This window comes from Stenotrophomonas sp. BIO128-Bstrain (assembly GCF_030128875.1).
In the GTDB taxonomy this organism is placed as follows: Bacteria; Pseudomonadota; Gammaproteobacteria; order Xanthomonadales; family Xanthomonadaceae; genus Stenotrophomonas; species Stenotrophomonas bentonitica_A.
Genome location: NZ_CP124620.1, coordinates 3,415,097 through 3,528,184, shown reverse-complemented (window position 1 = coordinate 3,528,184; position 113,088 = coordinate 3,415,097). Strand labels below are relative to the sequence as shown.

Genomic DNA, 113,088 nt, shown 5'->3' with positions numbered 1-113,088 from the left:
GGATACCTGCCATGTCACGGCGACCTTCGAAGACAACCGTATCGAGGCGTGGTACGCCGCCGGCTTCGGCCGCATCAAGTTCGAGCGCTACATGGGCAGCGAACTGCTGATGCGCGATGAGATCGAGTCCATCGAGCAGTAGTGCCGGCCGCTGGCCGGCAATCTGTGCCAGCTTCCAGGCCACAAAAAACCCCGCTTTCGCGGGGTTTTTCGTTCCACACGGGACGCCGGGAATCAGTCGCCCAGGGTCAGCAGCGAGGCATTGCCGCCGGCTGCCGTGGTGTTCACGGTGACGGTCTTCTCGGTGGCGAAGCGCAGCAGGTAGTGCGGGCCGCCGGCTTTCGGGCCGGTGCCGGACAGGCCCTGGCCGCCGAACGGCTGCACGCCGACCACCGCGCCGATCTGGTTGCGGTTGACGTACACGTTGCCCACGTTGATGCGCGAGGAGATGCGGTCCACGGTTTCATCGATGCGCGAATGCACGCCCAGGGTGAGGCCGTAGCCGGTGGCGTTGATCTGGTCGATCACCGCATCGAGCTGGTCGCCCTTCCAGCGGATCACGTGCAGCACCGGCCCGAAGATTTCCCTGTGCAGCTGGTCAAGGTTCTTCAGCTCGTAAGCACGCGGTGCGAAGAAGGTGCCGTGTGCCGCTTCGTCGCTCAGCGAGGCGGCGGCGATCAGGCGCGCTTCCTTCTCCATGCGCACGGCATGGTCCTTGAGGATCTGCAGGGCATCGGCATCGATCACCGGGCCGACGTCCGTGGAGAGCAGGCCCGGGTCACCGACCTTCAGCTCGGCCATCGCGCCGGACAGCATGGTCATCACCTTGTCGGCAATGTCGTCCTGCACGAACAGCACGCGCGCGGCCGAGCAGCGCTGGCCGGCCGAGGTGAAGGCCGACCCGATCGCATCCTTGACCAGCTGCTCCGGCAGCGCCGAGGAGTCGGCGATGAAGGCGTTCTGGCCGCCGGTTTCGGCGATCAGCACACCGATCGCGGCGTCGCGCGCGGCCATCGCACGGTTGATCGCACGGGCGGTATCGGTCGAGCCGGTGAAGGCCACGCCGGCCACGCGCGGGTCGGCGGTCAGGGCAGCGCCAACGGTCGCACCGTCGCCCGGCAGGAACTGCACAACGCCTTCGGGCACGCCGGCGTCGAGCAGCAGCTTCACCGCGTAGTAGCCGATCAGGTTGGTCTGTTCGGCCGGCTTGGCGATCACGCTGTTGCCTGCGGCGAGCGCGGCGCTGACCTGGCCCAGGAAGATCGCCAGCGGGAAGTTCCACGGGCTGATGCAGACGAACACACCGCGGCCATGCAGCTGCAGTTCGTTGGATTCACCGGTCGGGCTCGGCAGCTTTTCGGCATGGCCGAACTGCTCGCGTGCCTGCTTGGCGTAATAGCGCAGGAAGTCGACCGCTTCGCGCACTTCGGCAATACCGTCGGGCAGGCTCTTGCCAGCTTCCTTGACGCACAGTGCCATGAACTCCGGCAGGCGCGCTTCGAGCTGGTCCGCCGCGTGTTCCAGGATCGCGGCGCGGCTGGCGGCCGGGGTGCGGTTCCAGGCCGGCTGCGCGGCCACGGCGTTGGCCAGGGCCTTCTCCACGGTGGCACTGTCGGCCGGCTGCCACTGGCCGACGACCTGGCGGGTGTCGGCCGGGTTGGTCACGTTCAACAGCGCAGCGCTCGGGTTGGCACCGGGCACCAGCGGCGCGGCATGCCACCCGCTCTTACCCGGCGCGGGCACGGCCGCGTTGAGCTGCTCGGCCAGAGCGCGCAGATCGTTGTCGTTGGCGAGATTGACGCCCATGGAGTTCTTCCTGTCATGGTTCTGGCTGCGCAGCAGATCGACCGGCAGCGGGATTTTCGGATGCGGGATGGACGCGAACGAGGAGACCACTTCCACCGGATCGCGGATCAGGTCGTCGATGGCCACGTTCTCGTCGGTGATGCGGTTGACGAAGCTGGAATTGGCGCCGTTTTCGAGCAGGCGGCGCACCAGGTACGGCAGCAGGTCTTCATGCGAACCGACCGGCGCGTACACGCGGCACGGTACGTTCAGACGGTCGGCCGGCACCACTTCGGCATACAGGTCATCGCCCATGCCGTGCAGCTTCTGGTGCTCGTACTGGCCGCCCTTGGCAATCGCCTGCACCGCTGCGATGGTGTGCGCGTTGTGCGTGGCGAACATCGGGTAGATCGCATCGCTGTGCGTGAACAGACGCTTGGCACAGGCCAGGTAGGAGACGTCGGTGTTCTGCTTGCGGGTGAACACCGGGTAGGCCGGCAGGCCCTCGATCTGCGCGCGCTTGATCTCCGCATCCCAGTACGCGCCCTTGACCAGGCGCACCTGCAGGCGACGACCGATGCGGCGGGCCAGATCGGCCAGGTAGTCGATCGTGTACAGCGTGCGCTTCTGGTACGACTGCACGACCACGCCGAAGCCTTCCCAGCCGGCGAGCGAGGCATCGCTGACCACCGTCTCGATGATGTCCAGCGACAGCTCCAGGCGGTCGGTCTCTTCGGCATCGACGGTGCAGCCGATGCCGTAGGACTTGGCCAGCTGAGCCAGTTCCAGTACGCCCGGCACCAGGTCGGCCATCACGCGTGCGCGCTTGGCATGCTCGTAGCGCGGGTACAGCGCGGAGAGCTTGATCGAGATGCCCGGTGCCGAATTGACATCGCCGTCCGGGCGGCCGCCGCGTGCCTTGTGGTCACCGCCGATCGAGTGGATCGCGCGACGGTAATCCTCCAGGTAACGCTTGGCGTCCTTCATGGTCAGCGCGCCTTCGCCGAGCATGTCGAACGAATAGCGGTAGCTGGCGTTGTCGCCCTTGTGCGAGCGCGACAGCGCTTCGTCGATGGTGCGGCCCATGACGAACTGGTGGCCCATGATCTTCATCGCCTGGCGCACTGCCAGGCGGATCACCGGCTCACCCACGCGACCGATCAGGCGCTTGAACGCGCCCGGCACATCGGCGCGGGTGGCATCGTTGATCTGGACCAGGCGGCCGGTCAGCATCAGGCCCCAGGTGGAGGCGTTTACCAGCACCGAGTCGCTGCCGCCCATGTGCTTCTTCCAGTCCGCATCGCCGAGCTTGTCGCGGATCAGCTTGTCGGCCGTCTCCTGGTCCGGAATGCGCAGCAGCGCTTCGGCCACGCACATCAGCAGCACGCCTTCCTCGCTGCCCAGATCGTACTGGCGCATGAAGGCTTCGATCGCGCCCTGGTCCTGGGCACGCACGCGCACCCGCTTGACCAGGTCGGCGGCGGTGGCCTGCACCCTGGCCTGTTCGGCGGCGGGAAGGCGCGCCTGCTCCAGCAGCTCGCGCACATGGGTGGCCTCGTTCTTCAACCAGGCATCGGTGATCGCCTGGCGGAACGCGTTGGGAACGGCCGGCAGCTCAGGAGAGAGCAGCGGCGGGCGGGCGGCGCCGGACGATGCCGGGGCAGGGGGAAGGACAGAGGATGCAGTCATGCCGGTCGGCTCGTGGAGAACTTGACCATTTTAATCGTTTTTTGGGGGAGTCAAGTGCTTTCCGTGGCTGCGCCCATGCGGCGCATAGCCTTTCATACAGGGGGATTCGGCGGATTCGACCCGGCTGGTATTTATTGTGCCGATTTCGTCAAAACGGCCGCCGCAGCCGATGCTGTGTTGCAACATTCCTGAAACTGTGAATGGACCCTTGCTACTCGCTGGAGAGCGGGGCTACCATCGAGACGTTTCCCGCGGCAGGAAAAACGCGGTTGCGACATGATCGAGGTGCTCATCGCTCCGGACGGATCAGGGACGCAACTGCGGCTGCGTCCCCCACGGGCGCTCGATGCCCGGCAGTTCGTCCTGTTGTTTGCAGTGTTGGCGGGGGTGATGTGGCTGGCGGCCGGCCTGGGCTGGTTCACCGGCAACGTATTCGCCCCCGTGTTTGCTCTGCTGTACAGCGTGTTGCTGGCAGTGGCGCTGCGCACGGTGTGGCGCAGTGGAGAACGGCAGGAAGAGATCCGGGTAGTGCCGGCGTGCGTGGAAGTGATTCCCGCACCCGGGCATTCGCCGGTGTTCAGCGCCCACCCGCACTGGGTGAGGCTGATCGCCGACGAACGCAGAGTCCGGCTGGCATCCAGCGGTAGGCAGGTGGACGTGGGGAGCTTCCTCGCACCGGCCGAACGCCAGGTACTGGCTCAGAAACTAGAAGGCTTGCTCGCGGCCACTGACGGCCGCAACCGACGACGCTAAGGGTCTAGGCAATGAAGCAATGCAGAAAGTGGGGCAGGACGTTCGGGAAGTCAGTGTTGAGCGGGGCCGCGCTGCTGGCGCCGGCCATGGCGTGGGCCCAGGCGGCCGACCCCAAACCGTGGCAATTGAACATGGGCAAGGGGGTGACCCAGAGCTCGCGGTTGGCGTGGGAGTCCAACCTGTTTTCGCTGTGGGTCTGTACCGTGATCGGGGTGCTGGTATTCGGCGCGCTGTTCTACGCGATCTTCAAGTTCCGCAAATCCAAGGGCGCGGTCGCCGCCACCTTCAGCCACAACACCAAGGCCGAGGTCATCTGGACCGTGATCCCGGTGATCATCCTGGTGGTGATGGCCTGGCCGGCCACGGCCAATCTGATCAAGTTCTACGACACCCGCGATTCGGAAATGACCGTCAAGGTCACCGGATATCAGTGGATGTGGAAGTACGAATACCTCGGCGAGAACGTCAGCTTCACCAGCCGCCTGGACCGTGAGTCCGACCGTGTCCGCCAGAGTGGCGTGGTGCCGACCCGCGACAGCCATCCGCATTACCTGCTGGATGTCGACAACCGCCTGGTACTGCCGGTCGATACCAAGGTGCGCTTCGTAATCACCTCCGACGACGTCATCCATGCATGGTGGGTGCCGGCGCTGGGCTGGAAGCAGGATGCGATTCCCGGCTTCATCAACGAGGCCTGGACCAACATCGAGCAGCCCGGCGTGTACCGCGGTCAGTGCGCCGAACTGTGTGGCAAGGATCACGGCTTCATGCCGATCGTGGTCGAGGCGGTCTCCAAGGACGATTACCAGAAATGGCTCGCCTCCAAGAAGCCTGCGCCGGCCCCTGCACCGGAGGCTGCCCCGGCACCGGCACCGGCGCCGGCGGTCCCGGCCGAGGCCACTCCGTCACCGGCCAGCGAGCCGGCCGCGGCAGCAACAGACAGCAACGCCTGAAATCGAGCCGCGTCCGCCAGCCGGCGGATGCGGGTACCACCGGATACAGTGAGGTGTAGTTGCGATGGCGCATTCCGCAGTTGACCACGACGGGCATCACGGGCATCAGCAGGGGTTCTTCGAGCGTTGGTTCTTCTCGACCAACCACAAGGACATCGGCACGCTCTACCTGCTTTTCAGCTTCATCATGTTCATCATCGGTGCGGCGATGAGCGTGATCATCCGCGCTGAGCTGGCGCAACCGGGCCTGCAGTTCGTCAAGCCCGAGTTCTTCAACCAGATGACCACCGTGCATGCGCTGGTGATGATCTTCGGTGGCGTGATGCCGGCCTTCGTCGGCCTGGCCAACTGGATGATCCCGCTGCAGATCGGCGCGCCGGACATGGCGCTGCCGCGCATGAACAACTGGTCGTTCTGGCTGCTGCCGGTGGCCTTCAGCCTGCTGCTGCTGACCCTGTTCCTGCCCGGCGGCGCACCGGCCGGTGGCTGGACGTTGTATCCGCCGCTGTCGCTGCAGGGCGGCTACAACGTCGCCTTCAGCGTGTTCGCCATCCACGTGGCCGGCATCAGCTCGATCATGGGCGCGATCAACATCATCGCCACCGTGCTCAACATGCGCGCCCCCGGCATCGATCTGCTGAAGATGCCGATCTTCTGCTGGGCCTGGCTGATCACCGCGTTCCTGCTGATCGCGGTGATGCCGGTGCTCGCCGGCGCGGTGACGATGCTGCTCACCGACAAGTTCTTCGGCACCAGCTTCTTCAACGCCGCCGGTGGCGGTGACCCGGTGATGTACCAGCACATCTTCTGGTTCTTCGGGCACCCGGAGGTCTACATCATGATCCTGCCGGCGTTCGGCGTGGTCAGCGAGATCATCCCCACCTTCAGCCGCAAGCCGCTGTTCGGTTACCAGGCCATGGTCTACGCGATCGCCGCGATCGCCTTCCTGTCCTTCATCGTATGGGCCCACCACATGTTCACCGTGGGCATGCCGCTGGGCGGCGAAATCTACTTCATGTTCGCCACGATGCTCATCTCCATCCCGACCGGGGTGAAGGTGTTCAACTGGGTCAGCACGATGTGGCGTGGCTCGCTCACTTTCGAAGCGCCAATGCTGTGGGCGGTGGCCTTCGTCATCCTGTTCACCATCGGTGGCTTCTCCGGCCTGATGCTGGCGATCGTGGTGGCCGACTTCCAGTACCACGACACCTATTTCGTGGTCGCGCACTTCCACTACGTGCTGGTCACCGGCGCGGTGTTCGGGTTGATCGCCGCGGTGTACTACTGGTGGCCCAAGTGGACCGGGCGCATGTACAGCGAAACCTGGGCCAAGGTGCACTTCTGGTGGTCGATCGTGTTCGTGAACCTGCTGTTCTTCCCGCAGCACTTCCTCGGCCTGGCCGGCATGCCGCGGCGTATTCCGGATTACAGCGTGGCCTTCGCCGACTGGAACCTGATCAGTTCGATCGGTGCGTTCGGCATGTTCGTCACGCCCTTCATGATGGCCGCGATCCTGTGGCACTCCCTGCGCCACGGCGCGAAGGCCGCCGATCGCTGCTGGGAAGGCGCACGTGGCCTGGAGTGGACGATCCCGTCGCCCGCACCGGCGCATACGTTCACCACGCCGCCGACCATCCGTCCGGGTGACCTGGCGCATGACGACATCACCCATTGAGGCCGCTCATGACCAGTACGCTCCGCACCCCCGATGAGCAGGCCCTGCAACGCCGCCGCGCGCACCGCACCGCGTGGGCCGTCGGCATCGTCGCGGTGATGGTCTATGCCGGCTTCATCCTCAGCGGGGTGATCGGGCGATGAGCGATCCGCGCCCGGCTCCGCCCGCACGTCATGCGGGCCTGCCCCGACTGATCGGGGTGGCCCTGGCGGTGTTCGTGCTGACCTTCTCGCTGGTGCCGCTGTACCGCATCGCCTGCGAGAAGGTGTTCGGCGTGCGCCTGGAACGTGGCCCGGGCGCGGCGGCGGGTACGGCGGCCGCCACCGGCAAGCGCACGGTGCGGGTGGAGTTCGATGGCGGTGTGAATTCCAAGCTGCCGTGGGCGTTCCATCCCGAACAGCTGACGATGGACGTGGTGCCCGGCGAGCTCAACGAAGCGCTGTATTACGCGCGCAATGACAGCGATCGCGCGCTGGTCGGCAGCGCGGTGCCGTCGGTGGCCCCGGCCAAGGCGTCGGGCTACTTCAGCAAGACCGAGTGTTTCTGCTTCACCGCGCAGACGCTGCAGGCCGGTGAGAAACGCGACATGCCGGTGCGCTTCATCGTCGATCCCGACCTGCCGGCCAACATCACCACGATCACCCTGTCCTACACCTTCTACAAGAACGACGCTTTGTCCGCGCAGTTGGCCCCGGCCAGCCTGCCGACCGGCGCGCGTGCAGCTCCCTGATCCGGACCGGACCCAAGACCATGGCCCAGCAAAGCCCCGATGCGAACGTGTACTTCGTGCCCACGCACAGCAAATGGCCGTTCATCGGTTCCATCGCGATGATGGTGACCATGGTCGGCGTGGCCAGCTGGCTCAATGATTCCAGCTGGGGCAAGTGGACCTTCTACGCGGGCATCGCGATGCTGGTGCTGACCCTGTTCTGGTGGTTCAGCGACGTGGTGCGCGAATCGCAGGCTGGCAGCTACAACCGCCAGGTCGACGGCTCGTTCCGGATGGGAATGGTGTGGTTCATCTTCTCGGAAGTGATGTTCTTCGGCGCATTTTTCGGCGCGCTGTTCTATACCCGCAACCTGGGCCTGCCGTGGCTGGGCGGCGCGGGCGACGGCGTGATGACCAACGAGCTGCTGTGGGATGGCTACTCGGCGGCGTGGCCCACCAACGGCCCCGGGGCCATCGGCGGGCATTTCCAGACCATTCCGGCCTGGGGCCTGCCGCTGATCAACACGCTGATCCTGCTTACCTCCGGTGTCACCCTGACCATCGCGCACCACGCGCTCAAGGCCGGGCATCGGCGCCAGCTGCTGGTCTGGCTGGGCATCACCGTGCTGCTCGGCCTGGGCTTCCTCACCCTGCAGGCGGAGGAGTACATCCACGCCTACAAGGAACTCAATCTCACGTTGGGCTCGGGCATCTACGGCTCGACGTTCTTCATGCTCACCGGCTTCCACGGCGTGCACGTGCTGCTCGGCACGATCATGTTGGCCGTGATGTGGCTGCGTTCCTCGAAGGGGCATTTCACCCGCGACAACCATTTCGGTTTCGAAGCCGCCGCGTGGTACTGGCACTTCGTCGACGTGGTGTGGCTGATGCTGTTCCTGTTCGTCTACGTGCTGTAGCGTCGGTGCGACGTCCTGCCGCATCGACGCCGGTGCGGCTTCAGCCGCCGATGCCGTGGGGCTTGATCCAACCGCTGTAGATGCCGATGACCACCAGCACGATCAGCGCCACCGACACCGCGATGCGGCGGGTTAGGGCATTGACGGTGCGCTTGGTCTGGCCGCGATCGACCAGCAGGTAATACAGCCCGGCGCCCAGATTCCAGACGATGACGATCAGAAACGCGATTACCAGCAGGGTCTTCAACGAATCATTCATGCGCGGCTCGATGGCGTGGCGGGTGCGCCTATATCACCGCGTTTTGCCGGCGTTGTCATGATGCGCAAGCACACACGCCTGATCGGCTGGATCGCCGCGGTACTCGTCATCCTCGCGTTCTGCCAGCTCGGCCGCTGGCAACTGCAGCGCATGCATGAAAAAGAGGCGCTGCTGGCCCAGCAGGTGCCGGCGCGTGCGCAGTCACTCACCCTGCGCCAAGCGTTGGCGGCACCGCCGGTGCTGCGCTGGGTGGAGGACCGCGGCCGCTTCCTGCCGGGTACGCTGCTGCTCGACAACCAGACCCGCGATGGCCGGGCCGGGATCAAGGTCTACCAACCGTTCCAGAGTGATGACGGCGCACGGGTACTGATCGACCTGGGCTGGCTGCCGATGCCGCCGGATCGTGTGATCCCGCCGATCACCCCGCATAGCGGCCCCACGGCCCTCAGCGGCCTGCTGGCGCCGCCGCCGGCTACCGGCCTGGCGCTGGGCCCGGCGCTGTCGCCCGCGCCACAGCCGGGCGTATGGCTGGCCAGCCGGATGCCACCGGAAGAGATGGCGCGCGCGCTGTCGTTGCCGCCGGGCAGCCTTGGCGCGCGCGTGCTGCGGTTGGATCCGGCGCTGGCAGGCGGATATGCGCGGGATCTGGAGCTGCTGCCCAACACACTGCCGCCCAGTCGCCATCTGGGCTATGCCGTGCAATGGTTCGGGCTGGCGTTGACCGTGCTGGTGGTCGCGCTGGTCCTGGAATTCCGACGCCATCGCCGCCGGCGTGGCACTTCCCGGCGCTGACCGGCTCAACATGAGAAAATGCCGCCCATGAATGCCACTTCCCCGGCACGGCTGCCGTCCCGTTCACGCGGCCGCTGGACCCTGATCGCCCTGTTCGGCGTGTTCTTCGGCGCCATGGCGTTGGCGGGCGTGCTGCGCTTCTCCGGCTGGCAGCCCACCGCGCACCGCAATACCGGGCAACTGCTGCAGCCGCCGGCGGACCTGCGCGCGCTGCCGCCGACCCTGGCCGACGGCCAGCCGTACCCGTGGAATCCCAAACAACGGACCTGGCGGATCCTGGTGGCCCCGTCTGCCAGCTGTACCAGCGAGTGCGTCACTTTGTCGCAGGGATTGGGCAAGGTGTGGCAGCTGTTCGGCCATAACGCGGATAATGTCGAGATCCTGTGGCTGGGCACGCCGCCGGCCGAGGTCCAGGGCATGCCCGCACTGCGCGCGCTGCGCGCCCAACCGGACCTGCGTGCCGCTTTGCCCGCCGTGGATGACGCCGCCGGCACGCCTGTGTATGTGATCGATCCCAACGGTTTCGTGATCATGCGGTACGCGCCGGGATTCGATATGGCCGGTCTGCGCAAAGACCTGGCCACGCTGCTGAAACTGAAGTGAGTTCTGTTCGATGAGCCTCTCCGCACGCCCGGTGCTGCACCGCAATTTCCACCGTCTGGCGTGGTTTGCACTGATCATGACGGCCAGCACGATCATGTTCGGCTCGTTCGTGCGCTTGTCCGATGCGGGCCTGAGCTGCCCGGACTGGCCGACCTGCTATGGCCGTGTCACCTGGCCGCAGCACGCCGAGGAAGTGATCGGCCACGAGGCCGCCAAGATTCGCCCGCTGGAAACGCACAAGGCGTGGCGCGAACAGGTGCACCGCTTCCTGGCCGGCGCACTCGGTATCGAGATCCTCACCCTGGCGCTGCTGGCTACGCGCCGCCGTCGCTGGGGCAGCACTGCGGTCATCACCGCCTGTGTGCTGGTGGCGACCGGCATACCGCTGTACATGATGGGCATGCATGTTCCCGCGAGCATCATCGCCTTGATCGGCGAAGCGATCCTGCTGATCGCCGCGTTGCGCTGGACCAATATCGACCTGGCCCGCGCCGCGTTGCTGACGCTGGCGGTCGTCATCTTCCAGGCGCTGCTCGGCATGTGGACGGTCACCTGGCTGCTCAAGCCGATCGTGGTGATGGGCCATCTGCTTGGCGGCATGCTGATGTTCGGTCTGCTGGTGTGGATGGCGTGGCGCGCCACGCACATGCCGATCACCCTGGCCGAAGCGCCCAAGCTGAAATGGCTGATCCGTGCCGGCGTGGCCGTGCTGGTCGCGCAGATCGCCCTCGGCGGCTGGGTCAGTGCCAACTACGCCGCACTCGCCTGCGGTGGCGGCAGCGCCTCGCTGGACAACTTCCCGCGCTGCGTCAGCCAGTGGTGGCCGCCGCATGACTTCAAGGAAGGCTTCACCCTGTGGCGCGGCATCGGCGTGGATTACGAAGGGGGCGTGCTGGATGGCGCCTCGCGCATCGCGATCCAGATGGCACACCGGATGATGGCGATCGTGGTGGCCGTGTACCTGCTGTGGCTCTCGGTGCGCCTGTTCCGCCTGCCGAGCATGCGCGGCTGGGCGAGCGCACTGGGCCTGCTGGTGGTGCTGCAGATCACCCTGGGCATCCTCAACGTGAAGCTGGCGGTGCCGCTGGAAGTGGCCGTCGCGCACAGCGGTGGCGCGGTGGCGCTGCTGTTCGTGCTGGTGACGCTGCTGGCGCGCCTGCGCGCGCCGGATGCCGAGGGCGGCAAGGCCAGCGCTGCTTCCCCTGCCGTGCAGGCGGGCTGACGGCATGGCCAGCTATCGTCAGTACTGGGATCTGACCAAGCCCAAGGTCGTCGCCCTGATCGTGTTCACCGCGCTGGTGGGCATGTTCCTGGCCATCCCCGGGCTGCCGACCGCGCAGCAGGCGCTGGACGGCGCGCTCGGCTTCCTTGGCATCTGGCTGGCGGCCTCGGCCGCCGCGGCGATCAACCAGCTGCTGGACGCGCGCATCGATGCACAGATGGCGCGCACCTCGTGGCGCCCACTGGTGGTGGGCAAGGTCAAGCCGTGGCAGGTGCTGGTGTTCGCCGGCCTGCTGATCGCGCTGTCGATGACGATCCTGGTGGTCTGGGTCAACGTCATCACCGCGGTGCTGACCTTTGCCTCGCTGATCGGGTACGCGGTGATCTACACCGTGTACCTCAAGCGCGCGACCTCGCAGAACATCGTCATCGGTGGCCTTGCCGGCGCTACCCCGCCGATGCTCGGCTGGGCCGCGATCACCGGCATGCAGGGCCCGTGGGACTGGGCCTACGCATCGCTGCTGGTGCTGATCATCTTCATCTGGACTCCACCGCACTTCTGGGCGCTGGCGATCTTCCGTCGCGAGGATTACGCCAAGGCGGAGATCCCGATGCTGCCGGTGACCCATGGCGTGGCGTACACCCGCAAGTCGATCATGGTCTATTCGATCGCCCTGGCCATCGTCAGCATCCTGCCGGTCGTGTTCGGCATGAGCGGCGTGTTCTACCTGGGCGGTGCGATCGTGCTCAACGCGGTCTTCCTCTGGTACGCCTGGCGCATGCTGAATCCGCCGGATGAGATCTTCTCGATGAAGATGTTCGGCTACTCCATCGTCTACCTGATGGCGCTGTTCGCCTTCCTCATGGTGGACCACTGGATGCTGCCCTGGTTGCAGTAACCGCCTTGAATCGGTGATTCGCCGTCGCCATTGCGTCTCTACCGAACAGGGAGTGACGGTATGAAGCGATGGCGTTGGATGGCAGGGTGGGTGATCGGGATGGCGTTGGGTGCGGCGAATGCGGCACCGGCACCGGTAGCGCGAGTGGAGGACACGGCTGCGCAGATCATCCAGCATGCAGGCGATGCGCGCCTGATCGTACTCGGCGAATACCACGGCACCGCTGAAACGCCGCGGCTCGTGGCCGATCTGGTGGAGCGCTACAGCCGCGACAACGCCGCGGTTCGGCTGGGACTGGAGATGCCGATGAGCGAGAACGTCGCGCTCGCGCGCTACCTGCGCTCCAACGGTGATCCTGATGCGCGTGAAGCACTGCGGACCACCCCGTTCTGGTCCGTCAAGGATAACCAGCATGACGGACGGCGAAGCCGGGACATGCTCGACCTGATCGAATCCATTCGATCGCTGCGCGCGCAGGGACGCAATGTGGGCGTCGCCGGCTATGACGTGGAGAGCGGAGCGTCCAACGGCAACCAGGCGCGCGACGCCGCCATGGCCACGCATCTGCACCAGCAGTTCAACGCGCTGCCGCCCGGCGCCCGGTTGCTGGTGCTGACCGGCAACGTGCATGCGATGCGCAGCCCGCCCGCAGATGCGCCACCGGAGATGCAGCAGCGCACGATGGCCTCCCACCTGCTGGATCTGCCGCTGTACAGCGTGCGCCTGGAGGCGTTGCGCGGTCATTTCTGGGCCTGCGTGCAGCCTTGCCGCGCGCTGCCGCTGATCGAGCGCGCACCACGTGATCCCGAAGTCAGTACTGACCAGGATCGGCAGTACGATCTGGTGGTGTTCCTGCCCGGACTCAGCGTCGGCACGCTGACGGCGCGCTAGGGCTGGCTCTGCGGCCTGCGTGACGAGGCCGCGCAGGCTGCAGTATTGCCGTCTCAGTCCTGCCGGGTGACGGGCGTCGGTTCCACTGGATCACGCGCATACCGCTGCGCGATCATCGCGCAGACGATCAGCTGGATCTGGTGGTAGATCATGATCGGCAGCACGATCGCACCGAGGCTGCCCCCGGCGAACAGCACCTTGGCGATGGGCACGCCGGTGGCCAGGCTCTTCTTGGAGCCGCAGAACAGGATGGTGATTTCATCCTCGCGGTTGAAGCCCAACCGGCGCGCGATGAAGCGGATCAGCGGCATCGCGATGCCGAGCAGCACTGCTGCCACCACGGCCACACTGAGCAGCGACAGCAGCGGCGTCTTGCTCCACAGCCCTTCGCTCACCGCTTCGCCGAAGGCGGAGTAGACCACCAGCAGGATCGTGCCCTGGTCGGTGTAGCGCAGCAGGGCGCGCTGCTTTTCGACCCAGCGGGCGATCCAGGGCCGCAGCAGGTGGCCGGCCACGAACGGCACCAGCAGCTGCAGCATGATGCTGACGATGGCCTGGCCGGGGTTGTGCATGCCGCCTTCGGTGCCGGCCAGCAGGGCCAGCAGCAGCGGGGTCAGGAACACGCCGAGAATGCTCGACAGCGAGGCGCTGCACACGGCCGCCGGGACGTTGCCACGGGCGATCGAGGTGAACGCGATCGAGGACTGCACGGTGGACGGCAGCGCGCACAGGAACAGCACGCCGATGTACAGCTCGGGGGTGAGCAGCCAGCCATCCAGCGGTTTGAACATCAGCCCCAGCAACGGGAACATCACGAAGGTACAGGCCAGGATGGTCAGGTGCAGGCGCCAGTGCAGCAGGCCGGCGACGATCGACTCACGCGGCAGGCGTGCGCCGTGCAGGAAGAACAGTGCGGCGATGGCGACATCGGTGACATCGTCCAGGACCATCGCGGCGGCGCCGTGCATCGGCAGGAAGGACGCCAGCAGCACGGTGCAGAGCAGGGCGAGGGTGAAGTTGTCCGGTCGCAGGCGCGACCACCAGCGGGTCATGGTGGGCAGGCTCCTGTAGAGCAGGGAAGTGGGCGGGAGAAGAAGAGCGGGGTCAACGCGCGGCGTCCTGCTCCAGCAGGACACGGGTCGGCGCTTCCAGCGAGGTCATGCCGGCCTCGCGGCCGAACTGCAGGGCCTGGTCCACCGAGGCACCGTCACGCGCCTCCAGCACGGCCAGCAATGCACCGGCGCGGTTGCCGGAGGCGCAGTGCAGCAGCACCGGGCCCTGGCTCTGCGCCAGGGCGGTACGCAGCGCCTGCGCGTTGGCGTCGGTCAGGCCGGCGGCACCCGCAACGGGAATGCGCACATAACGCAGGCCCAGGCGCTCGGCCGCGGCGGTTTCATCAAAGCCACGCGCCTCGTCGGGCTGGCGCAGGTCGATCACGGTGGTGATCCCGGCCGCGGCCGCCTGCTGCAGCTCGGCAGCGCTGGGTTGCCCGGCGGTGTACAGCTGCGGCCGTGGCTGTGCGAATGGCAGTTCCGCCGCCCAGGTGGGCAGGCACGGTGCGAACAGCGCGGCCATGACGCCAGCGCGGAGCCAGCGGACGATCGGTGCGGTGGAACGTGCGATGTGGGATGCCACGGCGGCTCCGTCGTCAGAAGCGGAGGGTGCTGCGCGCCTTGAGCAGTTCGCGCAGCTCGTACTTGTCAGTATCGTCCAGACCCTGCTGGCTCTGCTTTGCCTGAAGCTCATCCAGACGTTGCATCAGCAGCTGTTTCTCCAGCTGGGCCACGGCGTCATGCAGTTCCTGGGTCCACATCGCCTCGTCGCCGGGCAGGGTCTGTGCGGCCAGTTTGTGCAGCGCGTCCTGTTCCTCGCGCCCGTCGAAGTGCTCCAGCAGCGCGCCGGTGCTGATGTCCGGGCGCTGCTCGACCAGGGTCAGCAGTTCGGTCAGCAGTTCGATGCCGGGCAGGCGCAGGCCGGTGAAGTGGTGGCCTTCCAGGGTCATCGCCAGCGAGGGCTGCTGCAGCAGGATCGCGATGGCCGCGCGCACCAGGCTGCGGCGCTGTGCCGGTGCGACCGCGCGCTGTGGCGGCCGCGAAGGAGCCGCGGATGCGCTGGGCTTGGCACCCAGGCCGGTCAGCGTGGTCAGCTGCTGCTTCATCAGGTCGCCGAAGGCGCCATCGGGAATCTGCGCCAGCATCGGCTTGGCCCGTTCGGCCAGGCGTGCCTTGCCGTCGAGCGTGCCCATGTTGACCTCACGGGTGAGCTCATCGAAGAAGAACTGCGACAGCGGCGTGGCCTGCTGCAGGCGTGCATCGAAGCCCTCGCGGCCTTCCTTGCGCACGATCGTGTCCGGGTCCTCGCCGTCGGGCAGGAACAGGAAGAATGCCTGGCGGCCGTCCTTCATGCGCGGCAGCACCGACTCCAGCGCACGCCAGCCGGCGCGACGGCCGGCGGCATCGCCATCGAAGCAGAAGAACACGTCCGGCGCGTTGCGGAACAGCAGCTCGGCGTGGTCCGGCGTGGTCGCCGTGCCCAGCGTGGCCACTGCCTGGGTAACCCCGAACTGGAACAGCGAGACCACGTCCATGTAGCCCTCGACGACGATCAGCCGCTCGATCTTCTGGTTGGCCTGGCGTACCTGCCACAGGCCGTACAGCTCGCGGCCCTTGTGGAACAGCGCGGTCTCGGGCGAGTTGAGGTACTTCGGGCCGTCGTCCTTCTCCATCACGCGGCCGCCGTAGGCGATCACGCGGCCACGGCGGTCGAAGATCGGGAACATGACGCGGTCGCGGAACTTGTCGTAGACGTGGCCGCGGTCGTTCTTGGAGAACAGGCCGGCGCGGTCGAGCAGCTTCATCCGGCGCTCGTCCTTGCCCAGTGCATCCTTCAACGCGCTGTAGCCGTCCGGTGCGTACCCGATGGCGAAGCGCTCACGGTTTTCTTCATCGACACCGCGCTGGTCCAGGTAGGCGCGCGCCTTGTCGCTGCCCTTCAGCGCGGTCTGGAAGAAGCGCGTGGCCGCATCCAGGGCCGAGTACAGATCGCGGCTGTCGTCCTGCTGCTGGGCGGTGCGCGGCTGGGTATCGCGCGGCACTTCCATGCCCACGCGCTTGGCCAGCTCATCGACCGCGTCGAGAAACTCGAGGCGGTCGTAATTCATCAGGAAGCTGATCGCCGTGCCATGCGCGCCGCAGCCGAAGCAGTGATAGAACTGTTTGGTCGGCGAGACCGTGAACGAGGCCGAGCGCTCGTCATGGAACGGGCACCGCGCGGCGTATTCCTTGCCCTGGCGCTTCAACGGCACGCGGCTGCCCACCACCTCGACAATGTCGGAGCGGGCCAGCAGGTCGTCGATGAATGCGTCGGGGATACGGGCCATGGGCAGCAGGCGGGGGCATGGCCGGTCACGGCCACGCGCGGAAGCGGGGGTGCCGCTAGTCTACTAGCTGCCGGCCGTTTCGCCCGGTTTCGGCGGCGCGACACCGGCCTGGGCGAGGACGGCATGGGCGCGCAGGCGCTCATCGATCACCGAGGTCATCAGTGCACCAACGAAGAACACCACGGTGGCGTAGTAGATCCACACCAGCGAGATCACCAGGGCGCCCATCGAGCCATACGCGCTGCCCGGTGCGACGGTGGCGATGTACAGGCCGATGCCATAACGGCCCAGCGCGAACAACGCCGAGGTGATCGCACCGCCGATGAAGGCCTGTCGCCACGCCACGCGGCGGTCGGGCAGGTAGTGGTAGAGGAAGGCGAAGCCCACCGTGTACAGCGCCAGGCTGGTGAGATAGCCGATCGCCGGCAGGACCGAGGGCAGGTGCGCGAAGACTACCTGCAGCATGGTGGTGGCGGTCATCGACAGGATCAGCAGGAAGCCCAGCGCCAGGACCACGCCGAAGGAGAACACGCGCTTGCGCAGCCACGCCACGATCCCATCCAGGCGCTCGCCGCTGGTGTTGAAGATCAGGTTCAGGGCGTTCTGAAGCTGGGCGAACACCGCCGTGGCACCGATGAACAGCAACAAGGTGCTCCAGACCCCCGCCAGCGTGCCGATGTCCGGCTGGTTGTTGGCGTTGCTGAGGACGGTTTCGGCCACCGAGGCGGCACTGGTGCCGGCCACATCGTTGATCTGGCCCAGCAGCGCCTGCTGCGCCGGGGGATACAGCGAGGCCGTCAGCCACAGCAGCAGGACCAGCAGCGGCGCCATCGAGAGCAGGGCATAGAAGGCCAGCGCGGCGGCCTGGGTCATCACGTCCGCATCGATGAAACGGCGCACCAGTACGGCGGGAAAGCTCTTCTCCAGCCGCGCCATGTGCTTGCGGACCTTGGACAGGGAGGGGCTCGGTTGGTGCATGGACGGCGTCGGGTCGGGAGCGAGGCCCCTGTTCTAGCAAATGGCCGGGGTGCGCCGGGTGAAGCGGTCCGGTCACGGCGTGACCTTGACGGATATCGCGCTATCCTTTTTCCCGGTTTTCCACCTTCACAGCAGAAAGGACGCTTCATGAAAGGAATGGTCTACACGACGATGGCGCTGTTGGCGGCCGCAGGTCCGGCGATGGCCGCCGGGGCCTGCGACAAGGCCTTCAAGACGGTAGGGGACGCGCGCAACGGTGCGCTTTACATGGCCGATGTCACCGTACCGGGCCTGAAGGTGCAGAGCGCGCTGGACCAGTTGCGCAAGATTGGCGGCGATGACGAATTCGAAGTCGCCGGTCAGCTGGTGCAGGGCGATACCGGCGATCAGTACCTGATCCAGCGCAAAGGGCTGCGCACCCCGCTGGTACTGGTGGGCACCGCCGACCGTACCGGTCGGGTCACCCTGGCGACCAAGCTGGCCCGGGGCCAGTCGGTCGAGCCGGCGGCGGCCAAGCAGTCGATGTGCGGGATGCTGGACAAGCTCAAGGCGGGCAGCCAGGGCGACGCGGTTGCCGCAGCGGGACGCACCCAGTACCCGATGCCGGCCATGGAGGCCGTGGCGGCCCCGGATCTGTCCAAGATGATGGGCAAGGAAGTCAAAGACACGATGGCCCTGTACCGCAGTGCGGGTGCCTTCAAGGACCTGATGCTGGGTACCACCACCAACAAGGAAGACAAGGGCGACCGTTCGGCCACGTTCCTGCCGCTGTACGCCAAGTATGTGGGGCGGCGCTACCAGATCGACGGCCAGATCTATACCGTCAATCCCAACACGTACTCGACCAAGCCTGGTGACATCGGCTCGATCAACTATCTGGTCACGCCAACCCGCGGCCTGCTGCGCGTCCGCCAGAGCGACAGCTACAACAACAACAACTACACCATCCGCTGCGAATTCGCGTCCGACCAGGCCGCCAACTTCACCATGCTGCGCGAGCGCGACTGGGCCAAGCTGGAAGGCGAGATCAGTTCGATCGAGGAAAGCTCGATGACGCTGCGCAATTGCCGCCAGGCCTCCTGACAGCGGACCTGCTGAAACTGAAAAGGCCCGCGAAATGCGGGCCTTTTCGTCGGCGGCGTGGCGGCGTGATCAGCCGGCCAGCTGCTGCTTGACCAGCTTGGACACCAGGCCCATGTCGGCCTGGCCGGCCAGGCGCGGCTTGAGCGCGCCCATCAGCTTGCCGATGTCGGCCGGGGTGGTCGCGCCGGTTTCGGCGATGGCGGCCTGGATGGCGGCCACGATCTCGGCTTCGCCCAGCTTGGCCGGCAGGTACTGGTCGATGACCACGATTTCCTCGCGCTCGATCACGGCCAGGTCTTCGCGACCGGCGGCCTCGAACTGGGTGACCGAGTCCTTGCGCTGCTTGACCATCTTTTCCAGCACGGCGAGCACGGCGGCGTCGTCCAGCTCGATGCGCTCATCGACTTCGCGCTGCTTGATCGCGGCGTTCATCAGGCGGATCACGCCCAGGCGGTGCTTCTCGCCGGCCTTCATGGCGGCCTTCATGTCATCGGTGAGCTGCTGCTTCAGGCTCATGGGAACACCTCGTGTCGGTGGAAATGGGAAGCGGGGCGCCGAAGCGCTGGAACGCAAAAAGCCGGTAACGCTCGCGCGTTCCGGCTTCGGCTCCGTCACGACAGGCCAGGGCCCGCCGTATCGAAGTTGCGTCCGATCAGTACAGGCGCTGACGCTTGGTAACGTCGCGCGACGAACGGCGCAGCTGACGCTTCACAGCAGCGGCAGCCTTACGCTTACGCTCCTGGGTCGGCTTTTCATAGAACTCGCGCTTGCGGGTTTCGGCCAGCACGCCGGCCTTTTCGCAGGTGCGCTTGAAGCGACGGAGCGCAAACTCGAAGGGCTCGTTCTCGCGGACTTTAACGCTGGGCATGGAATCTCCGGGACACAGTAGAACCGGGTCACGCCCGGTGAGAGCCGCACATTATAGCGGCGAGAAAAGAAGTTGCAACCCACCCCGGCGAACTTCTTGGCCACGGGTGATGCTGAGACAGGCCAGCGTACGTCTGCCGGGGCCTGAAGAGGTCCATAATACCCGTTATGCGAGTCCTTGGTATCGAATCTTCCTGCGATGAGACCGGCGTGGCGGTGTATGACACCTCCCTGTCCGGGATCGACGCCCTGCGCGCCCACGCGGTCTACAGCCAGATCGCCCTTCACGCCGAGTACGGCGGGGTGGTGCCCGAGCTGGCCAGCCGCGACCACGTGCGCAAGCTGCTGCCGCTGATCCGCCAGACCCTGGCCGAAGCCGGCATGACCGTGGCCGACATCGACGGGGTGGCCTACACGGCCGGCCCCGGCCTGGTCGGCGCGCTGCTGGTCGGGGCGGGCGTGGCCCGTTCGCTGGCCTGGGCGCTGGAGGTGCCGGCGGTCGGGGTCCACCATATGGAAGGGCATCTGCTGGCCCCGCTGATGGAAGACGACCCGCCGCAGGCGCCGTTCGTGGCCCTGTTGGTGTCCGGCGGGCATACCCAGCTGGTGGCGGTGGACCGGATCGGCCAGTACCGCCTGCTCGGCGAAACCCTGGACGACGCCGCCGGCGAGGCCTTCGACAAGACCGCCAAGCTGATGGGCCTGCCGTACCCCGGTGGCCCGCAGTTGGCGGCCCTGGCCGAGCGCGGCACGCCGGGCCGGTTCAAGTTCACCCGGCCGATGACCGACCGCCCCGGGCTGGATTTCAGCTTCTCCGGGTTGAAGACCCAGGTCCTGCTGGCCTGGCGCGACAGCGACCAGAGCGAGCAGACCCGCGCCGATATCGCGCGCGGTTTTGAAGATGCGGTGGTCGACACCCTGGCGATCAAGTGCGAACGCGCGCTGGATGCGGCGGGCACCGATGTGATCGTGGTGGCTGGCGGCGTCGGGGCCAACAAGCGCCTGCGCGCCAAGCTGCAGCAGATGGCCGCCCGCCGCGGTGGCCGCGCCTGCTTCCCGCGCCCGGCGCTGTGCACCGACAACGGCGCGATGATCGCCTTCGCCGGCGCCCTGCGTCTGGAAGCGGGCCAGCACACCCCGCCGCAGGTGCAGGTCACCCCACGTTGGGACATGGCGACGCTGCCGGCGGTGTGAGGTTGACCGAACGTCGGCAACGACTCGGACCGGCCTCCGCTTCAGCAATGATGTCACCGACTCATGCCGGTTCATCCACCGCTCGATATGGGCGCAGCGCATCTGGACGATTCGTCCAATCGTGGCCAGATCCAGCGCAAGGTCACGCGCGAAGATCGGTTCGTGATGCGCAATCCGGTTGCGCAGCTGCCTCACCTGTTCGAGGTTGCCGTGCAGCTGCGCGCGCACAAGGTGCCCGGGTACGTCCGGATCCGCGCCTGGAAGGACGCGCCTCAGGGTCTTGGACCATAGCGTCCTGTCGAATCGTTGGGTAAACAGGTGCTGCCAGAACGCGAATCTCAACGAGGCGATAACGGCCGCCGTTGACGTGTGCTTCGACGCTGCGCGGCGCAACTCTTCGCGCGCGTTGTAGCGCGCTGTGCCGCCGGGAAGACTGGTACGGAACCCTTCCTGCCATGGCCAGAGTGCACCATGCTGCTGGGCTACCGCTTCAGCCACCGCATTGCGGATGACGACCTCGCAGGTATGGAGCGGCAGTAAAAACGCGCCGCTGACCCTCATGTTCCATCGATACAGCTCGAATGGATGGGTGCGAAGTCGGGCGTGTGCGACGGCTCCTTCATACGTTGTCATGCGTGCTGCGGAGAATGAGCGGTGAATCAGGTGCTGATCGCGCACGTCAGAGCTTTGCGGGGTCCATGGGCCTCCACCGTAGAGGGTGGCTGTCGCGCGCGGTATCAGGGAAGTCGGTCAGTCGCGGCAGGTTTGATCTATCGAAAACACTTATTGGATCAATGATCTACCGAGTTCCAAGGGGGCTGAGCACTACGTCATAAATCCGGATTCAGACCGTTGACCCTATTTGGCAACACCGGTACCGTTGCCGCGTGTGCCACCGGGATCAGCTGATGGGTATGCCCATCTCCCCCGGGGACAGTGGTGGTAAGCAAAGGGTCCCGCGCGGGGCCCTTTGTCTTTTCCGGCACCGGCGCGGACGCCCGCCGACCCCGATTCCCGGCACATTCCGGACAGCCCCGTTACCATGGTCGCCATCTTCCACGTGGCATGGCTATGGACAAGGTATTCATCGAGGGGCTCGAGATCGATGCCCTGATCGGGATCTACGACTGGGAACGGCGGATCCGCCAGACCCTGCGTTTCGATCTGGAAATGGGCTTCGACAACCGCCGTCCGGCGGCCAGCGACGACATCGCCGATACCCTCAATTACAAAGCCGTGAGCAAGCGCATCGAGCAGTTCGTGCGTGACTCGGACTATGGCCTGGTCGAAACCCTGGCCGAGCGCATCGCCGAGATCGTGCTGCGTGAATTCAAGGTGCAATGGCTGCGCCTGAAGCTCAGCAAGCCCGGCGCGGTGCGCGGTGCGCGCGCGGTGGGCGTGATCATCGAGCGCAGCGCGCAGGACCTGGCAACGCCCTGATACCCCGATTAGGAGATCGATACCCGATGTTGGATGCGGTAGTGGCAACCCGATGGCTGGACAGTGTCCAGCAGACCCTCGAACCCTGGCCCTGGGCCTACACCCTGCTGGTGCTGGCAGCGCTGGCCCTGGCGGCCTGGCTGGCCAACTTCGTCACCAAGAAGATCCTGCTGCGCGGCCTGCGCAAGCTGGTCAGCCGCCTGCCTGGCCATAGCGCCGGCAATGAAGGCGGCAACAACCTGCGGGTGATTTCGCGGTTGTCCAACGTGGTGCCGAGCATGGTCATCGCCGCCGGCATCCGGATCGTGCCGGACCTGCCGCCGGAGCTGGTGGCGTTCGTGATCGGCGCCTGCCGGGCGTGGGCGGTGCTGACCGTGGCGCTGGCCGTCTCGCATGCGCTCGATGCCGCCAACGATCTGTACGAGCGGCGCCCGGATGCGCGCAACAAGCCGATCAAGGGCTACCTGCAGGTCGTGAAGATCATCGTCTTCGTGATCGCCGGCCTGTCGATCGTGGCGACCCTGCTGGGCGTGAAGCTCGGCCCGCTGGTGACCGGCCTGGGCGCGGCCACCGCGGTGCTGATGCTGATCTTCCAGGACACCATCCTCTCGTTGGTGGCCAGCGTGCAGATCAGCGGCGATGGCCGGGTGCGGCTGGGCGACTGGATCGAAATGCCGAGCCAGAACGCCGATGGTGATGTGATCGATATCGCGCTGCACACCATCACCGTGCAGAACTTCGACAAGACCATCACCACCATCCCGACCAAGAAGCTGGTGACCGAGTCGTTCAAGAACTGGCGTGGCATGCAGGAAGCGGGTGGGCGCCGGATCAAGCGCTCGCTGTACCTGGACCAGCACAGTGTCGGCTTCGTCGATGCGCCGATGCTGGCCGAGCTGGAGCAGTTCGCGGTGCTGGGCGATTACCTGCGCGGCAAGCAGGCCGAGCTGCAGCAGTACAACGCCGACCTCCAGGCCAAGGGCGTCGCCGCCGTCAACGCGCGCCGGGTGACCAACCTGGGCACCTTCCGCGCCTATGTCGAGCGCTACCTGCAGCACCATCCGGGCATCCATACCGAAATGACCCTGCTGGTACGGCAGCTGCAGCCCACCACCCAGGGCCTGCCGCTGGAGATCTACTGCTTCACCCGCAGCACGGCGTGGGGCGAGTACGAGGGCGTGCAGTCGGACGTGTTCGATCACCTGCTGGCGATCCTCCCGGCCTTCGGGCTGCGGGTTTTCCAGGAATCCAGCGACGCCATGTTGATGGCGGGGCAGCAGCGCCTGGCCGCTGCGGAGTAAGCTCCTGTGCCCCCGTCGCTGCCCGTGCGGTGGCGGGGGTCTTCCCTCCGGGGAAGAAAAATGAACGCAAAAGTCATTCACAACGGCCTCGGGAACGCTAGAATCCCGGGCTTGTAAACGTTTTCATAAGGACAGCCGGTGGCCGCCGATCGTATCGAAACCCTCATTGCCCAGATGACCGTCGAAGAAAAAGTCGGCCAGCTGGGTGTGTTCGCCGACATGGTCCGCCCGTTCGCGCCGGATGTGAATCCGGAAGCCAACGTCAGCAATGCCGACCAGGTGCTGCAGCAGGTGCGCGAGGGCAAGGTGGGCTCGCTGTTCAATGGCGTGGGCGTGGAAGCCGGCCGCCGCATCCAGCAGGTCGCGCTGGAAGAAAGCCGCCTGAAGATTCCGGTGATCCTGGCCGCGGACGTGATCCACGGCATGCGCACCGTATTCCCGATCCCGCTGGGCGAGGCCGCCAGCTTCGAACCGGACCTGGCCGAGCGCACCGCCCGCGCCACCGCGGTGGAAGCGACGGCAGCCGGCCTGCATTGGACCTATGCGCCGGCCGTGGATATCGCCCGCGACCAGCGCTGGGGCCGTGGCGCCGAGGGCGCCGGTGAAGACGTGGTGCTTGGCTGTGCGTTCGCCGCCGCCCGCGTGCGCGGTTTCCAGGGCCCGGACCTGCGCGCCGCCGATGCCCTGCTGGCCACCCCGAAGCATTTCGCCGCCTACGGCGCGGTGATGGCCGGCATGGAATACAACATGGTCGACATCTCGCCGCAGACCCTGCGCGACGTGCACCTGCCGCCGTTCAAGGCCGCTTTCGAAGCCGGTGCCCTGACCGTGATGTCCTCCTTCAACGACATCAACGGCGTGCCGGCCAGCGCCAATGCCGAGCTGTTGACCGACATCCTGCGCGGGGAGTGGAAGTTCCCGGGCGTGGTGATCTCCGACTACACCGCCGACATGGAACTGGTCGCGCACGGCTACGCCGCCGATGACCGCGACGCCACCGCCAAGGCCTTCACCGCCGGTCTGGACCTGAGCATGCAGAGCGGCTTCTATGCCGAACACCTGCCGGGCCTGATCGAGAGCGGCGAAGTCCCGATGGCCACGCTGGACGAGTCGGTGCGCCGCATCCTGCGCCTGAAGGAAGCGATCGGCCTGTTCGACGACCCGTACCGTTCGCTGGATCTGGCGCGCGAAGCGGACACCTCGCATATCGCCGCGCATGACGAACTCTCGCGCGATGCCGCGCGCCGTTCGATCGTGCTGCTCAAGAACGCCGAGTCGGTGCTGCCGCTGAAGAAGGCTGGGCAGAAGATCGCGCTGATCGGGCCGTTCGTGCAGGACCGCGACAATATCGAAGGCTGCTGGACGCTGTTCGGCGACAAGTCCCGCTACGTCACCCTGGAAGCCGGCGTCCGCGCGGCGATCAGCGATGAAGCACTGCTGGAAATCGTGCCGGGCTGTGATCTGGAAGCGGCCGTGCAGGACGGTATCGAACAGGCCGTGGCCGCCGCGCTGCGTGCCGACGTGGTGGTGCTGGCCCTGGGCGAACCGCAGCGTTACAGCGGTGAGGCGCAGTCGCGCGTTGAGATCACCTTGCCGCCGGCGCAGCAGGCGCTGGCCGAAGCGGTGGCGATGACCGGCAAGCCGCTGGTCGTGCTGCTGCGCAATGGCCGCGCACTGGCCCTGCAGGGCGCGGTGCGCAATGCCCATGCCGTGGCGATCACCTGGTACCTGGGCACCCAGACCGGGCACGCCGTGGCCGATGTGCTGTTCGGCGATTACAACCCGTCCGGCCGCCTGCCGGTGAGCTTCCCGCAGGTGTCGGGCCAGCAGCCGTATTTCTACAACCACCCGCGCACCGGTCGCCCGGAACTGCCGACCATGTCGGAGTTCAAGGCGCGCTGGCGCGAAATTCCGAACGAGCCGGCATACGCGTTCGGCCACGGCATGGGCTACACCACCTTCGCCTATGGCGTGCCGCAGCTGAGCAACGCGCAGCTGGGCTGGGACGACACCCTGACCATCACCACCACGCTGACCAATACCGGTGCGGTGGCAGGTGAGGAAGTGGTGCAGCTGTATATCCACGATCGCGTGGCCAGCCGCGTGCGGCCGGTGCGCGAGCTGAAGGGCTTCGACAAGATCGCGCTGCAGCCGGGCCAGAGCACCGAGGTGACCTTCACCCTGGATCGCCATGCACTGGGCTTCACCGGCCGCGATGGCGTGTTCCGCGCCGAGCCGGGCCAGTTCGAGCTGTGGGTGTGCGCCTCGTCGGTCAGCGGTGAGCCGGTGATCTTCGAGCTGCTGGCTGCCTGAGCCGGCCTCGCTTCACCGGTAGTGCCGGCCGCTGGCCGGCAACGCTGAACGGTGATGGCATCTCGGGGCGCCGGCCAGCGGCCGGCACTACCGTATCCATCATCGGCGGCTGACGTTTCGGCAGTTACGCTGGCTCCCTCGTGAAACCGATGGAGCCCCCCATGCGCCTGTCCCGTACCCCCCTGCTGCTGGCCCTGACCAGCCCGTTGTGGCTGGCCGCCTGCAGCCCGTCGACGCCGCCGCCGGCTGACACCGCCGCTGCGGATCCCGCCCAAGGCCCGGCCACCGCCATTCCCGAAGGCCGCCCGACGCCGGGTGACACCGTGCCGTCCTCGGGCCTGTCGCCGGATGCGGTCACTGCCGGCAGCCCCGCGCCGGATGCCGCCGCGCCCGCCGCTGGCGGTGCTACGACACCTGCTGCGGACGCCGCCGCCACACCTGCCGCGCCCACCAGCGCTGGCACCGGCGATGTCCGCCAGCGCATCGATCAGGTCCTGGGCGATGCTGCCCAGTACGAAGCCGTCTTCAACGCCTTCCAGAAGGCCGTCAATGGCGGCGATCGCGCCGCGGTGGTCGAGGAGGTCCGCTTCCCGTTGAACATCGCCAACGGCGCCAGGATCACCGGCCCCGGCGAGTTCCAGCGCAACTACGAGCGCATCCTGACCCCGGCCGTGCGCAAGGCCATTGCCGCACAGAAATTCGACGACGTCATGGTCAACCAGCAGGGCGTGATGATCGGCGACGGCCAGGTCTGGCTCAACGGCGCGTGCCTGGATCAGGCGTGCAGCCGCACCGAAGTCAAGGTCGTGACCATCCAGTAAGCACGTGCAGCGCTTGAACGCACGTGAGGTGTGCAGGCTGCCGGCGATGCGCCGGCAGCCTGTCTGGCTCAGGCTTTCGGCGTGAGCTTGAGCAGCTTGCCGTTGCTGCCGTCTTCGAGCAGCCAGATCGCGCCATCCGGACCCTGTTCGATCTCGCGGATGCGCTCGCCCATGTCGAAGCGCTCGGCCTCGCGGGCGTTGTCGCCGTCGAAGGCCACGCGCACCAGCGCCTTGGAGGACAGGCCGCCAATGAAGCCACTGCCGTCCCACTTGGGGAACTGTTTGCCGTTGTAGATGATGAAACCGGCCGGCGAGATCACCGGGGTCCAGGTCACCTTGGGCGCGGCGAATTCCGGGCGGGTGGAATGGTCGGGAATGTCGCGGCCGTCGTAGTGATTGCCGTTGGAGACGATCGGATAGCCGTAGTTGGCCCCGCGCTCGATCAGATTCAGCTCATCGCCGCCGGCCGGGCCCATCTCATGCACCCACAGCTTGCCGCGCGCATCGAAGGCGATGCCCAGCGCATTGCGGTGGCCGAGCGACCACACCTGCGCGGCCACGCCGCCCTGCGAGGCGAACGGGTTGTCGGCGGGCACGCTGCCGTCGTCATTGAGGCGGACCAGCTTGCCGAGGTTGCCGCCCATGTCCTGGGCCGGATCGAACTTCTGGCGCTCGCTGGACGTGATCCACAGCTTGCCGTCCGGACCGAACGCGAGGCGATGGCCGTAATGCCCCTTGCCGCTCACTTTCGGGGTCTGGCGCCAGATCACCTTCAGGTCTTCAAGCGTGCCGCTGCCATCGGCCGCCAGCGCCAGCCGCGCACGGGCAACCGCAGCGCCACGGGTATCACCGTCGCCTTCTTCGGCGTAGCTGAGATAGATCCACTGGTTCTTCGCGAAGTCCGGGTGCGGCAGCACATCGCCGAAGCCGCCCTGGCCGCCGTAGGCGACGTCAGGGACGCCGGTGATGGTGGCGGTTTTGCGGGTCTGCACGTTGAAGTGCTTCAGTGCGCCTTTCTTCTCGGTGACCAGCAGGCTGCCGTCGGGCAGGAAACTCATCGCCCAGGGCTCGTTGAAGCGGGCCAATTCGGTGGCGGCGAACGGCCACTGCGCTTTTTCCACGGCCGGGGCGGCGGCCTTGTCGGCAGCAACACAGGCGGTGGTGAACAGGGCGGGGGTGAGGCTGATGGCGAGGGTAAGCAAGAGCTTGCGGGTCATGGAAGTCTCCGTCGGGGAGGCGATGGCCAACCCCTGTTGTACACCATGCCCATCAACGCCGCGTGGACCAGAGGTCCTGCCCACACGACAACGGCGACCCGAGGGCCGCCGCTGGAGGTGAATCGGGGAGTGCGCGTCAGGTGCCGCGCGGGACGCCCTTGTCCAGGTGCGCCTGGCGCAGCGCGGTGGACTCATCCCAGCCGCGGCGCACCGCATTGCGGGCCTGTTCCCAGCTCAGCTTGCTCTGGCCATGTTCCTGCGCCCAGCGGGCCTGAAGCTCGGCTTCCACTTCTTCATACGCGCGGATCATGTCGTCAGCGCGGGTGCGATGGCCGAGCTGGTAGGCCGGCTCGTAGTCATCGAAGAACTGGTTGTTGTCATAGTACGGTTCGCTTGGAAAGCGCTCACGCCAGTAATCCGATACGGCCTGGCGCGGGACACCGTCTTCCGGCACCCGGCCGGGAATCTGATAGTCAGTGCTCATGTGTTGGCTCCGGTTGGGTGAGGCTTCACCGTACCCAAAGCCGGGTTAACGCCATGGACCGGCGAGGTGAATGACACATCAAGTGCCATTCACCTGCACACCTGCTCAGGCTTGGTGATCGCGGCGTGGGAATTTATAGATGACCGCGCCTACCGCGAAGGCGATGCCTGCCGCCGCGATGTTCTGCCAGCTCGCGCTGGCGAACAAGGCCAGGCACAACAGCAGTGCGAGGATCGGGATCAGCGGTCCGCCGGGCAGCTTCAACGCGCCAGGGCGATCACGGAACCGGCGCGCCAGCACCAGCACCGCCGCGGCCGTGCCGATGTAGGCGAACAGGCGCGTGGTCATCGACAGCAGCGCCAGCTGCACGAACGAACCGGACAGGGCCAGCGCCAGGGCGATCAGGCCCTGCGCGATGATCGCCGCCGCCGGGGTGCGGAAGCGCGGATGCACCTGCGCCAGGATCTTCGGCCCGTAGCCATCGCGCGCCAACGCGAACAGGAAGCGCGGACCCATCATCATCGTGTTGCTGTTGGTGCCGAGGATGGAGATCGTTGCGCCCACGGTGAGGATCAGGGCGAGGGTGAGCCCGCCGAAGCTGGCGGCGGCATCGGCCAGCGGCGTCGGCGAACTGGCCAGCCCGGCCAGCGTGCCCTGTGCGATGAACTGCACCGCGCCGTAAATCACGGTGACGGTGATGATCATGGTGATCAGCGCGAACGGAATATCGCGGCGCGGGTTCTTGTACTCACCGGCAGCGGCCGGGATGTTCTCGAAACCGGCATAGGCATACAGCAGCAGGAGCGCTGCTTCGCCCATGCGCTGCAGATCGTGCGGGTCCGGGCGTACGCCGGAGAAGGCCAGCTCGGTATCCACGTAGAACGCGCCGATCGCCACGAACAGCACCAGCGGCAGCAGCTTGCCGATCACCAGGATCACACCGGTACGCGCGGCCGAGCGCACCCCGGCCACGTTCACCGCGGTGAGGAAGCCCAGCGAGACCACGATGACCGCGATACGGCCGATGTCATGCCCGGCCCAGGGCCAGAACCGCGCGACCGCATCGGCCAGCGCGTTGCTGAGCGCCGCCGCCGAGCTGATGCGGGTGAGCCAGATCATCCAGCCGATCTCGAACCCGGCAAACCGGCCGAATGCCTCGCGCGCATACAGATAGCTGCCGCCCGGCTCGTCGAAATAGCTGGCTGCCTGCGCATAGCAGAGCACCAGCAGGGCGACCACGATGCCGGCCGCGACCACCCCCCACAGGCTGAAGGGACCGAGCAGGGCGACGGTGGCCGCCGGCAGCAGGTAGATGCCACTGCCGATCACATCGTTGATCGAAAGGCCGACGATCTGCCAGCGGCTAACCGCGCGTTCGAGTTGCGGGTCGGGCGCCGCGGTGCTCAATGCACGCTCCCGGCCAGCACGGGCAGCTGCCATTCGGCCTGCAGGCGCTGGTATTCCGCGCGTGGCAACAGCACGAAGCGCGGCCGCGCGCTGGCGTCCAGCCACGCCAGCAGCGTGGTCATGCGCGCCGGGTCCATCGCGGTGCAGCCGGCGGTCGCCTCACCGGGTGTGCGCCACAGGTGGGCGAAGATGCAGCTGCCACGGCCGGGCGTCGCGTTCGGGTTGTGCTCGATGACGAAGCCTTCGCGGTAGCGCACGTCGCCCTTGTTGTGCAGGTCCAGCCGCATCGGCTCGGTCGAGCCTTCCACCGCTTCGGCACCGACCACCTCGGCATCGACGATGCGGTTGTAGTACGGCGAGTCCGGCACATCCATGCAGTAACTGGTGTCGCGCATCGGCTGGTAGGGCAGGCCGCTGGTGACGCCGCGCGCATAGCCGAAGGCCGGGCCGATCGCGAAGATGCCGGCCGGGCTGCGGCCATCGCCTTCCTGCTTCCGTTGCGTCCCGGACTGGGCCGGGTGCAGCCCTTCGCCCCACGCGCTGCCGCTGCGGCCCACGGCGACATCGAAGGCGGCGCCCTGCGGCTGCCAGCCCTTCGCGGTGCGCTCGAAGGCCTGCAGCTTGCCCTGGGTGGCCTCCCAGCCCTCGGTGGTGACCACGACCAGCTGCGTGCTGCCCTCCAGCGCGGCGGCGAACACGGGGGCGGCGATGACCAGCATCACGGCGGCGGTGACGGAACGGAACAGCGGCATCATCGTGGCGGACTCCAGGATCAGCTGTCGATCAAATGTTCGATCCGTTCCAGGTTCACCCCGAGCTGGCGGTGGCGGTCCGGGTTGGCGTGGCACAGCAGGACGAAGACGAAATCCAGCAGCGCCTGCAGAGAAGAACGGTACAGCAGTTGCGCCACGTGCGGCGCCGGGTCATGCGCGCACAGCACCAGGCTGGCATCGGCATGGGCGCGCAACGGGTTGGCGCTGTGGCGGGTGATCGACACCACCTTGCCGCCCATGTCCTGGAACTGGCGCGACAGCTGGAACAGCTGTGGCAGCTTGCCGAACTCGGAGAACACCAGCATCGCGTCCCCGGGCCGTGCGGCCGAGAGGTTGGCCATCATCAGGATCGGGTCGGCGTGGTGCACGGTAAGCATGCCCAGCAGCGACAGGCGCATGGCGAATTCGCGGGCGTACAGGCCGTCGTCGCCCAGACCGTAGACGAACACCTTGGGCGCGCCATCGATCAGCTGCACGATCGCTTCGATGTCGGCCTGGGGATTGGCCAGCCAGGTTTCTTCCTCGGCGGCGGCCTTGCTCACGCGCAGGCGCTCGGCGATCTGGGTGTAGTCGTTGGCGGCCTCTGGGAGCGGCGGGCGGCTGTGCGGGTCGCTGCCGGCGCGCGCGACGGCCTCGCCGATGGAGTACTTGAGGTCCGGATAGCCTTTGAAGCCCAGTTTCTGGCTGAACTTGACCACGCTGGACTGGCTGATGCCCAAGGCGCTGGCCAGCTGCTGGGAGGAGTAATCGCGCAGGAGGTGGGCGTTGTCGAGGATGAAGTCGGCGATGCGGCGTTCGATCGCCGACATGTGGTCACGCTCGGAGCGGATTTTCACCAGGGGCGGCATGGGGAGGGCGTCAGATCCGGTAGAGCCACACCATGGGTGGCTGCGGCAGGTGGGATTGCGCGAACGGCAGCCACGCATGGCGTGGCTCTACCGTAGGCGACCGGCGAGGCGGATACAACGGTCACCACCGCCGCGGCGTGATCATCTCCAGCCCACGCACCTCGGTGATGCCCAACCCGGGCGCATCGCTGATGGTGATCTCCGATTCGTTGAAGTTGACCCCACCGGTCACCGGGTTGAACTGGCCCAGCGACGGCCCATCCAGATCCACCTTGGTGATGATGTCGCTCTTGGCGACGGCCAGGTGCACGGCGGCGGCCACGGAGATGCTCGATTCGATCATGCAGCCGATCATGCATGGCACGCCGTAGATCGCGGCGATATCGGCGATGCGGATCGCATTGGAGAGGCCGCCGGTCTTCATCAGCTTGATGTTGATAATGTCGGCCGCGCGCTGCTGGATCAGGTCGAACACCTGGCCGGGATTGAACACGCTTTCATCGGCCATCACCGGGGTGTTGACCCGGTCGGTGACGTACTTCAGGCCGCTGATGTCGGCGGCCTTCACCGGCTGCTCCAGCAGTTCCAGCACCACGCCGGCCTCTTCCAGCGCCCGCATCGCGTGCACGGCCTGCTTTGCGGTCCAGCCCTGGTTGGCATCCAGGCGCAGCAGGGCGCGACCCTGCACCGCGGCATGGATCGCCTTGACCCGCTCGATATCCAGGCCGATGTCCTTGCCGACCTTGATCTTCAGGGACTCGAAGCCGCGCTCGATCGCCGAGAGCGAGTCGGCCACCATCTTGTCGATGTAGTCCACGCTGATGGTGATGTCGGTGGTGATCACCGGGTCGCCGCCACCCAGCATCCGGTACAGCGGCGCGTTGTGCAGCTGCGCCCACAGATCGTAGACCGCGATCTCCACCGCGGCCTTGGCGCTGGTGTTGCGCTCCATCGAGGTCTGGATCAGGCCGCAGAGCCGGTTGAGGTTGGCCACGTCCTCGCCGATCAGGCGCGGTTTGATGAAGCCGTCGATGGCCTCGATGATCGAGCCGTGCGTATCGCCGGTGATCACCGCAGTGGCCGGCGCTTCACCGTAGCCGGTATGGCCGCTGTCGGTGCGGATCAGCACGACCACGTCTTCGACGGTGTCCACGGTGCGCAGCGCGGTCTTGAACGGGGTCTTCAACGGCACGCGCAGCATGCCGAGTTCGATGTCGGTGATCTTCATTCAGGGGGTCTGTGGCCGAAGGCGCTGGATGTTGGTGATGCGGTCGATGTAGCTCACGGTATCGCTGGCCATCATCGGCTCCAGCGGAGTGACCGACACGCCGTTGAGGTGGGCCTGCACGCGCGTGCCATCCGCGCCGATCCAGCCACCGCCGGCGGTATCGTGGATCAGCCAGGTGCGGCCGTCGATGTGGCCGATCGCCATCATCACGTGGCCGGGGATGTAGACCAGGTCGCCGACCTGCAGCTGCTTGACGGCCGTGTCGCGCGTGGCTTTCCCGTCCTTCGCGCTGAAGGCGATGCGGTCCAGCGCCGGGCTGACCGCCTGTGCGCTGGTATTGCGCGGCATCAACACGCCGACGCTGCGGTAGATCTCAGAGACGAAGCCACTGCAGTCGCGGGTGTCGTAGTCGTGGCCCCAGCCGTAGCGCTCGCCGAGGAACTTGAAGGCCTGGGTGAGCAGTGTCCGTGGGGTCAGCGGCAGATAGTCGTCGGCGGTGTCCTGCGAGCGCGGCAGCAGTGCCGGCACCAGTGACAGGCGGCCATCGGCCTCGCGCACCGGCAACTGCACCACATGCGCGGCGTGGGCCTGCTGGCCGTTGACGGTCTTCTCCAGCGGCCAGCCGGCGATCACCGGCAGGCGCACGCCCATGTCCAGCTGCAGCCGCGACACGCGCGGCTCCTCCGGCGTGTACGCGGTGAACGCGGTGGCCCCGGTGACCACCCGGTACGGGCCATGCTGGCCGTAACCGAGCACGGTGTCGGCGTCGCCGATGCCGACGAAGCGCTTCTCGATCCACGCCGAGTAGCGTTCGCTGGTGATGAACAGCCAGCGCCCGTCAGCGCTTTCATGCAGCACCGCCACCGCGTCGCCGGGGAACAGCGCCGACTCCTGGAAGCGGTCGATGTCGGTGTCGCCCTGGCTGCTGAACACCCGCAGCGCGGTCGGGAACGCGCGCAGCGCGGCGCGATGGGTGACCAGGCCATACTGCAGCGGGCGCTGCGCCGGAACCGCGGCGAGTGCCAGGTTGGCCAGGGTCTCGCTGCGCTGCCGGTCGCTGATGGTCTTGCCATCCTGGCCGTACAAGGTGCGCTCGGGCCACCTGGAGAGCGATTGGATGCTGCCCAGCACCTGCTCGCGGGGCAGCTGCGCCGGCAACGCGCGCAGATCGTGGATCGAGGCGTCCTCGGCACGCATGCGGGCGTTCTGTGCGGCGATACCCGCGCGATCGAGGATCACGCGGTCCGGATCGGGCAGGCGGTCGGCCCAGAAGCCGGGCGCGAGATAGGCCTCGCGCAGGGCGATCACCCCGCCGAAGTCGGCGCCGGGTGCGGCACGCGGCGCCTCGGCCCAGGCAGGTGCCAGCGTGGCCGCAAGGACCGCCGCCAGCACGGCGCGCGACAACCAGCGGGACCGCACGGGGCGGTGGGGGGAAGCCTGGATCATCACGCGGTCACCCTCCTCGGAAGCGTCAGGAATATTTATTCCTTTTTTCGGCGAAAGCAAGAATAAATTATTGACCGGCTATCAGGCCCGTGTTACACAGCGATTACCCCACCCGCACCTGGGAAGTGTCGCCGTGGATCCTGTGATGCGCAAACCGCGATTGCCTCTGCCTGCTGTCTGGTGCCTGTGCGCTGGTCTGCTGGCGTTGCCGTGGGGGCTGGCCGCCGCGCCGGTCGCGCTGCCGACGGTGATCGCCGGCATCGACCGCGGTGCGTTCGCGCAGGCCGAGGTCGACATCGCCACGGCGTTGCAGGATCCGAGCCTGTCGGATGCCGAGCGTCAGGCCTATGCCTTCGAGCGCGAGCGGATGCGCCGCATGCGACTGGACTTCACCCTGGACGCGGCGGCGGCCAAGGCGCAGCTGCGCAAGCAGATTCCCGACCTTCTCGATGACGAATTCGCGCGCTGGGATTCTGCCGGCCTGATCGAACACCTGGATATCGATGGCCAGCGCCGCTACTTCAAGCGCGCGCCGTCCAACCTGTTCCGGATCAGCGCCGAGGCGCGCGCCCGGCGGTCACCCGGGGCCCCGCTGCCGAAGGAGGGCCCCTATGAGCATCTGCACCCGCACCATGAGGAGATCGTCGCGGCCGCCCGCGCTACGGGCGCGACCAGCCTGGTGCCGCGCCGCATCGAGGTGACCCAGTCGCTGGTGGTCAAGCCCGATGCCGTGCCGGCCGGGGAAACCATCCGCGCATGGATTCCCTACCCACGTGCCATCGCCGGCCAGCAGGAAGACATCACCTGGGTCGCGAGTACGCCTGACCGCGCCCAGGTGGCGCCTGACAGTGCGTTGCAACGCACCGCCTACCTGGAACGCAAGGCGGTGGCCGGCACCCCGACCGAGTTCCAGATCCGCTACGCGGTCACCGTGTACGCGCGGCATATCACGATCGATCCTGCCAGGGTCCAGCCCACGCCGGACGACCCCGCGCTGAAGCCGTACCTCGCCGAGCAGGCGCCGCACGTGGTGTTCACCCCGGCGTTGCGCGCGTTCTCGCAGCAGGTGGTCGGGACCGAAACCGATCCCTACCAGATCGTCCAGAAGCTGTTCGACGCCGTGGACCGGATTCCATGGGCCGGCGCCCGCGAGTACGCCACGATCTCCAACATCAGCGACTACGCGCTGCACGCCGGTCACGCCGATTGCGGGCAGCAGACGCTGCTGCTGATCGCGCTGTTGCGCCTGAACGGCATCCCCGCGCGCTGGCAGTCGGGCATGGTCTATTCCGACGATGCGGTCGGCTACAACAACCTGCATGACTGGGGCGCGCTGTACCTGGCGCCCTACGGCTGGGTACCGATGGATGTCACCACCGGGCGCCTGGACAGCCCGCAGCCCGCGCTGCGCGATTTCTATCTGGGTGGGCTGGATGCCTATCGCATCGCCTTCAACGACGACTACGCCCAGCCACTGGTGCCGGCCAAGCAGCACTTCCGGTCGGACACGGTGGATTCCCAGCGCGGCGAGGCCGAGTGGTCCGGCGGCAACCTGTATTTCGATCAATGGAACTACGACGTCCAGTCGCACGTGGTGCCACTGGAGGCCAAGCGGTAAACGGCGGTATCCACGATTCCACATCTGCAGGAGAGAGCAGGGAATGAACGTAAATCGATTGAAGCGGGCAGCGCTGTGCGTTGCGCTCGGGGCGTGTCTGGGCAGCCTGGTACCGATGAGTGCTTCGGCACAGAATGTCAGCGGTGCCGTCGCGGGGCGTGCCACTGCCGGTGACCAGGTCACGGTCGTCAGCAACGCGACCGGCCTGACCCGGACAGTGACGGCCAGCGCCGACGGCAGCTATCGCCTGGGCCAGCTACCGGTGGGCGACTACCAGCTGCAGGTGAGCCGCGATGGCCAGAAGCTCGGCGAGCCGTTCGCGGTCAGTGTTGCGGTCGGTGGTACGACCACCGTCAACCTGGCCAGCAGTGGCGGCGTGGTCAACCTCGATGCGCTGCAGGTGGTCGGCACCCGCGTCGTCAATCGCGTGGACGTGTATTCCACGGAAACCTCGTTCAACGTGAACCGCCAGGAGCTCTCGCGCCTGCCGGTCGCGCAGGATCTGTCGGCGGTGGCGCTGCTGGCGCCGGGCGTGGTGGGCGGCAATTCTTCGTTCGGCGGCCTGTCCTTCGCCGGCTCCTCGGTGGCCGAGAACGCGGTCTTCATCAACGGCCTGAACGTCACCGACATGTATACCCGCCGCGGCTTCTCCAGCGCGCCATTCGGCTTCTTCAACGAATTCCAGGTCAAGACCGGCGGCTATTCGGTCGAATTCGGCCGCTCCACCGGCGGTGTGATCAATGCAGTCACCCGCTCGGGCACCAACGAGTTGCAGGGCGGTGTGGAGGTGACGGCCGAGCCCAGCGCATGGCGGTCCAGCCCGCGTGATCACTTCCACCGCGATGGCACCCCGCACTCCTACGCAAGCCGCGACAACAACTCGTTCCTGAAGACCAACGTCTGGGGGTCCGGTCCGATCATCAAGGACAAGCTGTTCCTGTTCGCGATGTATGAGGACCGCAACGACACCGGCCACAACACCTCCTCCGATGCGCTGAGCTGGTTCAAGAACAAGAGCGACAACGGCTTCTGGGGCGCCAAGCTGGACTGGAACATCAACGACAACCACAGCCTGGCACTGCTGGCCTTCTCCGACGAAGGCGAGATCACCAACGGCGCGTACAACTACGACTGGGATGACGACCAGATCGGCGCGTGGGGCGGTGACTCGGTCACCGAGACCGGTGGCAAGAACTGGTCGGCGACGTACACCGGTCACTTCGGCGAAAACTTCACCGCGCGCGCCATGGTGGGCGAGAACAACCAGCGGGCTTTCACCAACTCCTCGCTCGATGAGGCGTGCAGCCCGGTGTTCACCGATGCCAGCTATGCCTCCCGCCTGGGCAAGCTCAACGGCCTGCGCGCGGGCTGCCATCCTACCGGTGCCGCGGTTGCCGAGCGCGACGACACGCGCGAGGTGGCCCGCCTGGACTTCGAATGGCAGCTGGGCACGCATCTGCTGCGCTTCGGCGTGGACCGTGAGTTGATGACCACCGAGCAGTCCACCCGCTACCCGGGCCCGACCCAGCTCAGCTATACCGCCTACGTGGCCCGCCCGGGTGATGAGGTATGGGACGGCGCCAATGCCTATGTTCCCGCGGGCGTGACCGAGATGCTGCGCGCGCGCAACCGCGTCTCCGGAGGCACCTTCGAGACCGAGGCCAACGCCTTCTACCTGGAAGACATCTGGAACATCACCCCGAACCTGATGTTGAACCTCGGCGTGCGCTGGGACCGCTTCGAGAACCGCACCGCCGATGGCGACGCCTTCATCAAGATGGATGACCTGATCGCACCGCGCTTCGGCTTCTCCTGGGACATGAAGGGCAATGGCAGCACCAAGCTGTTCGGCAACGCCGGCCGTTACTACCTGCCGGTGACCAACAACATCAACGTCAACTTCGCCGGTGGCCTCACCGACGAGTACTCCTACTACGTGCTCAACGGCTGGCAGCAGCAGGCCAACCCGGTCACCGGCGCACCGTACATGGCCCCGGTCATCGGCCAGCAGATCGGCCCGGTCGATACCCGCATGAACACCGGCGCGGCCGACCTGCGCCAGAGCGTGGACAAGGACCTGAAGGCGGTCTACCAGGATGAGTACATCCTCGGCTTCCAGACCATGATCAACCAGGCCTGGTCGTGGGGCGTCAACGCGACCTACCGCAAGATGGACCGCGCGCTGGATGACATGCGCATCAACCACACCCCGTGCGGGCCGACCGGCACCACCCTGTGGCCGATCGCCAACCCGGGCGAGAGCCTGACGATCTGGGGCGACTCCAGCATCGGCTGCGCCACCGAGGGCTGGATCACCATCGATACCTCCAAGGATGGCTACCGCAAGGGCGGCAGCCTGGAGGTGGTCGGCTACTCCAAGCCCAAGCGCACCTACAAGGCCCTGGAGTTCCAGATCGATCGCGCGTGGGACGAGAAGTGGCTGTTCAACGCGTCCTACCTGTGGTCGCGCAGCGATGGCAACTTCGAAGGCCCGGTCAACTCGGACACCAACTACGGCGACACCGGCATGGTCCAGCATTGGGATCATCCGTCCAACAACCAGCGCTACGGGCCGTTGTTCAACGACTTCCGCCATCAGTTCAAGTTCCGCGCCGCCTATGCGCTGAACGAGCAGTGGTCGTTCGGCACCACGCTGCAGGTACTGTCCGGTGGCCCGATCACGGCGTTCGGCGTGATGTGGCCCAACGATACGGTCGCCGGTGGCAGCACCTCCAGCGAAGGCAGCGGCGGCGGCACAGGCTGGCTGTGCGTGGCGAACTGTTCGGGGTCGTATGACCAGCGCCAGTTCGAGTACAGCCCACGTGGTGCCTTCGGTCGCCTGCCGTGGACGTGGACCATGGGCGCCAACGTCACCTGGCGCCTGCCGGTGGAGGGCATCGACCTGAGCGCACGCCTGTCGGTCTACAACCTGTTCAACAACCAGACCGTCATCAACGTGCATCAGCGTTATGAAGCCCAGCCGGGCCAGGTGCGCGAGAACACCTTCAACACCGGCACCCGCTGGCAGGCACCGCGCTACACGCAGCTGATGGTGACCTGGAACTTCTGATCCGGCGCGTACGTGGCAGGTGCCGACAGTGGGTCGGCACCTGCCTTCCACGGGCGGCTTCGGTTGCACGCGCTCCGGTCATGACGAGGGACTCCATGCAGTCACGCACCTCACCGTGTATCCCATCCCGCCTTCTCACGCTTGGCCTGTCCTGCACCCTGGCCATCGCGCCCAGCGCATGGGCAGCCGATCCGGCCGACACGTTCAATCGGCTGCTCGATCAGGCTGTCACCCATGAACACCTGCCCGGCATCGCCATGGCCGTGGTCGAAGACGGGGAAGTTGTCTTCACCGGCACCCGTGGTGAGCGCCAGGCCGGGCAGGGCGAGGCCATCAACCCGGACACCCTGTTCAAGATCGCCTCCAACAGCAAGGCGATGACCGCCGCGCTGCTGGCCCGGCTGGTCGACCGCGGTCTCCTGCGCTGGGACGACCCGGTCATCAAGTACCTGCCGCAGTTCCGCATGCATGACCCGTGGGTGACGCAGCAGATGCAGGTGCGCGACCTGCTGATCCACAACAGCGGCCTGGGCCTGGGGGCGGGCGATCTGATGCTGTGGCCCGAGCCGAACCGCTTTACCCGGCAGGACATCATCGCCGGGCTGGCCCACCTCAAGCCGGTCACCAGCTTCCGCAGCGGCTATGCCTACGACAACCTGATGTATGTGGTGGCGGGTGAAGTCGCTGCTGCCGCCGGCGGCAAGCCCTACGATCAACTGCTGCGCGAGGAGGTCTTCGTGCCGTTGGGGATGGATCGCTGCCAGGTCGGCGCGTGGTCGGTCACGGCGGTCGGCAATGTTGCCCAGCCGCATACACGGAAGGACGGTCGCAGCGTGGTGCGCGGTGCCGATGGCGACCTCAGTCCCGATCTGACTTCGATGGCCGCCGGCGGCATCCGTTGCAGCCTGCACGACATGACCCGCTGGATGCAGGTGCTGCTCGATCCCGCGCGCGTACCCGGGTGGCTGGGCGCGGTGCAGCGCCACGCGCTGTGGACCGCGCACATGCCGATGCCACTGGGCGAGCGGCAGCGCCGCTGGGACGACGCGCACGTCTCCGCCTATGGCTATGGGTGGCGCCTGTCGGACATGGACGGGCAGTGGAAGGTGGCCCATACCGGCACGCTGTCGGGCATGTACTCCTCACTCGCGCTGCTGCCGGACCGCAAGGTGGGTGTGGTGATCCTGATCAACAGCGACGCCGAAGATGCACGCACCGCGCTGATGCAGGCGGCGTTGAAGCACTACACCGCGCCGGATGACGGCGCAGATGTGGACCACTATCTGGCTCTGCTCGAGCAGGAGCGCGCCGGGCGCCGCGAGGCCGGGCAGGTGCGCCCGGATACCCGTGCGCGTCGTCCGGCCCCGCTTCGCACCACGGCGGCCGCGCAGGGCCGCTACCGCGACCCGTGGCTGGGCGAGGCCCTGCTCTGCCCGCAGCAGGGCACGCTGCGCTTCAGCGTGGCCAAGTCGCCGAGGCTGCGTGGCCAGGTCATGCAGCTCGGGGAGCGCTGGCTGGTGCAGTGGGATACGCTCGGGGCCGATGCCGAGCCCTGGTTGCAACTGCAGCCGGGTGCGCCGCCCACCTTGACCTTGGCCGCGATCGATCCGGAGATCGACTTCAGTTATGACTACCAGGACCTGCACTTCTCCCGCGTCGGCGATTGCCCGTAGCACGCTGCTGTTGGCGCTGCTGGCAGGCAGTGCCCACGCGGCGGCGGCGGTCACCGTCTTGCCGGCCCGCGACGTGGCCGAGGCCGGGCTGGTCGATATCCGCACACTGGCACCGGCAATCGAGCAGGACATCCGCTACGCCGGCGTGGACAACTTCACCGGCCGGCGCGTGCCCGGCTATGACGCGCCCAAGTGCTATTTGGTCGCCCCGGCGGCCACCGCGCTGGCCCAGGTGGAGGCCGACCTGCGCGCCGAAGGCTTCGCGCTGCGCCTCTTTGATTGCTACCGCCCGGCCCACGCGGTGAAGGCCTTCGTCGCCTGGGCGCACGACCCGCACGAGCAGTCGCGCAAGGCCCTGCAGTATCCGGACATCGACAAGCCGGCCCTGCTGGGCGGTTACATCGCCGAGACTTCCGGCCACAGCCGCGCCGCCACCGTGGACCTGACCTTGCTCGATTGCCGCACGGGTCCCTGCGCCCCCATGGACATGGGCACCGACTTCGATTTCTTCGGCCCGCGTGCGCATACCGATGCGCCGGAGATCAGTGAGGTGCAGCGCCGCCACCGCCAGCAGCTGCGCCAGGCGATGGCCCGGCGCGGCTTCGCCAACTACCCGATGGAGTGGTGGCACTTCACCCTGCAGCCCGAGCCGGCGCCGACCACCGCCTACGACGTGCCGGTCCGCTGAGGCGCACCGCTACACTGTGCGCTGACCGCCTGATCGGACCACGATGAACCTGCCGCTGCATTTTGGATTGCTGGGAACGCTGGAAGCGGGCCTGATCGCGCTGCTGGTCGGGCTGCTGGTGTATGCGCTGTGGCATCGACTGTGCCGCTGGGCCGGGTGGACCGATGGGCACGCGATCGGCTGGGCCTGCGTGATCGCGGTCGTGGCCTCGGCCGGCATCGATGCGTGGAACCTGTTCTACATGGGCATGATGCGGCTGGAGTCGCCGCTGTACGCCCGGTTGTTCCTGGCCAGCATCCACGATCCGAACGAGCTGGGCTCACGCGTGGTGCTCGAAGTGGCCGGCGCGATCGGCGGTGTCGCACTGGGGTGGCTTTTGTTCAGTTCCCGCTCAGCCGAAAAAAACAGCAACGCCGCGTGAGATTGCGTTCGCATCCGGTTAAATCCGCCGCCGTTGAATGCCTGTGTTACCAACTGCTCACCTGCGGCTAACCACTGCGGTAATGCACGCGTTCGGGGAGGTGGTTAAGGCGGCGTGCGCAGTGCGATCAAGGGGCAATATCGATTCACAAACGGGGTGGCAGTGTGGGGCCGTGCGGAAACAACAGGCCGCGCAACACATAACCAAGGAGACCACCCCAATGACTACTCGCATCCGCAAGCCCCTGATCGCCCTGATCGTCGCCGCAGGCAGTGTGCTGGCCATTCCGGCGATGGCCCAGTCGGCGCAGCACAGTGCCGCGCAGGCCCAGAATCAGGCCGCCCAGGCACAGCAGGCGGCGGCGCAGGCCGGCGACGCAGCAGATACCGCTGCCAACGCCGCAGCGCAGGCCTCCGCGCAGGCCAACGGAGGCGGTGGCCAGACCTGGGCCAGCGTTGATACCGACGGCAACGGCACCATCAGCAAGGCCGAGGCACAGGTGAACGCGGGTCTTGCCCAGGTGTTCGACCAGGCCGACACCAACAAGGACGGCGAGCTCTCGCCGGATGAATACAAGGCGTACGTGGCTGCCCAGCAGGGCAAGGCCGCAGATACGGGCGCCCAGCAGAGCAGGTAAGGACCGGGGACACCGGTAGCGCAGTGAGGGGGAAAGGGCGGCTTCGGCCGCCCTTTCTTTATGCGCCGCCGGGGTGGGGCCGCTGCGCCGCTGTTGGTATCCTTGGCCGATGATGACTTCCCTGCCCACGCCGCAAGGCGCTATCGGCCTGGTTGGTTTTGACGGTGATGACACGCTGTGGAAGAGCGAGGATTACTACCGCAAGGCCGAGCAGGACTACCTCGACATCCTGTCGCGCTATATCGACGTGCACGACACCCAGACCGCGCGCCACCTGCTGGAAGTGCAGCAGCGCAATCTCGGCGTGTTCGGCTATGGGGTGAAGGGCATGACGCTGTCGATGGTCGAAGCGGCCATCGAGATCACCAACCAGACCATCAGCGCCCGCGACCTGCAGCAGATGCTCGACATCGGCCATGACACCCTGCGCCACCCGGTGGAGCTGATCGATGGCGTCCGCGAGTCGGTCACCGAGATCGCCCGCGACTACCCGGTCGTGCTGATCACCAAGGGCGACCTGTTCCACCAGGAGGCCAAGATCAAGCTGGCCAACCTGCGCGACCTGTTCCCGCGCATCGAGATCGTCTCCGAGAAAGACCCGGAAACCTACGCCCGCGTGCTGGAGGAGTTCGATCTGCCGATCGAGCGCTTCGTGATGGTCGGCAATTCGCTGCGCTCGGACATCGAGCCGGTGATCACCCTGGGCGGCTGGGGCATCCACACCCCGTACGCGGTGACCTGGGCGCACGAAACCCAGCATGGCGTCGCCGACGATGAGCCGCGCATGGTCGATGCACCGACCGCCTTCGAGTGGCCGCAGGCGCTGCGCACCATCGAAGCCAAGGCGGCGCAGGCCGGATGATGCGCGCCGGGCTGCTCGCGCTGCTGTTGATGCTGCCCTGGGCGGCGGCGGCCGAGCAGACCCCGGAGAAGTCCGCCGCCTACGTGGTGGACACCGGGGATGCCTGGGTGGATACCCAACTGCAGGACATCAACCACTACGCCGAGCGCTACCCGGATAGCTTCCTGGATGAAGTCTCGCGCTACGCCGTGGTCTCGCGCGGCTACATCGCCGCGCTGATGCACACCCACGGCTGGCAGGCGGGCGACATCTACTTCGCCTGTTTCTGGGCCCACGTGATCGAACGTTCCTGCCGCGAGAGCGTGCAGCAATGGTCGCGCGCGGTGCCGGAGGAGGGCGAGGCCAAGCGCTGGGAAGCCGTGGTCGCCGAGCTTCCGGTCACGCCGACCAACCTGCACTGGCGCGCGCTGCGCCATGCCATCGTCGCCAGCCACGATCACTGGGATCGCCCGGTAACCCTTGATGCCACGCTGCAGCGCCAGCTCGGCAACCGCGAGCAGCGCCAGCGTGCGGCGGCCAATCCGGAACCGGCCGCAGCGACGCGCTGACGCGATGATGCACCGCGCGGCCACGCATGGCATGGCGCTACCCTGTCGCTCACCTTTGCTGCTGTGCAGATCGCCGCGCGCCACCGCCTCGGCGACAATGGCCGACTGCTGTCCCTCCCCGTGATCCGTTGCCGAGTACGTAATGAGCGCCGACCGTTTCGTTTCACCCGACGATATCCGCAGCCTGTTCGCCCAGGCGATGTCCACCATGTACCGCACCGAAGTGCCGCTGTACGGCACGCTGGTCGACCTGGTGGCCGAGATCAACGACGCCGTGCTGACCGCCAACCCGGCGCTGGCCGAACAGCTGGACCGCACCGACGAACGCGCCCGCCTCGACCAGGAGCGCCATGGCGCGATCCGGGTCGGCACTGCCGGGGAACTGGCGACGTTGGGCCGCCTGTTCGCGCTGATGGGCATGTACCCGGTGGGGTATTACGACCTCTCGGTGGCCGGCGTGCCGGTGCATTCCACCGCATTCCGCCCACGCACCGCGCAGGCGCTGGCGCGCAACCCGTTCCGCGTGTTCACCTCGCTGCTGCGGCTGGAGCTGATCGAGAATGTCGCGCTGCGTGAGCAGTCCGCTGCCATCCTCGCCCAGCGCCGGATCTTCACCGATGCCGCGCTGGCCCTGATCGAACAGGCAGAACGCGAGGGTGGCCTGGATGAAGCCGATGCGCGCCGCTTCGTCATCGAAGCGCTGGAGACTTTCCGCTGGCATGGCGATGCGACGGTTTCGCTGGCCACCTACCACGCGCTGCACGACGCGCACCGGCTGATCGCCGATGTGGTCAGCTTCCGCGGCCCGCACATCAACCACCTGACCCCGCGTACGCTGGACATCGACGCTGCGCAGGCCGGCATGCTTGCACGCGGCATCGATGCCAAGGCCGTGATCGAAGGCCCGCCACCGCGCCGCTGCCCGATCCTGCTGCGCCAGACCAGCTTCAAGGCGCTGGAAGAAACCGTGCAGTTCCCCTCTGGCGATGCAGGCGACGCCGGCACGCATACCGCGCGTTTCGGTGAGATCGAACAGCGCGGCCTCGCGCTGACACCCAAGGGCCGCGCGCTGTATGACCAGTTGCTTGCACAGGCGCGAGACAGCGGCGGCGCCGGCAGTACCGGCCAGGACTATCCGACGCGTCTGGCGGCGGCATTCAGCGCCTTCCCGGATGACCACGACACCCTGCGCCGCGAAGGCCTGGGCTACTACCGGTACACCCTGACCGATGCTGGCCGCGCCACCCCGGCCGCAGTCGGCGACCTGCCGGCCGAAGCGCTGATCGCCGCTGGCCTGGCCAGCGCCGATCCGATCGTCTACGAAGATTTCCTGCCGGTCAGCGCCGCAGGCATCTTCCAGTCCAACCTGGGCGGCGACGAACAGCGTGCTTATGTCGCGCATGCCAACCGCGATGCCTTCGAGCAGGCGCTGGGCATGAAGGTGGAGGACGAGTTCGCCATCTACGAGCGGCTGCAGGCCGAGTCGCTGGCGAGCCTTCGCAACGCTGTACGGTAGTGCCGGCCGCTGGCCGGCTCTTCATGTACCAAACGCGCATCCGGGCTTGCGGACGGTAATGCGTGGAGCCGGCCAGCGGCCGGCACTACCAGGAAACAGAACGCCGCGGTCCGTGCATCGCAACCCGGAAACAGAACGCCGCGGTCCCTACATCGCGACCCGGAAACAGAACGCCCCGGTAGGTACCGACCATTGGTCGGTACCGTGCACCATCACGCCTTCATCGTGCCGGTATCGAGCCAGCGCTGGTGCCACGACAGCGCTTCGGGCAGCAGATGCGGGGTGTGCTTGCCGTAACTCTCGCGGCTGGCGCGGTCGAAGTAATCGTTCAATTGATCGCGGAAATCCGGGTGCGCGCAGTTGTCGATCACCACCCGCGCACGCTTGCGCGGCGTCAGCCCGCGCAGATCGGCCAGGCCCTGTTCGGTGACGATCACCGAGACATCGTGCTCGGTGTGATCCACGTGGCTGACCATCGGCACGATCGCCGAGATGCTGCCGTTCTTCGCCGTCGAGGGGCTCAGGAACGCGGACAGGAAGCCGTTGCGCGCGAAGTCGCCCGAGCCGCCGATACCGTTCATGATGCGGCTGCCCATCACGTGGGTCGAGTTGACGTTGCCGTACAGGTCGGCCTCGATCATGCCGTTCATGCCGATGCAGCCCAGGCGGCGCACCAGCTCCGGGTGGTTCGAGATCTCCTGCGTGCGCATGATGATGCGCTCGCGGTAGAAGTCGATGTGCTCCTTGAAGGTCTCGTTCGCCTGCGGGCTCAACGCGAAGCCGGTGCACGAGGCATAGCTCAGCACGCCATCGCGCAGCAAGTCGAGCATGCCGTCCTGGATCACCTCGGTGAACGCGCTCAGATCGCGGAAGCCACTCTTGGCCAGCCCGGCCAGCACCGCGTTCGGGATGTTGCCCACGCCGCTCTGCAGCGGCAGCAGGTTGGCCGGCAGGCGGCCCTTGGCCACTTCGTGCTTGAGGAACTCGATCAGGTACTGCGCGATCTGCTCGCTGGTGGTATCGATCGGGCTGAACGGGCTGTTGCGGTCCGGGCCGTTGGTGCGCACCACCGCCACGATCTTGTCCGGGTCGCAGCGCAGTGCGGTCTCGCCGATGCGGTCGTTGGCGTGCACCAGCGGGATCGGCTTGCGGTGCGGCGGCAGCGCCGTGCCGTAGTAGATGTCATGCATGCCGTCCACGCCGGCCGGCTGCCATTCGTTGACCTCGACGATCACCTTCTTGGCCAGGTCCAGCCAGGTCTTGTTGTTGCCGACCGAGGTGGAGGGCACCAGCGAGCCATCCTCGCGGATCGCCGAGACCTCGATCACTGCGGTATCGATGTCGCCATAGAAGCCGAACCACACGTGCTGGGCGACATGGCTGAGGTGGATGTCGATGTAATCCAGCTTGCCCTCGTTGATGCGGTTGCGCGCATCCGGGTCGCTCTGGAACGGCATGCGCATCGCGATGCCATCGGCCTTGGCCAGCGCGCCATCCAGTTCCGGCGCGGTCGAGGCGCCGGTCATCAGACTGATCTGGAAGGGCAGGCCCTGGGCGTGCACCGCCTCGATGCGCTGCGCCAGCGCGACCGGCACCGCCTTGGGGTAGCCTGAACCGGTAAAGCCGCTCATGGCGACGGTTTCACCCGGCTGGATCAGGGCGGCGGCAGCTTCAGCGGAGACAACGCGGTCACGGAGACGCGCGTTTGCAATGCGATCGACAGACATGACGACAACGTTTCTGGGGGGATCCCCATTATCGGCGATCCATGCAGCGGCAGGGGTTCTACCTTGGTGGGATGGCGTTTTCACATCCGCGCCTCCCTGTTCAGGTTTGCCGCCCACTTCTGTACCCGCAAGTATTGTTTTGCAGTGCAGCGTGCAAGTTCTCCGCCGACCCTAGAAGATCGACCTGCATCCCGACGTGGGGGAGGGAGCAGAGCCCGCTGGCAGTTCGCTGCAAGCGGGCTTTTTTATTCCCGCCGTTCGGTGACAGGCATGCCGCGCCGCTCAACGATGCGTCACGCGCCGGTCGATGACCGCGTTACCGCGATGGCGCCTGGCCGGGGACCGCCACGCCGCGATGCCACATAATCCCCCCATGCCGATTTCTGATCTCGCCGCGCCCGCGCGCGTCCCCGACGCCCTTGTTCCCCTGGTTGATCGCGCGTTGGCGCGCCTGGCCCTGTCGCTGACCGAGGCCGGCCACTGGCCGCCGCCGGCTCCCGTACTGGACACCGTGCGCGCCTTGGCCGTCACCAGCGATTTCGCCATCGACACGCTGTGTCGCCAGCCGGCGCTGTTGTCCCACCTCACCCAGAACGGCTGCCCACCGCTGCCCCTGCCCGAACTGGATCCGCTGCAGCCCAGCGAATGGCAGCAGCGCCTGCGCCGCTACCGCACCGCCGCCTCCACCCGCCTGATCTGGCGCGACCTGACCGGGCAGGATGACGTGCCTGCGACGCTGGCCGGCGCCACCCACCTGGCGGAGGCGTGCCTGCAACTGGCGCTGACCGCGCTGGAGCAGGAATTCACCGGCCGTCATGGCGTGGTCCGCGCTGCCGACGGAAGTGCACAGCAGCTGGTCGTGTTCGGGCTGGGCAAGCTCGGCGGTGGCGAACTCAATTTCAGCTCTGATGTGGATCTGGTCTACGCCTACCCGCAGGGCGGCGAATCCGACGGTGCGCGTCCGCTGGCGGCCGAAGAGTATTTCGCACGCCTCGGCCAGCGCCTGGCGCGGCTGCTGGATGACACCACCGTGGATGGCTTCAGCCACCGCGTCGATCTGCGCCTGCGCCCGTTCGGTAACGCCGGGCGGGTGGCGCTGTCGTTCGCCGGCATGGACCAGTACTTCCAGCGCGAAGGCCGCGACTGGGAGCGCTACGCCTGGCTCAAGGCGCGCGCCGTCGCCGGGGACATCGCGGCGGGCGAAGCGTGGCTGCAGACACTGCGCCCGTTCGTCTACCGCCGCTATCTGGATTTCACCGCACTCGATGGCCTGCGCGACATGAAGGCCGCGATCACCGCCGAAGTGTCGCGTCGCGAGATGCACGACGACATCAAGCGCGGCCCCGGCGGTATTCGCGAAATCGAATTCCTCGCGCAGGCCCTGCAGCTGATCCGCGGTGGCCGCGAGGCACCGCTGCGCGAGCGTCGCTTGCTGCACGCGCTGCCGGCACTGGTCGCCTCCGGCCAGATGGCCGAACAGGACGGCGCCGACCTGCTGCATGCCTACGGCTTCCTGCGTCGCCTGGAGAACCGCCTGCAGATGCTGCGCGACGCGCAGACGCACGCGCTCCCCACCGACGCCACGGACCGCCTGCGCATCGCCGCCGGGCTAGGTTACGAAGATTGGGAGGCGCTGGTTGCCGCGCTCGATGTGCAGCGCGCGCGGGTCAGCACCGAGTTCGCCGCGCTGCTCGCACCACGCCGTGGCCAGGCCGCGCCGGATGCACTGGCCAGCTACTGGCGGGGCCTGCCCGACAACGGCAGCGCCGAGGTGCTGGCCGAGGCCGGCTTCTTCGATGCCGGCAGTGCCGATCAATCCCTGCGCGACTTCGCGCAGAGTTCCGGGGTGAAGTCGCTGTCCGATGCCCCGCGTGCGCGCCTGGACCGCGTGCTGCCGGCACTGCTGCACGCCGCTACACGCTCACCGCAGCCGGATGCCGCGCTCAAGCGCGTGCTCGGCCTGCTGCAGGCGGTCATGCGCCGTACCAGCTATCTGGCCCTGCTCGACGAACAACCCAGCGCGCTCGCACGCCTGGTCGATGTGCTCGCCCGCAGCGCCTTGCTCGCCGAGCGGCTGGCCGCCTATCCTCTGCTGCTCGACGAACTGCTTGATGTGCGCGTTTCCGGGCCGATGCCGGATGCGGCGGGCATGCAGGCCGAGTGCGATATCGCGCTGACCATCGATGATCCCGAGGCCGCGCTGCGCCTGCTCAACGAGACACGGCTGGCGCTGAGCTTCCGCATGGCGATGGCCACGCTGGATGGCCGCCAGCGAGCGGTCGATACCACCCGGGAGCTGGCCGAGCTTGCCCAGGCGGTCGTGGTCACCGTACTCGCGCTGGTGCAGGCCGATATGCAGCGCCAGCACGGCGGTATTCCGGGCGGACGCTTCGCGATCATCGGCTACGGCAGCCTGGGGGGACTGGAGCTGGGCTTCGGCTCGGATCTGGATCTGGTCTTCCTGCACGACCACCCGGCCGGACAGGACAGCAGCGACGGCCCGCGTCCGCTCGATCCCGGCCGTTGGTATGCGCGCCTGGCACAGAAGGTGATGGCGATGCTCGGGGCGGTCACCGCTGCCGGCCGCCTGTACGACATCGACGTGCGCCTGCGCCCGGACGGTGGCAAGGGTGCGCTGGTCTCCTCCTTGGCCAGCTACACCGAATACCAGCGCGAACGCGCCTGGACCTGGGAGCACCAGGCACTGGTGCGCGCCCGCGCGATCGCCGGCGATGCCTCGCTGCTGGCCGACTTCGAGCGGGTGCGCGCCGATACCCTCGCACGCCCGCGCGACAACGCCGTGCTCTACACCGACGTGCTGAAAATGCGCGCGCGCATGCGTGCCGAGCTGGACCGCAGCGACGCGGCGCGGCTCGACCTCAAGCAGGGCGCGGGTGGGATCGTCGATCTGGAGTTCCTGCTGCAGACCGGCGTGCTCGACAGCGCCGGCACGCACCCGCAGGTGGTGGAACCGCGCGATACCCCCAGCCTGATCGACGCCCTGGCGGCGATTGCGTGGCTGCCTGGTGGCACCCGCGAGGGCCTGCACGAGGCGCATGCCGCCCTGCTGGACGTGGGCCTGGCCTGCACGCTGGACCGCCGCCCGCGCCTGGCGCCACCGACGCCCGCCCTGGAAGCCGCGCGCGCGATGATCATCGCGGCGAGCGATGCAGCAGGGCTGCCGTTCCAGCAGCGGATCGACGTGGCGGGTTGATGGCGGTTTGCCCGGGCGTAGGCTTCGCGGTGATCTGGCACCGCTCTGTCACCGCCTTGGCACCGCTCTGGCACCGCTCTGGCACCGCTCTGGCACCGTCTTGTCACCGTTCTGGCACCGCTCTGGCACCGGTAGTGCCGGCCGCTGGCCGGCTCCTATGAACTCTGCAGAGCCGGCCAGCGGCCGGCACTACCGATAGCGATCCCCGACCGATAGCGATCCCCGACCGATAGCGATCCCCGACCGATAGTGATGCCCGACCGATAGCGATGCCCTGCCGCCTGCGCTACACCGGGCGATCGGCGCCCGATGTCACACCGCGCGCGGCGCCATCTTCCACAGCAGCGCGCGGAACGGCGCCAGCAGGAACACGCCGATCGTCAGCTTCACCGCCAGGTCGCCCAGCGCCCAGCTCACCCACGGCAGGCTGGAGCCGGCGAACGCGATGCTCCAGAAAATGGTCGTATCCAGCGTCGCACTGCAGGTCGTCGCCACCATCGGCGCGCGCCACCAGTGCCCGCGGCGTAGCCGGTCGAACACGGTGATGTCCAGCAGCTGTGCGGCGATGAAGGCCAGGCACGAGGCCACCGCGATCCGCGGCGTGGCGATCCAGATCGACAGCAGCACCGCCAGCGCGAAACCGGCCCAGGCCACCCGCCGTGCGGCGGCCGGACCAAAGCGGCGGTTGATCAGATTGCTGACCAGGAACGCGACCGGATAGCTGAAGGCGCCCCAGGTCAGCCAGTCATTGATCGGGTACTGCACCAGCACGTTCGAGCCGAGCACCACCGCGCCCATGGCCAACACCGCCAGCAGCAGCGAGCGCGGGGTCAACGGGGCAAAGGCAATGGCAGGACGCGCGGACATGGCGAGCCGGAAGAGGAGGGGGAAGCCGCGGATTATCCGGGCTTGACCGGCCCAGGGCCAGCCCGGACCGGTTCAGTCAGAAGCGTTCGCTCATGCTGGTGGCGGCCGCATCGCTGGTCGGCAGGAATGCCAGCGCGGTGCCTTGGGCATCGGCCACCATCCAGCCCGCGCCGGCCGGGGTAGGCGTGAAATCGAGCACATCGCCTGCCTTCACACCTGCTGCCGGGTTGTCGGCGCGCGCCGGCCATGCCACCACCGCCGGGGCCTCCGGGGCCTGGGGGTTCTTCAGCTCCACCTCGTAACTGCCATCGGGCTGGTGCGTCACACGCTCCACGGTGAGCGGTGGCAACGGGCCGGCCTTCTGCCGCTTCGCGGCCCGGGCGGCACGGTTGTGTGGCATGGAGGCGTCATGCAGCTGGCTGACCCCCAGCGCGCTGAGCCAGACGGGCGCGGTGATCACTGCCAGGCTCACCACCGAGGTCGTCAGCACGCTGCTGGTGACGGGCGAGGCATTGCTGAGGTTCTGGGCGCCGGCCGGCAAGCTGGTCGCGAGCAGGGCCAGCGCCAGCAGCGGCGCAACAGCAGGGCGGGAAGTGCGGTTCATGCAACGGCTCCAGTGGGCAGGGGACAGCAACGGGTCACCAGCGCGCACTCGGCTGCGCCGCAGCCGCATCGATGGGCAGGAAGGCCAGCGCCGTGCCCTCGGCGGTGGTCACCGTCCAGCCGGCGCCACCTTGCGTAGGGGTGAGGGCCAGGACATCACCGACGGCCACCGCTGCTGCCGGGTTGTCCGCGCGCGCGGGCCAGGCAATCACGGCCAGGTCATTCGGTGCCTGCGGATTCTGCAGGGCCATCTCGATGCCGCCTTCAGGCGTGTGGTCCACCTTCTCCACGGTGAGCGGCGGCAGCGGCCCGGCCTTGCCACGCGCGTCCTTGGCCGCGCGGCTGCGCCGGGCCGAGGCGTCGCTGGCCTTGCTCAGGCCGGCCGAGACCAGCCACACCGGTGCGGTCACCACCACCACGCTCACCACCGAGGTCATGATGGCGCTGCTGGCCACCGGGTGATTGATGCCCACCACCTGCGCGGGTGCCGGCAGGCTGGTCGCGCACACGGCAATGGCCAACAACGGCGTAACGAGGCGGCGCGAAACTCGTGTCATCGAAGATCCTTCTGGTGGCTCAACCTGGGCCCGCAGTATGCCCGCTGGCGTACTGCCCGCCGCTGACTCACGGTTTGGGCGCGGTAATGCCCTTCACCGGCACATGCGGCACGGCCAGTTCCTGCTGCAGGCTGCTGCGCAGCTGCAGGAAATCGAAGATCGATTCCACCGTCACCACCGAATAGTTGCCGGAAATGCGCTCGCTGGCCGGGTGGTCGGTGACGGCCGCATTGGGCACGAAGAAGCGCGCGCCCAGCCGCTTGGCCACGCCGATGTGCAGCGTGCTGGGCGTATACATGTGCCGCTGCAGCCATTGCTGGGCCTGGGTACGGTTGACGATCAAGGTGCGCTCTTCTACCTGCGCCATCGCCGCGCCCAGCACCTCCAGCACCCACTGGTTGGAGTTCTGGTACTCGGTGCGGAACGGATAGGCCACCACGCTGTAGCGCGCCTCGTGCAGCGCCTTGGCCTGGATCGCCGGCTGGGTGAGCATCGCCTTGAGGGCATCACGCAGGGCGGGCGTCGGCACGCCGATGCGCAGGTCGGTATGGCTGGAGGTCTCGCCGATGAACGTCGCCACGCCCTCGCGGAACAGGTGCGACTGTGCGGTCTTGCAGGGGTTGAGCAGGTGTACCGCGCGCCATTGGCCATCGTCCTCGCGCAGCAGGAAGGCAAGATGGCTGTGGCGCAGGCCGTACTTGCTCAGGTCCTGGCCGCCGCGGGCGATCAGCACCACGTCCACGTCATCGAGTGCATCCAGCGCATCGGTGGTGGCCAGGGCCACATCGAACATCGAGGCCAGCGCGGCCGGCGTGGGGTAGCGTTCAGTGCACTGCGGTTCGGCCTGCGCGGTCAGCGCAGCGCCCAGCAATACAGCGCACAGCAGGGCGGGATGCAGGCGCTTGATCAGCGCAGCGCAGGGTACGTCCATGTCACACGGTCTCCGGCGGCACCGGCCGCGGCCGCATCATAGCGTTGTGCAAGGACGTCAGGCCTGAATCCCCAGCCGTGCGCGCACGTCCTCGGCAACCCGCGTGGTCTCACGCAACGGTTCGATGCGGCCTTGCGTCTGCCAGTCCAGCCAGCGCGCCTGCAAGCGGCCACGTTCGCGCAGCGCGTGCTGGAAGTGCGCCAGCCGCCCCTGCGCCTGCTCGGCCAGGGCCACCGCGACCGGCATGCGCGTGGCACACGCTTCAGAGAGCAGGTTCACCGAATCCGGCGAGACCACCACGCGGTTGGCCCAGCCCAGCAGGCCGGCATACGGATTCACGCCGTCGCCGCCGTCGCCCCAGATCACGTTCGGCACATCGGCGAACGCACTGCGCAGTGCACCGACCAGGGCCGGTGGTGTGCGTCGCGAGGTCGTCGCCAGCAGGCTGCCCCCTTCGGCGCGCAGCTGCGAAGCGAGTTGCTGGAACACCTGCACCATGTCCGGCTCGTGCCAGGGCGCGTGCGGGGTCGGCCCGCCGACCAGCAACGCAGTGCGCGGGCCGGGCAATGCACTGAACGCAGCGAACGCGGCACGGCCGCAGGCCAGCCAGTCATCGTTGACCGGATTGAGGCTGCCGAGCAGGGTGAGCACGTTGCTGCCGCGCAGGCGATCGTGCTCGGGCACCACCAGCAGGTCCCAGTGGCGCGGGCTCAGGCGCGGGTCGAGAATCTGCACCACCTTGGTGCCACAGCGGCGCAGTTCGCGCAGTGCCCCGGCGGCCTGGCGGCCACAGCCGACGGCCAGCTCAGGGGCCTCGGCGGCCAGTGCGGCAAAGGCCTCGCCGTAGCCGTTGGCCGCACCCGGCAACCAGCGCGGGGCCAGCCAGCGCCAGGGCGCACGCGGGGTGAGCACCAGCGGACGATGCGCCCCCAGCTTCAATGCCGTGGCCAGGGCCACCGCCTGCCGCACATTGCCGGCACGGCCGTCAGTGATCGTCCAGGGCGGACTCCATCGTTTCACGTATGGCATTAATTCGTTTCAGTCAGGCTGGGTGTTGCAACTGTCGCGACACTCTACACTGCCAGCCTTCGCAGATCGCGCTGTCGCCCTGCCACGGTAGCCGATGCGCGAACGATTCCCTTATTTCCGGAGGCTTCATGTCCCACGTCCTTGACGATGCTGCGCTCGATCAGCTGTTCCGTACCGCCCGCACCCAGAACGCCTTCCTTGATAAGCCGGTGGACGACAGCCAGCTCAAGGCGCTGTACGAGCTGCTCAAGTGGGGCCCGACCGCCGCCAACGGCAGCCCGGCGCGCTTCGTGTTCGTGAAATCCCCCGAAGCCAAGGCCAAGCTCGCCCCGGCGCTGTCGGAGGGCAACCACGACAAGACGCTGGCTGCCCCGGTCACGGTGATCGTCGGCTTCGACGAAGACTTCCACGAGAAGCTGCCCTTCCTGTTCCCGCACACCGATGCCAAGGCATGGTTCGATGGCCCGCGTGAAGGGCGCACCGAAGGCGCCTTCCGCAATGGCAGCCTGCAGGGCGCCTATCTGATCCTGGCCGCCCGCGCGCTGGGTCTGGATGCCGGCCCGATGTCCGGCTTCGACAACGCCAAGGTCGACGAAGCCTTCTTCAAGGGCACCGCGATCAAGTCGAATTTCCTCGTCAACCTGGGGTACGGTGACGCCTCGGGCCTGTTCCCGCGGCTGCCTCGCCTGTCCTTCGACGAAGCGGCCCGCATCGCATAAGCGTTACCGCCGGATCGTGGCCCGTCCGTGCGGATGGGCTGCATGAATTTTTTTCTTTTCCCTTCGATTACGAGAGAGACCTGACATGACCGTGACCCGCAAACTGCTGCTGCCGCTCGCCCTGACCCTGGCCATCGCCGCCTGCTCCAAGCCGGCCGACGAAGCCGCTGCCCCGGCTGCCGATGCGCCGGCCGCCACCGAAACCGCCGCCCCCGCCACGGACGCTGCGGCTGCCGCCCCGGCCGCCGATGCGATCCAGATCGCCTCGGGCACCTACAAGCTAGACCCGACCCACACCGACGTGCTGGTCCAGTGGAGCCACTTCGGCTTCTCGCACCCGACCGCGCACTTCGGCGCCGCCGAAGGCACCCTGGTGTATGACGCCGCGGACGTGACCAAGTCCACCGTGGAAGTGAAGCTGCCGCTGACCGGCCTGAACAGCTTCACCGCCAAGTTTGACGAGCACCTGAAGAGCGCCGATTTCTTCGACGCCGCCAAGTTCCCGGCTGCCACCTTCAAGAGCACCAAGGTTGAAGCCAACGGCACCAACAAGCTGACCGTGACCGGCGACCTGACCATCAAGGACATCACCAAGCCGGTGACCCTGGATGTGACCATCAACGGCGGCGGCGAGCACCCGATGGCCAAGGTGCCGGCGGCGGGCTTCGATGCCACCACCACCATCAAGCGCAGCGATTTCGGCGTCGGCGCGTACGCCCCGAACGTCAGCGATGAAGTGAACATCCGCATCACCACCGAGGCCACTGGCGAAAAGCCGGCTGCCTGAGTTTCTCCTCACTCGTCGTGAGAAGGCAGAAAGCCCGCCAATTGGCGGGCTTTCTTTTTGCGCAGCGGCCGATCGATACCCGGTAGTGCCGGCCGCTGGCTGGCAACCAGGAATTCCGCCGAAGCGCAGCCACGCATGGCGTGGCTCTACCGTTGACGGGACCGGGGTAGATCCACGCCATGCGTGGATACCAGCGCGATCAAGCCGCCGCCACCGGAGTGATGATCACCCCGCCGCCACCTGCGCGATCACCTTGCCCAGCCACAGCGTGGTGAAATCGGTCGGCGTGCGGCGTGCCGGCGCGGTCAGGCTGCTCTCGCGCAGGAACGCATGGGTCGCCTGGGCGAACGCCTGGCGGGCCAGCAGCGCGGCCTGCTTCACCGAGGCCTGCTGCTTGCGCAGCTGCACGATCTGCAGGCTCGGCTTACCGGGCATCGCGTACTTCTGGTAGCGGCGCAGCTCATCGGCGACCAGGTCGATATCGATGTTCGCCTGCACCAGCGCGGCCTGCGCGCGGGCCAGGGGCACCAGGGCGGTGCGCAGCGGGGCGATGTTCCCGCCCACGGAGGGCGCCAGCGCCGCCAGGGCGGCATCCAGCGCGGGATCGGCGCGCTCGGCGCGGTCGATCAGATCGGTCAGTGCCGAAAGAGAAGGGGCTTGCATGAAAGGCACCGGCACAAAACGCGATTGTCGCATTCGCGGCCGGTGCCCGTCGCGGGCTCAGTCGTCGTGGTGCTCGCTGCCGTGCGCCTTCCAGTAGCCGGTCGAGCGGATCCAGTCCTTGGGCACGCCCAGGTGACCCTCGATGTACTTGCGCATCATCCGGGCCCGGCGCGATTCGGCCGCGATCCAGTAGAAGGTGTCGCCGTCCGGTTCCTCGAAATCGGTCAGCACGTCTTCCAGCAGGGTGCTGGTGGCGGCGTCGAAGCCGTTGCGCTCCAGCCACGAGATGCGGATGCGGTCGTCCTCCGGCAGCTCCTGGCGGTCGCCGGATTCGGGGATCTCGATGTAGACATCGGCATTGGCGCCTTCCGGCAGCGTCTCCAGCCAGCGGCCGATCGCCGGCAGCGCGGTTTCATCGCCGATCAGCACGTAGGTGTCGAAGTCATCGGCGGTCATGTGCGAGCCACGCGGGCCGCCCACGGCGATCGCATCGCCCGGCTGCGCATTGGCCGCCCAGGTCGAGGCCAGGCCGTCGCCGTGCATGACGAAGTCCAGCGCCAGCTCGTTGCTCTCCAGGTCCCACCAGCGCGGGGTGTAGTCGCGCGAGGGAGAGGGCGTCTGGCCTTCCGGGTAGCGCGGGCCTTCCGGGGTCATCGTCGGGACCACGAACTGGCCCTCGGCGTTGGGGAAGAACAGCTTGACGTGGTCGTCCGGCGAGGGCGAATCGAAGCCCTCCAGCGCCTCGCCACCGACGATCACCCGGCGCATGCACGGGCTGATCTCTTCGGTGCGCAGCACCTGCAGCGGGCGGAACTTCACGGTATGACGGAGCAGTCGGTTTTCATGCAGAGCCATGGGAATACCTGGATCAGTGCCGCAGCGCGGCGTTGAGAGAGAAGGACCTGGCGGGCGGAGGCTGGCTGGGTCTGAAAAGAAGAAGGGGGGTCAGCGGCCCTGCGCCCGGATCCGCGCGGCGGCCTCGCGCAGCGCCTGGGCCACGGCGGCGGCGTTGTCGTCCTGCCAGCGGCCATGGCACAGGCCAAGCGCGTGCTTGAGCTCGCGCAGCGCATCGCGCACGGACGGCGGCAGGTTGGCCTTGGTGATCGTGCGCGCGCTGTCGCGTACCCGGTGCACCGCTGCATCGACCTCGTCGCGTTGTGCCTCCAGCTCGGCCTGGCCCAGCGCGCTCAGGGCGTAGCGCTTGCGCCCACCGTCCTCGACCGCGCCGACCCAGCCGGCGGCCTCGAACTGCGCCAGCACCGGGTAGATCGAGCCGGCGCTGGGGGTGTAGACCCGCACGAACATGTCGCTGATCAGCTGGATCAGCTCATAGCCGTGGCGCGGCTGATCGGCGAGCAGCGACAGCACCAGCAGGCGCAGATCACCGCGGCTGAGGGGCCGGGCGGTCAGCGGGCGGGCAGGGCGGTCGAGGTCGCGCGGAGAGGTCATTTCGATATATCGAATGCAGTGGCGGAACGATATATCGAAAACTCCGTTTCGGCCAGCAACTGCGCACGCATGGCAGGGATGCGTTCAGGTCAATTCGGCGTGTGACGGTGCGTGCTCGTGATGGAACACTGCCCCCGTCCCCGGCCTTCCAGCACGCCCGATGATTCACGCCGATGCGCGCTCAGCCGGCGTCGCATCGCGCACGAACTGCGCCAATCGCCCGCGCCGCAGCGCCTGCGCTGTCCATCGGTGTCCCGCTGACGCGCCGGTGTCATCGCTGCCGGGCAGGCTGAAATGCAGCGTGGAACCTTCCAGCGCGGCCCGCGCGCTGTCGCCGGCTGTCCTTCCGGACACGCCCGGATGGTTCCATACGCAACCGTAGCGAAGTAAGCAAACCCCTTGGTGCGCTACACTTTGCGGCTAGAAATCTAAAACAGTCGCGCGCGTGCGTGCGGTCATGGGAGCGCAAATGAACTGGTTGAACGAGGTGCTGAACAACGACCCGAATCCTGTGGAAACCCAGGAATGGATCGAGTCGCTGAAGGCCGTTATTGATGTCGAGGGCCCCGAGCGCGCGCATCAGCTGTTGGAAGGCATGGTGGAACTGACCCGTCGTTCGGGTGCTTACCTGCCGTTCTCTCCCACCACCGAGTACGTGAACACCATCGCGCCGACCCTGGAGGCCAAGAGCCCGGGCAACGCCGAACTGGAATGGCGCATTCGTTCCATCATCCGCTGGAACGCGATGGCGACCGTCGTGCGCGCCAACCGCAAGCCGGGCGACCTGGGCGGCCACATCGCCTCCTTCGCCTCCGGCGCCACGCTGTATGACGTGGGCTTCAACCACTTCTGGCGCGCCCCGAGCGACAACCACCCCGGCGACCTGCTCTTCATCCAGGGCCACAGCGCCCCGGGCATCTATGCGCGTTCCTTCCTGGAAGGCCGCATCGACGAAGCCCAGCTGGACAAGTTCCGCATGGAAGTGGACGGCGGTGGCCTCTCCAGCTACCCGCATCCGTGGCTGATGCCCGATTACTGGCAGACCCCGACCGTCTCGATGGGCCTGGGCCCGCTGGCCGCGATCTACCAGGCGCAGTTCCTGCGTTACCTGGAGAACCGTGGCCTGATCGAGAAGTCCGACCGCAAGGTGTGGTGCTTCATCGGCGACGGCGAGAGCGATGAGCCGGAAACCCTCGGCGCGATCGCGCTGGCCGGCCGCGAAGGCCTGGACAACCTGATCTTCGTGGTCAACTGCAACCTGCAGCGCCTCGACGGCCCGGTGCGTGGCAACGGCAAGATCATCCAGGAACTGGAAGGCGTCTTCCGTGGCGGCGGCTGGAATGTCATCAAGCTGCTGTGGGGCGGTTACTGGGATGCCCTGCTGGCCAAGGACACCAACGGCATCCTGCGCAAGCTGATGATGGAAACCGTCGACGGCGAATACCAGAACTGCAAGGCCTTCGGCGGCGCGTATACCCGCGAGCATTTCTTCGGCAAGTACCCGGAAACCGCTGCGATGGTCGCCGGCCTGAGTGACGATGACATCTGGCGCCTCAACCGTGGTGGCCACGACCCGCACAAGGTGTATGCCGCGTACCACGAAGCGGTGAACACCAAGGGCATGCCCACCGTGATCCTGGCCAAGACGGTCAAGGGCTACGGCATGGGCAGCGCGGGTGAAGCACTCAACCCGACCCACCAGACCAAGAAGCTGGACGACGACGCCGTCCGCCACTTCCGCGACCGCTTCAACATCCCGGTGACCGACGCCCAGCTGGCCGACGGCCAGGTGCCGTTCTACCACCCGGGCCCGGATTCGCCGGAAGTGAAGTACCTGCAGGAACGCCGCGCCGCCCTGGGTGGTTACCTGCCGCAGCGCCGTCGCAAGGCCGAAAAGAGCTTCGTGGCGCCCAAGCTGGAAAGCTACGAGCGCCTGCTCAAGAGCAGCGGCGAGCGCAGCTACTCCACCACCATGGCCTTCGTGCAGAGCCTGAACATCACCCTGCGCGACAAGGAACTGGGCCCGCACATCGTGCCGATCGTGGCCGACGAAGCCCGTACCTTCGGTATGGAAGGCCTGTTCCGCCAGATCGGCATCTACGCGCCGTTCGGCCAGAAGTACAAGCCGGTCGATGCCGACCAGCTCATGTTCTACCGCGAAGACCAGAGCGGCCAGGTGCTGCAGCAGGGCATCAGCGAGCCGGGCGCCATCGCCTCGTGGATGGCCGCCGGCACCAGCTACTCGGTGAGCAACGTGCCGATGCTGCCGTTCTACATCTACTACAGCATGTTCGGCTTCCAGCGCGTGGGCGACCTTGCCTGGCAGGCCGCCGACATGCGTACCCGTGGCTTCCTGCTGGGCGGCACCGCCGGCCGCACCACGCTGAACGGTGAAGGCCTGCAGCACGAAGATGGCTTCAGCCATATCGTCGCCGGTGGCATTCCGAACGTGCGCAGCTATGACCCGACCTTCGGCTTCGAAGTGACGGTGATCCTGCAGCACGGCACCAAGGCCATGATGGAAGATCAGATTGATGAGTACTACTACATCACCCTGATGAACGAAAACTACACCCACCCGGAAATGCCGGAAGGCGCGGCCGACGGCATCGTCAAGGGCATGTACCTGCTCACCGACGCCGGCAAGCCGAAGAAGGGCGAGCTGCGCGTGCAGCTGCTGGGGTCGGGCACCATCCTGCGCGAAGCCATTGCCGCCGCCGAGCTGCTGGACAAGGACTTCGGCGTGACCGCCGACATCTGGAGCTGCCCGAGCTTCAACGAACTGCGCCGCGACGGCTTCGACGTGGAGCGCTACAACCGCTTCCACCCGGAAGGCGAGCAGCGCAAGGCGTTCGTGACCGAGCTGCTGGAAGGCCGCCAGGGCCCGGCCATTGCCGCCACCGACTACGTGCGTGCGTACGCGGACCAGATCCGCTCGTTCGTGCCGATGTCGTACACGGTGCTGGGTACCGACGGCTTCGGCCGCTCGGACACGCGTGCCAACCTGCGTCGCTTCTTCGAGGTTGACCGTTACTACATCGCGCATGCCGCGATTGCGGCGCTGGCGAAGGAAGGGAAGATGACGGGTAAGGATGTGGCCCGGGCGATCAAGCAGTACAAGATTGATCCTGAGAAGGCTAATCCTGTCGGGGTTTGATGGACCACTAACAGTTAGAAAAAAAGGCGGCCCCGGGGCCGCCTTTTTGTTGCATCATCTATCGGAATGTACAGGCGGCCCATTGGGCCACGGCAAGGCAGGTTAATCAGGGAGGAGTGAGGGAATGCTGCACATATCTCAGACAGAGAAAGAAAAGTTCATCTCGGACTTAAGTGAAGATGACTTTCGAGACGCCTTAGTTCGGAGGCTATTCAAGTCGTTAGGCTACACCGATGGAAGAGATACTTGTGGCCCGGAAGAGTATGGAAAGGATGCGATTTTCGTTGAGGTAGATAAGTTCGGGGTAGAAAACTTCACGGCTGTCCAGACAAAAAAAGGCAACATTAATCTGTCCTCGGACCCGTCTGGAAATCTTCATGCTCTCGTTGCCCAAGTGAGGACCGCCCTTAACCATCCTCACGCCTGTACTAGGACAAAGAAGAAATCGCTACCGAGCATGGTGTACGTAGTTGCATCTGGTAGGATTAATCAGGCTGCGAGATCCTATATATCTGACCAGGTTAACGAGCCGAGACTTCGATTTCTTGACAGAGATGACCTGATTGCGAAAGTGGATCAAAGCTGTCCGGAGATATGGAGTGGCGTAGTTGCTAATGTCTCGCCTTATCTGAAAATAATGGCAGATCGGGTAGAGGATCTGAGCATCCTCTCCGATAAGAATCCAATTCACTCGACAATTGGAGCTTTTGCCGCAGCGTCAGATCAAAGATACGTAGATGTTAGATTGGGATGGCACAGCCCAACTATCAGCAAGCGAAGTGGATTTATCGATCGAGACTTTCAGTATCAGGAGATTTCAGGCACATCTCTCCTTTCCAAAGGTGCAGTGCGCGCTTTTCTTGTTGGAGACGCTGGAGCGGGGAAGACGACGCTCCTAATTCGACTGGCGTACTTGATAGCAAAGCAATCGGTAGTGTCGGAAAAAAGGTACAAAGTCCCTCTTTTTATACGTGCCCATGAACTTGTCGATGCCGCCGGCCACACTGTTTTTAGTGTCCTAGAGAAAATATCACTCAAGCTCCCAGGTCTCCAGTCCAGTCCATTTTCGCTCGATGATCTTGAGGCGGGGGTAGTTGTGCTCCTCGTGGATGGTCTGGATGAACTAGCGGAAAACAATGATCGTCAATCTGTAGTTGATTTCCTGAGAATATTTATGGAGCAATACTCGAAATGCTCCGTAGTCTTGGGGAGTAGACCATATACATCCATCTCTAAGTTGGAGGGTCTTGAGGCATTCCAGCGATACAGGATCTCTCCATTGAACATGGAAGATGCCTCAAAGATGCTCAATGGTATCCACGGTGAGGGAATTGCTAACGGAGAATGGAGGCGAGAGATCTTGCGTAAACTCGACTCTATACATGGGATTGAGCTGAATCCGTTGCTGGTGACTGTGTTCGCCGTCTCCGCCGGAGGGGATAAGCGAGATATTCCAGCAAATATTACCGAGCTTTTCTCTAAATTCTGCGAGCTGATGCTTGGTAGATGGGACGAGAAGAAGGGTATGTCTCAGCAGTATCAATCTAAGGTCAAAGATCACTTACTGTCTGCTTTTGCGTTTGATCTTCAGTCTAGCGGTCACAGTAAGTTCACCAGGGATCAGTTTGTCTGCTACGCCAGAGAAAAGCTGATTGCGATGAATTTGGCTGCTGACTTGGATGTAATGGTATCGGAGATAGTAGATCGATCGGGTTTGCTTCGAGGAGATTCCGAGGAGATGGAGTTCAAGCATCATTTGCTTCAAGAGTTCTTCGCCGCCAAAGGCTTTCCAGATGTAAATCACGTGAAGGACGTAATCAATGATGAATGGTGGAGAAACTCGGTAGTCTTCTATTTTGGCGGACAGCCTGATTCAGTTACGGATTTGTTGGACATCGCCACTGATCAAGCGACGCGTCCTGAAGACTCGTACATGGCGATCGGGCTTGCACTTCAAGCTTGTTATCTCTCAAGGCTCGATGCGAGGCTAGACGTCTGGAAATGGGTGATCAACGCTGCCGCAACTGCTTCGTCGAAGGTACTTGGAGAGCTCTCGGAGTATCCGATTACAGACTTCCTAGGTCACTATCTGGAGGCTCGTGATTCCGTGGCGCTAGGGGGGGTGGAAAAGTTGGAAAACGGGCTGTACAAATGGGCAGCTGCTGGTGACGGTAACGATCTAGATCGGCAGCTAAGAATGTTTTGGTACTGCACTTCTCTCATTGAGCTCAGCGAGTTTAGAACGCTAGAGGATTTCATAGAGGAGAACCCCTTCGCTGACGAGTTGCTAGCTACCGCCATTCATCTCGGCTGCTTCTTTGCTAGAGAAGTTAGATCAATCTCAGTGGACCAGCGAAAGCATGCAAGTAACGTGTGCAGGCTCTTGGATGCAAAAGTTGCACACCTTAGAGTAAAAGTTATAGACGAGATGAAAGGACAGTTGTTGGAGTACCAGCGCTCTGGGGTCGTAGCGCTCGATGTGCCTGATCCTGCTAGCGCCGTATAATTGGAATTAAATAATTTTCGGAAGTTATCGAATCTCAAGTTAGGCGGGCGGCTTCGGCTGCCCTCCTTCTATCCAAGAGCGCAGTATTCACTGCGTAGCTCGCTCCAAAATTCATAGTCGAAATTGGAAATGACTTAAAGTTCTAATACATGTTTCATTCCGCCGTCAACATGTCATCATTAATGGATTGGCCTTCTAGGTCGGTATTTGCGTGGATGAATTTTATTGCTTCTATCGACAAGCCTTTGTAATGAATGATAATTCCTCTCCACCTTAGTGTGAGTGGATATTGAATCTAGATCGACGGTTTAGCGTCGATAGCAGATTCGCTGGCGGAATTGGAGTCAGGGTTCTGCTAAAGTGAATTGGCCACAGCCAGCCAGCCCTGCCGAAAGCAGGGTCCGGCCGTCACAAGTACGGCCCAGCGAGCCAGCACACCCTCCCGTGCCCCTTCAAGGAAGCTCGCATGCTCCGCAATTCCGTAATCCGCTCCGCCGCTCTGGCCTTCGCCATCTCCCTGAGCCTTGGCGCGCCGCCCGCCTTCGCCGCTGAGCAGGCCACCGCATCCGCCAGCAGCACCGCCGTCCAGCGCAAAGCCGTCGCCCAGGGTCTCTATGAGCTGGCTTTCAGCCCCAAGCAGAACGCCGTGTTCGTCGCCTCATCGGGTGGCTTCGGTGATGCCTCTGGTCCGTCGCAGGTGCTGCGCCTGAACCCGGATACCTTGGCCGTCGAAACCGCCATCCCGCTGGAGCGCAAGGCGTTCGGTGTGGTGCTGGACGACGCCAACAACCGCCTGTACGTCGGCAACACCGTCGATACCTCCGTCACTGTGGTGGACACCCGACGCCCCCCCTCAATTGAGTAGCAAGCTGCTTTGGAGTCCAATCCCCAACGAGAAGGAGATTGGACGTGAAAAAGCGTTTCAGCGAAGAGCAGATCATCGGCTTCTTGCGTGAGGCCGAGGCCGGGCTGCCGGTCAAGGAGCTGTGCCGTCGGCACGGCTTCAGCGAGGCGTCGTACTACCTGTGGCGCAGCAAGTTCGGCGGCATGAATGTGTCGGAGGCCAAGCGCCTGAAGGAACTGGAGACCGAGAACGCGCGGTTGAAGAAGCTGTTGGCCGAGCAGGTCCTCGAGAACGAGGTGATCAAGGACGTGCTGCGAAAAAAATGGTGAGCGCACCCGCCCGACGCGAGCAGGTGCGCTACATGGCAAGAAAAGGACTCAGCGAGCGGCGCGCTCTGCGCGTGGTCGGCATGAGTGCCAGCGCACTGCGCTACACGCCTCGTCCGGACCGCAATGTAGAACTGCGGGCGCAGATCCAGGCCTTGGCGCATCGGCACAAGCGCTACGGGGTGGGCATGATCTACCTCAAGCTGCGGCAAGGCGGCCAGGTCGTGAACTACAAGCGCGTCGAGCGGCTGTATCAGCAGGCGAAACTGCAGGTGCGGCGGCGCAAGCGCAAGAAGGTGCCCCTGGGCGAACGGCAACCACTGATTCGTCCGGTTGCGGCCAACGAGGTGTGGTCGATGGACTTTATCTTCGATCGCACAGCCGACGGCCGTGTCATCAAGTGTCTGGTGATTGTGGATGACGCCAGCCACGAGGCGGTGGCAATCGAGGTCGAGCGTGCGATTTCGGGCCACGGCGTCAGCCGCGTGCTGGACCGCCTGGCACTCAGCCGTGGCCTGCCGAAGGTGATCCGGACCGATAACGGCAAGGAATTCTGCGGCAAGGCAATGGTGGCCTGGGCGCACGAACGTGGCGTGTCGCTGCGTCTGATCCAGCCGGGCAAGCCGAATCAGAACGCTTACGTTGAATCGTTCAACGGACGCCTGCGCGACGAATGCCTCAACGAACACTGGTTCCCGACACTGCTGCACGCGCGCACCGAGATCGAGCGCTGGCGGCGGGAGTACAACGAAGAGCGGCCGAAGAAATCGCTCGGCGGGCTAACGCCTGCCGCCTATGCCCAACAGCTGGCGGTGAAACCGCTACGATAAAGCCGGGCTCCAAACAGCTCCGCTACTGAAAGCGGGGGGACGTCGCGCGCGCACCGAGATCGAGCGCTGGCGGCGGGAGTACAACGAAGAGCGGCCGAAGAAATCGCTCGGCGGGCTAACGCCTGCCGCCTATGCCCAACAGCTGGCGGTGAAACCGCTACGATAAAGCCGGGCTCCAAACAGCTCCGCTACTGAAAGCGGGGGGACGTCGCACCGCTACCAATAAATCCGTCGGCATCGTGCAGCTGATGGAAAAGAAGGTCGGCAAGGATGGCAAGGCCGCCTATACCCACGATCTGCGCGAGCTGGTCGTTGATGGCGCCAACAACCGCCTGTACGTCACCGGGCACTCGGGCGAGGGCAGCGTGCTGTTCGTGGTGGATACGCAGTCGCTGAAGGTCATCAACACCATTCCGGGCCTGGGCAATGCCAAGGCGCCGGGTCTGGCGCTGGATGCCAAGGCCAAGCGCGTCTACACGTCCAACCTGCTGGCCGAGGTCGTCACTGTCGGCTCCGACAGCGGCAAGGTCGAGCAGCGCTTCAAGGTCAGTGCGGAGCAGCCGATGAACATCGCTCTGGATCCGGCCGGCAAGCGCCTGTTCGTGACCGACCAGGGCTCGGAGATGATCCGCAAGTACCAGGCCAGCAGCTCGGGCTTCGAATCGAAGCATCCGGGCCGGCGCGTCCTGGTGCTGGACCGTACCACCGGCAAGGAACTGGCCAGCATCCCGACCGATGCCGGCCCGCTGGGCATCCTGCTGGATGCACAACGCAAGCGTCTGTACGTGACCAACCGCGATGGCGGCACGGTGACCGCATACAACAGCGACACCTACAAGCAGGTGGCGACGTACGCGGTGCCTACGCACCCGAACAGCTTGGCGCTGGATGCCAAGAAGAACGTGCTGTACGTGACCGTCAAGAACGGTGACAGCGAGGCGAAGGGTAGTGAAGAGTCCGTTGCGCGGATTGCGCTGTAACAAATAGTAGGGACGAGCTGCCCGGTAGCAGATATGCCGCCGGGCAGCTTGCTACGTCGAAGTGTGGTGATCCCTAAGCGGCCGGTCGCATTTTGGTCATGCGCTGAGCAGGTAAATCGCGGTCGACGTCTCACTTCGGCGCTGCACAGTACCTCTGTCCGGCACGCGCCATCACGACAGCGTCCAGTCAGCCACTTTGGTGGGGCCGTCGCATCTGCGCGCACCAGCGCTCCACATCCAGGGCAGCAAAACTGCTCCGGATAGGTCGGTACAACAACATCGGCCAACCTTCTGCGAAATTTAGGGTGACTCGTCAGAGTCCCTAAGTAACGCTGTGTCCACGGCCAAAATGGTGCCAAACACGACAATAGCTAGTTACTATCGCAAGTCGACCCGTCAATAGGCGGGCTGATGACTGAAGAGATAGGAACAGGGATGAACTATTGGTGGGTTAACCAGAACAAGACCTTCAAGATCGCGCTGAACGGTGGCTACTTGTGGTCACCTAAGGAAAGAAAGGACGGCGTAAGGAGCGAGTTCTACGACAACATGACGAAGGTCCAGCCGGGCGACATTGTCTTTTCGTTCGTAGATACCTACATCCAAGCGCTGGCCGTCGTTTTGGAGCCGCACAAGAGTCGGAACAAGCCTGCTGAGTTCAAGACGGCTGACCCCAATTGGACGGAAAAAGGCTGGTACGTAAAAGTCGACTACACGCTTCTTGAAGCCAAGCTGCGCCCTCGAGACCACATGGATACCTTGGCGCCGCTGTTGCCTGACAAGTACTCGCCGCTCCAGTCCAACGGAGACGCAAACCAGGTCTACCTGGCCCATATCCCTCTTCCCTTGGCTAAGGCGCTTCTTTCACTTATCGGTGAACAAGGTGAGGATGGGATCGCAGATGCCGCGACAAACGCGATTCGTCAGGACAAGAGTCTGACAGCGACGGAGAAGGAGCAGCTGATCAAGGCCCGCAGAGGGCAAGGGATGTTCCGCCAACGCGTGGGCGCAACCGAAGTGCGATGCCGCGTTACTGGGTTGGACGATCAGCGTTTTCTCACTGCAAGCCATATCAGACCCTGGTCAAAGAGTGACAACACGGCACGGCTAGATGGGAACAACGGATTGCTGCTCTCGCCGCATGTGGATCGCTTGTTCGATAAGGGATTTATCTCGTTCGACGATGCCGGAGAGCTCATCGTCAGCAAGCGACTGCCCGCCGAAGTGCAGAAGCGCTGGGGACTCGGCCAGCCGGCAGTCATCAAGCCGCTATCCGCCGAGCAACGTGTGTACATGGAGTACCACCGCACGGAGATTCTGCAGAAGTAATAATAGGCAATGGATGGATGGTGCTGTCCAAGGCAGCGCCATCCGATCAAGTCTTGGGTCCAGGGAGGATCGGCTACCTCAACGCCCAGGTAACGACAATGTCTTGACGACGTCGCCTCCGAGCAACCGCGCACAGGCGGCACAATGCACAGTCGACGGGATCCGCTGTAGCGCAGCGCTCAATGCCCCGCGGGATTCAGGGTGCCCACCCAGGCCATGCAGCAGCAGGGTGACAGCCAGCCCGCAGCAAGCGCCCTCGGCAGGGCAGGGCAGCCCGGCAGGCGTGCCGGTGGCAGCCTCCGGCGTGATCTCACGACAATCCATGTACCGGCTCCCACTTTCGACGATGCCCCATCGCAACTATCGTCCTGAGGTGTCGCAGATCCTGAGATCGTGGGCCGATTCCTCCCTGTCACCGCTGAATGCCCCGGCCGGTATCAGTCAGCCCTGTGCACGCCACGTCAGCGCCCGGCCGCTTTCTTTCACGGCTCACCCAACCCCCTCTGCCTAGGATCGAACCTTCCTTCCCCATCGCTCCAAGGAGTTCCCATGGCTGCTTCCCGCGTTCGCCTGCACGTTGAAGATTCCGGTGGTACCGGCCGTCCGGTGGTCCTGATCCATGGCTGGCCGCTGTCGGCCGAATCGTGGAAGGCCCAGGTTCCCGCGCTGCGCGATGCGGGCTACCGCGTGGTGGCCTACGACCGCCGCGGCTTCGGGCGCTCGGACAAGCCGGCCGATGGCTACGAGTACGATACGCTCGCCGATGATCTGGCCGGTGTGCTCGAGGATCTCGATCTGAAGGACGCCACCCTGGTCGGCTTCTCGATGGGCGGTGGTGAAGTGGCGCGCTATGTCGCCAAGCACGGTGAATCGCGCCTGCACAGCGTGGTGTTCGCCTCGGCGGTGCCGCCGTACATGCTCAAGACCAGCGACAACCCCGAGGGTCCACTGACCCAGGAAAAGGCCGATGAAATGCGCGAAGGCCTGGAGAAGGACCGTGACACGTTCTTCGATGGCTTCACCAAGGATTTCTTCAGCGCCAACGGCGAGCTCAAGGTCAGCGAGGAAGAGCGCCAGGCCGCCATCACGCTCTGCCAGCAGTCCGACCAGACCGCGGCGCTGGGTTGCATGAAGGCCTTCGGCACGACCGATTTCCGCGGCGACCTGAAGAAGGTCACGGTGCCGACCCTGGTGCTGCATGGTGACAGCGACGGCACGGTGCCGTTCGAAGGCTCGGGCAAGCGCACCCATGCGGCCATCGCGGGTAGTGAGGTGGTGGTGCTGAAGGACGCCCCGCACGGCTGCAATGCCAGCCATGCCGATGCGTTCAACAAGGCGCTCCTGGACTTCTTGAAGAAGTAAGTCGCAGGTCGTTCTTCGTAGTCCGCGCCCGGCACGTTGAGATCACGTGTCGGGCGTTCTTGTACGCTGCACCTGCCTAGCGTTAATGCAGCGCTACTCCACACGAGACCGTCCATGCGCCAGTCCCAGACACCGCCCTGGAAGAAGCCCAGTCCCAACGGGAAGAAGAAGTCGCAGCCGCTCTCCGAGGCGCAGAAGGATGCGGCACGTCAGCGCGCCGAGGAAAACGGGCGGCGCTACCCCAATCTGGTCGACAACATGTGGGCGGCCAAACTGCCACGCGGCAGTTGACCAACCCCTTTCTCAGCGCTTGACTGCAAGCACCCCATCCATCGCCAGCTCGGCCTTGAAGCCTGCCTTTTCCAGCCGCTTGGCGACCTCGCGCGGCACATCGCGGCCGCTGGTCAGTTTGTTCGGCGCTCCGGTGTAATGGAACATCCGGCCACCCTTGCGGATGACGCGCGCAAGCTGGTCATAGAACACCTGTGAATACAGTTCGCCGGCGATGCCGAAGCGCGGCGGATCGTGCAGGATCGCGTCGACCGAGGCAGTCTCCAGCCCTTCGATCTCCTGCGACACGTCACCCTGGCTCAGCGCCAGCCGACCGCCGCTGCTCTCCGCGTCCGGATCCGGCGACCACGGATTGAGGGTGCGCAGCCACAGCACATCCGGGTTCTTCTCGAACGAGCGGATACGCGTGACGCCGCCTTCCAGGCAGCACGCCGCGAAGTAGCCCAGGCCGCCGCAGGTATCCAGCACGGTCTTGCCGGCCGGCGCGATCAACGCGACCTTGCGGCGGGCATCCTCGAACGGGGAGACCTGCGCGCTGGGCAGCATCTTGATGCCGTCGATCTCGAAGGTCGGCGCGTCCCAGTCGGTCGGCACCAGCTTGATCAGCGCCGAGCCGAAGCGCGAGATCGCCAGGAACTCCTCGCCGTCCCAGTAGTACAGGGTGCGGTCCTTGGTCTTGCCGGGATAGGCGTAGGTCTCGCCCTTCCACTGCCAGTGGTCGGCCGCCAGCGTGGCGGTGCCGGTGGAGCGGCCGAGGTCGAGCGAGCCGGTCCATTCCCCGGTGCCGGCATCGCGGGCGCGGGTCAGGCTCTCGGCGAGCGGGCGGGTCAGCAGGGGGCCGGTGTAATGGGGCACGGGATCCAGGGCCGCGGCGCAGACGCCATGCGGCATGTCAGTCAGGGGTGGGCATCGTACCTGAGATGCCCCTGGCCGGCCCTCATGCGACCGATTCATGACCGGGAGTCCGACCCGCGCATGCGCTGGTGTCCGAGGTGCGCACGGGGAGTGCGCTGATCGCGGTGCGGCCGGCAGCTTTGGATACTTTGGCCATGTCCTACGACCACCTCCTCTGGCCTACCGGCACCGCCTACTTCTTCAGCGCGCACCTGCGCGATCGCAGCAGCAGCCTGCTGGTGGAACAGGCGCAGACCCTGCGGCTGGCGTTCCGGGTGGCGCAGCAGGCGCGGCCGTTCCGGATCAACGCGATCGTGGTGCTGCCGGACCATCTGCATGGGGTGTGGACATTGCCGGAGGGCGATGAGGAGGGTCATCGCCGTTGGGCGCAGGTCCAGGCGATCTTCGACCGGCAGTTGCCGATGGTTGATCCGCGGCTGCAGCTGCGGCGGGACCGCAGCCTGCGGCCCCTATGGCACAACGGCTTCCGCGAGCACCGGATCGTTGACGCCGAGGACCTGCAACGGCACGTGGCCTATGTGCACCACAACCCGGTCAAGCACGGGCACGTGAGGGATGCCACGCAATGGCCATACAGCTCGATCCACCGCGGTCGCCGCGAGCCGGAGGAGCCAGGCTGAGGGTTGGAGATGGGGATGGGGTTCCCGCCTGTGTACGACCGCGGGCGGGGATGTTGGGGATGGGTGTCGCGGACCGGGCCACCGGTGCGGGCGGGCGGTTGCCGCCCCTATCAGTGGCCCGGTGGGCGGGATCCGGAAACCTTGCCCATCAGGGGCACTTCACCGGAAACACTGGGCCGGCGCCGATCAGCACCAGCGCCATGTAGTCGCTGTCCTTGGCCTTGCCCTTGAGCGTGGCGCCCGGGTTGAATTTGAAGATGCCGAAGCCGCCACCGGGGCGGACCAGCGCTTTGTTGATCTGGTCGGCATCGTCGCGGAAGAACTGGGCGATCTCGGCGCGGCTGGATTCCTGCAGCGGCGTGGCATCGCGCTGCCATTGCTCATCGCGGTTGAAGGACACGTAGTACTGGCCGCTCTGCTGCTCGATGCGGAATTCGGCGGGCTTGCGCGCGTGGGTGGCATAGCAGCCGAGCATCGGATCGGAGGAGAACACGCCGGCGCTGTTGTCCTTGCCGCAGCCGGTCAACAGCAGCGGCGACAGGAAGAGCAGGCTGGGCAGTACACGCATGGCAGATCCTTGGCGGCGGGTGTGGGAGCATTGTCCAACACGGCGTGAAAAGATGCCGTCTGCGTGCCCCGTGCCCCGTCGTCGGCAGGCAATGGTGTACGGTGGCGCGATTCTCAGGAGACCCCTCGTGCCGCCAGATTCTCCGCAAGCGCCGCGCTCATCGTCTGTCGCACCGATGTCGGCTCAACGGCTACCGCTGCTTGGCCTGGTCAGCTTCTTCGGCCTTCCCGTCGGGGCGGCCGCCGCCCACATCGCCACCGCCGGCGCCAGCACCACCGGCGTCTCGATCGGCGTACTCGCTTCAGCAGCCGTGGGCCTGATCGCCACGGTCGGCTCGCGCGTGCGCCAGGAGCGCTGGCCGTGGCTGGGCATCGTGGGTGCAGTGCTCAGTGCGGCGCCGCTGGTGCTGTTCCTGGTCGGGATGATGTTCAAGCACTGAGCGGGGCCGTCCGCTCAATGCCGGTGCCGCCGCCAGGCATTCCACACATGCGTGCTGGCCAGCAGCAGGCTGCCGACCACGGTCATCCGGGTCTCGGCATCGTGGCTCGGCCATCCCATGGCGCCGGCCAGCAGCAACAGGAGCCCGATCGACGCGCCGGCCATCGCCAGCACGGGCAGGCGATGCTGGCGGTGGGCGCGCCACAACGCGAAGCCGGTCACCGGCGCGGCGATGGCCACAAACAGGGCATGCACCCACTCGGCCTGGGCCCACACGCCCATCAGCGGGAGCATCGCCGCGAGCAGCGGCAGGGCCAGGCAGTGCAGCAGGCATAGGCCGGAAAGCGCAATGGCGCCGGCATCCAACAGGGCAGAGGATCGCTTCATGGGGCGTGGGGGTCTTGGTCAGTGAATGTTATATAGTAACATTTCATTCCCCTTCCTGACCTGCTCTGCCATGACTGCCTCTGCCTCCTTTGATTCGCGTCTGCCGGTGACCGTGCTGTCCGGCTTCCTGGGCGCCGGCAAGACCACTCTGCTCAATCAGCTGCTGCGCAACCGCGAGGGCCGCCGGGTCGCGGTGATCGTCAACGACATGAGCGAGATAAACGTCGATGCACAGCTGGTGCGCGAGGGTGGCGCCGCGCTGAGCCGCACCGAGGAGACGCTGGTGGAGTTCAGCAATGGCTGCATCTGCTGCACGCTGCGCGATGACCTGCTGCAGGAGGTGCGCCGGCTCGCGGCGGAGGGGCGCTACGACTACCTGCTGATCGAGTCGACCGGGATCGCCGAGCCGATGCCGGTCGCGGCAACCTTCTCGGTGCGCGATGAGGATGGCTTCAGCCTCAGCGACATCGCGCGGCTGGATACGCTGGTGACGGTGGTCGATGGCGCGCGGTTCCTGCACGACTTCGGCTCAAGTGACCGGCTGATCGACCGCGGCCAGCAGGCCGGTGAGGACGACGACCGCGGTGTCGTGAATCTGCTCGCCGAGCAGATCGAGTTCGCCAACGTGATCGTGGTGAGCAAGTGTGATCTGATCGACGATGACACGCTGCAGTCCACGCTCGCCGTGCTGCGTGCGATGAACCGCGATGCGCGGCTGGTGCTGTCCGAGCAGGGCAATGTGCCGCTGCACGAGGTGCTTGATACCGGCCGCTACGATTTCGTCAAAGCGCAGTTGGCGCCGGGCTGGATGCAGGCGCTGCGTGGCCAGCACACGCCCGAGACCGAGGAGTACGGCATCACCAGCTTCGTCTACCGCTCGCGCCGGCCGTTCCATCCGCAGCGTTTCGCACGGCTGCTGGAGACCGGGCTGGGCAGTGTGATCCGCAGCAAGGGTTTCTTCTGGCTGGCCAACCGCATGGACTGGGTAGGCGAGCTCTCCAGCGTCGGTGCCGCCACCCAGACCTCGGCCGCCGGCTTCTGGTATGCCTCGCGCGAGCGCATGGAGGCCGGCCTGGAAAACACCGCGCCGGTGCTGCCGCCCACGCGCGTGCCCTATACGGATATCGGCTGGTCCCGCCAGCAGGCGGCGTGCTGGACCGCGCCGATGCCCAGCGTGGAACAGGTCGGCGATGCCGGCGAGTACCAGGCGATGCGTAAACTGTGGCATCCCTGGTGGGGCGACCGCCGCCAGGAGCTGGCGGTGATCGGGGTGGCGATGGACGAACCCGCGGTGCGCGCCGAACTGGATGCCTGCCTGCTCAACGATGAGGAACTGCGTGCCGGGCCGCTGCTGTGGCAGCTGCTGCCGGACGCGTTTCCGGCGTGGGCGCGTGCATGAACAAACGGATGCCGGAAAGCAGATCGATCTCCAGCCTTGGGTCCGTTGCTTGAGCGGGATACGCCCGCCCTCGCGCTCACATCAGCTGCCACCCACTTCTCGTGGCCTTCAGGCGATGCGTCAGCTGCACGGACTCCAACAAGGCGTGATCGTGCGAGACGATCATCAACGTGCCGGTGTACTGACCGAGCATCTGCTCCAGCGCGCCCAGCGAGGGCAGGTCGAGGTGATTGCCGGGTTCGTCGAGCAGCAGCAGCTGCGGCGGCGTCCGGGCGTACAGCACCGATGCCAGCGCCGCCTTCAAGCGTTCGCCACCACTGAGCGTAGGCAACGGCCGCAGGCTGCGCTCGGCATCCAGGCCGAGCAGGGCCAGCTGCGTGCGCAGCGTGCCTTCGTCGGCCAACGGATGCGCGCGCTGCAGTAGTGACAAGGCCGAGGCATCGTCCGGCAGCAGCGTGAGTGACTGGTCGAGCAGGGCGACGCTGGCCGCTACCTCGACCTGCCCCGAGAGCGGTGCCAGTGTGCCGGCGAGCAGCCGCAGCAGCGTGGATTTGCCGCTGCCGTTGCGGCCCTGCACCCCGATCCGCTGGCCGCGCTGCACGGTGAGATCCAGCGTGTTCCAGGGCGCTTGCACCCATGGCAGTTCGGCGGCGATGAGCTCGGCCACGCGCTGCGGCCCGGGCTGTTGGATCACCGGGGCGAGCAGGGCGATCTCGATGTCCTGCTCCACCTCGCCGGCAGCCTCGCGCACGCGCGCATCCAGTTCGGTACGGCGCTCGTTCTGCTGTGCCTGCCAGCGGCCCGCAGTGTGCTCGCTGCGGTTCTTCATGCCACCGAGCAGGATCGGTGCCTGGTTGGCGGTGCGTGCATCGCGTGTAGCGCGCGCCTGCCGATGCGCCATCTTCTCGCGCTGATCGCGCAGCTCGGTCTGCTGCTTGCGGCGCTCGCGCTTGCGCAGGGCCAGCTGGGCATCCGCGCTGCGCCGCTCCTCCTGCTTCTGTTCGGCGTAGAGATCGTAGTTGCCGCCGTATTGGCGCAGTCCGCTGGGCGTCAATTCGACGATGCGCGCCATGTGGCGCAGCAGTGTGCGGTCGTGGCTGATCACGATCAGGCCGCCGTGCCAGCGCTGCAGCGCGTCGATCAGGCGCTCGCGATGGTCGGCGTCGAGGTGGTTGCTGGGTTCATCCAGGATCAGCCCCTCGGCACCGGAAAGGAACGCACCGGCCAGTGCGACCTGCATCGCTTGGCCACCGCTGAGCGTCGCCGCCGGCTGCAGGGGATCGAGCGCGGGCAACCCGAGCAGGTGCCACTGTGCCTGCAGCTGCTCGCGCAGATCCCAGCGTTCACCCACGCAGCTGAAATCGTCCGGATCGACGCTCCCGGCTTCGATGCGGAGCAGGGCATCGAGCGCCGCACCGACCCCGGCCAGATCGGCGATGCGGCCCTCGGGTACGCCGCTGTGCTGGGTGAGCAGGTGCACCGGCCCACTGCGCAGGATGCGGCCGGAGGTGGGCGCGCGATCGCCGCTGAGCAAACGTGCGAGCACGCTTTTGCCCACGCCGTTGCGCCCGACCAGACCGGTCGGGGTGCCGTCGAACGCGGCGGACAGTTCGGAAAACAGGACCCGGCCGTCGGGCAGGGTATGCGTCACGCGATCGAGCGTGAGAGCGAATGCGGTCATGCGACCTCCATTGGATGCCAAAGACTCCCCTCCTGCGGAACAGGTGGGTGGAGACGGGCCGTCAGACGACGGCGGCATCAATGGCGCATGTAGGCCTACCTCGGCAACAAAGGCGGCTGGCTGCCGCGCGGCCAGTATAGAACCGCGCGGCGGCGGGCCGATGAACGCGGCCTGCTCAGCAGCTGCTCAGCAGCTCACGCCGGTCAGCCGCGCGCTGATGAAATCGATGAAGACCCGCAGCTTGGGCAGCACATGGCGGCCGGAGGGCCACAGCAGGTAGAAGGTGCCGCAGGCATGGATGCGCTCGGCCATCACCCGCTGCAGCCGGCCGTCGGCCAGTGCCTCGCGCACCGAGTGCTCGGGGATGTAGGCGATGCCGCGCCCGGCCAGCGCGAAGGCCAGCCGCGCTTCGATGGTGTTGCTGACCATCGAGACCGGCAGTGCCAGTGGCGCAGCGCCTGGCGTCTGCGGCAGCGGCCATGGCTCGAGCTTGCCGCTGCTGGGGAAGCGGTAGTGCAGGCAGTCGTGCTGCAGCAGGTCCTCGGGCACACGCGGCGTACCGCGCCGGGCGAGGTAGTCCGGCGAAGCGACCAGGTAACGCGGGAACACGCCGAGCTGCCGGGCGCTGAGGCGCGAGTCGGTGGGCTCGCTGACCCGCAGCACGGCGTCGAAGCCTTCCTCGATCACATCCACCAGCCGGTCATCGAAATCCAGCTCCAGGCGGATGCCGGGATAAGCCGCCATGAACTCGGTGAGCAGCGGCAGCGAGATGTCGCCGACCAGCGGCAGGCTGACCCGCAGCACCCCCGTGGGTGCCTCGGTCTGCTGGACCAGCTCGTCACGGGCGGCGTCACGCTCATCCAGGATGCGCCGGCATCGGACCAGGAAGCGCTCTCCCTCGGCGGTGAGGGTGACGCTGCGGGTGCTGCGATGGAACAACCGCACGCCGAGTGCCTGCTCCAGACGCGACACGGTCTTGCCGGCGGCCGAGGCGGAGATGCCGAGCATGCGACCGGTCTCGACGAAGCTGCGGGTGTCGGCGACCTGCACGAAGGTCTGCAGGTTGCCGAGGTTGTCCAAGGCTGACATGGGTGGGCACACAGGAAAAGAGCCTTCACTGTAGCGGGCGTCATGGCCTGCGGGGACAGGCGTGGTGCGATGCTGCTGCAACAGTGAGGATCGCAGGTGGCCGGTGGCCACCAGTGGCCCGATTGACGCGCATCCGCGCCGCACGCGACCATCCGTCAGCCCTGCTGTGGGGCCTGCTCAGCGTCAGGGGACGTCATGCAACTCGTATTTACCAAGGGGTCTGGAAAGCACGACCGGATGGACCTGATCCGCGACGGGCATATAGCCGAAAGCATCGAGTGCCCCAAGCAGGGCATCATTCCCCACGACATGGTCCACTTCGCTGTCGAAAATGTGCTCCACAAGCGGGGGTTCATCGGTCGCGTGCTGGAAGGTGAGGCGGCGTCATTCCAGATGCAGGCCGATTCTGAAAGCGATGGCGTGGAGCGGCTGGTGGAGGTGTTCCAGGCCGATGGCTGGTCGGGCTGGAGCACGGCCGCGGCGGACATGCTGGATCTGTATCAGGTGACCTGCACCGCGCGTCACTGCGCTCCGCTGGAGGTACTGGCAGCGGATATCGAAGCGGTTCGCGGGAAGATCCTTGAATTGACCGCGCAATGGCAGTCGGTTCCGGTGGGCAAGTCGTTGACGCTGCAGTTCGTGCATGGCGCGAGTGCACACTGACGCGCGGGCGGCGATCCCGTCACCCTCACGTGACCCGTTGGCCTGCTGTGTGAGGCAGCCGGGGGAGCATGACCGCGATTGCGGAGCTGGCAGTCCGGAATGTACGGAGCGCTGACCCGCTGTTTCCCCAGCGGCTCAGCCCCTACGGTGGCGCTCCCCCCACTTACGGCGCCTCCATGTCTTTCTTCCCTGACGTCAGCGGTTCCACTGTCGCGCTGGATGCGGCCCCCACCCAGGTGCACGCATGAGCGGGCACGCGGTCGATACCAGCGCCGTGCCCCTGCCCAACGCGGCCACCGGATTGCCTTTCGGCGGTCTGCTGGCGCTGGCCTGCGCGGGCTTCATCACCATCCTCACCGAGGCATTGCCGGCGGGCCTGCTGTCACCGATGAGCGCCGATCTGGGCGTGAGCCGCGCGCTGGTCGGGCAGCTGGTCACCATCTACGCCCTGGGCTCGCTGGTTGCCGCACTGCCGATGACCGCATTGACGCGGCGCTGGCCACGCCGCCCGCTGCTGCTCACCGCGATCGCCGGTTTCGTGGTGGTCAATACCATCACCGCGATGACACACCACTACGGCCTGATGCTGGTCGCACGCTTCTGCGCCGGCATCAGCGCGGGCCTGCTGTGGTCGCTGGTGGCGGGGTACGCCAGCCGCATGGTGGTGCCGCAGCTGCAGGGCCGGGCGATCGCGGTGGCGATGGTCGGCACGCCGCTGGCGCTGTCGTTGGGCATCCCGGCCGGTACGCTGCTCGGCCAGACCATCGGCTGGCGCTGGGCGTTCGGGTTGATGTCGCTGCTCAGCGTCGGCCTGCTGGTGTGGGCGCGGCTGGCGCTGCCGTCGTTGCCGGCCCCGGGCGCGGCGGCCCAGCAGTCGTTGGGCAACGTGCTGCGCCTGCGCGGCATGCGCACCGCGCTGATGACGATGTTCCTCTACGTGTTGGCGCACAACGTGCTCTACACCTACATCGAGCCCTTCGCGGCGCTGTCCGGCGCGGCGGCATGGCTGGATCGCCTGTTGCTGGTGTTCGGGGTGGCCGCGCTGGTCGGCATCTGGATCACCGGACTGCTGGTGGATCGCTGGCTGCGCGCGCTGGTGATCGCAAGCACCGTGGCCTTCGCACTCTCGGCAGTGGCGTTCGGCCTGTGGCCCGGCTCGCCGTGGGTGCTGGTGATCGGGACGGTGGTGTGGGGCATATCCTTCGGTGGCGTTCCCACGCTGTTCCAGACCGCGGTGGCGCGCCGTGCGGACGAGGCCGGGGACATCGCGCAGTCCTTCGTGGTGACCGGCTGGAACCTGGCGATCGCGCTGGCGGGCATCCTCGGCGGCGTGATGCTGGAAACCGTCGGTGAACGCTGGCTGCCAGCGGTGCTGCTGGTGCTGCTGCTGGCCACGTTGATGGTGGTGTTGCGCCAGCCGCGCGCCTGGGCACCGATCACGCACTGAGCCCAGCCGCCGCACCCGGCAAGATGGACCGTGATGCCCGGCGCTATGCTGGGGCCGGGTATCGCCATGGGAGCAGCGGGTGCGCAAGGGAGTTCTTCGAAGTGCTGTGCTGGCCCTGCTGTGCCTGGCCGGCATCGCCCACGCGGCGGCGCCGGAGCGGCGCATCGCGCTGACCATCGATGATCTGCCCTGGCAGCGCCTGGACGAACGCGCCGAGCCCGAGCTTGCCGCCCGGCATGCGCAGCTGATCGCGGCCCTGAAGCGGGCCGACGTGCCGGTGGTGGGCTTCGTCAACGAGGTCAAGCTGGAGGTGGACGGGCAGGTGCAACCGGCGCGGGTGCAGATGCTGCGCGACTGGCGCGATGCCGGCGTTGAGCTGGGCAACCACACCTATGGGCATGTCGACCTGCATGCGATCGAGCTGGCTGCCTACGAGCAAGACATCCTGCGCGGCGAGGCGACGCTGCGTCCGTTGCTGGCCGAGACCGGGCAGGCGCCGCGCTGGTTCCGGCATCCTTACCTGCGTGCCGGGCAGTCGCCGCAGGAACGCGCGGCGCTCGGGGAGTTCCTGCAGCAGCACGGGTATCGGGTTGCACCGGTCACGGTCGACAACAGCGAGTGGATCTGGGCGTTCGCCTACGATCATGTGCGCGATACCGACACCGATCCTGTCTCGCGCGAGGCACGCCTGCGCCAGCTGCGCCGTGGCTACGTGCCGTACATGCTCAGCAAACTGGACTACTACGAACAGCAGGGCCAGCAGCTGCTGGGCCGGCTGCCGGCGCAGGTGTGGCTGATCCACGCCAACGCGCTCAGTGCCGACTGCGTGGAGGAGCTGGTCGCGGCCACGCGCCGGCGGGGCTATCGCTTCATCTCGCTGGAGGCCGCCTTGCAGGATCCGGCCTATCAGCATCCCGATGGCTACAACGGCGCCGGTGGCATCAGCTGGATCCAGCGCTGGGCGATGGCGGAAAACAAACCGAAGGCTTTCTACGCAGGCGAGCCTCCGGTGCCGGCATGGGTGATGACGCTGGCCGGGCTCGAGGGGGAATGATGCGCCGGCTCAGGCCACGGGGTCGCTGTTGGGGTTCTGCATGTTTTCGCGTGCCTGGCCGTACTGCTGCTTGCGCTGCTGGTGGAAGGCCATGAACTCGGCCGGGGCCAGCGCCTTGGAGAACAGCCAGCCCTGCCCGAACTCCACCTGGCGCGCCTGCAGATAGGCCAGCTGCGCCGGGGTTTCCACGCCTTCGGCCACGGTGAACAGGCCCAGGGTCTTGGCCATGTCGATGATGTGCGAGGTGACCGGGCTGGTCGCGCTGTCGGTGCCGATCGCATCGATGAAGGATTTGTCGATCTTCAATGCATCCAGCGGCAGCTGCTGCAGGTACTGCAGGCTGGAGTAACCGACACCGAAATCATCGATCGCCACGCAGTGCCCCAGCCGCCGCGCATTGGCCAGGCTGGTGCGGGCGCGGCGGACGTCGATGAAGCCACGCTCGGTGGCCTCCAGCCAGATCTGCTGCGGGTGGATGCCGGTGCCGTGCAGCTTGCTGGAGAGCACCTTCAGCGCCCGGCCGCTGCTGACATCCTCGGCGGCCAGGTTGATCGCGATGTGGGCGGTGCGGTCCTGCACCAGCAGCTCGCGCATGTCGGTGATCACATGGTCGATGACCTGGTCGGTCAGCGCTTCGATCAGGCCGGCCTCTTCGGCCAGCGGAATGAACAGGTCCGGACGCACCAGCGTGCCGTCGGCACGGCGCCAGCGCACCAGCGATTCGGCGCCCACGCAGATGCCGGTGTCCAGTTCGATGATGGGCTGGTAGTGCATGAAGAACTCACGCCGGCGCACCGCCGTGGCCAGCTCGCCCCGCAGCGACAGCCGCCGCCGCGACAGCCACACCACGCCGCCGATCATCGCTAGCGCGCCGAGCACGCCCAACGGGATGAACTGCCCGATCTGGTGGCGGAACGCGGCAACCAGATCGGTCCGCGGCGCCATGGCGATCGCCAGCCACTCCTGGTCCTGCGCGCTGGCGTACAGCGTCTGGCCTTCCAGGCCGCTGGCCGGTTCACGCAGCAGGCGCTGCAGCAAGGCCTCGTCGGGGATGTCCTGCTGGGCGATCAGGCGCCCATCGGGGCTGGCCACCGCCAGGCGCACGTTCGGGTCGACGATCACGTCGACCAGCCGGGCCGGGTCCATGAGGATGTCGTAGCGTCCCAGTTGCAGGGCCAGCAGCGGTTGCTGGGGAGTGCCTGCCAGCGGCCGCACGTCCAGGGTGATGCCCGCGCCTTCGGCGGTGACATAGGCCGGCGGGCGCTGGATGATCTGCGCGTCCATCGGGCCCCAGGACGTGCAGGCCAGCCGGCCGTTCTCGAAATAGCCCACCTGTTCGGCCGAGTGGGTGCGTATCACCAGGCTGCGCATCAGCTGCAGGTGCTCGGGTGAGCACGGTGCCAACGTGCTCTGGTTGAGCTCGCGCAGGGTGGACAGCGCCGTCTCGTAGGCGCGGTGCGCGCGCTGCAGGGTGCGCTCGGCGGTGGTCTGCAGCCGCACCTGCTCGGATTCGCTGGCGCGGCTCCAGGTGAAATAGAACACGGTGGCGATCGGCACCAGGGCGCCGAGCAGGGCAAGCACTACGGTGGCGGCAATGATCCTGGCGCGGTTCAAGCAGACCTCGATGCCCTGGCGGAGCCCTATATGACCATCAGCGGGCAGGGATTGGAACCATCCGGCCGGGGCGCCATCGCCCTGCCGGCATCACGCGCGGTGGAGCGAGGTGAATCCGTCACATCATCGCCCCGGGCAGTGCCCGGCCACGGCCCCCGCGAACGGCCCGATGGCGACTGGCGCAACGCCTCGCGGAGGTCTATGTTCGGACGCTTCGCCCCTGCCGACGCTGCCCCATGACCGATCCTGCCGTCCCGCCGGAACACCTCCGGCGCAGCCTCTCCAACCGCCACCTGCAGCTGATCGCCATCGGCGGTGCCATCGGCACCGGTCTGTTCATGGGCTCGGGCAAGACCATCAGCCTGGCCGGCCCGTCCATCGTGCTGGTGTACCTGATCATCGGCGCGATGCTGTTCTTCGTCATGCGCGCGATGGGCGAGCTGCTGCTTTCCAACCTGCAGTACAAATCCTTCATCGATTTTTCCACCGACCTGCTCGGGCCGTGGGCCGGGTTCTTCTGCGGGTGGACGTACTGGTTCTGCTGGATCATCACCGCCATCGCCGATGTGATCGCCATCGCCGCGTATGCGCAGTTCTGGTTCCCCGAGCTGGCACCGTGGATACCGGCGCTGCTGTGCGTGATCCTGCTGCTCAGCCTCAACCTGGTCACGGTGAAGCTGTTCGGTGAAATGGAATTCTGGTTCGCGCTGATCAAGATCATCGCCATCTGCGCGCTGATCATCACCGGCTTCGGGCTGGTCGCATGGGGGTTCACCGCCCCCTCCGGGCACGTGGCGTCGTTCTCCAACCTGTGGAACGACGGTGGCGTGTTCCCGATGGGCATGGCCGGTTTCTTCGCCGGCTTCCAGATCGCGGTGTTCGCCTTCGTCGGCATCGAACTGGTCGGTACCACCGCAGCCGAAACCGCTGATCCGGAGCGCAACCTGCCCAAGGCGATCAACTCGATCCCGGTACGCATCCTGGTGTTCTACGTGCTGGCGCTGATCGCGATCATGGCCGTCACCCCATGGCGTGAGGTGGTGCCCGGCAAGAGCCCCTTCGTGGAACTGTTCGTGCTGGCCGGCATTCCCGCCGCGGCCAGCCTGATCAACTTCGTGGTGCTGACCTCGGCCACGTCGTCGGCCAACAGCGGCATCTTCTCGACCAGCCGGATGATGTATGGCCTGGCCGAAGAGGGGCACGCACCGAGCGCGTTCCGGCGGCTGTCGCGCGCGGCGGTGCCGGCGCTGGGGCTGGTGTTCTCCTGCGTGTGCCTGCTGCTGGGCGCGATGCTGATCTATCTGATCCCGAACCTGGTGACCGCGTTCACCCTGGTCACCACGCTGGCCGCGGTGTTGTTCATGTTCGTGTGGTCATTGATCCTGTGCTCGTACATCGTCTACCGCCGCAAGCGCCCGCACCTGCACGCCGTCTCGGCGTTCAAGATGCCCGGTGGCGTGCTGATGTGCGGGGTGTGCCTGGCCTTCTTCGCCTTCGTGCTGGTGCTGCTGACCCTGCAGCCGGACACGCTGTACGCGCTGGCGATCAGCCCGCTGTGGTTCGCCCTGCTCGGCCTGGGCTACGCCGGCAAGCGGCTGCTGGCCCGCCGCCACTGAGTCAGCGCCGGGCCTGCCAGCGCGGCAGGCCCGGTATTCACCTTCGGTTCGCGCCCCCGGCCGGATGATCGCGCCGCACCCTTCCGTGCCCCGATCCGAGCCCGATGAATCCGACCCTGCCTGCCGCGTTGGCCCTGTTGTCGTTGCTGCTGCCTGGCCTGGCATCGGCGCGCACGGTCTATCGCTGCGTGCAGAGCAACACGGTCAGTCTGGCCACGGCACCCGAGCCCGGCTCCAGGTGCACCCCGCAGCAGATCGACGACAACGCCGTGCAGACCCCCAACCTGTGGGGCAACATGGGCGTCTTCAGCGGCACCCTGTACGAACGTGAGCAGGACGGTGCACTGGTCTACTCGACCCGCAACCTGCCGGGCTCGCGCGTCTTCCTGAAGTTCACCGTGGCCACCCCACCGGGCGAACCGGCGCACGAGGGCCTGGGCAAGGTCGGCGCGCCGCAGTTGAACCGGCACGCCAAGCAGTTCAAGGCGGCGGCCAAGGCCACCGGCGTGGACGATGCCTGGCTGCGTGCGATCGCCCATGCCGAAAGCGGTTTCGATGCCGGCGCGATCTCACCCAAGGGCGCGCAGGGCGTGATGCAGCTGATGCCCGATACCGCCACCGAATACGGCGTGGCCGATCCGCTCTCGGCCGAGCAGTCGATCAGCGGGGGCGCGCGCTACATGAAGGCGTTGTTGCGCCGGTACAAAGGCGACCGCGTGCTGGCGGCCGCCGCGTACAACGCCGGCATCGGTGCGGTGACCCGCTACAAAGGCGTGCCGCCGTATGCGGAAACGCTGGCCTACGTGGAGAAGGTCAGCGCGCTGTATGTGCGCTATCGCGAGGCGATGGGGTTCAAGGTGGAGACGCCGGCGAAGTAGGCGCTGCTCCAGGGCGAAACGTCACGCGCAGTACCGCGCATGGGTCGCCACGCGGCCCACCGTGTTCACCGCCGCCTTGACCTCGGCACGCTGCGTGGGCGGCTGCCAGCGCGCGTGGACCATGAGCGCTCCCGGCGTGCAGGGTTTGCAGGCACGCCACGAGCGGCTAAGGTCGTGTCCCGAATAGCAGCAAGGATAGCGATGACGCGCGGACGATGGACGATGGTGGTGCTGATCGCCGCTCTGATGGCGGCAGCGCTGGTTTGGACCTTCCTGCGTGAACCGGCCGCGCCGGCACCGCCACCGGGCCCGGTGGCGACGGCCCTGGGCTGGACGCCGGCGATCAGCGTACTGGCCGGCGACGGCGTAGGCGGCAGTACGGAAGGCCCCGCAGCCCAGGCGCGCTTCGCCGATCCGTACGGCCTGGCCGTGGACACACATGGCGTGGTCTACATCGCCGATGCCGGCGACAACAACCGCATCCGCCGCGTCCATCCCGACGGTCGCGTGGACACGCTGGCCGGGCAGGGCGAGGGTTGGCGCGATGGCGCCGCCCTGCAGGCGCAGTTCAACACGCCCTCCGGGATCGCACTGGATGCAGGCGGCAATGTCTATGTTGCCGATACCGGCAACCACGTGATCCGCCGCATCGCGGTCGATGGCACGGTAAGCACGCTGGCCGGTGATGGTCAGCGGGGGTTCGTCGATGGCCCGGCCACCCAGGCGCGCTTCGATGCGCCGATGGGCGTGGCGGTGGATGCGGGCGGCCGCGTCTTCGTGGCCGATACCTACAACGACCGCATCCGCGTCATCGAACCCGATGGACGGGTGCACACCGTCGCCGGTGGCGAGCGTCCGGGCCTGGTCGATGGCATCGGGGCGGCCACCCGCCTGGATACGCCGGTGGCGCTGGCACTGGATCCGCACGGCAACCTGCTGATCGCCGATCTGTTCAACAACGCGATCCGCCAACTCGCCCCGGATGGCACGCTGGGCACCCGGCTCGCCGATGGCGGCCTGCTCAGCGGACCGATGGCGCTGGCGGTGACCCATGACGGGGTGATCTACGCCAGCGACATCAACGGCAAGGTGGTGCAGATCTCGGCCCAGGGCCATCAGCTGGCACTGGCGGGGGTACCGCCGCAGCCCCGCTTTGCGCGGCCCACTGCACTCGCGCTGGATGCCGAGGGCGGCCTCTATCTGGCCGATGCCGCCTCCTACCGCGTGCACCGGCTGCGTGCCCTCGGGCCGGGGCAGACGGCGCCGCCGGCGTTGATCGGCCCGGCACCGGAGGCCCCCTTGCCCGACACCGCCGGCCGGTGGCCCCTGGCTCCGGAGGACGGGTGGCACGAAGTGGTCGGCACGTTGGGTGAGGTGCGCGGGGACTTCAAAGGCGAGAGTCGGCACCATCTGCATGGCGGGTTCGATATCCGCGGCGATGTCGGCCAGCCGGTGTTGGCGATCGCCGATGGCAAAGTCGATACGCCGTTCGCGGCGTGGTCGGTCGGCGGCCAGGCCGAAGGCCTTTCGCTGGGTCGGCTCAAATACATCCATATGAAGGTGGGCCGCGATCCGCGCGATCGGCCGTTCGATGCGCGCTGGCAGCAGGTGTCCGGTGAGGACGGCAAGCTCGAACGCATCCGCGTGCGTCGCGGCACCCGGTTCGCCGCCGGCGAAGCCTTGGGCAGCATCAACCGGATGGCGCATGTCCACCTGAGCGTGGGCGCCAGTGGTTTCGAGCGCAATGCGGTGGCACTGGGCTTCACCGGTTACGCCGATACGTTCGCGCCGCGCATCACCGAGGTCGCCGTGCTGGACGATCTGGACCAGCCGGTCAAGGCGGGGGCCGACGGACGCGTCGCGATCCCGCGCCAAGGCCCGGGCGTGCAGATCGTGGTGGAGGCGTGGGACCAGGTGGACCGCAATCTGCCACGGCGCCGGCTGGGGCTGTACCAGGTCGGCTACCAGGTCCTGGATGCGCAGGGCCAGCCGCTGGCCGGGTACGAGCAGCCGCGCTTCAACATCGTGTTCAACCGGATGCCGCGCGAAGACAGCGCCACCCGCGTGGCCTACGCGCCGGACAGCGGCATCACCGTGCATGGCAGCGCGGTCACCCGGTTCCGCTACCTGGTCACCAACACGGTGCGCGATGGGGTGGTCGAGACCGGACGCTGGCAACCGGATGTATTGCCGGCCGGCGAATACATCCTGCGGGCCAGTGCGTGCGACTACAGCGGCAATGAGGCCATCGGCCCGCGCGATCTGAAGATCACGCTGTTGCCTTGAGCGGTGTCAGGCGCCGACGCGTACGCGTTCGGCGTCCATGTCGGCCAGCGGACGTACCTCGATGCTGCCGAAGCGCGACCACGGGAACTGCTGGGCGATGCGCATCGCCTCGGCGTGGTCGGGCGCGTTGATCAGGTTGAAGCCGGCCAGCAGTTCGTGGGTTTCGGCGAACGGGCCATCGGTGATGCGGGTCTGGCCCTGGCGCACGCGCAGCGTGCGCGCGCTGTCCACCGGTTCCAGCTTCTGGGCGAGCACCAGGGTACCCTCGGCCTGCAGGCGGTCGGCGTGGTGCAGGCAGTCATGCATCAGGCGGTCGTATTCGTCGCCGGGCAGGGCCTGCAACAGGCCCTCGTCGATATAGATCAGCAGAAGAAATTGCATGGCCGGACCAGGGTGGGCGGGGAAACCGCATGATGCCCCAGCCCGCGGTCATGGCGTGTTGCAGCGCCGCAGCGCGGCCCTGTTCAGCGACGAAAAAATAGTTCGTCGTGCGTGTCGATTTCCATCCCCTTGGCACGTTGTATCCAGTGAACGGCCCGGGTTCCGGGCTGGCACACAGGAGCACCCCGTGAAAGTCATGGTACTGGTCAAGGCAACCGCCGCCACCGAGGCCGGTCAATTGCCGACCGAGCAGGAAATCCGCGCGATGGGCGCGTACAACGAGCAGTTGGTCCAGGCCGGGATCATGCTGGCCGGCGAGGGCCTGCACCCGACCTCGCGCGCCCGCCGCGTGGCCTTCGGCAGCGAGCCGCCGCGGGTGATCGATGGGCCGTTCGCCGAAACCCGCGAGCTGGTCTGCGGGTTCTGGCTGTGGCAGGTGCGCTCGCTGGACGAGGCCACCGAATGGCTCAAGCGCGCACCCTTCGCTGCCGGGGATGTGGTCGAGCTGCGGCCGATCCTCAGTGCCGAGGATTTCGGCGCGGCCTTCACTCCCGAATTGCAGGCGCAGGAACAGCGTCTGCGCGACCAGATCGGCACCGCCGATTGATTCCCCCCGCACCCCTGGAGCATTCCCATGAAACTGATTCCGTTCCTCGGCTTCAACGGCAAGACCCATGAGGCCATGGCCTTCTACGCGCAGGTGCTCGGCGGCAAGGTCACCTCTGAAATGAAGTACCGCGACATGCCGCCCATGGAAAGCCAGGAGGGCTGTGGCGAGATGCCGCCGGAGACACTGGACCACGTCGCGCACAGCCAGCTGGAAGTGGGGTCCGCGATCCTGATGGCCGCCGATGGCCCGTCTTCCGACGGGCAGGGCAGTACCACGATCAACATCGATGTGGATTCGATCGAGGAGGCCGAGCGCGTGTTCAACGCGCTGGCCGACGGTGGCGAGATCAAGATGCCGATCACCGAAACCTTCTGGGCCCACCGTTGGGGCTTTCTCATCGACCGTTACGGCAAGCCGTGGATGGTCAACTGCATGAAGCAGCCCTGATCTGGGCCGGCGTGATGGCACCCCCCCGCGCGGCTTGTCCCCGCGCCGTACCGGTGGTTTGATCAGCCGCATGGACACGGCACTGACGCAACGACTGGAGACGATCTGGCGCATGGAGTCGCCAGTGTTGACCGCCCGCCTGACCCGCCTGCTCGGCGGCGATGTCGGCCGTGCCGAAGAGCTGGTCCAGGACACCTGGCTGGCCGCGCTGGAGCGCTGGCCCAGCCAGGGCGTGCCGGACAATCCCGGAGCGTGGCTGATGACCACTGCGCGCAACCGCGCCATCGATGTGCTGCGCCAGCACCAGCGCGTCGCCGGCCAGCACGCGCAGTTCGGCAGCGCGCTGGCGCCGCTGCCGTTGCCGGCGCCGGACGACAGCGATGCGCTGGAAGACGACATCGGCGATGACCTGCTGCGGCTGATGTTCGTTGCCTGTCATCCGGTCCTGGCCGCCGACGCGCGTGTCGCGCTGACGCTACGGCTGCTCGGCGGCCTGACCACCGATGAGATCGCACGCGCGTTCCTCGCGCCGGAGCCCACCATTGCCCAGCGCATCGTGCGCGCCAAGCGCACGCTGGCGCACAAGCAGGTGCCATTCGAAGTGCCGCGCCAGGCGGCGTTGCCGGAGCGCCTGGCCTCGGTGCTGGAGGTGGTCTACCTGATCTTCAACGAAGGCTATGCGGCCAGTGCCGGCGATGACTGGATGCGCCCGGCCCTGTGCGACGAAGCGCTGCGGCTGGGCCGCGTGCTCGCCAGTCGGTTGCCGACCTGGCCGCAGGTGCAGGGGTTGCTCGCCCTGATGGAACTGCAGGCCTCGCGCACCGCCGCCCGCACCGATGCCACCGGCACGCCGATCCTGCTGCCCGACCAGGACCGCACGCGCTGGGACTGGTTGCAGATCGCCCGTGGCCAGGCCGCCCTGCAGCAGGCGGTGGCACTCGGTGGCGGTGACGATCCCTATGCATTGCAGGCGGCCATCGCCGAGTGCCACGCACGCGCGCGCCGTGCCGACGACACCGACTGGGCGCGGATGACCGCGCTGTACGCACGGCTGGCACAGCGCCAGCCCTCGCCGGTGGTGGCGTTGAACCATGCGGTGGCGCTGTCGCGGGCCCAGGGCGCGGCGGCCGCGTGGCCGCTGGTCGATGCGCTCGGTGACGATGCGCGGCTGCGCGACTATGCGCCGCTGGCTGCGGTGCAGGGCGACCTGCTTGCCCAGCTGGGGCGGCACGCCGAAGCACGGGCGGCATTCCAGCGTGCGGCCGCGCTGACCGCCAATGCGCGTGAGAAGGCGATGCTGCTGGCCCGTGCGGCAGCCGTGTAGACCGGCACTGCACTGCGCGGCGGCTCTGGCCTACACTCGGGCGATTGTCGGTCAGTCATGAGGTGCAGCGTGAAGCGTGTGGTAATCAGCCTGTTGGCGTTGTCGGTGTCGTCGGCCTTGATGGCCGCCACCCCCAAATTCGATGGCGCGCGGATCTCCGCCGACGTCAAGGAACTGGCGTCGGACGCCTACGAAGGCCGCTCGCCGGCCACTGCCGGTGAAGAGAAGACCATCGCCTTCCTGAGCAAGCAGTTCGCAGCGGCGGGCCTGCAGCCGGGCGGCGACCTCAAGGACGGCAAGCGCCTGTGGACCCAGGCCGTGCCGCTGCTCAAGGGCGATATCGTCGGCACCCCGAGCCTGTCGTTGAGCAGCAAGGGCAAGCCGCAGACGCTGAGCCAGGGCAAGGAAATCGCTGTACGCGCCGCGATGAACGGGGCCAGCGCGGTGGACATCAAGAACGCGCCGCTGGTCTTCCTCGGCTACGGCGTCAAGGCCGCCGAGCGCAACTGGGACGATTTCAAGGGCGTGGACCTGAAGGGCAAGATCGCCGTCGTGCTGATCAACGATCCGGACTTCGAAAGCGGCCAGGGCGACTTCGACGGCAAGGGCATGACCTACTACGGCCGCTGGACCTACAAGTACGAAGAGGGCGCGCGCCAGGGGGCCCTCGGCGTGCTGATCGTGCACGAGACCGCGCCGGCCTCGTACGGCTGGGCCACCGTGGCCGGCTCCAACACCAACACCATGTTCGACGTGGTCCGCGACAACCCGGCCGAGGCGCATCCGCTGCTGGAAGGCTGGATCCAGCGCGATCTGGCGGTGGAGCTGTTCAAGCGTTCGGGCCTGGATTTCGAGGCGCTCAAGAAGCAGGCCCAGACCCGTGATTTCAAGCCGGTGGAGCTGAAGGGCGAGACCTTCTCGGCCAAGTACGCGGTCAAGACCGAGGTGATCACCTCGCACAACGTGGCCGCGCGCCTGGAAGGCAGCAAGCATCCCGACGAGACGGTGATCTACAGCGCCCACTGGGACCACATCGGCGTGGGCAAGCCGGACGCGAACGGTGACACCATCTTCAACGGCGCGCTGGACAACGCCAGCGGCACCGCCTCGCTGATCGAACTGGCCCGTGGCTTCGCCAAGGGCAAGCGCCCGGAGCGGTCGGTGCTGTTCCTGGCCGTGACCGCCGAGGAAAAGGGCCTGCTCGGCTCGGAGTACTACGCCACCCACCCGCTGTACCCGCTGGGCAAGACCGTTGCGCTGATCAACATGGACGGCATGGCGCCCTTCAGCCCCTCGCGTGACTTCGGGATCTACGGCTCGGCCAAGCTGGAACTGCTGGACCAGCTCAAGGACGTGGCCAAGGGCTGGGACATCCGCTACACGCCGGACCCGAAGCCGGAAGCCGGCCTGTTCTTCCGCTCCGATCACTTCCCGTTCGCCAAGCGTGGCGTGCCGGCAGTGTCGTACTCGGCGGGCCAGGATTGGGTGGAGGGGGGCGTGGCGGCCGGCAAGGCCGCTTCGGATGACTACACCGCCAAGCGCTATCACCAGCAGGGCGATGAGTGGCAGCCGGACTGGACCTTCGCCGGTGCCTCGCGCGATCTGGAAGTGCTGTACACGCTGGGCAACCAGCTGGCCAACTCGCGCGCCTGGCCGAACTGGAGCGAAGACTCCCAGTTCCGCGCCCCGCGTGACGCCAGCGCCGCCGAGCGGAATTAAGACGAGTCCGGCCGGCACGCCGGCCGGACCCCCCGCTGTAGAGCCACGCCATGCGTGGCTTCGCGGTCTCGAACCCAGACGTAGAGCCACGCCATGCGTGGCTTCGCGGTCTCGAACCCAGACGTAGAGCCACGCCATGCGTGGCTTCGCGGTCTCGAACCCAGACGTAGAGCCACGCCATGCGTGGCTTCGCGGTTCCGGAAGAAGGCCAGCCACCCATGGGGTGGCTCTACACCGCTTCGTCCCCCCAAACCCCGCCTTCGTCGCATGCCGCTTGTTCCCGCTGGCGGCAGGGCTATGCTCGCCTCACTCCCTATGTGATGACGCCGCCGTGTTCGCCAGCCTCTCCCTGATTTTCCGCATCCTGTTGGCCTGGGCCGCCGCCATCGTGGTGGCGGGGTTTGTCTGGAGTGGCTTCTTCCATGGCATGGACGAAGGCCCCGGCTGGGTGTTCGGCCTGCTGGCCCTGTTCGTGATGGTGACCGCCCTGGGCAGCTGCATCGCCCATATCCGGCGCGTGCAGCACGTCGCCGGGCGCCTGGACGCGGCCACCCTGTCCAGCCGCCAGCGCCGCCAGATCGAGGTGCCGATGGATGCCGGCCCGGCCTTTGCCCTGGTGGAAGCCGCCATCGCCGAGCTGCCACGCGTGGAAGACATCGAAAGTGCACCGGGCAGCCTGCAGGTGCGTGCCTACGTGCGCCGCGTGGATCCCTACAACGGCCGCCCGCCGTCCCGCTGGAACCTGCCTGCGCGGCTGGCGATCAAGCGCAACAGCGTGCTCGCCACCGTGACGCCGGGGCAGGGCACCAGCAGCGTGACCCTGCTGTTCGAGCCCGATGCCGGGGTCTGGGCCGATCTGCTCGCGGTCGACGAAGGCAGCAACCACGAGAACGCCGAAGCGGTCGGCCGTGCGATCACCCGCCGGGTGGCCGAGCAGCGCCGCGACGAGCAGGCCGCCGCCGAGCAGACCGCGACCGAGAAGGAACTGTCGGTGGCCAAGCTCAACCTGCTGCACGCCCAGGTCGAGCCGCACTTCCTCTACAACACGCTGGCCAACGCGCAGGTGCTGACCCGGACCGATCCGCCGCGCGCCGACCAGATGCTCGGGCACCTGATCCAGTACCTGCGCAGCTCGCTGCCCAGCGTGGAGGAATCGATGTCGACCCTGGGCGTGGAGCTGGAGCGCACCCAGGCCTACCTGGAAATCCTCAAGATCCGCATGGGCGCCCGGCTGGCCCTGCAGGTGGACGTGCCCCCGGCCCTGCTCAGCCTGCCGCTGCCCTCGATGGCGCTGCAGACCCTGGTCGAGAACGCGATCAAACACGGCCTGGAACCCAAACCCGGCGGCGGCACGGTGTGGATCATCGCGCGCGCCTTCGAGGACCATGTCACCCTCACCGTGGCCGACGACGGCCTCGGGTTCGGGCAGGGCACCAGTGGTACCGGGATCGGCCTGAAGAACCTGCGCGAACGCCTGCGCCTGACCTGCGGTGAGCACGCTGGCGTGGCGATCGTGTCCAATTTCCCCACCGGCGTGGCAGCGACGATCACCCTGCCGCGCGATGCCCGCGAGGCGATCCATGCAGCTTGACGCCCTCATTGCCGAAGACGAAGACCTGCTGCGCCAGTCGCTGGTGGCACAGCTGCAGCGGTTGTGGCCGGAACTGCGGCTGGTGGCGGAATGCGAGGACGGCGCCAGTGCGCTGGAGCGCCTGGCCGAGCTGAAGCCGGACCTGGCCCTGCTCGACATCCGCATGCCGGGCATCACCGGTATCGAGGTGGCCCGCGCGCTGCCGGAGATCAGCCCGCGCACCCAGGTGGTGTTCGTCACCGCCTACGACCAGTATGCGATCGACGCCTTCGAACAGGGCGCGATCGACTACCTGCTCAAGCCGGTCAGCGATGAGCGCCTGCTGGCCACGCGCGAGCGGATCCTGGCCCGCATGCAGCTGGGCCGCCCGGACAGCGGCATGCTCGAGCAGCTGCTGCAGCGCCTCGGCAATCAGCCCGCCGCCGCCTCAAGCGCGCCGCCTTTGGCCTGGATCACCGCCAGCAACGGCCGCGACACGCAGCTGATCATGCTCGAAGATGTGATCTACTTCCGTGCGGACAGCAAATACACCACCGTGGTCACCGAGCAGGGCGAAAGCCTGCTGCGCACCTCGCTGCGTGAACTGCTGGATGCGCTCGATCCGCAACGGTTCCGCCAGATCCACCGCTCCACCATCGTGAACATGAAGGCGGTCGCCGCAGTCACACGCGACGACACCGGCCGCGGCCAGCTGCGCTTGAAGCATCGCACTGAAGTGCTCAACGTCAGCCAGCCCTTCATGAGCCTGTTCCGCGGGATGTAACGCGCCTTTCCTTTCGTCTGGAGCCTGCCATGCGTACCGCCGTTGTCGCCAGTCTCTGCGTGTTGATGCTGGCGGCCTGCCAGCAATCGAACGACACCTCCGTCACCCGCATCCGCGCCAACGGCGTGGATACGCTGTACAGCAAAACCACGGTCGACAACGGCGTGGCCAACTTCGACTGCATCGCCAGCAGCAGCGGCCGCTGCCATTACCTGGTGCTGGATGCGCGCTGCACGAAGGACACAGACTGCCCCTATCCGCCGCTGCACCGGTTGGCGGTGGCGGTGGGCAAGACGGAGCAGATGGCCGGGCTCCCGGCCGGCTTCAAGCACTGCGTCAGCGCCGTCCAGAAAGAACAATGCCACCGTGAGTGATCACGGTGGCATCGTGGCTCCCCCCGCTTTTCAGTAGGGTCAGAACGCGGGCTGCAGATGCAGGTTGGTGCCGTTGGGCTGCTCGCCGACATGATTGAGCTGGCCCACCAGTTCGGTGTGCTGCTTCATCCGGCCGATCTCGCGCATGATGCGGATGTCCTCGTGGCGCAGCTCGCGCTTGGCGCTCACCGCCTGCTTGTAATCCAGGACTTCCGGATAGTGCTGGGCCATGTCCAGCGCCTCGGCCACGCATTCCACCGTATCGGCATCGGAGGTGATCCGGGCGCGGCTGTTGAAGGCCTTCATCCAGCGCTCGAAGCCGGCGGTGTGATCGAACATGTTGGCCATGAACCAGATCACGAACAGGATCGACACCCATGAACCGAACACGATCACCACGCGGGTGAAGGTGATATGGAAGTCATCCTTCCACAGGTAGTTGCTGATCAGGCCGAGGATGAGCAGGGAGGACGCCTGCCAGCCCACGATCGAGGCCATCAGCCACTGGCCCTTGGCTTTGGCCAGTACCGCGACTTCTTCGCGGATCTGCTGTTCACTCTTGTTACGCCAATGCGCGACCTGTTTTTCGAACGGGCTGCTGTACAGCTCGTTGTCCTGCAACAGCAGACCCAAACCTTTGAACAAAGCGATCATGACGAGCTCCTTCTGGAACGTGCGGCAGCGCATTGGACGACGTTGTGGCGTATCCAGTTCTAGCACTTTCACGGCGCTTGGCAATGGGCAAAGCGCAAAGATCCGGCGCCATTTCTGCCTGAATGGGCAAACCCGCAGTGGATTTGCGCACTGCGGCACGTAAATCGCCGGGTAAATACGGCTTGGACGGCGGCTCCCATGCTGCATCTGCACAATGCGCAGGCCCTGTCGGGCACCCGCCTCGCCAGCCCCACCGGTATCACGCAGAATTGACGCATCCGCGCGAAATGCCGGTCCGCTCGCCCTCGGTACTGCTGATGTCCTCCCTGCTGCGTTCGCTTGCCCGCCCTGCAACCGCCCCCATACGCCGCTGGGTGCTGGGCGCCTTCCCCCGCGGCCAGAGCGGGATCGACTACGACCACCCGCTGGGCGACCCCGGCTGGTTCGGCCCCGACAGCATCACCTGGCGGGTGCATGCCGAGTTTCCCGGCATGCTCGCCGGCGGCCTGTGCGCCCTGATGCTGCAGACCCTGCATCCGCTGGCCCTGGCCGGCGTGTACGACCACTCCAACTTCCGCGATGACCTGGTCGGCCGCCTGCGCCGCACCACCGCGTTCGTCGCTGGAACGACCTACGCACCCACCGCGGAAGTCGAGGCGTTGATCGCCAAGGTGACCCGCATCCATGCCCAGGTGCGCGGTCATACCGCCGATGGCCGCGCGTATTCCGCCGACGATCCCGCGCTGCTCACCTGGGTGCACGTCACTGAAGCGTACGGTTTCCTGCAGGGCTGCCGACGCTATTGCCGCGACGTGCCTACGGCGGTCGCCGACCAGTACTACCGTGAGTACAAGCGCGTGGCCGAGGCGCTTGGCGCTGTAGACGTTCCGGCGTCGGAAGCGGAGGTGGACGCTTACTTCGCGCGCCAGCAATCGCAGCTGGTGTTCGATGCGCGCTCGCGCGAGGTGCTGGCGGTGCTGTCAGGCATCCGCCTGCCGGTGCCGATGGCGGGTCTCTCGCGCGAGCTGTTCCTCGGTGCCGGTGCAGCGCTGCTGCCGGACTGGGCGACCGCGATGATCCAGCGCACGCCGATGCAGCGTGCGCAGTCGCGGGCGTCGGCGGTGATGCTCAAAGGCATGGCGCCGTTGTTCCGGCGTGCGCTGCAGGACGGGCTGGCGACGCGGGCGTGCACGCGGATGGGTGTGTCGGCTGGGGTGCTTGCTGATTGGCCTTGAAGCGGCAAGTGCCCTGTGCCCGCTGGTTGGGTCGGGCACGCACAGGCTTCCGCGACCCGCTGCTCTGCAGCGAAAAAAAACGGGCGCCGAAGCGCCCGTTCTCTCATCTCAGCAACGTGCGGTGACGCACATCACCACACCTTGACCCGCTTCTCCGGCGCCAGGTACAGCTTCTGGCCTTCCTTCACCTCGAAGGCCGGATACCACGCATCCAGATTGCGCACCGTCAACGCACGGAACTGACCCGGCGCATGCACATTGGTCAACAGCGAATTGCGCAGCGCCTGCTCACGCGCCTTGCTCCGCCATGCCTGCGCAAAGCCCAGGAAGAACCGCTGATCCGGCGTGAAGCCTTCCAGCGTCTGGCCCGGCTTGCCCTGCAGCGACAACTGATACGCATCGTAGGCCGTCGAAAGACCTGCCACGTCCGCAATGTTCTCGCCCAGCGTCAGACGACCATTCACCGATACCCCCAGGAACGGGCTGTAGCTGCTGAACTGCGCCGCCAGTGCATCGCCGGCCGCGTTGAACTTCTTCAGATCTTCGGGCGTCCACCAGTTCTGCAGCTTGCCCGTCTCATCGAACAGCGCACCGGCGTTGTCGAAACCGTGGCTGATCTCATGGCCGATCACCGCACCGATCGCGCCGTAGTTCACCGCATCATCGGCCGCGCCGTCGAAGAACGGCGGCTGCAGGATCGCGGCCGGGAACACCAGGCGGTTTTCCAGCGGCACGTTCATCGCATTGATGGTCTGCGGCAGCATCGCCCACTCGCTGTGATCCACCGGCTTGCCCAGCTTGGCGATGTTGCGGCGGTACTCGAACAGCTCGGCACGCTCGGCATTGCCCAGCGCGTCATCACGCTTGATCTCAAGACCGGTGTAGTCGCGCCACTTGTCCGGGTAGCCCATGCCCACGGTCAGGCCATCCACCTTGGCCTTGGCACGCGCCTTGGTCTGCGGCGACATCCACTCCAGCGCATCGATGCGCTTGGCGAACGCAGCGATGATGTTCTTGGCCATCGCGTCCGCGCGCGCCTTGGTGGCCGGATCGAAATGACGTTCGACGTACAGCTTGCCGATCGCTTCGCCGACGGCATGGTTGCTGTCATCCACCGCACGCTTCCAGCGCTCGCTCTGCTGCGGGGTGCCGTTGAGCGTGGTGCCGTGGAAGGCGAAGCGCGCATCGGCGAACGACTTGGGCAGGTACGGCGCGGCGCGGTCCAGCGCATGGAAGGCCAGGTAGTCCTTCCAGACCTCCAGCGGCTCGGTGGCGACCAGGCGCGAGATGCCCGCGACGGCCTTGGGCTGCCACACGATGAAGTCCTGCTGGGCGTCCAGCCCGGCCGAGGCCAGGAACGCGTTCCAGTCCATGCCCGGTGCCTTGGCGCTCAGGTCGGCCTGCTTCCAGGCATTGGCGCCCTTGGCGACGTCGTTGGTGTCTTCCTGGGTGGCGTGGGCCTGGGCGATCCTGGTCTCCAGCGCGAGGATGCGCTGCGCCTTGGCGGCCGGATCGGCGACGCCGGCCAGCTGCAGGACCTGGGCGATGTAGGCCTGGTACTGCTTGCGGATCTCGGCCATGCGGCCGCCCTGCAGGTAGAAGTCGCGGTCCGGCAGGCCCAGGCCGCCCTGCACCAGGTACGGCGCGGTGCGGTCCGGCTGCAGCAGATCCACCGAGACCCACACGCCGAACAGGCGGTCGGTGTAGAAGTTGGTGGCGTTGAGCAGGTCCACGTCGGCGCGCAGCGTGCCGCCGAGCGCGGTGGCCAGCGCGGCCTTGTCGCTGATCCCGGCGATGGCGTCCAGTTCCGGTTTGACGGGGGCGACGCCGCGCGACTCGATGCCGCTCTCGTCCATGAAGGCGGCGTAGTAATCGCCGATCAGCTTGGCCTCGCCCTCGGCCTTGGTGTCGGCCGCGGCGCCTTCGAGGATCGCGCGGGTGTCGGCCAGGGTCTTTTCGGAGATGACGTTGAAGCTACCGTAGCTGGAGCGGTCGGCCGGGATCTCGGTGTTCTTGACCCAGGTGCCGTTGGCGAAGCCGAAGAAGTCATCGCCGGCGGCGACGCTGCGGTCCATGCCGGCGGCGTCGAAGCCGAAGCTGCCCAGCTGCGGCTTGGGGGCGGCCGGCTCGGCCGGGGTGGTCTCGGGGGCGGACGCGGCCGGTGCAGTGGCCTCGCGGTCGCAGGCGGCCAGGCTCAGCGACAGGCTGGCGGCAATGGCGAGCATCAGGGTGGGGCGGCGCAGCTTGGACATTGAGCTTCTCAGCAACGGAAACACCCAAGTCTAATCCCGTACCGGGCGCGCGGTTATGCCGGCTTCGGCGGCATCGGGTACCGGGTATGCCGGTCTTCCGGGTTCACCGATGTGAACCCCGGCCGCGGTGCTTCCCGTGCCGTACGCGCTGGTGCATGCTGGGGCCCGCACGGATTCTGCGGGCGCCGGCTGGCGCCCGTGTGACGAGCTAGGCGTCAAGAATCCCGGGCAGCGGCCGCTCAGGTTTGGGGAAACCAGGAAGCGTTTACAGATGAAGTCAGCCTGTCGTTCGGGAAAAGGGTTGCGATGCCCGCGTTGAACCGTGCCCTGGCACGGCCACTGCGGACGTTCGTGTGGCTCGGGGTATCCCTGGGCGTGCTGCTGGGCGCCGGGCTGGTGGCGACGCTGCTCAATGACTGCCAGCGCCGGCAGGAAGCCGCGCAGCGCCAGAGCTCGGCGCTGGCCACCGGCGCCCAGCGCCTGCTGCGGCTGGAACTGCGCAACCTGGAGCGGGTGATGCAGGGCATCTCCCGCGATGGCGCGCTGCTCTTCCAGCGGGTGCCGGCGCAGGCACCGGACCTGCTCGATGCCAGCATCGCCGGGGCCCTGCAGCGGCATGCCGAACTGCACAGCATCGTGGTGGTCGACCAGTACGGGCGGGCCCTGACCAGTGGCAGCGGCGACCTGCAACTACCGCTGTGGGCGGTGGATGGCAATCGCGGCCTGGGCAGCCAGATTTTCCTCGGGCCGCCGCAGGCGCTGGATGCCACGCACTGGATCCTGCCGCTGGCGTTGCCGATGGGCGGTGACCGCTGGCTGTTGGCACGGCTGCGCACGGCGGAACTGCAGGCCATCATCGGCGGCATGGATACCGGCGATGCCGGGGTGGTCTCCATCACCGACCCGCATGGCTACGTGCTGGCGCGCAGCCCGGATCCCGGCGCCGTGGCGGGGCGTCGCTTCGGGCTGGCCAAACGCGAGCTTCTGCGCCGCGACGCACTGACCCCGCTGGGCACCGAGACCAGTGCCGTGGATGGCATCGAGCGCATTTCCAGCCTGAGCACGCTGGCCCAGTACCCGCTGGCGGTCTACGCCGGCCTGGGCCGGCGCGATGTGCTGGCGGCCTGGTGGCCGTATGTGCAGGCCTCGATCGGGGTCTACCTGCTGTACTGGGCGCTGTTTGCCGCGGTGTATGTCAGCCTGCGCCGCGCCACCCGTGACCAGGACAGCCTGAGCGAGGAACTGCGCACCGGCCATGCCGAGCTGCGCATGGCCCACCAGGTCGGCAAGGTGTGTACCTGGTATGTGGACGAGGATGCCTGCCTGCTGCGCTGGTCGCCGCTGGCCCGTGAGATTTTCGGCATCGACATCGAGAGCCTGCCCGTCGCGGATTTCTTCGCGCGCGTGCACCACGACGACACCGCGCGCATGCAGCAGGCCTTCGATGCCGCCTTTGCCGGCAGCGGCGTGCTCGATGAAATGTTCCGCCTGGTGCTGCCGGGTGGCGCGACCCGCTGGGTCGCCGCGCGCGGCCAGCGCGTGGCGGTGGTGGACCGCGAGCGCCGCATGATCGGTGCGTTGACCGATGTCAGCGAGCGGGTCGATGCGCTGGCCCGCGTGCAGCAAGCCGAGCGTCAGTTCCGGCTGCTGTTTGACCGCAATCCGGCGCCGTTCTGGGTGTTCGATCCGGACACGCTGCGCTTTCTGGAGGTCAACGAAGCGGCGGTGCGCCAGTATGGCTACAGCCGCGATGAATTCCTGTCGATGAGCATCCTCGACATCCGCCCGCGCGAAGGCTGGGAAGAGATCCGCGGGGCGATCGCGCAGGCCCGCATCGGCGATGTGCAGGACGCGCAGGTGCGCCTGCACCAGCGCAAGGACGGCAGCGTCTTCGAGGTGCGTGCGCATCTGGCGCGGTTGGATTTCGATGGCCGCCAGGCCTGTCTGGTGCTGGCCGAGGACGTCAGCGAGCGTTTGGCTTATGAGCGCGACCTGGCCTACCACGCCACCCACAACCCGGCGACCGGCCTGCTCAATACGCGTGCACTCGCCGCGCAGCTGGACGAGGAGGGCGGGGCGTACACGATCGCGTACGTGCAGTTCCGCGGCCTGCAGCTGGTGTCGGACACGCTGGGCCGCGAAGTCGGCGACGTGGTGCTGCAGGCGATGGCCAAGCGCCTGGGCGGGCTCGGCGTGCGCTACGGCCTGCTTGCCTTCCAGCCGGCCGAGGATTTCATCTTCGCCATCCGCGACGACCATCAGCGCCAGACCGCGCTGGATACGCTGATGCAGACCGTCTCCGAACCGGTGCGCGGGCAGGATTGGCTGCACCAGTTCGAGCCGCGCATCGGCGTCGCCGTGAAGTTCGACGGCGATGCCAGCACGGCCGAGCAGGTCATCGGCATGGCCGCGCAGGCCGCGCATGCGGCGCGCGACGAAGGCAATGTCATCGCGTGGTACGACACCACCGTGAGTTCCCGTTTTGCCGAGCGGCTGCGCCTGGCCGGGCGCATCCACAGTGCGATCGATACCGAGTTCGAGCTGTACTACCAGCCGATCTGCCACGCCGGCGACAGCAGCCCGGCCGCGTTGGAAGCCCTGCTGCGCTGGCCGCAGGCGGATGGCAGCTTCATTCCCCCGGGCGAGTTCATCCAGCTGTGCGAAGACACCGGGCTGATTCTCGCCCTGGGCCGCTGGGTGATCCGCGCCGCGGCGCAGGCGCAGCGGCAGCTGGTCGACGCGGGCTGGGACCTGCCGATCGCGGTGAATGTCTCGGCGGTGCAGTTCTTCAACAGTGACCTGGTGGCCGAGTTCACCCGCGCCAGCCACGAATTCGGGCTGGCCCGCGGTGCGCTGCAGGTCGAGCTGACCGAAAGCAGCCTGATGCGCAAGCCGGGCCAGGCCAAACAGACCATGCAGCGCCTGCACGAGCAGGGCATCTGCATCTCGCTGGATGATTTCGGCACCGGCTATTCCAACATGTCCTACCTGCAGCACCTGCCACTGGACATCCTGAAGATCGACCGCAGCTTCGTGGCCGACGTGGAAACCAACCCGCGCAACGCCTCGATCTGCCGCGCCCTGTTGTCACTGGGGCACAGCATGGGCCTGACCATCATCGCCGAGGGCGTGGAAACGCCCGGCCAGCTGCAGTGGCTGGCCGCCCATGGCTGCGACCAGGTGCAGGGCTATCTGCTCGGCCGGCCGATGCCGCTGGCACGGCTCATCGGGCAACTGGAATCGGTGGAGGCATAGCGCCGGGTGGTGTCTGGTGGCGGGTGCCGCGCGGCATCACGCCAGGGCGTCCACCAGGTAGTCGATGAAACTGCGCACCTTCGGGGCCAGGTGGCTGCGGCTGGTGTACACCGCATGGATGCCCACGCCCGGCACCTGCCACTCGGGCAGCACGCGCTCCAGCCGCCCATCGGCCAGCGCCTCGGCGACCAGGAAATCCGGCTGCACGATGATGCCCATGCCGGCGATCGCGGCCTCGCGCAGCACATCGCCGTTGTTGGCGCGGACACCGCCATGCACCGGCACCGAGACCTCCCCACGTGGTCCCTGCAGTTGCCATGCATCGCCACCGGCCCAGTAGCTGTAGCTCAGGCACTCGTGCGCGGACAGGTCTTCCGGCTGCTGCGGGCGCCCGTGCGCGTCCAGGTACGACGGCGCTGCGCATAGGCTGATCTGCGCTTCGCCCAGCTTGCGCGCGATCAGGGCCGGGCTGGGCTGGCGGGTGATGCGGATGGCCACGTCATAGCCTTCTTCGACCATGTCCACCAGACGGTCGGACAGCGACAGGTCCAGTTCCACCTGCGGGTAGCGCGCGCGATACCCGGCCAGCAGCGGGCCCAGGCGGGCGATCCCATAGCTGACCGGTGCGTTGATCCGCAGCCGCCCCGAGGGCTCCAGCGCCTGCGCACTGATGCCGGCTTCCAGCGCATCGAACTCGGCCAGCAGCCGCACGGACTCGGCGTAATAGGCCGCGCCCGTGCTCGTGGGGCTCACGCGGCGGGTCGTACGGTTGAGCAGCCGGGTCGAGAGGCGCTTTTCCAGCGCCGCGATCTGCCGGGTCACCCCGGCGGTGGACAGGTCCAGGGCCTGCGCGGCGGCACTGAAGCCATTGCGCTCGACCACGGCGACAAACACACGCATGGCGTCCAGAGTGTCCATTGTTTCTTTTTCCGAAATAAACAGCGTCGATGCATCGTATTTATTGGCCGATCTGTCCGCAATACGCTGATCTGCAGATCGACCCGTTGGGTCCTGCCATTGGAGTCCGTGATGTCCCGCTTGCCGTCCCTCTATATCTCCCATGGCTCGCCGATGACCGCACTCCATCCCGGTCTGGTGGGCGAGCGCCTGGCCGCGCTGGCGGCGCGCCTGCCGCGCCCGCGCGCGATCGTGATGGCCTCGGCGCACTGGCTGACGCACCAGCCGGCGGTCGGCGGCCACGCCCAGCCGCCCACCCTTCACGATTTCGGCGGTTTCCCGCAGGCACTGTTCGACCTGCAGTATCCGGCCCCGGGCGAGCCCGCGCTGGCGCAGGAGGTCGCGCAGCGGCTGGGCGCTGCCGGTCTGCCGACCGCGATCGATCCACAGCGCGGTCTCGATCACGGTGCATGGGTGCCGCTGCGGTTCCTGTATCCGCAGGCGGACATCCCGGTCGTGCCGCTGGCGATCCAGCCACTGCTCGGGCCGGCTCACCAGTTCGCGCTGGGGCGCGCGCTGGCGCCGCTGCGCGAGCAGGGTGTGCTGTTGATCGGCTCGGGCAGCATCACCCACAACCTGCACGATTGGCGCAGCTACGCGGATGGCAAGGAGGCCCCTTATGTGCGGCCCTTCATCGAATGGGTCGAGCAGCGCCTGGCCGCCGATGACAGCGCCGCGTTGATCGATTACCGCCGCCAGGCCCCGCACGCGGTGCAGGCGCACCCCAGCGACGAGCACCTGCAGCCGCTGCACTTTGCGATGGGCGCCGCCGGTGGCGAAGCGCTCGGTGCGCAGCGCATCGATGCCGGGATCGATGCAGGCTTCCTGGCGATGGACATCTATCGCTTCGATGGCGCCGACGCGCAGCAGCGCGCCGCATGAGGGGCCGGCTGTCCGCCGACTGAGCCTGCCGCGCCCCGCGCATTCGCGTGGCGGCGCACGTGTGGTACGTTTTTTCCTGTTTCCGGCGCCGGCTGTCCGCAGCCTCCCCCGCGCTGCTTACTGGAAAATGCATGCATACCATTGAAGTCGTTCTGGCGATGCTGGTGGCGGTGGTCGCCAGCGGCTACCTGGTCCGCGTATTGCCGTTGTCGCTGCCGTTGCCGCTGGTGCAGATCGGGCTGGGCGCGGTCATTGCCGGGGTGTTCAACCGCGGCCACGCGCTCGAGCCGGAGATGTTCTTCCTGCTGTTCCTGCCGCCGCTGCTGTTCCTGGATGGCTGGCGCATCCCCAAGCAGGGCCTGTTCCGCGACAAGGGCGTAATCCTGGAACTGGCCTTCGGGCTGGTCGTGTTCACCGTGATCGGCGCCGGCTTCCTGATCCACTGGATGATCCCGGTGATGCCGCTGGCGGTGGCCTTCGCGCTGGCGGCGATCATCTCCCCGACCGACCCGGTGGCGGTCAGCTCGATCGCCTCGCGCGCGCCGATTCCCAAGCGGCTGATGCACATCCTGGAAGGCGAGTCGCTGCTCAACGATGCGTCCGGCCTGGTCTGTTTCCGCTTCGCAGTGGCGGCGGTGATGACCGGGACCTTCTCGCTGGCGAACGCCTCGCTGACCTTCCTGTGGGTGGCAGTGGCCGGACTGGCGATCGGCGTGGCGGTGACGCTGGGCGTGTCCACCTTCCAGCGCTGGCTGTGGCGGCGCTTCGGCGAGGAGCCGGGTGCGGCGCTGCTGGTCAACCTGCTGATTCCGTTCGCGGCCTACCTGCTGGCCGAAGAACTCAATGCGTCGGGCATCCTCTCGGCGGTCGCCGCGGGTGTCACGATGAGCTACGTGGAGCTTACCGGCCGCGTCTCGGGCAGCATGCGCGTGCAGCGCACGGCGGTCTGGAACATGCTGCAGTTCAGCTTCAACGGGATCATGTTCGTGTTGCTGGGCGAGCAGTTGCCGGGCATCGTGGAACGCGCGATCAAGACCGTCAGCGAGAGCGGGCACCACAGTGCGTGGTGGCTGCTGGTCTATGTGGTGGTGATCAACCTGGCGCTGGTGCTGCTGCGCCTGGCCTGGGTGTGGCTGTCGCTGCGCTGGAGCCTGCTGCGTGCGCGCCATCGGGGCGAGGCCCGGCAGGGCACCTCCTGGCGGATCGTGGTGGCGACCTCGGTGGCGGGCGTGCGCGGTGCGATCACCCTGGCCGGCGTGCTGACCCTGCCGTTGTTCCTGCCCGACGGCAGTGCCTTCCCGGCACGTGACCTGGTGATCTTCCTGGCCGCGGCGGTGATCCTGATCTCGCTGGTCGGTGCCAGCATCGCGCTGCCGCGCCTGCTCAAAGGCCTGGAATTGCCGGCCGATTCGGGCGAGCGCAAGGAAGAGGACCTGGCCCGCAAGCTGGCCGCCAAGGCGGCGCTGGCCGGCGTGGAGCGCACGCGCCAGCAGCTGGTGCAGAACCAGACCACCGAGAACGTGCAGCTCTACAACGACGCCGCCTCGCGGGTCAGCCTGCTGTACCAGCGCAACCTGGAGAAGGAAGCCGGGCCGGATGCGGATCCGGAGAAGGTCAAGCGCATGGAGCAGGGCTATCGCCAGCTGCGTACCGCGGGGCTGACCGCTGAGCGTGAAGAACTGTTCCGCCTGACCCGGCGGGGCAAGATCTCCGATGAGATCTCGCGCAGGCTGATCCGCAATCTGGACCTGCTGGAGACGCGGCAACGCGATTGAGGCCTCACCGTGCCACGGGTAGAGCCACCCCATGGGTGGCTGCCCTTCGTCCCTGACGCGAGGGTTCCAGTGGGTCCGCGCAGCCACCCGTGGGGTGGCTCTACCCCGCCACACGTGGATCAGGCGTCTCCGGCAGACGTGGGATCAGGCGTCCGGCTTCTGATCCAGGAAGTAGGCCACCACGGTGCCCTTGACCTTGATCGTCATCGGGTTGCCGCGGCGGTCGCGGGCCTTGCCGGCCTGCACGCGGATCCAGCCTTCGCTGACCGAATATTCTTCAACGTTGTCGCGCTCGACGTCGTTGAAGCGGATGCCTACGCCGCGCTCCAGCGCAGCGGCATCGTGGAAGGGGCTGGCCGGGTTGATCGCCAGGTGATCGGGAGGGGTATCGCTCATGGTCACAGGATGCTGACGACCACCAAGGCCGTCTTCTGCCGCACAGGATAAACCGCAGCGGGCCCCACGCCGAATTTCGCTTCCTGCCAACGCCCTTGCACGGCAGAATGCGCCCCTGTCTCCAGGATTACCGGCCATGCCCGACAACAGCGATTATTTCGACTTCGAAGAAGAAGAGCGCGATTTCGACGAGGACGATTTCGAGGCGCGGATCTGGAATCTGTTCGTGCTGATCAACCCGGGCGATGAAGAACTGGCGCTGCAGCAGTTCAACCGCTGGCGCGAAGCGCTGCTGGAAAGCGGCGAGGGCATCGATGAGGACGCCGACTGGCTGCCGCCGATGATGGCCGCGATTGCCTGGCAGTCCGGGTTCGAGGTGGAGCGGGGCGATGCCGATGCGCTGATGTCGGCGGTGAACGAGCTGTCCGCGCGCTGGAACCTGCAGATCGACTGGGGCGGCGACCTGGACGATGAAGACTTCGCGGCGGAGGTGGATGCGCCGATGTTGATGACCACCGCCCACGACCGCCTGCGCGAGCACAACTACGCGCTGTGGAGCGTGGATACCGGCAATGACACGCTGGCCGGCTGGATGGCGCTCAACCGCGATGACGATGCGATGCTGGCGCTGTGCTCGCTGCTGGGCGTGGAAGTACGGCCGGGCAGCGATCCGTTCTGAGGGCGCGATTGCGGCCTGCGCATGCCGACCCACGGTCGGCAGCTACGCCTGATACTGGCTTCTTGCGTTGGCGATCACGGCTTTGACCCGTTCGCGGTCCGTATGCCGTGAGATGGCCTGTGCGCCCAGGGCGATCGCCTGCAGGCGCAGTGGGGCGGGCACGTCGTAGTGCGCGCCGCTGCGGCGGTTCTGGAACGCCCGCCGTGGAATCCCGAGCTGCGCCGCCATGGCGTGCAGCTCGGGCAGGGTGTCGGCCATCAGATGCGCCCAGCGCTCGCCGCGCCAGGGATGTACCGCATCGTCGATATAGACCGTCACCGGATCGCCGTGGCTCAGGCCTGCGGCTTGTCGTCGCTGGCGGCCGGGGCGGCGTCGGCGGCGGCATCGGTGCCGGCCTCGTCTGCCACCTTGGCGTCGTCGCCGGCGTCGGCAGCGGTTTCGGCGTCTTCGCCTTCCTCGCCTTCCACACCTTCAAACTCGGAGACCAGCTGAGCCAGGTATTCGTCGGCAGTCTTGCCTTCGTCGGCGGCCAGGTCGTCGATCAGCTGCTGCAGCTGGGTCGAGTACTCCAGGTTGACCTTGCGGCCTTCCTTTTCCTGGACGTTGGACAGGTGCTTGAGCATGGCCAGCATCGGCACCGGGTTGTCGGCGTTGCCCATGGTCTGGCCGCCGATGGCCAGCAGCCACTCGGTGCCCTGCAGGCCGATCGCAGCGACGACCTGGCCCTCTTCGTTGGTCAGCACGGCATGGTTCTGCACCGGCTGCTGGGCGTTGAGGCGGTTGATCGGGCGCTTGGGCTGCTGCTTCTTGCGCTTGTCGCGCTTGGCCTTGGACTGCTTGGACATGGGTGCGGTCTATCTACAAAAGGAAAGACCCATTGTAGTGCCGGCCGCTGGCCGGCTCCACGGATTCCTCACAGGCGTTCGTCAGCACCGGCCGCTGGCCGGCTCCACGGATTCCCTGAATTCCCTCTGCTGCCGCCTTCGTCGCGTCCCTTACGGCGCGACAGCCGGCGCGAGCGTTGCCTGGATATCGGCGTCGGCAGCGGTGGGCGACAGCGCCACTTCCTGCCCGGCGCCGGCCAAGGCCGCCGCTTCGGCCGCCTTGGTCATCACCACGATGCTGATCCGGCGGTTGATGGGGTTGTCCGGCTGCGTGCGGTCGAACAGCACCGAGGAGGACAGCCCGACCACCCGGGTCACCTTGTCCTCGGTCATGCCGCCATCAAGCAGCGCCCGCCGGGCGGCATTGGCGCGGTCGGCGCTGAGCTCCCAGTTGCTGTAGCCGTGGGCCGCGTTGTAGGCGGTGGTGTCGGTATGGCCGGTGATGCTGATCCGGTTCGGCACGTGGTTGATGAACTGCGACAGCTCGCGAAGGATCGCGCGCGTGTAGGGCTTGAGCGAGGCGCTGCCCATGTCGAACATCGGCCGGTTCTGCTTGTCCACGATCTGGATGCGCAGGCCTTCCGGGGTGAGGTCGAGCAGCAGCTGATCCTTGAACGGTTCCAGCGCCTGGCTCTTGCTGATCGCTTCTTCCAACTCCTGCTTGAGCGCTTCGAGCTGGCGTTTCTCGCGCTCGCGCTCGTCCTGCTGCGGCACGGGCCGGGAGGCCTGCTGGTTCTGGAAGGGATCGTTGCTGTTGCCGCGCGAGATGTCGGTGGCGCCGCCCAGCTTGATCATCGAGGTGCTGGCGCCGCCCGGTCCGGCCATGCCCGGGGCCGGGGTGGAGCTGCTGCCGGCCAGCGGGCTGGGGTTGCGGAAGTATTCGGAGATCGCCGCGCGCTCGGGCTTGCTGGTGGCGGCCATCAGCCACAGCACCAGGAAGAAGGCCATCATCGCGGTCACGAAGTCGGCGTAGGCCACTTTCCAGGCACCGCCATGGTGCGCGGCATGACCGGCCTTCTTGACCCGGCGGACGATGACGGTGGGTTTGGTCTCGGCCATGGCGCTGCCTTACTTGACCGTCTTGAGGTGCTGTTCGAACTCGCTGAAGCCCGGGCGCACGTTGGACGGCAGGGTCTTGCGGGCGAATTCCAGGGCGATCTTCGGGTTGTAGCCGCGCAGGCAGGCCAGCAGGGCGGTCTTGACCGATTCGTAGATGCGTGCGTCCTGTTCGGCGCGCGCTTCCACGGCCGAGGCCAGCGGGCCGACGAAGCCATAGGCCAGCAGGATGCCCAGGAAGGTGCCGACCAGCGCGCCGGCGACGTGTGCGCCGACTTCCGTGATTTCCCCGCCGATCGAGCCCATGGTGATCACGATGCCCAGCACCGCGGCGACGATGCCGAAGCCGGGCAGGCCGTCGGCGACCTTGTTGAGCACCGCGGCCGGCTGCATCGCCTCGCCATGGTGCTTCTCCAGTTCCAGCTCCAGCAGCGGCTCCAGCTCGTGCGGCTCGATGTTGCTGCCGATCATCAGGCGCAGGCAGTCGGTGATGAAATCGACCAGGTGGTGGTCGGCTTGCACCTTGGGGTAGTTGGCGAAGATGCTGCTTTCGGCCGGGCGCTCGACGTGGTCCTCCAGCGCCATGAATCCTTCGCGGCGGGCCTTGTTGAGCAGCTCATAGAGCAGGCTGAGGACGTCGATGTAGTCCTGCTGCTTGTAGCGTGGCCCCTTGAACACGCCCACGGTGGCCGCCAGGGTCTGCTTCACGGTTTTGACCGGCGTGCCGACCAGGAACGCACCCAGCGCCGCACCGCCGATGATCACCAGTTCGTAGGGCTGCCACAGCGCGCCGAGTTTGCCGTGCGCCCCGACGTAACCGCCGAGCACGCTGAGGATGACGACGAGAAGTCCAACGATGATGAGCATGGGGCCGACGCGGGAAGGGGATACCTCCATGTCGGCCCCTTCACACCCTTTCTGAAGGGGGGCGTTCGCTCGACGTCACACTTTCCCGGATTCAGCCTGCCGGGCCAGCCTCGGCACCACCGCGTTGCAGCGGGTCCGGATAGGCCTGCCCATTGGGGGTGAACGACAACGAGACCGAGTTCAGGCAGTGGCGTTCATGGGTCGGCGGCGGGCCATCGGGGAAGACATGGCCGAGATGGCTGTCACACCGCGCACAGACGATTTCGGTGCGGACCATGCCATGGCTGGCATCGCGGATCTCGCGGACATGGGCCGGATCGAAGGGGGCAAAGAAGCTCGGCCAGCCGGTGCCGGAGTCGAACTTGGTGCTGGAGCGGAACAGCGGCAGGCCGCACAACCGGCAGCCGTAGACCCCGTCCTGCTTGTTGTCCAGGAACACCCCGCAGAACGGCGCCTCGGTGCCGTGGTGCAGGAGGACACGCTGCTCATCGGCGCTGAGGCCGGCCACCAGGGCTTGGCGCTGGGCGTCGGTAGGTGGGGACAGGTCAAAAGCCGTCATAAAGGTTCCCTATTGGTATGGCAGTTAGATTGGGCTTTTGCCTCTCAAGGTACAAGCCGGCGTTCATGGTGCTGATACCCGTGCAGGTGCATGGTGAAGACCTGAACCGCCGCCGGGAGATCACCATGTACCGCCCACGCCGCCTTGCCGCTGCCCTGCTGGCGTTGCTCCCGTTGGGCGCGGTCGCGCAGATCGGGCCGCCACCCAGCCCCACCGCGACCCGCCCGGTCGTGGCCCCGCCGCCGACCCCCGCGCCCCTGCCGATCCCCGTGCAGCCGGCCCCGGCCGACAGCCTGTCCGGGCAGATGGCGCCGGTGAAATCGTCCTCGCAGACCCAACAGCAGCTGCGCACGCACCCGATCCAGAGCCAAGGCCCATCGCAGCCGGCGCCGATGCGGGGGCCGGCCGTGCAGAGCAAGGTCTACGACCGAAACGGCCGGATCATTCCGGGGGTCAAGCAGGTGGGCCCCAACCGCGTGCTCGATACCCGCACGGGGCGTTACTACGACGCAGTGCCCAGTGGCGATGGCCAGCAGATAAAACCGTGAGGGCTGCGGCGCTGGGCCGCGGCGAATGAATGGTTTACATCGGGCTGCCCGCAGTCATCGCCGTCAACGCACCACCTCACTGTTTTTTCGCCTGTGATTAACCGGATCGGCGGGACCCTGTACCCGCGCCGCAACCCAGCGCATTCCCCGAGGTTTTTCGAGAAGAGTGCAATCATGGCTAACCAGCAGAACCGCAGTCCCGGCAAATCGCCGCAGGAGCAGCAGGGCAGTCAGCAGCAGAACAAGAAGCCCGGCCAGCAGAACCAGCAGCAGTGGGACCAGCAGAATCAGAAGGGCGGCAAGCAGCAGGACCAGAAGCACCAGGACCAGAAGCAGCAGCGCTGATGCGCTTGACGCAATGAACGAAGGCGGTGCGCGCACGCGCGCCGCCTTTCTGCGTTATCGGCCCGGCATCAATCCGGGATCGGCAGGGTCAGGGTTTCCTTGACCTCTTCCATCACGATGTAGCTCTTGGATTCACGCACGTGCGGCAAGGTCAGCAACGTGCTGCCGAGCAGCTTGCGGTAAGAGGCCATCTCACTGATGCGTGCCTTGAGCAGATAGTCGAAATCGCCCGACACCAGGTGGCACTCCAGCACGTTGGGCAGCTTCAGCGCCGCGCGCCGGAACTCCTCGAAGATATCGCCGGATTTGTAGGCCAGGCTGATCTCTACGAATACCAGCAGGCTGGCCTTGAGGTAATGCGGATCCAGCTTGGCGTAATAGCCGGTGATCGCGCCGTCGCGCTCCAGCCGCCGCACGCGCTCGGTGCAGGGCGTGGTCGACAGCCCGACCCGCTCACCCAGTTCGGTGAAGGAAATGCGACCCTCGGCCTGCAGGATGCGCAGGATCTTGCGGTCGATCTTGTCCAGTTCACGGGCACGCGTGGCCATCGGCGTCAGCCTCTCGAGGATGTTGGCGGGACAATATCCTGCCTGATGCAGGAAAAACAGGCGAATTGATTGGTTGTGGCTGACTATACTTCCTCAATTATGGTCCCGGCGTGCTCCTGCGCAGGGAATGATCGGGTTGGAGAGGTGTCATGCGCGTTCTAGTCCTTGGCAGCGGTGTGATCGGCACGACCAGTGCCTGGTACCTGCGGCAGGCCGGGTTTGAAGTCACGGTCGTCGACCGCCAGCCCGGTCCGGCGCTGGAAACCAGTTTCGCCAACGCAGGGCAGCTGTCGTTCGGCTATACCTCGCCGTGGGCCGCCCCCGGCGTGCCGCTCAAAGCGGTCAAATGGCTGTTCTCCGAGCATGCGCCGCTGGCGATCCGCCCGGGCCTGGACTGGCACCAGTACCGCTGGCTGGCGCAGATGCTGCGCAACTGCACGCACGAGCGCTACGCGATCAACAAGGCGCGCATGGTGCGCATGTCCGAGTACAGCCGCGACTGCCTCAACGAGCTGCGCCGCGAGACCGGCATCGAATTCGAGGGCCGCGACCTGGGCACCACCCAGTTGTTCCGCACCCAGCAGCAGCTGGATGCCTCCGCGCAGGACATCGAAGTGCTGGCCCAGTACGGCGTGCCGTACCAGGTGCTCGACCGCGCGGGCATCATCGCCCATGAGCCGGCCCTGGCCGGCGTGGCCGACAAGCTGGTCGGCGCGTTGCGCCTGCCGCGCGACCAGACCGGTGATTGCCAGCTGTTCACCCGTCGCCTGGCGCAGATGTGCGTCGATGCCGGGGTCGAATTCCGCTTCGACCAGGACATCGCCGGCCTGCACAGCGATGGCGACCGCATCACCGGCGTGCGCATCGATGGCAAGCTGGAAACCGCCGATCACTACGTGGTCGCGCTGGGCAGTTACTCGCCGTCGCTGGTCGCACCGCTCGGCATGCAGCTGCCGGTGTACCCGCTCAAGGGCTACTCGCTGACGCTGCCCATCACCGATCCGGCAATGGCGCCGACCTCGACCATCCTGGATGAAAGCTACAAGGTGGCCGTGACCCGTTTCGACGACCGCATCCGCGTCGGTGGCATGGCCGAGGTGGGCGGGTTCGACCTGTCGCTCTCGCCGCGCCGCCGCGCCACGCTGGAGAAAGTGGTACGTGATCTGTACCCGGATGGCGGCGATCTCTCGCGCGCCGAGTTCTGGACCGGCCTGCGCCCGGCCACGCCGGACGGCACCCCGGTGGTCGGCGCCACGCCGTACCGCAACCTGTTCCTCAATACCGGCCACGGCACCCTGGGCTGGACCATGGCGTGCGGCTCCGGCCGCTACCTGGCCGACCTGATGGATGCCCGCCAGCCGCAGATCAGCACCGAAGGCCTGGATATCTTCCGTTACACCCACCACGCCGCCTCTGTCCGTCACCGTGAGCCGAGTTCATGCGCCCAGCCCGTGCGTTGATTGATCTGGACGCGCTGCGCAGCAATTACCGGCTGGCGCGCGAACTGGGGGGCGGCAAGGCCGTTGCGGTGATCAAGGCCGATGCCTACGGGCACGGCGCAGTGCGCTGCGCCCGCGCGCTGCAGGCCGAGGCCGATGCCTTTGGCGTGGCCTGCATCGAGGAAGCACTGGAACTGCGCGCGGCCGGCATCACCGGCCCGATCCTGCTGCTGGAAGGCTTCTTCGACGCCAGTGAGTTGCCGCTGATCGTGCAGCACGACCTGTGGTTCGCGGTCGGCGCGCCGTGGCAGGTCGAGGCGGTGGCCGCGTTCCAGACCACCGCCACGCTCAACGTGTGGTTGAAGCTGGACAGCGGCATGCATCGCCTGGGCCTGTGGCCGGACGAGTTCCGTGCCGCGCACGCCACGTTGAGCGCGTTGGCGCATGTCGGGCCGATGGTGCTGATGACCCACATGGCGCGGGCCGACGAACTGGACAGCCCGCGCACCCGCGAGCAGGCCGACGTCTTCGCGGCCACCATCGACGGGTTGGCCGGGCAGACCAGCCTGTGCAACTCGCCAGCGCTGCTGGGGTGGCCGGACGTACGCAGCGACTGGGTGCGCCCGGGTCTGATGCTGTACGGGATCAACCCGATGCCGGCGCATACCGCGCTGACCGGGCGCCTGCGGCCAGTGATGAGCATGCGTTCGAAGATCTTCGCCGTCCGTGACATCGCGGTGGGCGAGCCGGTCGGTTACGGCGCGCGCTTCGTCGCGCAGCGCCCGACCCGGGTTGGCGTGGTCGCGCTCGGTTACGCCGACGGTTACCCGCAGTTCGCGCCGAACGGCACCCCGGTGCGGATCGACGATCAGCCGGGCATCGTGATCGGCCGGGTCTCGATGGACATGCTCACGGTGGACCTGACCCACCTGCCGCAGGCCGGCATCGGCAGCACGGTGACGCTGTGGGGCGATGCCCCCCGCATCGAGGCGCTGGCACCGCTGTGCGGGGTCAGTGCTTACCAGCTGCCGTGTGGGGTGAAGCGGGTCGTGCGCGAGTACGTGGACGGCTGAACCGCCACCGGCGGTACCGCGTGCATGAAAAAAGGCGGCGCTGATGCGCCGCCTTTCTCATGTGGGCCCAAGGGCTCATGTGCTGGCCGTGGCCTCGTTGCGCAGGTCGCGCCGGATCCAGTCATCCAGCAGGCGCTTCTCATAGCGCAGCGGGTCGGTGTCGCTCTGTCGCCCGATGTTGTGCAGGTAGCCGGTGTCCTGCAGCTTGCGTTCCCCTTCGCTGATCACCTGGCCCTGCGCATCCTTCAGGGTGTAGGTCAGGGTCACGCGCGGGGGGTAGATATCGCGCATCACCCGGATGTCGTTGGCGCGAGGGCCATGCCAGGGCTCGTAATCGCCGGCGCGCTTGATGTCGGTAAAGGTGACCTGCAGCGTCTGGCCGGGCTGCAGCGCCTTGCTGGCCGTGGTCTGCACATACTTGGCCAGTTGCTGCACCCAGTCGCCGCGTTCGGCCTCGAAGCGGTTGTTGCTCAGCCGGATCTCGGTGAACTGGGCCGGGTCGCTCCAGGTCACCTGGACAGGGCCTTCGGTCTTGAGCGCGCGCGGGGCCTGCGGGTCGGTCACGGTACGCGGGGCGGCCGCCGCGCTGCCGATGAGCAGCAGCCCGGCCAGGGCCCCGGCGATCAGGGAGGTGCGGTTCATGACAATGCCTGGGTCGCGATCACAAGTGGGATCAGGTACCAGTGTGATC

Annotated in this window: 106 protein-coding genes and 2 pseudogenes (1 of these 108 running past the window's edge); 65 read left to right on the top strand and 43 right to left on the bottom strand. The window is 66.6% G+C overall.

The window, feature by feature from the left end; all coding sequences use genetic code 11:
* Positions 1-142, top strand: partial view of a hypothetical protein gene (locus POS15_RS16145; RefSeq protein ID WP_019186001.1) — the final stretch only. 503 nt of this gene lie to the left of the window's left edge; the window shows 142 of its 645 coding nt (coding positions 504-645); its start codon lies off the left edge, out of view; its stop codon occupies positions 140-142.
* A gap of 92 nt (positions 143-234) precedes the next feature.
* Here the strand turns inward: POS15_RS16145 and putA are convergent, their stop codons facing one another.
* Entirely contained in the window at positions 235-3,474 is a 3,240-nt protein-coding gene (gene putA / locus POS15_RS16140) for a bifunctional proline dehydrogenase/L-glutamate gamma-semialdehyde dehydrogenase PutA (RefSeq protein ID WP_019186000.1), read from the bottom strand.
* Positions 3,475-3,750: 276 nt separating this feature from the next.
* Here putA and POS15_RS16135 point away from each other — a divergent pair, with 276 nt between their 5' ends.
* The 6 genes from POS15_RS16135 (at position 3,751) to POS15_RS16110 (ending at position 8,481) form a co-directional block, all read left to right on the top strand.
* Positions 3,751-4,227 carry a DUF2244 domain-containing protein gene (locus POS15_RS16135; protein WP_019185999.1) on the top strand — a complete coding sequence of 159 codons (477 nt, stop codon included), beginning with the start codon at positions 3,751-3,753 and terminating at the stop codon, positions 4,225-4,227.
* An 11-nt stretch (positions 4,228-4,238) separates the two neighbouring features.
* A complete protein-coding gene (gene coxB, locus POS15_RS16130) occupies positions 4,239-5,180 on the top strand; it encodes a cytochrome c oxidase subunit II (protein ID WP_284128501.1) in 942 nt (313 codons plus the stop codon).
* 64 nt (positions 5,181-5,244) lie between these two features.
* Positions 5,245-6,855, top strand: a complete 1,611-nt coding sequence (gene ctaD / locus POS15_RS16125) for a cytochrome c oxidase subunit I (RefSeq protein WP_019185997.1) — start codon at positions 5,245-5,247, stop codon at positions 6,853-6,855.
* An 8-nt stretch (positions 6,856-6,863) separates the two neighbouring features.
* Positions 6,864-6,998, top strand: coding sequence for a hypothetical protein (locus POS15_RS16120; protein WP_019185996.1), 135 nt, complete (start codon positions 6,864-6,866; stop codon positions 6,996-6,998).
* Positions 6,995-7,585, top strand: coding sequence for a cytochrome c oxidase assembly protein (locus POS15_RS16115; RefSeq protein ID WP_019185995.1), 591 nt, complete (start codon positions 6,995-6,997; stop codon positions 7,583-7,585). Before POS15_RS16120 ends, POS15_RS16115 begins: the two co-directional genes overlap by 4 nt.
* Before the next feature lie 20 nt (positions 7,586-7,605).
* Entirely contained in the window at positions 7,606-8,481 is an 876-nt protein-coding gene (locus POS15_RS16110) for a cytochrome c oxidase subunit 3 (protein WP_019185994.1), read from the top strand.
* 40 nt (positions 8,482-8,521) lie between these two features.
* On the opposite strand, the gene POS15_RS16105 is transcribed toward POS15_RS16110, so the two are convergent.
* On the bottom strand, positions 8,522-8,740 hold the full coding sequence (locus POS15_RS16105; protein WP_019185993.1) for a twin transmembrane helix small protein: 219 nt from the start codon (positions 8,738-8,740) through the stop codon (positions 8,522-8,524).
* Between the two features lie 57 nt (positions 8,741-8,797).
* Between POS15_RS16105 and POS15_RS16100 the strand changes: the two genes are divergently transcribed.
* From POS15_RS16100 to POS15_RS16080, 5 genes are read left to right on the top strand one after another with little or no spacing between them, the layout of a single operon-like run.
* Positions 8,798-9,532, top strand: coding sequence for an SURF1 family protein (locus POS15_RS16100; RefSeq protein WP_019185992.1), 735 nt, complete (start codon positions 8,798-8,800; stop codon positions 9,530-9,532).
* Between the two features lie 27 nt (positions 9,533-9,559).
* Positions 9,560-10,135 (top strand): hypothetical protein, encoded by a 576-nt coding sequence (locus tag POS15_RS16095; RefSeq protein ID WP_284128500.1) that lies wholly within the window; start codon positions 9,560-9,562, stop codon positions 10,133-10,135.
* Positions 10,136-10,145: 10 nt separating this feature from the next.
* Complete coding sequence (locus POS15_RS16090) at positions 10,146-11,357, top strand: COX15/CtaA family protein (RefSeq protein ID WP_019185990.1); 1,212 nt, start codon at positions 10,146-10,148, stop codon at positions 11,355-11,357.
* A 4-nt stretch (positions 11,358-11,361) separates the two neighbouring features.
* Complete coding sequence (gene cyoE, locus POS15_RS16085; RefSeq protein WP_019185989.1) at positions 11,362-12,255, top strand: heme o synthase; 894 nt, start codon at positions 11,362-11,364, stop codon at positions 12,253-12,255.
* 60 nt (positions 12,256-12,315) lie between these two features.
* On the top strand, positions 12,316-13,146 hold the full coding sequence (locus POS15_RS16080) for a calcium-binding protein (RefSeq protein ID WP_237740356.1): 831 nt from the start codon (positions 12,316-12,318) through the stop codon (positions 13,144-13,146).
* 53 nt (positions 13,147-13,199) lie between these two features.
* Here the strand turns inward: POS15_RS16080 and POS15_RS16075 are convergent, their stop codons facing one another.
* The 4 genes from POS15_RS16075 to POS15_RS16060 form a co-directional block, all read right to left on the bottom strand.
* The gene (locus tag POS15_RS16075) at positions 13,200-14,198 is read right to left on the bottom strand and encodes a bile acid:sodium symporter family protein (RefSeq protein ID WP_019185987.1); all 999 of its coding nucleotides are present in this window, start codon (positions 14,196-14,198) and stop codon (positions 13,200-13,202) included.
* 52 nt (positions 14,199-14,250) lie between these two features.
* On the bottom strand, positions 14,251-14,721 hold the full coding sequence (locus POS15_RS16070; protein WP_026070218.1) for a sulfur transferase domain-containing protein: 471 nt from the start codon (positions 14,719-14,721) through the stop codon (positions 14,251-14,253).
* 73 nt (positions 14,722-14,794) lie between these two features.
* Positions 14,795-16,525 (bottom strand): DNA primase, encoded by a 1,731-nt coding sequence (gene dnaG, locus POS15_RS16065; RefSeq protein ID WP_019185985.1) that lies wholly within the window; start codon positions 16,523-16,525, stop codon positions 14,795-14,797.
* 63 nt (positions 16,526-16,588) lie between these two features.
* Positions 16,589-17,503: a YihY/virulence factor BrkB family protein gene (locus POS15_RS16060; protein ID WP_019185984.1), complete on the bottom strand. Its 915-nt coding sequence runs from the start codon at positions 17,501-17,503 to the stop codon at positions 16,589-16,591.
* A 147-nt stretch (positions 17,504-17,650) separates the two neighbouring features.
* Here POS15_RS16060 and POS15_RS16055 point away from each other — a divergent pair, with 147 nt between their 5' ends.
* A complete protein-coding gene (locus tag POS15_RS16055) occupies positions 17,651-18,586 on the top strand; it encodes a hypothetical protein (protein WP_235318883.1) in 936 nt (311 codons plus the stop codon).
* Positions 18,587-18,655: 69 nt separating this feature from the next.
* Here the strand turns inward: POS15_RS16055 and POS15_RS16050 are convergent, their stop codons facing one another.
* Positions 18,656-19,102 (bottom strand): GatB/YqeY domain-containing protein, encoded by a 447-nt coding sequence (locus POS15_RS16050; RefSeq protein WP_070426478.1) that lies wholly within the window; start codon positions 19,100-19,102, stop codon positions 18,656-18,658.
* Between the two features lie 136 nt (positions 19,103-19,238).
* Complete coding sequence (gene rpsU / locus POS15_RS16045) at positions 19,239-19,454, bottom strand: 30S ribosomal protein S21 (RefSeq protein WP_002808376.1); 216 nt, start codon at positions 19,452-19,454, stop codon at positions 19,239-19,241.
* A 167-nt stretch (positions 19,455-19,621) separates the two neighbouring features.
* Here rpsU and tsaD point away from each other — a divergent pair, with 167 nt between their 5' ends.
* From tsaD to POS15_RS16015, 6 genes are all read left to right on the top strand, one after another.
* The gene (tsaD, locus tag POS15_RS16040; protein WP_070471538.1) at positions 19,622-20,647 is read left to right on the top strand and encodes a tRNA (adenosine(37)-N6)-threonylcarbamoyltransferase complex transferase subunit TsaD; all 1,026 of its coding nucleotides are present in this window, start codon (positions 19,622-19,624) and stop codon (positions 20,645-20,647) included.
* A gap of 63 nt (positions 20,648-20,710) precedes the next feature.
* Positions 20,711-20,938, top strand: a complete 228-nt coding sequence (locus POS15_RS16035) for a hypothetical protein (protein ID WP_284128480.1) — start codon at positions 20,711-20,713, stop codon at positions 20,936-20,938.
* Between the two features lie 780 nt (positions 20,939-21,718).
* Entirely contained in the window at positions 21,719-22,087 is a 369-nt protein-coding gene (gene folB, locus POS15_RS16030; protein ID WP_019185979.1) for a dihydroneopterin aldolase, read from the top strand.
* A 26-nt stretch (positions 22,088-22,113) separates the two neighbouring features.
* Positions 22,114-23,388: a mechanosensitive ion channel domain-containing protein gene (locus POS15_RS16025; protein ID WP_019185978.1), complete on the top strand. Its 1,275-nt coding sequence runs from the start codon at positions 22,114-22,116 to the stop codon at positions 23,386-23,388.
* Between the two features lie 138 nt (positions 23,389-23,526).
* A complete protein-coding gene (locus tag POS15_RS16020; RefSeq protein ID WP_102788913.1) occupies positions 23,527-25,701 on the top strand; it encodes a glycoside hydrolase family 3 N-terminal domain-containing protein in 2,175 nt (724 codons plus the stop codon).
* 185 nt (positions 25,702-25,886) lie between these two features.
* The gene (locus POS15_RS16015) at positions 25,887-26,522 is read left to right on the top strand and encodes a hypothetical protein (protein WP_284129658.1); all 636 of its coding nucleotides are present in this window, start codon (positions 25,887-25,889) and stop codon (positions 26,520-26,522) included.
* A gap of 68 nt (positions 26,523-26,590) precedes the next feature.
* Here the strand turns inward: POS15_RS16015 and POS15_RS16010 are convergent, their stop codons facing one another.
* The 7 genes from POS15_RS16010 to POS15_RS15980 all read right to left on the bottom strand — a co-directional run bounded on the left by POS15_RS16010 (position 26,591) and on the right by POS15_RS15980 (position 33,925).
* Positions 26,591-27,739, bottom strand: coding sequence for a PQQ-dependent sugar dehydrogenase (locus POS15_RS16010; RefSeq protein ID WP_019185975.1), 1,149 nt, complete (start codon positions 27,737-27,739; stop codon positions 26,591-26,593).
* A gap of 136 nt (positions 27,740-27,875) precedes the next feature.
* On the bottom strand, positions 27,876-28,223 hold the full coding sequence (locus POS15_RS16005) for a hypothetical protein (protein ID WP_019185974.1): 348 nt from the start codon (positions 28,221-28,223) through the stop codon (positions 27,876-27,878).
* A 105-nt stretch (positions 28,224-28,328) separates the two neighbouring features.
* The gene (locus tag POS15_RS16000) at positions 28,329-29,663 is read right to left on the bottom strand and encodes an amino acid permease (RefSeq protein ID WP_284128479.1); all 1,335 of its coding nucleotides are present in this window, start codon (positions 29,661-29,663) and stop codon (positions 28,329-28,331) included.
* Positions 29,627-30,385 (bottom strand): L,D-transpeptidase family protein, encoded by a 759-nt coding sequence (locus POS15_RS15995; RefSeq protein WP_284128478.1) that lies wholly within the window; start codon positions 30,383-30,385, stop codon positions 29,627-29,629. Before POS15_RS15995 ends, POS15_RS16000 begins: the two co-directional genes overlap by 37 nt.
* Positions 30,386-30,402: 17 nt before the next feature.
* The gene (locus tag POS15_RS15990) at positions 30,403-31,251 is read right to left on the bottom strand and encodes a MurR/RpiR family transcriptional regulator (protein WP_019185971.1); all 849 of its coding nucleotides are present in this window, start codon (positions 31,249-31,251) and stop codon (positions 30,403-30,405) included.
* 121 nt (positions 31,252-31,372) lie between these two features.
* Positions 31,373-32,479, bottom strand: coding sequence for a dipeptide epimerase (locus tag POS15_RS15985; protein WP_019185970.1), 1,107 nt, complete (start codon positions 32,477-32,479; stop codon positions 31,373-31,375).
* Positions 32,480-33,925 (bottom strand): SH3 domain-containing protein, encoded by a 1,446-nt coding sequence (locus POS15_RS15980; RefSeq protein ID WP_026070216.1) that lies wholly within the window; start codon positions 33,923-33,925, stop codon positions 32,480-32,482.
* Positions 33,926-34,058: 133 nt separating this feature from the next.
* On the opposite strand from POS15_RS15980, the gene POS15_RS15975 reads away from it, so the two are divergent.
* The 9 genes from POS15_RS15975 to POS15_RS15935 all read left to right on the top strand — a co-directional run bounded on the left by POS15_RS15975 (position 34,059) and on the right by POS15_RS15935 (position 44,958).
* The gene (locus POS15_RS15975) at positions 34,059-35,543 is read left to right on the top strand and encodes a transglutaminase domain-containing protein (RefSeq protein WP_284128477.1); all 1,485 of its coding nucleotides are present in this window, start codon (positions 34,059-34,061) and stop codon (positions 35,541-35,543) included.
* Between the two features lie 43 nt (positions 35,544-35,586).
* Complete coding sequence (locus POS15_RS15970) at positions 35,587-38,613, top strand: TonB-dependent receptor (RefSeq protein WP_284128476.1); 3,027 nt, start codon at positions 35,587-35,589, stop codon at positions 38,611-38,613.
* 95 nt (positions 38,614-38,708) lie between these two features.
* Positions 38,709-40,286 carry a serine hydrolase domain-containing protein gene (locus POS15_RS15965; RefSeq protein WP_284128475.1) on the top strand — a complete coding sequence of 526 codons (1,578 nt, stop codon included), beginning with the start codon at positions 38,709-38,711 and terminating at the stop codon, positions 40,284-40,286.
* The gene (locus tag POS15_RS15960; protein WP_284128474.1) at positions 40,240-40,974 is read left to right on the top strand and encodes a M15 family metallopeptidase; all 735 of its coding nucleotides are present in this window, start codon (positions 40,240-40,242) and stop codon (positions 40,972-40,974) included. The genes POS15_RS15965 and POS15_RS15960 overlap by 47 nt, the downstream gene beginning before the upstream one ends.
* A gap of 43 nt (positions 40,975-41,017) precedes the next feature.
* Positions 41,018-41,395, top strand: coding sequence for a hypothetical protein (locus POS15_RS15955; RefSeq protein ID WP_070426491.1), 378 nt, complete (start codon positions 41,018-41,020; stop codon positions 41,393-41,395).
* A 220-nt stretch (positions 41,396-41,615) separates the two neighbouring features.
* A complete protein-coding gene (locus POS15_RS15950; RefSeq protein WP_019185963.1) occupies positions 41,616-42,032 on the top strand; it encodes an EF-hand domain-containing protein in 417 nt (138 codons plus the stop codon).
* A 109-nt stretch (positions 42,033-42,141) separates the two neighbouring features.
* Positions 42,142-42,894: an HAD family hydrolase gene (locus tag POS15_RS15945; RefSeq protein WP_019185962.1), complete on the top strand. Its 753-nt coding sequence runs from the start codon at positions 42,142-42,144 to the stop codon at positions 42,892-42,894.
* Positions 42,891-43,442, top strand: coding sequence for a hypothetical protein (locus tag POS15_RS15940; RefSeq protein WP_046272864.1), 552 nt, complete (start codon positions 42,891-42,893; stop codon positions 43,440-43,442). The genes POS15_RS15945 and POS15_RS15940 overlap by 4 nt, the downstream gene beginning before the upstream one ends.
* Before the next feature lie 142 nt (positions 43,443-43,584).
* Entirely contained in the window at positions 43,585-44,958 is a 1,374-nt protein-coding gene (locus tag POS15_RS15935; RefSeq protein ID WP_284128473.1) for a VOC family protein, read from the top strand.
* Positions 44,959-45,170: 212 nt separating this feature from the next.
* On the opposite strand, the gene POS15_RS15930 is transcribed toward POS15_RS15935, so the two are convergent.
* On the bottom strand, positions 45,171-46,685 hold the full coding sequence (locus POS15_RS15930) for an acetyl-CoA hydrolase/transferase family protein (protein WP_070471520.1): 1,515 nt from the start codon (positions 46,683-46,685) through the stop codon (positions 45,171-45,173).
* A 373-nt stretch (positions 46,686-47,058) separates the two neighbouring features.
* On the opposite strand from POS15_RS15930, the gene glnE reads away from it, so the two are divergent.
* Entirely contained in the window at positions 47,059-49,899 is a 2,841-nt protein-coding gene (gene glnE, locus POS15_RS15925) for a bifunctional [glutamate--ammonia ligase]-adenylyl-L-tyrosine phosphorylase/[glutamate--ammonia-ligase] adenylyltransferase (protein ID WP_284128472.1), read from the top strand.
* A 312-nt stretch (positions 49,900-50,211) separates the two neighbouring features.
* On the opposite strand, the gene POS15_RS15920 is transcribed toward glnE, so the two are convergent.
* The 5 genes from POS15_RS15920 to POS15_RS15900 all read right to left on the bottom strand — a co-directional run bounded on the left by POS15_RS15920 (position 50,212) and on the right by POS15_RS15900 (position 53,886).
* On the bottom strand, positions 50,212-50,766 hold the full coding sequence (locus POS15_RS15920) for a queuosine precursor transporter (RefSeq protein WP_046272868.1): 555 nt from the start codon (positions 50,764-50,766) through the stop codon (positions 50,212-50,214).
* Between the two features lie 76 nt (positions 50,767-50,842).
* Positions 50,843-51,370, bottom strand: a complete 528-nt coding sequence (locus POS15_RS15915) for a hypothetical protein (RefSeq protein WP_284128471.1) — start codon at positions 51,368-51,370, stop codon at positions 50,843-50,845.
* Between the two features lie 34 nt (positions 51,371-51,404).
* Positions 51,405-51,926 carry a hypothetical protein gene (locus POS15_RS15910; protein ID WP_284128470.1) on the bottom strand — a complete coding sequence of 174 codons (522 nt, stop codon included), beginning with the start codon at positions 51,924-51,926 and terminating at the stop codon, positions 51,405-51,407.
* A gap of 67 nt (positions 51,927-51,993) precedes the next feature.
* Positions 51,994-52,857 (bottom strand): DUF2145 domain-containing protein, encoded by an 864-nt coding sequence (locus tag POS15_RS15905; protein WP_284128469.1) that lies wholly within the window; start codon positions 52,855-52,857, stop codon positions 51,994-51,996.
* A 57-nt stretch (positions 52,858-52,914) separates the two neighbouring features.
* The gene (locus tag POS15_RS15900; protein WP_284128468.1) at positions 52,915-53,886 is read right to left on the bottom strand and encodes a mitochondrial fission ELM1 family protein; all 972 of its coding nucleotides are present in this window, start codon (positions 53,884-53,886) and stop codon (positions 52,915-52,917) included.
* 128 nt (positions 53,887-54,014) lie between these two features.
* On the opposite strand from POS15_RS15900, the gene POS15_RS15895 reads away from it, so the two are divergent.
* Complete coding sequence (locus POS15_RS15895) at positions 54,015-54,605, top strand: malonic semialdehyde reductase (protein WP_019186197.1); 591 nt, start codon at positions 54,015-54,017, stop codon at positions 54,603-54,605.
* An 85-nt stretch (positions 54,606-54,690) separates the two neighbouring features.
* Complete coding sequence (locus POS15_RS15890) at positions 54,691-55,392, top strand: YceI family protein (RefSeq protein WP_019186198.1); 702 nt, start codon at positions 54,691-54,693, stop codon at positions 55,390-55,392.
* Between the two features lie 225 nt (positions 55,393-55,617).
* On the opposite strand, the gene POS15_RS15885 is transcribed toward POS15_RS15890, so the two are convergent.
* From POS15_RS15885 to POS15_RS15870, 4 genes are all read right to left on the bottom strand, one after another.
* Entirely contained in the window at positions 55,618-56,055 is a 438-nt protein-coding gene (locus tag POS15_RS15885) for a hypothetical protein (protein ID WP_284128467.1), read from the bottom strand.
* A gap of 57 nt (positions 56,056-56,112) precedes the next feature.
* On the bottom strand, positions 56,113-56,910 hold the full coding sequence (locus POS15_RS15880; protein ID WP_046272875.1) for a siderophore-interacting protein: 798 nt from the start codon (positions 56,908-56,910) through the stop codon (positions 56,113-56,115).
* A gap of 90 nt (positions 56,911-57,000) precedes the next feature.
* Positions 57,001-57,504 carry a PadR family transcriptional regulator gene (locus POS15_RS15875; protein ID WP_019186201.1) on the bottom strand — a complete coding sequence of 168 codons (504 nt, stop codon included), beginning with the start codon at positions 57,502-57,504 and terminating at the stop codon, positions 57,001-57,003.
* A 165-nt stretch (positions 57,505-57,669) separates the two neighbouring features.
* On the bottom strand, positions 57,670-57,858 hold the full coding sequence (locus POS15_RS15870; protein WP_152663705.1) for a hypothetical protein: 189 nt from the start codon (positions 57,856-57,858) through the stop codon (positions 57,670-57,672).
* Between the two features lie 115 nt (positions 57,859-57,973).
* Here POS15_RS15870 and aceE point away from each other — a divergent pair, with 115 nt between their 5' ends.
* The 9 genes and pseudogenes from aceE (at position 57,974) to POS15_RS15825 (ending at position 69,129) form a co-directional block, all read left to right on the top strand.
* Positions 57,974-60,661 (top strand): pyruvate dehydrogenase (acetyl-transferring), homodimeric type, encoded by a 2,688-nt coding sequence (gene aceE, locus POS15_RS15865; protein ID WP_284128466.1) that lies wholly within the window; start codon positions 57,974-57,976, stop codon positions 60,659-60,661.
* 124 nt (positions 60,662-60,785) lie between these two features.
* Positions 60,786-63,167 carry an NACHT domain-containing protein gene (locus POS15_RS15860; protein ID WP_284128465.1) on the top strand — a complete coding sequence of 794 codons (2,382 nt, stop codon included), beginning with the start codon at positions 60,786-60,788 and terminating at the stop codon, positions 63,165-63,167.
* Between the two features lie 466 nt (positions 63,168-63,633).
* Positions 63,634-64,008, top strand: a pseudogene (locus tag POS15_RS15855) (YncE family protein); the annotation flags it as partial.
* Positions 64,009-64,076: 68 nt separating this feature from the next.
* Positions 64,077-65,167 (top strand): IS3 family transposase gene (locus POS15_RS15850; RefSeq protein ID WP_149500787.1). Its coding sequence is split into 2 segments (ribosomal slippage): positions 64,077-64,335 and positions 64,335-65,167, totalling 1,092 coding nucleotides; the frame shifts between segments, so codons are not numbered across the junction.
* 25 nt (positions 65,168-65,192) lie between these two features.
* Complete coding sequence (locus tag POS15_RS15845) at positions 65,193-65,333, top strand: integrase core domain-containing protein (RefSeq protein WP_345782501.1); 141 nt, start codon at positions 65,193-65,195, stop codon at positions 65,331-65,333.
* Between the two features lie 46 nt (positions 65,334-65,379).
* Positions 65,380-66,147, top strand: a pseudogene (locus POS15_RS15840) (YncE family protein); the annotation flags it as partial.
* Positions 66,148-66,558: 411 nt separating this feature from the next.
* Positions 66,559-67,476 carry an HNH endonuclease gene (locus POS15_RS15835; RefSeq protein ID WP_284128462.1) on the top strand — a complete coding sequence of 306 codons (918 nt, stop codon included), beginning with the start codon at positions 66,559-66,561 and terminating at the stop codon, positions 67,474-67,476.
* A gap of 549 nt (positions 67,477-68,025) precedes the next feature.
* On the top strand, positions 68,026-68,838 hold the full coding sequence (locus POS15_RS15830) for an alpha/beta hydrolase (RefSeq protein WP_284128461.1): 813 nt from the start codon (positions 68,026-68,028) through the stop codon (positions 68,836-68,838).
* A 114-nt stretch (positions 68,839-68,952) separates the two neighbouring features.
* Complete coding sequence (locus POS15_RS15825; protein ID WP_019185714.1) at positions 68,953-69,129, top strand: hypothetical protein; 177 nt, start codon at positions 68,953-68,955, stop codon at positions 69,127-69,129.
* A 12-nt stretch (positions 69,130-69,141) separates the two neighbouring features.
* Here POS15_RS15825 and POS15_RS15820 read toward each other — a convergent pair whose 3' ends face one another.
* The gene (locus POS15_RS15820) at positions 69,142-70,020 is read right to left on the bottom strand and encodes an MnmC family methyltransferase (protein WP_284128460.1); all 879 of its coding nucleotides are present in this window, start codon (positions 70,018-70,020) and stop codon (positions 69,142-69,144) included.
* A 158-nt stretch (positions 70,021-70,178) separates the two neighbouring features.
* Here POS15_RS15820 and POS15_RS15815 point away from each other — a divergent pair, with 158 nt between their 5' ends.
* The gene (locus POS15_RS15815; RefSeq protein WP_019185716.1) at positions 70,179-70,664 is read left to right on the top strand and encodes a transposase; all 486 of its coding nucleotides are present in this window, start codon (positions 70,179-70,181) and stop codon (positions 70,662-70,664) included.
* Between the two features lie 148 nt (positions 70,665-70,812).
* On the opposite strand, the gene POS15_RS15810 is transcribed toward POS15_RS15815, so the two are convergent.
* Positions 70,813-71,232, bottom strand: coding sequence for a hypothetical protein (locus tag POS15_RS15810; protein ID WP_019185717.1), 420 nt, complete (start codon positions 71,230-71,232; stop codon positions 70,813-70,815).
* A gap of 175 nt (positions 71,233-71,407) precedes the next feature.
* On the opposite strand from POS15_RS15810, the gene POS15_RS15805 reads away from it, so the two are divergent.
* A complete protein-coding gene (locus POS15_RS15805) occupies positions 71,408-71,671 on the top strand; it encodes a hypothetical protein (protein ID WP_284128459.1) in 264 nt (87 codons plus the stop codon).
* A gap of 14 nt (positions 71,672-71,685) precedes the next feature.
* On the opposite strand, the gene POS15_RS15800 is transcribed toward POS15_RS15805, so the two are convergent.
* Positions 71,686-72,057 carry a MerC domain-containing protein gene (locus POS15_RS15800; RefSeq protein WP_284128458.1) on the bottom strand — a complete coding sequence of 124 codons (372 nt, stop codon included), beginning with the start codon at positions 72,055-72,057 and terminating at the stop codon, positions 71,686-71,688.
* 70 nt (positions 72,058-72,127) lie between these two features.
* Here POS15_RS15800 and POS15_RS15795 point away from each other — a divergent pair, with 70 nt between their 5' ends.
* Positions 72,128-73,456, top strand: coding sequence for a GTP-binding protein (locus tag POS15_RS15795; RefSeq protein ID WP_284128457.1), 1,329 nt, complete (start codon positions 72,128-72,130; stop codon positions 73,454-73,456).
* 76 nt (positions 73,457-73,532) lie between these two features.
* Here the strand turns inward: POS15_RS15795 and POS15_RS15790 are convergent, their stop codons facing one another.
* The gene (locus POS15_RS15790) at positions 73,533-75,137 is read right to left on the bottom strand and encodes an ABC-F family ATP-binding cassette domain-containing protein (RefSeq protein ID WP_284128456.1); all 1,605 of its coding nucleotides are present in this window, start codon (positions 75,135-75,137) and stop codon (positions 73,533-73,535) included.
* A 186-nt stretch (positions 75,138-75,323) separates the two neighbouring features.
* The gene (locus tag POS15_RS15785; protein WP_284128455.1) at positions 75,324-76,226 is read right to left on the bottom strand and encodes a LysR family transcriptional regulator; all 903 of its coding nucleotides are present in this window, start codon (positions 76,224-76,226) and stop codon (positions 75,324-75,326) included.
* 237 nt (positions 76,227-76,463) lie between these two features.
* On the opposite strand from POS15_RS15785, the gene POS15_RS15780 reads away from it, so the two are divergent.
* From POS15_RS15780 to POS15_RS15770, 3 genes are all read left to right on the top strand, one after another.
* Positions 76,464-76,889 carry a hypothetical protein gene (locus POS15_RS15780; protein WP_284128454.1) on the top strand — a complete coding sequence of 142 codons (426 nt, stop codon included), beginning with the start codon at positions 76,464-76,466 and terminating at the stop codon, positions 76,887-76,889.
* Between the two features lie 244 nt (positions 76,890-77,133).
* On the top strand, positions 77,134-78,336 hold the full coding sequence (locus POS15_RS15775; RefSeq protein ID WP_284128453.1) for an MFS transporter: 1,203 nt from the start codon (positions 77,134-77,136) through the stop codon (positions 78,334-78,336).
* A gap of 106 nt (positions 78,337-78,442) precedes the next feature.
* Positions 78,443-79,390: a polysaccharide deacetylase family protein gene (locus POS15_RS15770; RefSeq protein ID WP_284128452.1), complete on the top strand. Its 948-nt coding sequence runs from the start codon at positions 78,443-78,445 to the stop codon at positions 79,388-79,390.
* Positions 79,391-79,399: 9 nt separating this feature from the next.
* Here the strand turns inward: POS15_RS15770 and POS15_RS15765 are convergent, their stop codons facing one another.
* Positions 79,400-81,004: an EAL domain-containing protein gene (locus POS15_RS15765; protein ID WP_284128451.1), complete on the bottom strand. Its 1,605-nt coding sequence runs from the start codon at positions 81,002-81,004 to the stop codon at positions 79,400-79,402.
* Between the two features lie 236 nt (positions 81,005-81,240).
* On the opposite strand from POS15_RS15765, the gene cycA reads away from it, so the two are divergent.
* The 3 genes from cycA to POS15_RS15750 all read left to right on the top strand — a co-directional run bounded on the left by cycA (position 81,241) and on the right by POS15_RS15750 (position 85,784).
* On the top strand, positions 81,241-82,620 hold the full coding sequence (gene cycA, locus POS15_RS15760) for a D-serine/D-alanine/glycine transporter (RefSeq protein WP_070426522.1): 1,380 nt from the start codon (positions 81,241-81,243) through the stop codon (positions 82,618-82,620).
* A gap of 104 nt (positions 82,621-82,724) precedes the next feature.
* Complete coding sequence (locus POS15_RS15755; RefSeq protein WP_284128450.1) at positions 82,725-83,498, top strand: lytic transglycosylase domain-containing protein; 774 nt, start codon at positions 82,725-82,727, stop codon at positions 83,496-83,498.
* Positions 83,499-83,744: 246 nt separating this feature from the next.
* Complete coding sequence (locus POS15_RS15750) at positions 83,745-85,784, top strand: SMP-30/gluconolactonase/LRE family protein (protein ID WP_343312412.1); 2,040 nt, start codon at positions 83,745-83,747, stop codon at positions 85,782-85,784.
* A gap of 6 nt (positions 85,785-85,790) precedes the next feature.
* Here POS15_RS15750 and POS15_RS15745 read toward each other — a convergent pair whose 3' ends face one another.
* Complete coding sequence (locus POS15_RS15745; RefSeq protein ID WP_019185729.1) at positions 85,791-86,165, bottom strand: YciI family protein; 375 nt, start codon at positions 86,163-86,165, stop codon at positions 85,791-85,793.
* Between the two features lie 187 nt (positions 86,166-86,352).
* Between POS15_RS15745 and POS15_RS15740 the strand changes: the two genes are divergently transcribed.
* The 7 genes from POS15_RS15740 to POS15_RS15710 all read left to right on the top strand — a co-directional run bounded on the left by POS15_RS15740 (position 86,353) and on the right by POS15_RS15710 (position 92,993).
* The gene (locus tag POS15_RS15740) at positions 86,353-86,772 is read left to right on the top strand and encodes a YciI family protein (protein WP_019185730.1); all 420 of its coding nucleotides are present in this window, start codon (positions 86,353-86,355) and stop codon (positions 86,770-86,772) included.
* 27 nt (positions 86,773-86,799) lie between these two features.
* Positions 86,800-87,222, top strand: a complete 423-nt coding sequence (locus POS15_RS15735) for a VOC family protein (RefSeq protein WP_261997621.1) — start codon at positions 86,800-86,802, stop codon at positions 87,220-87,222.
* Positions 87,223-87,292: 70 nt separating this feature from the next.
* A complete protein-coding gene (locus tag POS15_RS15730; protein ID WP_284128448.1) occupies positions 87,293-88,546 on the top strand; it encodes a sigma-70 family RNA polymerase sigma factor in 1,254 nt (417 codons plus the stop codon).
* Between the two features lie 69 nt (positions 88,547-88,615).
* Complete coding sequence (locus tag POS15_RS15725) at positions 88,616-90,265, top strand: M28 family metallopeptidase (protein ID WP_284128447.1); 1,650 nt, start codon at positions 88,616-88,618, stop codon at positions 90,263-90,265.
* Between the two features lie 331 nt (positions 90,266-90,596).
* Positions 90,597-91,856 carry a histidine kinase gene (locus POS15_RS15720; RefSeq protein ID WP_046272900.1) on the top strand — a complete coding sequence of 420 codons (1,260 nt, stop codon included), beginning with the start codon at positions 90,597-90,599 and terminating at the stop codon, positions 91,854-91,856.
* On the top strand, positions 91,846-92,619 hold the full coding sequence (locus POS15_RS15715; RefSeq protein WP_019185736.1) for a LytTR family DNA-binding domain-containing protein: 774 nt from the start codon (positions 91,846-91,848) through the stop codon (positions 92,617-92,619). The genes POS15_RS15720 and POS15_RS15715 overlap by 11 nt, the downstream gene beginning before the upstream one ends.
* A 29-nt stretch (positions 92,620-92,648) precedes the next feature.
* Positions 92,649-92,993, top strand: a complete 345-nt coding sequence (locus tag POS15_RS15710) for a hypothetical protein (protein WP_019185737.1) — start codon at positions 92,649-92,651, stop codon at positions 92,991-92,993.
* Between the two features lie 39 nt (positions 92,994-93,032).
* On the opposite strand, the gene POS15_RS15705 is transcribed toward POS15_RS15710, so the two are convergent.
* A complete protein-coding gene (locus POS15_RS15705; protein ID WP_026070179.1) occupies positions 93,033-93,647 on the bottom strand; it encodes a hypothetical protein in 615 nt (204 codons plus the stop codon).
* A gap of 317 nt (positions 93,648-93,964) precedes the next feature.
* On the opposite strand from POS15_RS15705, the gene POS15_RS15700 reads away from it, so the two are divergent.
* Positions 93,965-94,882 (top strand): oxygenase MpaB family protein, encoded by a 918-nt coding sequence (locus POS15_RS15700; protein ID WP_026070180.1) that lies wholly within the window; start codon positions 93,965-93,967, stop codon positions 94,880-94,882.
* A gap of 131 nt (positions 94,883-95,013) precedes the next feature.
* Here the strand turns inward: POS15_RS15700 and POS15_RS15695 are convergent, their stop codons facing one another.
* A complete protein-coding gene (locus POS15_RS15695) occupies positions 95,014-97,134 on the bottom strand; it encodes a M13 family metallopeptidase (RefSeq protein WP_284128446.1) in 2,121 nt (706 codons plus the stop codon).
* A gap of 306 nt (positions 97,135-97,440) precedes the next feature.
* On the opposite strand from POS15_RS15695, the gene POS15_RS15690 reads away from it, so the two are divergent.
* Positions 97,441-100,389, top strand: a complete 2,949-nt coding sequence (locus POS15_RS15690) for an EAL domain-containing protein (RefSeq protein WP_284128445.1) — start codon at positions 97,441-97,443, stop codon at positions 100,387-100,389.
* 36 nt (positions 100,390-100,425) lie between these two features.
* Here the strand turns inward: POS15_RS15690 and POS15_RS15685 are convergent, their stop codons facing one another.
* Positions 100,426-101,307 carry a LysR family transcriptional regulator gene (locus POS15_RS15685; RefSeq protein WP_284128444.1) on the bottom strand — a complete coding sequence of 294 codons (882 nt, stop codon included), beginning with the start codon at positions 101,305-101,307 and terminating at the stop codon, positions 100,426-100,428.
* Positions 101,308-101,418: 111 nt separating this feature from the next.
* On the opposite strand from POS15_RS15685, the gene POS15_RS15680 reads away from it, so the two are divergent.
* Positions 101,419-102,228 carry a class III extradiol ring-cleavage dioxygenase gene (locus tag POS15_RS15680; RefSeq protein WP_046272905.1) on the top strand — a complete coding sequence of 270 codons (810 nt, stop codon included), beginning with the start codon at positions 101,419-101,421 and terminating at the stop codon, positions 102,226-102,228.
* A gap of 131 nt (positions 102,229-102,359) precedes the next feature.
* Positions 102,360-104,003 carry a Na+/H+ antiporter gene (locus POS15_RS15675; RefSeq protein WP_070426533.1) on the top strand — a complete coding sequence of 548 codons (1,644 nt, stop codon included), beginning with the start codon at positions 102,360-102,362 and terminating at the stop codon, positions 104,001-104,003.
* Between the two features lie 144 nt (positions 104,004-104,147).
* On the opposite strand, the gene POS15_RS15670 is transcribed toward POS15_RS15675, so the two are convergent.
* Positions 104,148-104,399: a DUF3297 family protein gene (locus tag POS15_RS15670; protein ID WP_019185745.1), complete on the bottom strand. Its 252-nt coding sequence runs from the start codon at positions 104,397-104,399 to the stop codon at positions 104,148-104,150.
* 136 nt (positions 104,400-104,535) lie between these two features.
* Between POS15_RS15670 and POS15_RS15665 the strand changes: the two genes are divergently transcribed.
* The gene (locus tag POS15_RS15665; RefSeq protein WP_019185746.1) at positions 104,536-105,078 is read left to right on the top strand and encodes a hypothetical protein; all 543 of its coding nucleotides are present in this window, start codon (positions 104,536-104,538) and stop codon (positions 105,076-105,078) included.
* A gap of 42 nt (positions 105,079-105,120) precedes the next feature.
* Here POS15_RS15665 and POS15_RS15660 read toward each other — a convergent pair whose 3' ends face one another.
* The 5 genes from POS15_RS15660 to msrB all read right to left on the bottom strand — a co-directional run bounded on the left by POS15_RS15660 (position 105,121) and on the right by msrB (position 108,444).
* Positions 105,121-105,396 (bottom strand): DUF4031 domain-containing protein, encoded by a 276-nt coding sequence (locus POS15_RS15660; protein WP_019185747.1) that lies wholly within the window; start codon positions 105,394-105,396, stop codon positions 105,121-105,123.
* Positions 105,397-105,410: 14 nt separating this feature from the next.
* Entirely contained in the window at positions 105,411-105,923 is a 513-nt protein-coding gene (locus tag POS15_RS15655) for a hypothetical protein (protein WP_019185748.1), read from the bottom strand.
* Between the two features lie 150 nt (positions 105,924-106,073).
* Complete coding sequence (motB, locus tag POS15_RS15650; RefSeq protein ID WP_046272907.1) at positions 106,074-107,021, bottom strand: flagellar motor protein MotB; 948 nt, start codon at positions 107,019-107,021, stop codon at positions 106,074-106,076.
* 9 nt (positions 107,022-107,030) lie between these two features.
* Positions 107,031-107,885 (bottom strand): flagellar motor stator protein MotA, encoded by an 855-nt coding sequence (gene motA / locus POS15_RS15645; protein ID WP_019185750.1) that lies wholly within the window; start codon positions 107,883-107,885, stop codon positions 107,031-107,033.
* Positions 107,886-107,976: 91 nt separating this feature from the next.
* Positions 107,977-108,444 carry a peptide-methionine (R)-S-oxide reductase MsrB gene (msrB, locus tag POS15_RS15640; protein WP_019185751.1) on the bottom strand — a complete coding sequence of 156 codons (468 nt, stop codon included), beginning with the start codon at positions 108,442-108,444 and terminating at the stop codon, positions 107,977-107,979.
* A gap of 65 nt (positions 108,445-108,509) precedes the next feature.
* Between msrB and POS15_RS15635 the strand changes: the two genes are divergently transcribed.
* Both POS15_RS15635 and POS15_RS15630 read left to right on the top strand, forming a co-directional pair.
* A complete protein-coding gene (locus POS15_RS15635; protein ID WP_284128443.1) occupies positions 108,510-108,992 on the top strand; it encodes a classical arabinogalactan protein 4 in 483 nt (160 codons plus the stop codon).
* Positions 108,993-109,166: 174 nt separating this feature from the next.
* Entirely contained in the window at positions 109,167-109,337 is a 171-nt protein-coding gene (locus tag POS15_RS15630) for a lana protein (RefSeq protein WP_284128442.1), read from the top strand.
* Positions 109,338-109,405: 68 nt separating this feature from the next.
* Here the strand turns inward: POS15_RS15630 and POS15_RS15625 are convergent, their stop codons facing one another.
* Positions 109,406-109,885: an Lrp/AsnC ligand binding domain-containing protein gene (locus POS15_RS15625; protein ID WP_046272909.1), complete on the bottom strand. Its 480-nt coding sequence runs from the start codon at positions 109,883-109,885 to the stop codon at positions 109,406-109,408.
* A gap of 149 nt (positions 109,886-110,034) precedes the next feature.
* Here POS15_RS15625 and POS15_RS15620 point away from each other — a divergent pair, with 149 nt between their 5' ends.
* Positions 110,035-111,345 carry a D-amino acid dehydrogenase gene (locus POS15_RS15620; protein WP_284128441.1) on the top strand — a complete coding sequence of 437 codons (1,311 nt, stop codon included), beginning with the start codon at positions 110,035-110,037 and terminating at the stop codon, positions 111,343-111,345.
* On the top strand, positions 111,324-112,397 hold the full coding sequence (gene alr / locus POS15_RS15615; RefSeq protein ID WP_070471637.1) for an alanine racemase: 1,074 nt from the start codon (positions 111,324-111,326) through the stop codon (positions 112,395-112,397). The genes POS15_RS15620 and alr overlap by 22 nt, the downstream gene beginning before the upstream one ends.
* Positions 112,398-112,472: 75 nt before the next feature.
* On the opposite strand, the gene POS15_RS15610 is transcribed toward alr, so the two are convergent.
* Positions 112,473-113,039, bottom strand: a complete 567-nt coding sequence (locus tag POS15_RS15610) for a DUF3016 domain-containing protein (protein ID WP_046272911.1) — start codon at positions 113,037-113,039, stop codon at positions 112,473-112,475.
* Between the last annotated feature and the right edge of the window lie 49 nt (positions 113,040-113,088).

Coding starts and splice junctions, on each gene's coding strand:
- putA (WP_019186000.1), bottom strand. CDS start 3,474: ATGACTGCATCCTCTGTCCTTCCCCCTGCCCCGGCATCGTCCGGCGCC.
- POS15_RS16135 (WP_019185999.1), top strand. CDS start 3,751: ATGATCGAGGTGCTCATCGCTCCGGACGGATCAGGGACGCAACTGCGG.
- coxB (WP_284128501.1), top strand. CDS start 4,239: ATGAAGCAATGCAGAAAGTGGGGCAGGACGTTCGGGAAGTCAGTGTTG.
- ctaD (WP_019185997.1), top strand. CDS start 5,245: ATGGCGCATTCCGCAGTTGACCACGACGGGCATCACGGGCATCAGCAG.
- POS15_RS16120 (WP_019185996.1), top strand. CDS start 6,864: ATGACCAGTACGCTCCGCACCCCCGATGAGCAGGCCCTGCAACGCCGC.
- POS15_RS16115 (WP_019185995.1), top strand. CDS start 6,995: ATGAGCGATCCGCGCCCGGCTCCGCCCGCACGTCATGCGGGCCTGCCC.
- POS15_RS16110 (WP_019185994.1), top strand. CDS start 7,606: ATGGCCCAGCAAAGCCCCGATGCGAACGTGTACTTCGTGCCCACGCAC.
- POS15_RS16105 (WP_019185993.1), bottom strand. CDS start 8,740: ATGAATGATTCGTTGAAGACCCTGCTGGTAATCGCGTTTCTGATCGTC.
- POS15_RS16100 (WP_019185992.1), top strand. CDS start 8,798: ATGATGCGCAAGCACACACGCCTGATCGGCTGGATCGCCGCGGTACTC.
- POS15_RS16095 (WP_284128500.1), top strand. CDS start 9,560: ATGAATGCCACTTCCCCGGCACGGCTGCCGTCCCGTTCACGCGGCCGC.
- POS15_RS16090 (WP_019185990.1), top strand. CDS start 10,146: ATGAGCCTCTCCGCACGCCCGGTGCTGCACCGCAATTTCCACCGTCTG.
- cyoE (WP_019185989.1), top strand. CDS start 11,362: ATGGCCAGCTATCGTCAGTACTGGGATCTGACCAAGCCCAAGGTCGTC.
- POS15_RS16080 (WP_237740356.1), top strand. CDS start 12,316: ATGAAGCGATGGCGTTGGATGGCAGGGTGGGTGATCGGGATGGCGTTG.
- POS15_RS16075 (WP_019185987.1), bottom strand. CDS start 14,198: ATGACCCGCTGGTGGTCGCGCCTGCGACCGGACAACTTCACCCTCGCC.
- POS15_RS16070 (WP_026070218.1), bottom strand. CDS start 14,721: ATGGCCGCGCTGTTCGCACCGTGCCTGCCCACCTGGGCGGCGGAACTG.
- dnaG (WP_019185985.1), bottom strand. CDS start 16,525: ATGGCCCGTATCCCCGACGCATTCATCGACGACCTGCTGGCCCGCTCC.
- POS15_RS16060 (WP_019185984.1), bottom strand. CDS start 17,503: ATGCACCAACCGAGCCCCTCCCTGTCCAAGGTCCGCAAGCACATGGCG.
- POS15_RS16055 (WP_235318883.1), top strand. CDS start 17,651: ATGAAAGGAATGGTCTACACGACGATGGCGCTGTTGGCGGCCGCAGGT.
- POS15_RS16050 (WP_070426478.1), bottom strand. CDS start 19,102: ATGAGCCTGAAGCAGCAGCTCACCGATGACATGAAGGCCGCCATGAAG.
- rpsU (WP_002808376.1), bottom strand. CDS start 19,454: ATGCCCAGCGTTAAAGTCCGCGAGAACGAGCCCTTCGAGTTTGCGCTC.
- tsaD (WP_070471538.1), top strand. CDS start 19,622: ATGCGAGTCCTTGGTATCGAATCTTCCTGCGATGAGACCGGCGTGGCG.
- POS15_RS16035 (WP_284128480.1), top strand. CDS start 20,711: ATGCCGGTTCATCCACCGCTCGATATGGGCGCAGCGCATCTGGACGAT.
- folB (WP_019185979.1), top strand. CDS start 21,719: ATGGACAAGGTATTCATCGAGGGGCTCGAGATCGATGCCCTGATCGGG.
- POS15_RS16025 (WP_019185978.1), top strand. CDS start 22,114: ATGTTGGATGCGGTAGTGGCAACCCGATGGCTGGACAGTGTCCAGCAG.
- POS15_RS16010 (WP_019185975.1), bottom strand. CDS start 27,739: ATGACCCGCAAGCTCTTGCTTACCCTCGCCATCAGCCTCACCCCCGCC.
- POS15_RS16005 (WP_019185974.1), bottom strand. CDS start 28,223: ATGAGCACTGACTATCAGATTCCCGGCCGGGTGCCGGAAGACGGTGTC.
- POS15_RS16000 (WP_284128479.1), bottom strand. CDS start 29,663: ATGGCAGCTGCCCGTGCTGGCCGGGAGCGTGCATTGAGCACCGCGGCG.
- POS15_RS15995 (WP_284128478.1), bottom strand. CDS start 30,385: ATGATGCCGCTGTTCCGTTCCGTCACCGCCGCCGTGATGCTGGTCATC.
- POS15_RS15990 (WP_019185971.1), bottom strand. CDS start 31,251: ATGCCGCCCCTGGTGAAAATCCGCTCCGAGCGTGACCACATGTCGGCG.
- POS15_RS15985 (WP_019185970.1), bottom strand. CDS start 32,479: ATGAAGATCACCGACATCGAACTCGGCATGCTGCGCGTGCCGTTGAAG.
- POS15_RS15980 (WP_026070216.1), bottom strand. CDS start 33,925: ATGATCCAGGCTTCCCCCCACCGCCCCGTGCGGTCCCGCTGGTTGTCG.
- POS15_RS15970 (WP_284128476.1), top strand. CDS start 35,587: ATGAACGTAAATCGATTGAAGCGGGCAGCGCTGTGCGTTGCGCTCGGG.
- POS15_RS15965 (WP_284128475.1), top strand. CDS start 38,709: ATGCAGTCACGCACCTCACCGTGTATCCCATCCCGCCTTCTCACGCTT.
- POS15_RS15960 (WP_284128474.1), top strand. CDS start 40,240: ATGACTACCAGGACCTGCACTTCTCCCGCGTCGGCGATTGCCCGTAGC.
- POS15_RS15955 (WP_070426491.1), top strand. CDS start 41,018: ATGAACCTGCCGCTGCATTTTGGATTGCTGGGAACGCTGGAAGCGGGC.
- POS15_RS15950 (WP_019185963.1), top strand. CDS start 41,616: ATGACTACTCGCATCCGCAAGCCCCTGATCGCCCTGATCGTCGCCGCA.
- POS15_RS15945 (WP_019185962.1), top strand. CDS start 42,142: ATGATGACTTCCCTGCCCACGCCGCAAGGCGCTATCGGCCTGGTTGGT.
- POS15_RS15940 (WP_046272864.1), top strand. CDS start 42,891: ATGATGCGCGCCGGGCTGCTCGCGCTGCTGTTGATGCTGCCCTGGGCG.
- POS15_RS15935 (WP_284128473.1), top strand. CDS start 43,585: ATGAGCGCCGACCGTTTCGTTTCACCCGACGATATCCGCAGCCTGTTC.
- POS15_RS15930 (WP_070471520.1), bottom strand. CDS start 46,685: ATGTCTGTCGATCGCATTGCAAACGCGCGTCTCCGTGACCGCGTTGTC.
- glnE (WP_284128472.1), top strand. CDS start 47,059: ATGCCGATTTCTGATCTCGCCGCGCCCGCGCGCGTCCCCGACGCCCTT.
- POS15_RS15920 (WP_046272868.1), bottom strand. CDS start 50,766: ATGTCCGCGCGTCCTGCCATTGCCTTTGCCCCGTTGACCCCGCGCTCG.
- POS15_RS15915 (WP_284128471.1), bottom strand. CDS start 51,370: ATGAACCGCACTTCCCGCCCTGCTGTTGCGCCGCTGCTGGCGCTGGCC.
- POS15_RS15910 (WP_284128470.1), bottom strand. CDS start 51,926: ATGACACGAGTTTCGCGCCGCCTCGTTACGCCGTTGTTGGCCATTGCC.
- POS15_RS15905 (WP_284128469.1), bottom strand. CDS start 52,857: ATGGACGTACCCTGCGCTGCGCTGATCAAGCGCCTGCATCCCGCCCTG.
- POS15_RS15900 (WP_284128468.1), bottom strand. CDS start 53,886: ATGCCATACGTGAAACGATGGAGTCCGCCCTGGACGATCACTGACGGC.
- POS15_RS15895 (WP_019186197.1), top strand. CDS start 54,015: ATGTCCCACGTCCTTGACGATGCTGCGCTCGATCAGCTGTTCCGTACC.
- POS15_RS15890 (WP_019186198.1), top strand. CDS start 54,691: ATGACCGTGACCCGCAAACTGCTGCTGCCGCTCGCCCTGACCCTGGCC.
- POS15_RS15885 (WP_284128467.1), bottom strand. CDS start 56,055: ATGCAAGCCCCTTCTCTTTCGGCACTGACCGATCTGATCGACCGCGCC.
- POS15_RS15880 (WP_046272875.1), bottom strand. CDS start 56,910: ATGGCTCTGCATGAAAACCGACTGCTCCGTCATACCGTGAAGTTCCGC.
- POS15_RS15875 (WP_019186201.1), bottom strand. CDS start 57,504: ATGACCTCTCCGCGCGACCTCGACCGCCCTGCCCGCCCGCTGACCGCC.
- aceE (WP_284128466.1), top strand. CDS start 57,974: ATGAACTGGTTGAACGAGGTGCTGAACAACGACCCGAATCCTGTGGAA.
- POS15_RS15860 (WP_284128465.1), top strand. CDS start 60,786: ATGCTGCACATATCTCAGACAGAGAAAGAAAAGTTCATCTCGGACTTA.
- POS15_RS15835 (WP_284128462.1), top strand. CDS start 66,559: ATGACTGAAGAGATAGGAACAGGGATGAACTATTGGTGGGTTAACCAG.
- POS15_RS15830 (WP_284128461.1), top strand. CDS start 68,026: ATGGCTGCTTCCCGCGTTCGCCTGCACGTTGAAGATTCCGGTGGTACC.
- POS15_RS15825 (WP_019185714.1), top strand. CDS start 68,953: ATGCGCCAGTCCCAGACACCGCCCTGGAAGAAGCCCAGTCCCAACGGG.
- POS15_RS15820 (WP_284128460.1), bottom strand. CDS start 70,020: ATGCCGCATGGCGTCTGCGCCGCGGCCCTGGATCCCGTGCCCCATTAC.
- POS15_RS15815 (WP_019185716.1), top strand. CDS start 70,179: ATGTCCTACGACCACCTCCTCTGGCCTACCGGCACCGCCTACTTCTTC.
- POS15_RS15810 (WP_019185717.1), bottom strand. CDS start 71,232: ATGCGTGTACTGCCCAGCCTGCTCTTCCTGTCGCCGCTGCTGTTGACC.
- POS15_RS15805 (WP_284128459.1), top strand. CDS start 71,408: ATGTCGGCTCAACGGCTACCGCTGCTTGGCCTGGTCAGCTTCTTCGGC.
- POS15_RS15800 (WP_284128458.1), bottom strand. CDS start 72,057: ATGAAGCGATCCTCTGCCCTGTTGGATGCCGGCGCCATTGCGCTTTCC.
- POS15_RS15795 (WP_284128457.1), top strand. CDS start 72,128: ATGACTGCCTCTGCCTCCTTTGATTCGCGTCTGCCGGTGACCGTGCTG.
- POS15_RS15790 (WP_284128456.1), bottom strand. CDS start 75,137: ATGACCGCATTCGCTCTCACGCTCGATCGCGTGACGCATACCCTGCCC.
- POS15_RS15785 (WP_284128455.1), bottom strand. CDS start 76,226: ATGTCAGCCTTGGACAACCTCGGCAACCTGCAGACCTTCGTGCAGGTC.
- POS15_RS15780 (WP_284128454.1), top strand. CDS start 76,464: ATGGACCTGATCCGCGACGGGCATATAGCCGAAAGCATCGAGTGCCCC.
- POS15_RS15775 (WP_284128453.1), top strand. CDS start 77,134: ATGAGCGGGCACGCGGTCGATACCAGCGCCGTGCCCCTGCCCAACGCG.
- cycA (WP_070426522.1), top strand. CDS start 81,241: ATGACCGATCCTGCCGTCCCGCCGGAACACCTCCGGCGCAGCCTCTCC.
- POS15_RS15755 (WP_284128450.1), top strand. CDS start 82,725: ATGAATCCGACCCTGCCTGCCGCGTTGGCCCTGTTGTCGTTGCTGCTG.
- POS15_RS15750 (WP_343312412.1), top strand. CDS start 83,745: ATGGCGGCAGCGCTGGTTTGGACCTTCCTGCGTGAACCGGCCGCGCCG.
- POS15_RS15745 (WP_019185729.1), bottom strand. CDS start 86,165: ATGCAATTTCTTCTGCTGATCTATATCGACGAGGGCCTGTTGCAGGCC.
- POS15_RS15735 (WP_261997621.1), top strand. CDS start 86,800: ATGAAACTGATTCCGTTCCTCGGCTTCAACGGCAAGACCCATGAGGCC.
- POS15_RS15730 (WP_284128448.1), top strand. CDS start 87,293: ATGGACACGGCACTGACGCAACGACTGGAGACGATCTGGCGCATGGAG.
- POS15_RS15715 (WP_019185736.1), top strand. CDS start 91,846: ATGCAGCTTGACGCCCTCATTGCCGAAGACGAAGACCTGCTGCGCCAG.
- POS15_RS15710 (WP_019185737.1), top strand. CDS start 92,649: ATGCGTACCGCCGTTGTCGCCAGTCTCTGCGTGTTGATGCTGGCGGCC.
- POS15_RS15705 (WP_026070179.1), bottom strand. CDS start 93,647: ATGATCGCTTTGTTCAAAGGTTTGGGTCTGCTGTTGCAGGACAACGAG.
- POS15_RS15700 (WP_026070180.1), top strand. CDS start 93,965: ATGTCCTCCCTGCTGCGTTCGCTTGCCCGCCCTGCAACCGCCCCCATA.
- POS15_RS15695 (WP_284128446.1), bottom strand. CDS start 97,134: ATGTCCAAGCTGCGCCGCCCCACCCTGATGCTCGCCATTGCCGCCAGC.
- POS15_RS15690 (WP_284128445.1), top strand. CDS start 97,441: ATGCCCGCGTTGAACCGTGCCCTGGCACGGCCACTGCGGACGTTCGTG.
- POS15_RS15685 (WP_284128444.1), bottom strand. CDS start 101,307: ATGGACACTCTGGACGCCATGCGTGTGTTTGTCGCCGTGGTCGAGCGC.
- POS15_RS15680 (WP_046272905.1), top strand. CDS start 101,419: ATGTCCCGCTTGCCGTCCCTCTATATCTCCCATGGCTCGCCGATGACC.
- POS15_RS15675 (WP_070426533.1), top strand. CDS start 102,360: ATGCATACCATTGAAGTCGTTCTGGCGATGCTGGTGGCGGTGGTCGCC.
- POS15_RS15670 (WP_019185745.1), bottom strand. CDS start 104,399: ATGAGCGATACCCCTCCCGATCACCTGGCGATCAACCCGGCCAGCCCC.
- POS15_RS15665 (WP_019185746.1), top strand. CDS start 104,536: ATGCCCGACAACAGCGATTATTTCGACTTCGAAGAAGAAGAGCGCGAT.
- POS15_RS15655 (WP_019185748.1), bottom strand. CDS start 105,923: ATGTCCAAGCAGTCCAAGGCCAAGCGCGACAAGCGCAAGAAGCAGCAG.
- motB (WP_046272907.1), bottom strand. CDS start 107,021: ATGGCCGAGACCAAACCCACCGTCATCGTCCGCCGGGTCAAGAAGGCC.
- motA (WP_019185750.1), bottom strand. CDS start 107,885: ATGCTCATCATCGTTGGACTTCTCGTCGTCATCCTCAGCGTGCTCGGC.
- msrB (WP_019185751.1), bottom strand. CDS start 108,444: ATGACGGCTTTTGACCTGTCCCCACCTACCGACGCCCAGCGCCAAGCC.
- POS15_RS15635 (WP_284128443.1), top strand. CDS start 108,510: ATGGTGCTGATACCCGTGCAGGTGCATGGTGAAGACCTGAACCGCCGC.
- POS15_RS15630 (WP_284128442.1), top strand. CDS start 109,167: ATGGCTAACCAGCAGAACCGCAGTCCCGGCAAATCGCCGCAGGAGCAG.
- POS15_RS15625 (WP_046272909.1), bottom strand. CDS start 109,885: ATGGCCACGCGTGCCCGTGAACTGGACAAGATCGACCGCAAGATCCTG.
- POS15_RS15620 (WP_284128441.1), top strand. CDS start 110,035: ATGCGCGTTCTAGTCCTTGGCAGCGGTGTGATCGGCACGACCAGTGCC.
- alr (WP_070471637.1), top strand. CDS start 111,324: ATGCGCCCAGCCCGTGCGTTGATTGATCTGGACGCGCTGCGCAGCAAT.
- POS15_RS15610 (WP_046272911.1), bottom strand. CDS start 113,039: ATGAACCGCACCTCCCTGATCGCCGGGGCCCTGGCCGGGCTGCTGCTC.